General features: G+C 50.0%; 78 protein-coding genes. 33 read left to right on the top strand and 45 right to left on the bottom strand.

Annotated elements, in window-relative coordinates:
- The 4 genes from ftsY to rpoH form a co-directional block, all read left to right on the top strand.
- Positions 1-1,017 (top strand): signal recognition particle-docking protein FtsY (gene ftsY, locus K0504_RS14720; RefSeq protein WP_220104910.1); only part of this gene is annotated, 1,017 nt, incomplete at its 5' end.
- Positions 1,014-1,694, top strand: coding sequence for a cell division ATP-binding protein FtsE (ftsE, locus tag K0504_RS14715; RefSeq protein ID WP_220104909.1), 681 nt, complete (start codon positions 1,014-1,016; stop codon positions 1,692-1,694). The genes ftsY and ftsE, both read left to right, overlap by 4 nt.
- Entirely contained in the window at positions 1,691-2,674 is a 984-nt protein-coding gene (gene ftsX / locus K0504_RS14710) for a permease-like cell division protein FtsX (RefSeq protein ID WP_220104908.1), read from the top strand. The genes ftsE and ftsX overlap by 4 nt, the downstream gene beginning before the upstream one ends.
- 167 nt (positions 2,675-2,841) lie before the next feature.
- The gene (rpoH, locus tag K0504_RS14705; RefSeq protein ID WP_220104907.1) at positions 2,842-3,699 is read left to right on the top strand and encodes an RNA polymerase sigma factor RpoH; all 858 of its coding nucleotides are present in this window, start codon (positions 2,842-2,844) and stop codon (positions 3,697-3,699) included.
- A gap of 58 nt (positions 3,700-3,757) precedes the next feature.
- Here rpoH and K0504_RS14700 read toward each other — a convergent pair whose 3' ends face one another.
- Positions 3,758-4,165 (bottom strand): acetyl-CoA sensor PanZ family protein, encoded by a 408-nt coding sequence (locus K0504_RS14700; RefSeq protein WP_220104906.1) that lies wholly within the window; start codon positions 4,163-4,165, stop codon positions 3,758-3,760.
- 20 nt (positions 4,166-4,185) lie between these two features.
- Here K0504_RS14700 and K0504_RS14695 point away from each other — a divergent pair, with 20 nt between their 5' ends.
- Both K0504_RS14695 and K0504_RS14690 read left to right on the top strand, forming a co-directional pair.
- Entirely contained in the window at positions 4,186-4,470 is a 285-nt protein-coding gene (locus K0504_RS14695) for a YkgJ family cysteine cluster protein (protein ID WP_220104905.1), read from the top strand.
- A gap of 85 nt (positions 4,471-4,555) precedes the next feature.
- Positions 4,556-4,939, top strand: a complete 384-nt coding sequence (locus K0504_RS14690; protein WP_220104904.1) for a hypothetical protein — start codon at positions 4,556-4,558, stop codon at positions 4,937-4,939.
- 46 nt (positions 4,940-4,985) lie between these two features.
- Here the strand turns inward: K0504_RS14690 and K0504_RS14685 are convergent, their stop codons facing one another.
- The 3 genes from K0504_RS14685 to gpmM all read right to left on the bottom strand — a co-directional run bounded on the left by K0504_RS14685 (position 4,986) and on the right by gpmM (position 8,005).
- Positions 4,986-5,132: a hypothetical protein gene (locus K0504_RS14685; RefSeq protein ID WP_220104903.1), complete on the bottom strand. Its 147-nt coding sequence runs from the start codon at positions 5,130-5,132 to the stop codon at positions 4,986-4,988.
- Positions 5,133-5,314: 182 nt separating this feature from the next.
- Positions 5,315-6,445, bottom strand: a complete 1,131-nt coding sequence (locus tag K0504_RS14680) for a murein hydrolase activator EnvC family protein (RefSeq protein ID WP_220104902.1) — start codon at positions 6,443-6,445, stop codon at positions 5,315-5,317.
- Between the two features lie 12 nt (positions 6,446-6,457).
- On the bottom strand, positions 6,458-8,005 hold the full coding sequence (gene gpmM / locus K0504_RS14675; protein ID WP_220104901.1) for a 2,3-bisphosphoglycerate-independent phosphoglycerate mutase: 1,548 nt from the start codon (positions 8,003-8,005) through the stop codon (positions 6,458-6,460).
- Between the two features lie 243 nt (positions 8,006-8,248).
- Here gpmM and K0504_RS14670 point away from each other — a divergent pair, with 243 nt between their 5' ends.
- From K0504_RS14670 to gpsA, 3 genes are read left to right on the top strand one after another with little or no spacing between them, the layout of a single operon-like run.
- Positions 8,249-8,677 carry a rhodanese-like domain-containing protein gene (locus K0504_RS14670; RefSeq protein WP_220104900.1) on the top strand — a complete coding sequence of 143 codons (429 nt, stop codon included), beginning with the start codon at positions 8,249-8,251 and terminating at the stop codon, positions 8,675-8,677.
- A gap of 56 nt (positions 8,678-8,733) precedes the next feature.
- The gene (secB, locus tag K0504_RS14665) at positions 8,734-9,237 is read left to right on the top strand and encodes a protein-export chaperone SecB (protein WP_220104899.1); all 504 of its coding nucleotides are present in this window, start codon (positions 8,734-8,736) and stop codon (positions 9,235-9,237) included.
- Positions 9,238-9,240: 3 nt separating this feature from the next.
- Positions 9,241-10,254: an NAD(P)H-dependent glycerol-3-phosphate dehydrogenase gene (gene gpsA, locus K0504_RS14660; RefSeq protein ID WP_220104898.1), complete on the top strand. Its 1,014-nt coding sequence runs from the start codon at positions 9,241-9,243 to the stop codon at positions 10,252-10,254.
- A 12-nt stretch (positions 10,255-10,266) separates the two neighbouring features.
- Here gpsA and K0504_RS18610 read toward each other — a convergent pair whose 3' ends face one another.
- From K0504_RS18610 to K0504_RS14640, 4 genes are all read right to left on the bottom strand, one after another.
- A complete protein-coding gene (locus tag K0504_RS18610; RefSeq protein ID WP_220104897.1) occupies positions 10,267-13,461 on the bottom strand; it encodes a diguanylate cyclase in 3,195 nt (1,064 codons plus the stop codon).
- 137 nt (positions 13,462-13,598) lie between these two features.
- On the bottom strand, positions 13,599-14,066 hold the full coding sequence (locus tag K0504_RS14650; RefSeq protein ID WP_220104896.1) for a tRNA (cytidine(34)-2'-O)-methyltransferase: 468 nt from the start codon (positions 14,064-14,066) through the stop codon (positions 13,599-13,601).
- Positions 14,067-14,157: 91 nt separating this feature from the next.
- Positions 14,158-15,516, bottom strand: a complete 1,359-nt coding sequence (locus tag K0504_RS14645) for an ATP-binding protein (RefSeq protein ID WP_220104895.1) — start codon at positions 15,514-15,516, stop codon at positions 14,158-14,160.
- Positions 15,516-16,208, bottom strand: a complete 693-nt coding sequence (locus K0504_RS14640; RefSeq protein WP_220104894.1) for a response regulator — start codon at positions 16,206-16,208, stop codon at positions 15,516-15,518. The genes K0504_RS14645 and K0504_RS14640 overlap by 1 nt, the downstream gene beginning before the upstream one ends.
- A 196-nt stretch (positions 16,209-16,404) precedes the next feature.
- Between K0504_RS14640 and K0504_RS14635 the strand changes: the two genes are divergently transcribed.
- The 5 genes from K0504_RS14635 to K0504_RS14615 all read left to right on the top strand — a co-directional run bounded on the left by K0504_RS14635 (position 16,405) and on the right by K0504_RS14615 (position 20,257).
- A complete protein-coding gene (locus tag K0504_RS14635) occupies positions 16,405-16,848 on the top strand; it encodes a Spy/CpxP family protein refolding chaperone (RefSeq protein ID WP_220104893.1) in 444 nt (147 codons plus the stop codon).
- 66 nt (positions 16,849-16,914) lie between these two features.
- Complete coding sequence (locus K0504_RS14630; protein ID WP_220104892.1) at positions 16,915-17,844, top strand: cation diffusion facilitator family transporter; 930 nt, start codon at positions 16,915-16,917, stop codon at positions 17,842-17,844.
- A 147-nt stretch (positions 17,845-17,991) separates the two neighbouring features.
- The gene (gene luxS, locus K0504_RS14625; protein WP_220104891.1) at positions 17,992-18,501 is read left to right on the top strand and encodes an S-ribosylhomocysteine lyase; all 510 of its coding nucleotides are present in this window, start codon (positions 17,992-17,994) and stop codon (positions 18,499-18,501) included.
- Positions 18,502-18,779: 278 nt separating this feature from the next.
- Positions 18,780-19,277 carry a hypothetical protein gene (locus tag K0504_RS14620; protein WP_220104890.1) on the top strand — a complete coding sequence of 166 codons (498 nt, stop codon included), beginning with the start codon at positions 18,780-18,782 and terminating at the stop codon, positions 19,275-19,277.
- Positions 19,274-20,257: an alpha/beta fold hydrolase gene (locus tag K0504_RS14615; protein WP_220104889.1), complete on the top strand. Its 984-nt coding sequence runs from the start codon at positions 19,274-19,276 to the stop codon at positions 20,255-20,257. The genes K0504_RS14620 and K0504_RS14615 overlap by 4 nt, the downstream gene beginning before the upstream one ends.
- Here the strand turns inward: K0504_RS14615 and K0504_RS14610 are convergent.
- The 8 genes from K0504_RS14610 to K0504_RS14575 all read right to left on the bottom strand — a co-directional run bounded on the left by K0504_RS14610 (position 20,254) and on the right by K0504_RS14575 (position 30,481).
- Positions 20,254-21,093 carry an alpha/beta fold hydrolase gene (locus tag K0504_RS14610; RefSeq protein ID WP_220104888.1) on the bottom strand — a complete coding sequence of 280 codons (840 nt, stop codon included), beginning with the start codon at positions 21,091-21,093 and terminating at the stop codon, positions 20,254-20,256. The two genes, K0504_RS14615 and K0504_RS14610, sit on opposite strands and share 4 nt — an antisense overlap.
- Before the next feature lie 140 nt (positions 21,094-21,233).
- Positions 21,234-21,488, bottom strand: coding sequence for a hypothetical protein (locus K0504_RS14605; RefSeq protein ID WP_220104887.1), 255 nt, complete (start codon positions 21,486-21,488; stop codon positions 21,234-21,236).
- 71 nt (positions 21,489-21,559) lie between these two features.
- On the bottom strand, positions 21,560-23,245 hold the full coding sequence (locus K0504_RS14600) for a dipeptidyl-peptidase 3 family protein (protein WP_220104886.1): 1,686 nt from the start codon (positions 23,243-23,245) through the stop codon (positions 21,560-21,562).
- 178 nt (positions 23,246-23,423) lie between these two features.
- Positions 23,424-24,824 (bottom strand): sensor histidine kinase, encoded by a 1,401-nt coding sequence (locus K0504_RS14595; RefSeq protein WP_220104885.1) that lies wholly within the window; start codon positions 24,822-24,824, stop codon positions 23,424-23,426.
- A gap of 162 nt (positions 24,825-24,986) precedes the next feature.
- Positions 24,987-26,180 carry an enoyl-ACP reductase FabV gene (gene fabV / locus K0504_RS14590; RefSeq protein WP_220104884.1) on the bottom strand — a complete coding sequence of 398 codons (1,194 nt, stop codon included), beginning with the start codon at positions 26,178-26,180 and terminating at the stop codon, positions 24,987-24,989.
- Positions 26,181-26,298: 118 nt separating this feature from the next.
- Positions 26,299-27,468 carry a multidrug effflux MFS transporter gene (locus K0504_RS14585; RefSeq protein ID WP_225918165.1) on the bottom strand — a complete coding sequence of 390 codons (1,170 nt, stop codon included), beginning with the start codon at positions 27,466-27,468 and terminating at the stop codon, positions 26,299-26,301.
- Positions 27,469-27,674: 206 nt separating this feature from the next.
- Positions 27,675-29,651, bottom strand: a complete 1,977-nt coding sequence (locus K0504_RS14580) for a methyl-accepting chemotaxis protein (RefSeq protein WP_220104882.1) — start codon at positions 29,649-29,651, stop codon at positions 27,675-27,677.
- A 110-nt stretch (positions 29,652-29,761) separates the two neighbouring features.
- Complete coding sequence (locus K0504_RS14575; RefSeq protein WP_404823015.1) at positions 29,762-30,481, bottom strand: class I SAM-dependent methyltransferase; 720 nt, start codon at positions 30,479-30,481, stop codon at positions 29,762-29,764.
- A gap of 250 nt (positions 30,482-30,731) precedes the next feature.
- Here K0504_RS14575 and K0504_RS14570 point away from each other — a divergent pair, with 250 nt between their 5' ends.
- The gene (locus K0504_RS14570; RefSeq protein WP_220104881.1) at positions 30,732-34,196 is read left to right on the top strand and encodes an ATP-binding protein; all 3,465 of its coding nucleotides are present in this window, start codon (positions 30,732-30,734) and stop codon (positions 34,194-34,196) included.
- 23 nt (positions 34,197-34,219) lie between these two features.
- Here the strand turns inward: K0504_RS14570 and prlC are convergent, their stop codons facing one another.
- On the bottom strand, positions 34,220-36,250 hold the full coding sequence (prlC, locus tag K0504_RS14565; RefSeq protein ID WP_220104880.1) for an oligopeptidase A: 2,031 nt from the start codon (positions 36,248-36,250) through the stop codon (positions 34,220-34,222).
- A gap of 160 nt (positions 36,251-36,410) precedes the next feature.
- Here prlC and gorA point away from each other — a divergent pair, with 160 nt between their 5' ends.
- Positions 36,411-37,760: a glutathione-disulfide reductase gene (gene gorA, locus K0504_RS14560; RefSeq protein WP_220104879.1), complete on the top strand. Its 1,350-nt coding sequence runs from the start codon at positions 36,411-36,413 to the stop codon at positions 37,758-37,760.
- An 80-nt stretch (positions 37,761-37,840) separates the two neighbouring features.
- Here the strand turns inward: gorA and K0504_RS14555 are convergent, their stop codons facing one another.
- The 3 genes from K0504_RS14555 to K0504_RS14545 all read right to left on the bottom strand — a co-directional run bounded on the left by K0504_RS14555 (position 37,841) and on the right by K0504_RS14545 (position 41,741).
- Positions 37,841-39,271 (bottom strand): GGDEF domain-containing protein, encoded by a 1,431-nt coding sequence (locus tag K0504_RS14555; RefSeq protein WP_220104878.1) that lies wholly within the window; start codon positions 39,269-39,271, stop codon positions 37,841-37,843.
- A 141-nt stretch (positions 39,272-39,412) separates the two neighbouring features.
- A complete protein-coding gene (locus K0504_RS14550; RefSeq protein ID WP_220104877.1) occupies positions 39,413-40,768 on the bottom strand; it encodes an OprD family outer membrane porin in 1,356 nt (451 codons plus the stop codon).
- Positions 40,769-40,811: 43 nt separating this feature from the next.
- Positions 40,812-41,741 carry a transporter substrate-binding domain-containing protein gene (locus tag K0504_RS14545; RefSeq protein WP_220104876.1) on the bottom strand — a complete coding sequence of 310 codons (930 nt, stop codon included), beginning with the start codon at positions 41,739-41,741 and terminating at the stop codon, positions 40,812-40,814.
- A 217-nt stretch (positions 41,742-41,958) separates the two neighbouring features.
- Here K0504_RS14545 and K0504_RS14540 point away from each other — a divergent pair, with 217 nt between their 5' ends.
- Together K0504_RS14540 and K0504_RS14535 are read left to right on the top strand one after the other, a co-directional pair.
- Complete coding sequence (locus K0504_RS14540) at positions 41,959-46,710, top strand: response regulator (protein ID WP_220104875.1); 4,752 nt, start codon at positions 41,959-41,961, stop codon at positions 46,708-46,710.
- Positions 46,711-46,779: 69 nt separating this feature from the next.
- Positions 46,780-47,136, top strand: a complete 357-nt coding sequence (locus K0504_RS14535; protein WP_220104874.1) for a putative quinol monooxygenase — start codon at positions 46,780-46,782, stop codon at positions 47,134-47,136.
- A gap of 1 nt (position 47,137) precedes the next feature.
- On the opposite strand, the gene K0504_RS14530 is transcribed toward K0504_RS14535, so the two are convergent.
- Positions 47,138-48,046, bottom strand: a complete 909-nt coding sequence (locus tag K0504_RS14530) for a hypothetical protein (protein ID WP_220104873.1) — start codon at positions 48,044-48,046, stop codon at positions 47,138-47,140.
- 88 nt (positions 48,047-48,134) lie between these two features.
- On the opposite strand from K0504_RS14530, the gene K0504_RS14525 reads away from it, so the two are divergent.
- On the top strand, positions 48,135-48,329 hold the full coding sequence (locus K0504_RS14525) for a DUF4250 domain-containing protein (protein WP_191146427.1): 195 nt from the start codon (positions 48,135-48,137) through the stop codon (positions 48,327-48,329).
- Here the strand turns inward: K0504_RS14525 and K0504_RS14520 are convergent.
- Positions 48,326-49,111: a potassium channel family protein gene (locus K0504_RS14520; RefSeq protein WP_220104872.1), complete on the bottom strand. Its 786-nt coding sequence runs from the start codon at positions 49,109-49,111 to the stop codon at positions 48,326-48,328. The genes K0504_RS14525 and K0504_RS14520 overlap by 4 nt on opposite strands.
- A gap of 134 nt (positions 49,112-49,245) precedes the next feature.
- On the opposite strand from K0504_RS14520, the gene K0504_RS14515 reads away from it, so the two are divergent.
- Positions 49,246-49,422 carry a hypothetical protein gene (locus tag K0504_RS14515; RefSeq protein ID WP_220104871.1) on the top strand — a complete coding sequence of 59 codons (177 nt, stop codon included), beginning with the start codon at positions 49,246-49,248 and terminating at the stop codon, positions 49,420-49,422.
- 71 nt (positions 49,423-49,493) lie between these two features.
- Positions 49,494-50,024: a peptide-methionine (S)-S-oxide reductase MsrA gene (msrA, locus tag K0504_RS14510; RefSeq protein ID WP_220104870.1), complete on the top strand. Its 531-nt coding sequence runs from the start codon at positions 49,494-49,496 to the stop codon at positions 50,022-50,024.
- Positions 50,025-50,107: 83 nt separating this feature from the next.
- Here msrA and K0504_RS14505 read toward each other — a convergent pair whose 3' ends face one another.
- Entirely contained in the window at positions 50,108-50,587 is a 480-nt protein-coding gene (locus K0504_RS14505) for a glutathione peroxidase (protein WP_220104869.1), read from the bottom strand.
- Between the two features lie 331 nt (positions 50,588-50,918).
- Between K0504_RS14505 and K0504_RS14500 the strand changes: the two genes are divergently transcribed.
- Positions 50,919-51,539 (top strand): LysE family translocator, encoded by a 621-nt coding sequence (locus tag K0504_RS14500; protein WP_220104868.1) that lies wholly within the window; start codon positions 50,919-50,921, stop codon positions 51,537-51,539.
- Here the strand turns inward: K0504_RS14500 and K0504_RS14495 are convergent.
- The 7 genes from K0504_RS14495 to thiC form a co-directional block, all read right to left on the bottom strand.
- Positions 51,536-52,285 carry a HesA/MoeB/ThiF family protein gene (locus K0504_RS14495; protein ID WP_220104867.1) on the bottom strand — a complete coding sequence of 250 codons (750 nt, stop codon included), beginning with the start codon at positions 52,283-52,285 and terminating at the stop codon, positions 51,536-51,538. The two genes, K0504_RS14500 and K0504_RS14495, sit on opposite strands and share 4 nt — an antisense overlap.
- Positions 52,286-52,322: 37 nt before the next feature.
- A complete protein-coding gene (locus K0504_RS14490; protein WP_220104866.1) occupies positions 52,323-52,610 on the bottom strand; it encodes a hypothetical protein in 288 nt (95 codons plus the stop codon).
- A 57-nt stretch (positions 52,611-52,667) separates the two neighbouring features.
- Entirely contained in the window at positions 52,668-53,849 is a 1,182-nt protein-coding gene (gene thiH / locus K0504_RS14485) for a 2-iminoacetate synthase ThiH (protein ID WP_318837986.1), read from the bottom strand.
- Between the two features lies 1 nt (position 53,850).
- Positions 53,851-54,633 (bottom strand): thiazole synthase, encoded by a 783-nt coding sequence (locus K0504_RS14480; protein ID WP_220104865.1) that lies wholly within the window; start codon positions 54,631-54,633, stop codon positions 53,851-53,853.
- Positions 54,634-54,699: 66 nt separating this feature from the next.
- Entirely contained in the window at positions 54,700-54,900 is a 201-nt protein-coding gene (gene thiS, locus K0504_RS14475) for a sulfur carrier protein ThiS (RefSeq protein WP_220104864.1), read from the bottom strand.
- Positions 54,901-54,935: 35 nt separating this feature from the next.
- On the bottom strand, positions 54,936-56,543 hold the full coding sequence (gene thiE, locus K0504_RS14470) for a thiamine phosphate synthase (protein WP_220104863.1): 1,608 nt from the start codon (positions 56,541-56,543) through the stop codon (positions 54,936-54,938).
- A 175-nt stretch (positions 56,544-56,718) separates the two neighbouring features.
- Positions 56,719-58,671, bottom strand: coding sequence for a phosphomethylpyrimidine synthase ThiC (gene thiC / locus K0504_RS14465; RefSeq protein ID WP_404823014.1), 1,953 nt, complete (start codon positions 58,669-58,671; stop codon positions 56,719-56,721).
- 486 nt (positions 58,672-59,157) lie between these two features.
- Here thiC and K0504_RS14460 point away from each other — a divergent pair, with 486 nt between their 5' ends.
- Positions 59,158-60,603 carry a DNA-3-methyladenine glycosylase 2 family protein gene (locus tag K0504_RS14460; RefSeq protein ID WP_220104861.1) on the top strand — a complete coding sequence of 482 codons (1,446 nt, stop codon included), beginning with the start codon at positions 59,158-59,160 and terminating at the stop codon, positions 60,601-60,603.
- On the top strand, positions 60,600-61,094 hold the full coding sequence (locus K0504_RS14455) for a methylated-DNA--[protein]-cysteine S-methyltransferase (RefSeq protein ID WP_318837985.1): 495 nt from the start codon (positions 60,600-60,602) through the stop codon (positions 61,092-61,094). Before K0504_RS14460 ends, K0504_RS14455 begins: the two co-directional genes overlap by 4 nt.
- 3 nt (positions 61,095-61,097) lie before the next feature.
- On the opposite strand, the gene K0504_RS14450 is transcribed toward K0504_RS14455, so the two are convergent.
- Entirely contained in the window at positions 61,098-61,685 is a 588-nt protein-coding gene (locus tag K0504_RS14450; RefSeq protein WP_220104860.1) for a DUF4202 domain-containing protein, read from the bottom strand.
- 234 nt (positions 61,686-61,919) lie between these two features.
- On the opposite strand from K0504_RS14450, the gene K0504_RS14445 reads away from it, so the two are divergent.
- On the top strand, positions 61,920-63,356 hold the full coding sequence (locus tag K0504_RS14445) for an SLC13 family permease (RefSeq protein WP_220104859.1): 1,437 nt from the start codon (positions 61,920-61,922) through the stop codon (positions 63,354-63,356).
- A 93-nt stretch (positions 63,357-63,449) separates the two neighbouring features.
- Positions 63,450-63,926 (top strand): chorismate--pyruvate lyase family protein, encoded by a 477-nt coding sequence (locus K0504_RS14440; protein ID WP_220104858.1) that lies wholly within the window; start codon positions 63,450-63,452, stop codon positions 63,924-63,926.
- 93 nt (positions 63,927-64,019) lie between these two features.
- Here K0504_RS14440 and K0504_RS14435 read toward each other — a convergent pair whose 3' ends face one another.
- From K0504_RS14435 to K0504_RS14425, 3 genes are all read right to left on the bottom strand, one after another.
- The gene (locus K0504_RS14435; RefSeq protein WP_220104857.1) at positions 64,020-65,774 is read right to left on the bottom strand and encodes an alkaline phosphatase D family protein; all 1,755 of its coding nucleotides are present in this window, start codon (positions 65,772-65,774) and stop codon (positions 64,020-64,022) included.
- 121 nt (positions 65,775-65,895) lie between these two features.
- On the bottom strand, positions 65,896-66,090 hold the full coding sequence (locus tag K0504_RS14430; RefSeq protein ID WP_220104856.1) for a (2Fe-2S)-binding protein: 195 nt from the start codon (positions 66,088-66,090) through the stop codon (positions 65,896-65,898).
- Between the two features lie 89 nt (positions 66,091-66,179).
- Positions 66,180-66,623, bottom strand: a complete 444-nt coding sequence (locus K0504_RS14425; RefSeq protein WP_220104855.1) for a GNAT family N-acetyltransferase — start codon at positions 66,621-66,623, stop codon at positions 66,180-66,182.
- Positions 66,624-66,844: 221 nt separating this feature from the next.
- Here K0504_RS14425 and putP point away from each other — a divergent pair, with 221 nt between their 5' ends.
- Positions 66,845-68,326: a sodium/proline symporter PutP gene (putP, locus tag K0504_RS14420; protein ID WP_220104854.1), complete on the top strand. Its 1,482-nt coding sequence runs from the start codon at positions 66,845-66,847 to the stop codon at positions 68,324-68,326.
- Positions 68,327-68,414: 88 nt separating this feature from the next.
- Entirely contained in the window at positions 68,415-69,134 is a 720-nt protein-coding gene (locus K0504_RS14415) for a sulfite exporter TauE/SafE family protein (protein WP_225918159.1), read from the top strand.
- Here the strand turns inward: K0504_RS14415 and K0504_RS14410 are convergent.
- The 6 genes from K0504_RS14410 to K0504_RS14385 are packed head-to-tail and all read right to left on the bottom strand — an operon-like array spanning position 69,066 to position 76,181.
- Entirely contained in the window at positions 69,066-70,523 is a 1,458-nt protein-coding gene (locus tag K0504_RS14410; RefSeq protein WP_220104853.1) for an AMP-binding protein, read from the bottom strand. The genes K0504_RS14415 and K0504_RS14410 overlap by 69 nt on opposite strands.
- The gene (menC, locus tag K0504_RS14405; protein WP_220104852.1) at positions 70,516-71,517 is read right to left on the bottom strand and encodes an o-succinylbenzoate synthase; all 1,002 of its coding nucleotides are present in this window, start codon (positions 71,515-71,517) and stop codon (positions 70,516-70,518) included. The genes K0504_RS14410 and menC overlap by 8 nt, the downstream gene beginning before the upstream one ends.
- The gene (menB, locus tag K0504_RS14400; protein ID WP_220104851.1) at positions 71,471-72,322 is read right to left on the bottom strand and encodes a 1,4-dihydroxy-2-naphthoyl-CoA synthase; all 852 of its coding nucleotides are present in this window, start codon (positions 72,320-72,322) and stop codon (positions 71,471-71,473) included. Before menB ends, menC begins: the two co-directional genes overlap by 47 nt.
- On the bottom strand, positions 72,315-73,172 hold the full coding sequence (locus K0504_RS14395) for an alpha/beta fold hydrolase (protein ID WP_220104850.1): 858 nt from the start codon (positions 73,170-73,172) through the stop codon (positions 72,315-72,317). The genes menB and K0504_RS14395 overlap by 8 nt, the downstream gene beginning before the upstream one ends.
- On the bottom strand, positions 73,150-74,832 hold the full coding sequence (menD, locus tag K0504_RS14390) for a 2-succinyl-5-enolpyruvyl-6-hydroxy-3-cyclohexene-1-carboxylic-acid synthase (protein ID WP_220104849.1): 1,683 nt from the start codon (positions 74,830-74,832) through the stop codon (positions 73,150-73,152). The genes K0504_RS14395 and menD overlap by 23 nt, the downstream gene beginning before the upstream one ends.
- Positions 74,829-76,181, bottom strand: coding sequence for an isochorismate synthase (locus K0504_RS14385; protein ID WP_220104848.1), 1,353 nt, complete (start codon positions 76,179-76,181; stop codon positions 74,829-74,831). The genes menD and K0504_RS14385 overlap by 4 nt, the downstream gene beginning before the upstream one ends.
- A 127-nt stretch (positions 76,182-76,308) precedes the next feature.
- On the opposite strand from K0504_RS14385, the gene K0504_RS14380 reads away from it, so the two are divergent.
- The 5 genes from K0504_RS14380 to K0504_RS14360 all read left to right on the top strand — a co-directional run bounded on the left by K0504_RS14380 (position 76,309) and on the right by K0504_RS14360 (position 83,661).
- Entirely contained in the window at positions 76,309-77,064 is a 756-nt protein-coding gene (locus tag K0504_RS14380; protein ID WP_220104847.1) for a hypothetical protein, read from the top strand.
- Between the two features lie 83 nt (positions 77,065-77,147).
- Positions 77,148-77,867: a translesion DNA synthesis-associated protein ImuA gene (gene imuA, locus K0504_RS14375; protein ID WP_220104846.1), complete on the top strand. Its 720-nt coding sequence runs from the start codon at positions 77,148-77,150 to the stop codon at positions 77,865-77,867.
- A gap of 15 nt (positions 77,868-77,882) precedes the next feature.
- Complete coding sequence (locus K0504_RS14370; protein ID WP_220104845.1) at positions 77,883-79,304, top strand: Y-family DNA polymerase; 1,422 nt, start codon at positions 77,883-77,885, stop codon at positions 79,302-79,304.
- Positions 79,305-79,309: 5 nt separating this feature from the next.
- Positions 79,310-82,396, top strand: a complete 3,087-nt coding sequence (locus K0504_RS14365) for an error-prone DNA polymerase (protein ID WP_220104844.1) — start codon at positions 79,310-79,312, stop codon at positions 82,394-82,396.
- Positions 82,397-82,500: 104 nt separating this feature from the next.
- On the top strand, positions 82,501-83,661 hold the full coding sequence (locus K0504_RS14360; protein ID WP_220104843.1) for a DUF3179 domain-containing (seleno)protein: 1,161 nt from the start codon (positions 82,501-82,503) through the stop codon (positions 83,659-83,661).
- Between the two features lie 50 nt (positions 83,662-83,711).
- Here K0504_RS14360 and K0504_RS14355 read toward each other — a convergent pair whose 3' ends face one another.
- The 5 genes from K0504_RS14355 to K0504_RS14335 all read right to left on the bottom strand — a co-directional run bounded on the left by K0504_RS14355 (position 83,712) and on the right by K0504_RS14335 (position 94,879).
- The gene (locus K0504_RS14355; protein WP_220104842.1) at positions 83,712-84,617 is read right to left on the bottom strand and encodes a LysR family transcriptional regulator; all 906 of its coding nucleotides are present in this window, start codon (positions 84,615-84,617) and stop codon (positions 83,712-83,714) included.
- A gap of 69 nt (positions 84,618-84,686) precedes the next feature.
- Complete coding sequence (cowN, locus tag K0504_RS14350) at positions 84,687-84,977, bottom strand: N(2)-fixation sustaining protein CowN (RefSeq protein ID WP_220104841.1); 291 nt, start codon at positions 84,975-84,977, stop codon at positions 84,687-84,689.
- A 322-nt stretch (positions 84,978-85,299) separates the two neighbouring features.
- On the bottom strand, positions 85,300-88,860 hold the full coding sequence (locus K0504_RS18605; protein ID WP_220104840.1) for a S8 family serine peptidase: 3,561 nt from the start codon (positions 88,858-88,860) through the stop codon (positions 85,300-85,302).
- Positions 88,861-88,916: 56 nt separating this feature from the next.
- Positions 88,917-92,657 carry a S8 family serine peptidase gene (locus K0504_RS14340; protein ID WP_220104839.1) on the bottom strand — a complete coding sequence of 1,247 codons (3,741 nt, stop codon included), beginning with the start codon at positions 92,655-92,657 and terminating at the stop codon, positions 88,917-88,919.
- A gap of 191 nt (positions 92,658-92,848) precedes the next feature.
- A complete protein-coding gene (locus K0504_RS14335; protein ID WP_220104838.1) occupies positions 92,849-94,879 on the bottom strand; it encodes a hypothetical protein in 2,031 nt (676 codons plus the stop codon).
- Between the last annotated feature and the right edge of the window lie 541 nt (positions 94,880-95,420).

Genomic DNA, 95,420 nt, shown 5'->3' with positions numbered 1-95,420 from the left:
GAGCCAGAGCCAGAGCCAGAGCCAGAGCCAGAGCCAGAGCCAGAGCCAGAGCCAGAGCCAGAGCCAGAGCCAGAGCCTACAAATCTTGGTTTTTTCGCACGCCTAACGCAAGGCCTCCGTAAAACAAAATCCAATATTGGCAGCGGTTTTTTCAGCCTGTTTGCAGGCAAAAAGATTGATGACGATCTTTACGAAGAGCTCGAAACACAATTGCTCATGGCGGATGTCGGGATAGACACCACCACTAAAATTATTGATCACCTGACGCAACAAGCGAATCGCAAGCAACTCACTGATGGTGAGGCCTTGTATCAAGTGCTCAAAGATCAAATGGCGGAATTGTTGGCTCCGGTTGAACAACCACTTATCACCGATGCGAACGGCCCTTATGTGTTACTTATGGTTGGCGTCAACGGCGTTGGTAAAACAACCACCATCGGCAAGTTAGCCAAGCAACTGCAATCTCAAGGCAAGAGTGTCATGCTGGCTGCAGGTGATACCTTCCGCGCCGCTGCAGTAGAGCAGCTGCAAGTTTGGGGCGAACGTAACGGTGTACCTGTTGTTGCTCAGCATACTGGTGCTGACAGCGCCTCTGTTATTTACGATGCGCTCGAGTCGGCCAAAGCTCGTAACATCGACGTGTTGATTGCCGATACCGCCGGCCGCTTGCAAAATAAATCGCACTTGATGGAAGAGTTGAAAAAGATTGTTCGGGTGCTGCAAAAATTAGATGCCGATACGCCGCATGAAGTCATGCTAACGCTCGATGCAGGTACCGGTCAAAATGCTTTGTCGCAAGCTCAATTGTTTAAAGATGCCATTGGCCTCACGGGTATCACTTTGAGCAAATTAGATGGCACAGCCAAAGGCGGTGTGATCTTCGCCATTGCCGACAAGTTCAATATTCCGATACGCTACATCGGCGTAGGAGAAGGCATTGATGATTTGCGACCATTTAACGCACGTGAATTTGTTGATGCACTATTTAGTCAGGACGATAAAGAAACCACCGAATGATACGCTTTGATAACGTTGATAAGGTCTACGGCTCCGGCCATCACGCGCTCAAGAATGTCAGCTTTCACCTGAAAAAGGGCGAAATGGCATTCCTGACCGGCCATTCTGGCGCGGGTAAAAGCACCTTATTAAAACTCATTGCGCTGTTAGAACGTCCAACCAACGGCAATGTGTTTATCAACGGTCATAGCTTAAATACGGTAACACGCCGCCATATTCCTTATGTGCGCCGCGATATTGGCATTATCTTTCAAGATCATCGGCTACTCACCGACCGCCCTGTATTCGACAATGTCGCGCTACCCATGGTCATTGAAGGTTATTCTCACCAAGAAATTCGACGACGCGTGGCGGCGGCACTCGATAAAGTTGGCCTGCTCGACAAAGCTCGTTTATTGCCAAGCATGCTATCTGGCGGCGAACAACAGCGGGTTGGCATTGCCCGCGCAGTCGTTAATAAGCCACCAATTATTCTTGCCGATGAGCCCACTGGTAATTTAGATCCAGCCTTATCAATGGAAATTCTTCGCTTATTCGAAGAGTTTAACCGCGTTGATGTGGCGGTACTCATCGCCACCCATGATTTAGGTCTCATCGCTCGCATGCGCTACCGCACCCTGACGCTGCGTGAAGGGCAAATGTTCAATGACGGCTTAGCGGCGGAGCCTTCGTTATGAGCTTACTATTTGAACGCCGAGGGCAAGGCGCCTCTGATCGCAAGCTTTCAATCGTTCAACGCCTTGTCAGTTGGTGGATTAGTCACGCTAGGCAAGCCACTGCCAGCTTAGGTGATTTGTGGCGCACTCCCGGCCCATCGCTCATGACGATGTTGGTCTTGGGCTTTAGTTTGTCGCTACCCGCAGCATTCTACTTGGTCAGTAAAAACGGCGCGCAAGTTGCCGATAAATGGAGCAGCCCTGCTCAGATTTCAGTATTCCTTAAAAAGTCCGTTGCGCTGGAACAAGTCGAGCAGCTAGTTGCCGACCTACAAACTTGGCAACAAATTCAGCAAGTCGACTGGTACAGCAAAGATGACGCGCTGATTGAATTTAAAGAGACGTCCGGCTTTGGTAACGCACTCAATTACCTCGACGATAACCCGCTTCCAGATGTATTGGTGATTGAGCCGACGGCGGCTCACCAAACCACATCGGCAGCCAAGTTGTTGGTTGAAGCCTTAGAAGAGTTAGCACCGGTCAGCTTAGTCAAATTAGATATCCAGTGGCTTGAGCGTCTGCATGCCATTGTTGCCGTAGTGGAAGATACCTTTATCGCACTGGCAACCTTGCTGTGCTTGTCGGTTATTTTGGTGGTGGGAAACACGATCCGGCTGTCAATCCTGAGCCGAAAGACTGAAATTGAAGTCATGAAACTCGTCGGTGCCACGGATCAATTTATTCAGCGGCCATTCCTCTATGCGGGCATCTGGTATGGCGTGTTTGGCGCTTTTTTGTCATGGATTGTTACAACTATCTTGCTGTGGTGGATTGAAAGCGCACTGAACCATTTAACCCGTTTGTATGACTACCCGATTAGCTTACAAGGGCTACTTCCTAGCGAAAGCTTGTTCATGGTCATTATCGCGTCAGGCATGGGTTTGCTGGGCTCTTGGCTGTCCGTACGGCAACATATTCGCGCCATTGAACCAACCTCATAAATCCAATCAAATGATGTGCTGTCAGCTTCAGGCAACACGCCCCCTAAAGCGCCAACGGAACCTTGCGTTGCAATTCAGGTCTGAGTTCGGTATAGATCGCTTTTAGCACTCGCTACGTTTGAGTGCTAAAGTTACACGTAATTCGATTTGACGAGGTCAATCAGCAAATGAGCATTTCTCCTTCAATGGCACTGACTGTTCCCCAAGGTGGCTTGGATGGCTATATCCAAACCGTCAACAGCATGCCTATGCTCACCGCCGAGGAAGAGCGGGAATTAGCCAAAGAATTGCAAGAAACCGGCTCTCTGGAAGCCGCACGTGGCTTGGTGATGTCTCACCTACGTTTTGTTGTTCACGTTGCCCGTGGTTATTCTGGTTATGGTTTACCACAAGCGGACCTAGTGCAAGAAGGCACGGTCGGCTTGATGAAAGCGGTGAAGCGTTTTGACCCTACGGTTGGCGTTCGCCTAGTGAGCTTTGCTGTTCACTGGATTAAAGCGGAAATTCACGAATACGTATTGCGCAACTGGCGCATCGTAAAAGTTGCGACCACCAAAGCGCAACGCAAACTGTTCTTCAACCTGCGTAAGAACAAAAAGCGTTTGGGCTGGTTTAGCCAAGACGAAATTACGACCGTAGCCGATGCACTAGGCGTTAGCACTAAAGACGTCATGGAAATGGAGTCTCGGATGAGCTCTCACGACCAGTCTTTTGATTTGGCAAACGACGACGATGATAGCAGCACCGGCTCATTTGCTCCGGTGATGTATCTGGAAGATAAGTCATCAGATGTTGCCAGCCAGGTTGAAACCAGCAATTGGCAACAACATGCATACGGCTCGCTAACAGAAGCATTGCAGTCACTTGATGAGCGTAGCCAAGATATTGTTCGCTCTCGCTGGCTTGATGAAGAGAATAAAATCACGCTGCAAGAGTTGGCCAATAAGTATGGCGTATCAGCAGAGCGCGTTCGACAGCTTGAAAAGAACGCGATGAAAAAACTCAAAGCAGCAATGGCAGCTTAACGCTGTTGCAATGAACAAAAGGCGCCGATTGGCGCCTTTTTTGTTGCTTGCCGAACAATTAACTGGACGGTCGCTGCCAGCAACCATCTTCCAGCTCAGCAAAACCTAGCGCGGTAAGAAAGCCAAAACGCTGTAACTGTGGCGGCTCACCGGCTCGTGCTCGAACCACCAGCGTTTGTTCATACTGCGCTTCGGCCTGCTCCAGCAAATAACGACCAACACCTCGGCGGCGCGTTGCTTCACGCACCACAAGCCACTCCACAGTAACGACATCAGCCATCGACAACACCAGTAAGCCAATGTATTTGTCGTTAAAGCGCGCCAACCAACACTGTCGACTTTCATCGTCAATCAATTGCTGTAACCAGGCTTCAACCTCTTGCACCGCATCGGGCAATGGCAGTTTTGTTAGGTCTTGGCATAATTCAGGGGTAATCTGTTGCAATGGCAACACAGTTAAACGCATAGCAGTTCTCTAAATCAGTTATGACATCAAATTCAGATCAATCGATCACATGCCGCGCCGGTTGTGGCGCTTGTTGTATTGTACCTTCGATTAGCTCACCGATCCCAGGCATGCCTGATGGGAAGCCAGCAGGACAGCGTTGTATTCAACTCGATGAACACAATCGTTGCAAGGTTTTTGGCTTAGCGAGCAGGCCACAAGTATGCCTCGATTTTAACGCACGAGCTGACACCTGCGGTACCAGCAATTCATTCGCTTTTGACCACCTCATCGCCCTAGAGCAAGCAACAGCGCCATCGAATTGAGAAACTGCGCATTGTATGAGCAGGGTTCGATTGTTAACATGGCTTTAGAAACGTCACCAATAATATACCAGCGGACGGAATTTAAATGGCTCATACCCTCTGGCGAAAGGTCGTCAAACTTGCAGCAAAAGACTTTGCCTGCTTTTTGATGGCAACAGACGACAAACAACGCACGCTCACCTTAGAAGCCATGCTTGGCTGCCGTAACCCAGAAGAAGAACCTGTCGATCGGGTTTACTTTGGTTGGCATGCCGTCTATTCGATGCCTGAAGATGAATTACAGCAAGTTGAACTGTTCACCGGTAGCTGCCATCGGCTCGGGCAGTGGAACAGTAACGATTTAACGGCAGAGGAAGTGACCGTTATTGCCGAGCACATGAGTGAATTGTTGACCGATTGGCAACAAAAACTAGATCAACTGGATATCCCTTGTGCTTTTGAGCAAATTGCACCAGCAGCCAACCAGTAAGATGAACGCACAACCATAAAAAAACGCCGCATTTAGCGGCGTTTTTTTATGTCAGCTTAACGCTTTCTTCCGGAACTTCTGGTTTTCCGGATGGGCTTCCCTGATCTAAAGCCGCAATCATACTGAGCATGTCGCCTAACGTCGACGTTGACGATAATGGTTGCTCATCAGTAATCTCGCGCGATTCAATCATGGCGTTCCTCAAATTTTGGTGGCAAATGCATGGACTTGAGCCATCAGCGCCTCAAGGGGTGTGAATTAACTCACATTTGCGAATAAATTACCAGACTAAAAATATGGGAAAGCAGACTCATGAACTTGACTTTGACAGAAATCAAAAGCTGAAAGGTTAATTATTAATCATACTGAAGCGCTTTATTTACACCACTTTGCGGGGTTCACCGGCCGACCTTCGTGGCGCATTTCAAAGTACAAACCAGCGCTGGTTTGACCACCACTTTGCCCGACCAAGGCAATGGTATCGCCAAGCCGAACCTCATCACCAGCTTGCACCAGCAACGTTTGAGCATGGCCATAAAGACTCATATAGCCCTTGCCATGATCGAGGATCATCACCAGTCCCATCCCTTTCACCCAGTCGGCAAAGAGCACCTTGCCATTAGCAACTGCCCGTACATCATCACCGGAGCTGCCATCAATGAGCACGCCTTTCCAGCGTATAGAGCCCTGCCGACGCGTATTAAACTTGTGCTTCAAGCGGCCTTTTGCCGGCCACTTCAGAGAGCCTTTCGTTAGCCCTTTAAGTTGCACTAGACTGCGCTTTTGAGCTGTTTCATCGAGTAGCCGTTTTAGCTCTTGTTCACTGGATTGCAGTTGTGCAATACGCTCTTGTTCAGAGGTAATCTTTCGATTAAGCGAACGAATGGCTTGTTGCTGACGTTGTTCCTGAGTTTTTAGTAATTGCTGCTCTGCTGATTGGCGGCCCAGCAATTCTTCGAGTTGGCGCCGTTTCACCAGCAAATCTTGGTCAACTTGCTCGAGCTGTAGCTGTGTTTGTTGGATGGCTTGTAGTGCCTCAACGCGGGCGCGATTGAGGTATTCAAAGTAAACCAGTGTCCGTTCAATACTGGCGGGCTCTTGCTGGTTCAGTAACATGGTCAGGTAGTCATTCTGGCCCGCCAAAAAGTGGCTTTCTAATTGGGCTGCTAATACCTGTTGCTGTTGTTGATGCACCGCTTGCAGTCGCTGTTGGCGCTGGCGCAAGGTTTGTTGCTGCTGTTTGTTGCCAGCAATGCCTTGGCGGGTTTGGTGTAATTCTTTGGCTTGGGCCGCTACATCAAGCTCAACCGCGCGCAATTCGGCTTGCGCTCGTTTCTGGGCTTGTTGTTGTTGGGTCAAACTCGATTGGCGCCGTTCTAGCTCTTGCTGAACTTCTTGTAAACGGCCGTCTTGGGGTCGCTCAGGGGCAGCTAAACAGCTACCGATAAAGCACAAAAGCAGGCCAGCAACAATGCTGGCCTTGCGAGAGGCGTAAAATGAAAGCAAAGATGCTAACACTTACTTAAGTTTTACAAGCGCCTTGCCGGTCATCTCAGCAGGAACTTCCATTCCAATCAACGTCAGCATGGTGGGCGCCAAGTCGCTGAGTTTGCCGTTGTCGACAATCTCACCTTCACGGCCGAAGTAGATCAATGGCACAGGCTCACTGGTGTGAGCGGTATGGGCTTGACCTGTTGACTCATCACGCATTTTCTCTGCATTACCGTGATCTGCCGTGATCAGACATTCGCCGCCGACTTCGTCCAATGCATCAACAACGCGACCAATACAGTGATCAACTGACTCACATGCTTTAACCGCCGCATCAAAGTTGCCGGTATGGCCAACCATGTCACCGTTCGGGTAGTTACAGATGATCACGTCGTATTTGTTGCTCTTAATGGCTTCAACAAATTGATCGGTCAAATCTTCAGAGCTCATTTCCGGCTGCAAGTCATAAGTGGCGACTTTCGGCGACGGAATCAAAATACGGTCTTCACCTTCAAACGGCTCTTCTTTACCGCCGTTGAAGAAGAACGTCACGTGCGCATATTTCTCGGTTTCAGAAATGCGTAACTGTGTGCGATTGTTGTCTGCCAACCATTGACCCAACACGTTGTTGAGCTTTTCTGGTGGGTAAGCAACTGTGGCTTTAATGTCAGCGGCATATTCTGTCAGCATCACGAAATCGGACAACGCTGGAACTTTAGCGCGCTCAAAACCGTCAAATGGCTGATCAACAAATGCACGGGTAATTTCACGGGCGCGGTCAGCACGGAAATTCATGAACACAAGCGCGTCACCGTCATTAATCGCCGCTTCTGGTTGGCCATCTGCGCGGATCACGCTTGGCGCAACAAACTCATCGTTCTCATCACGACCATAAGCAGCTTGCAAACCTTCAACAGCGGTTGCATAGGCAGCATGTTCAGTTTTTGCTTCGGTCAACAACTCGTAGCAAGACTGCACACGGTCCCAGCGCTTATCACGGTCCATGGCGAAGTAACGGCCACACAATGAGGCAATTCGGCCAACGCCTAATTCTTCAAACTTGGCGGTGAAGCGTGCCAGTGTTGCTTCCGCACTGCGCGGTGGCGTATCGCGGCCATCCAAGAAAGCGTGCAGATAAACTTCTTTAGCGCCACGCTCGGCAGCCAATTCAATCATTGCCAACACGTGGTCTTCGTGACTGTGGACGCCGCCTGGCGACATTAAGCCCATCAGATGCACGGCTTTGCCAGCTGCAATTGCTTTATCAACGGCACCAACAAGCGCTTCATTTTCAAAGAAAGTGCGCTCTTCAATGGCTTTCGCGATGCGAGTTAGTTCTTGGTAAACCACACGGCCAGAGCCAATATTGATGTGGCCGACTTCTGAGTTACCCATTTGGCCATCTGGCAAACCAACATCAAGACCAGAACCAGAAATCAAACCGCTGGCATAATGCTCGGCAAGTTTGTCCAAGTTTGGCGTGTTGGCGTGGTTAATGGCGTTACTGGTGTCATCTTCGCGGTAACCCCAACCATCTAAGATGATTAGAGCTAGCGTTTTCTTTTGATCACTCATGCTAGCGTTTCTCTCGTACCTTCAATTAAGTAAAATTTCGGCCACATGTTTCGGTGGCAAACACATGGCGAGGAATTCTGCACTCTTTTGTAGGCGGTTATTATGACACAAATCAGCTCGAGGCAACGAGTTGTTAAATGTCAGCCGCCAAAGTTCAACAGTCGCACTGAATCTATGTATAATCCGGAAGCTATTTTAATTGGCCTATTACAATGTACCGCCAAATCGTAAAGAGAGATCAAGATGGACCAATATATTGAATTCGTATCAGCCAATCCTTTGTTAAGTGGCGCCTGGGTGGTGCTGGCCGGTATGTTGATTTACAGCTTTATTGGCGCACGTATGCGCGGTTTTAAATTGGTTTCTCCACACGAGCTCACCATGCTAGTCAACCGCGATGATGCCACTGTGGTTGATATACGCGCAGCAGACACCTTTCGTAAGGGCCATATTACCGGCGCAAAGAACATTGCTGCGTCCAAGATCACAGAAAGCAATAGCTCAGAGCTTGAAAAGCTGGCAGGCAAACCCATTATAGTTGTATGCGAAGCGGGTATGACCGCAAATAAAGCCTGTGCAACGCTAAAGCAGCTGGGTATGGAAAACGTATATAGCTTGCGCGGCGGCATGAACGAGTGGCGTCAGGCAAATCTTCCTGTCACCGGCAAGTAACGTATTAATGATTGACTCGTTAGTTTCTCGCTAACGACAGATAAAGGTAAAAGACCATGGCAGAAGAAGTAAAAACAAACGGTAGCGCAGCACCTGAAGGTACTCAATTCGCAATTCAACGTTTGTATATCAAAGATATTTCGTTTGAATCACCAAACAGCCCAGACATCTTCCAAAAAGAGTGGAAGCCAGAAGTAAAACTGGATCTGGATACTAAGAGCCGCAAGCTAACTGACGAATCATACGAAGTTGTCCTGTCGTTGACCGTTACCACAAGTGTTGGCGACGACGTTGCGTTCTTGTGTGAAGTACAACAAGCCGGGATCTTCGGTATTGGTGAAGTAAACGAAGCGCAAATGGCACACATGCTCGGCTCTTACTGCCCGAACATTTTGTTCCCTTACGCTCGCGAAGCGGTAACTAGCATGGTAACGCGCGGTACATTCCCGCAGTTAAACTTAGCGCCGGTTAACTTCGATGCATTGTTCGCTTCATACGTGCAAAAGCGTCAGCAAGAAGCGCAAGCTGCGGCCGCAGAAGCTAGCCAAGGCGACGCTTAATCTATGACAACGCCGGCCATTACTGTTTTAGGAGCGGGCTCTTACGGCACCGCTTTAGCGCTTCTAATTGCCCGTAATGGGCATCAAACCCTGCTTTGGGGTCATGAAGCCGACCACGTCGAACGTATTCAAATCGACCGTGAAAACAAAGAGTTTTTGCCCGGCGTGCCATTTCCCGACACGCTTACGGTCACCAATGATATTGCCGCGGCAGCAGCTGCCAGCAACACCATTTTGGTTGTTGTACCGAGCTTTGCATTTGCCGAAGTGTTGCAGCGCATAAAACCACACTTACAAGCCAACGCACGTGTAGCTTGGGCCACCAAAGGCCTCGAAGCAGACACCGGCCGCTTATTAGGCGATGTCGCCAAAGAGCAGCTCGGCGATCAAGTTCCTTTGGCAGTCGTATCCGGTCCAACCTTTGCGATGGAAATCGCTAAAGGCCTGCCCACGGCAATTGCGGTTGCCGGCGAAGATGACCAACTCGACACCGATCTTGCCAACCTGATGCATTGCCCTAAACGTTTTCGCGTTTATCGCAACAATGATTTCATTGGCTTGCAACTCGGCGGGGCGGTCAAGAACGTGATTGCTATTGGTGCCGGATTAGCCGACGGCATGGGGTTTGGCGCCAATGCCCGCACGGCATTAATCACCCGCGGTTTAGCTGAACTCACGCGCTTAGGTGTTGCCTTAGGTGGCCAACCAGAGACGTTTATGGGCATGTCTGGTTTGGGTGATTTAGTGCTGACCTGCACTGATAACCAATCGCGCAATCGACGCTTTGGCTTAGCGCTAGGTGCGGGTAAAACGGTACAAGAAGCTGCCGAAGGTATCGGCCAGGTGGTTGAAGGCTATCGTAATACCAATGAAGTCTACCGCTTGTCACAACGGCTCGATATCGAAATGCCGATTGTCGATCAGGTGTATCAGGTATTGTATGAAGGTAAGTCTGCACAAGCCGCAGCAATGGATTTACTCGCGCGCGAACAGACCTCTGAAGTCACCAAAGACTAATGAACTCATTGTTTAGGCTGGATTTCGATAACGAATAACCCGGCCTTTACCATTCTCTTTTGCTTGATATAACGCCTTGTCAGCCTCCGTCAACATTCCTGCCGCATCCGGTGTTTGTTTGAGGTAATCCGTTTCCGTCACACCCACAGAACAACTCAGCCAACGCTCTTGCGGGATCGCCACTGCACGCTTTAGTTTATTACTCAACTGCTCGGTAAAACCACGTTTGCTGCTGAGTGCCTGTAGAATACGGTCGCCCACATGATGTGCCTGATCAGCGCCAGTTTCCGGCATAAACACAATGAACTCATCACCGCCCCAGCGAGCTGCCACATCCACATCGCGTAACTGCTCTAACAGCAAATCAGCAAACCATTGTAACAACAAGTCACCGGCATCATGGCCAAATGTGTCGTTATAATACTTAAAGTTGTCGAGATCTAAGAAAGCAAGCGACATGTGGCCAACCTGCCCAGAATAACGTCGTACGCGGCTAATTTCATCCTGGATAGTCGTTTGCAACGACTGACGATTGGCTAACCCGGTCAATGTGTCTATGGAGCTTAATTCAATCAGTTTGTTACGCTGCCGGATAGCCACTAACTGACTAGCCAGCTGATTACCAATTAACGACAACACTTCGCGATCATGTTTGCTCGGCGAATAAGGCTGATCAATATTGACCAACACCAATTGGCAGCAGCGCAAATTGCCATCGCGAAGCGGCAACACACAAACAGAGCTTAACCGCTTGCTACCACCACTGAACAACCAGCTACGGTTGAGCAGCAGCTGTTCATTACGGTAATCACGAACATCTTCAGCCAGTTCGTCGACCGGAAAATTATTGACCTGACCATCCACATGCACCGCCATGACATCAGCCGTGTCGGTTTGACAGTCAATGACCATCGCGATTTGGAAGTCATAATGACCACACAGTAAACGAACTGTCTCCTTGGCCACTTTGGCTTCATTATTTGCTTCAGAGCCAATGGCTTGCAACGCGCTAATCAAACGCACTTCGCGCATTCGCTTCCACAATTGGTTCAAACGCGCTTCCTGCTGCGCCAATACAAACAGGTGCTCTAGCTCCATACTCGGCAACGGCAAGCTGACCAGAATCGGCTCGTTACCGTGCAGCCATTGACGGCAGGCTTGCCAGCCAGCAGAAGCAACCGCACGACAGCGTTCGGCGCCGGCTAGCAACTGTTCGGCATGTTCGTTTTGCTGCTGAACTTTTGCACAGCGCAACTGTACTTCCAGCCAAAGCAAATCAAACTGATTACGGAGTCTCGCACTGGTTTTTAGACGCTGGCTGATCCGCTCAATTTCATCGCTAAACTGTTGCTCTGGCGCCTGTTGGCACTGCAGTAACATCGTCAACATCGGGCGTAAAATGAGTGCCGACTGCGACAATGGAATCGATAATCGTTTGCTACGCTCAAGGCATTGTTGGGCACGCAAAAATTCGCCGCCGAATGCCAACACAACACCCTGCATCAAGTGCACATCGTGTAAATTACGAAAGGCAAAGTAGCTGGAATGCTGACTTACCATCAAGCGCCGCAGCTTTTCTAATACCGTGGCGCTATGACGATAGTGTCGCACCACTAAATAAAGCCACGCTAAGTTATATAACGTTGCGATGGTTTCGCCGACGTCATTGGCCTTAATGACTTGCTTCAAGGCACCATTAAAGTAGTCATACGCTTCTAGAAATTGTTCTTGTTGGCAGTAAAAATAACCAAAACCGTTGCGAACTCGCGCAATTTCCACAGGATCTTGCAATCGACTCCGTAGTTTTTCGCTGATTGCAAAGCAACGCTTCGCCTGATGGTTCAGTTGCATTGATTCCAGCACGACGGCACGCGAATGATAAGCGGCGGCCAAGCCTGCTTGTTGGTCGGCTTGGCGCGCCAACTTAATGGCTTCTTTGGCGGCTTCTAGTGCCCGTTGTTCGGTTAACTGAGGAATGTGTTCAAGCTGACCATATACGCTGCGATAGGCATAGATCAGCGCATTATCCATATTCAGTTGTTGCAGAAGTTGGAGCATTTCGGCAAAACGCTCAACACCAAAGCCAGCATTGGCGCGATCGCATGCAACAAAATAATTAAATAAGCAGCAAGCGCGTTCTTTTTCATCGGCAAGCCCGAGTGCGTAGTTCACCGCTTGGCGACCACAACTGAGTGCCTGTGTTAAATCGGATTTGTAAATGTAAGCCCAGCAAAGGTGGCGATAAGCCCGTGCCATCGCGCGCCGATCCGTGCCAAGTTGAGCCTGCTCTAGAATGCTGTCAAGCGCATCAAACGCTTCATCTAGCTCACCTAAATAGAGTAAGCAGTGGCCTTTAAACGCCTGTAAATGCAAACGTGAACTGGTGTCATGGCTCAAGCCTTTAACCACAAAACCACGCTCAGCTTGCTCGCTCGCATAATTGGCTTCGGGTAAGCACATCAACGCCAAAAGCGCTTCGCAATCTCGCAACACGGCGCGTGGATCTTTGGCCATGATGTATGGGCTTTCTGGCCATTGTTGCGATAACGCCAAGGGCTCATCTGCGGGCAAACGCAGCACGCCCTGCTCTCGCTCTAGCCAGTCAAGAAACCCTTGCCACGCATCCTGAATCCGTTCGTCTGAATGAATAAACTCGGTGTCCAGCCCTGCCACGACCATGATATTCGCGGATTGATCAGCCAATGTCTGCAGCACTTTTAAAGCCGAAGGGCCGGCAAATTCAAGGTTGCTTGCCAATAAACAAAGAGGCTGCTGGACCGCAAGCCAGTTCAGCATATCGACCATTAATTTGACTGCGAAATTGCGCTCGTAGACTAATTCACCGGGCAGCGGAAGCTCCACTCGACTGAGCGGTTTGTTTGCAAAATAGTGCAGTAAAATTGTGCGGTATTGGCTGCGCACGCCAATCCCATCAAGTAACTGTTCAGCAGGAAGTTGACGTTGTTTGAGGATTTGGCTGATGAGTGGCAACAATGGACTAAAGGGCTGACAGGTATCTCGCTCCTGCATTTGCCAGCGAAAGGCCACCACGCCTTCGGTAGCAATCCACAGGTCGATCATCCGACACACTTGCTCACTATCACGGCCGGCAGCAAAGATTAACCCCGTTCGGCCCTGCATGGTTTGCTGCCAGCATTGCTGAAGCCGCTTTTGCGTCGGCGTGCCAGCGACTGGAGGGATATTCACCTGAAGTTCCATAACAGATTGATAGCTCAAGCCCTTTTCGAATTATCCAGCCATTATGCGGCGATTATTTGAACGAGTAAATCGCCACCAAGATGTTCGCTCGTGCGGTGTTCGATTCTGTGAGCTGATCAGCGGCATTAACCGCTACAGCCAGCAAAATCTAACTGGCGCCATGCCTCGTAGCTGACAATTGCAACGGCATTCGACAAGTTCAAACTGCGTGCATCTGCCATCATAGGGATTCGGATTCGATGTTCAGGCGCAAATGCGTTGCGCACATCATCGGGCAAACCGCTTGTTTCTGAGCCAAAAAGTAATACATCACCCGCCTGATACGTTGGCTTGGTATGTGGCCGACTGCCTTTGGTGGTCAATGCGAAAATACGCCGCCCCGCCATAGCTTGTTGAAACGAAGAATAATCGGGGTAGCGAGAAACCCGCGCTAAATCATGATAATCAAGCCCCGCTCGGCGTAGCTTTTTTTCTTCCAAATCGAAGCCAAACGGTTCAATCAGATGAAGCTGAGCACCGCAATTCGCCGCCAGCCTGATGATGTTGCCGGTATTTGGCGCAATTTGCGGCTCGTATAGAGCAATATGAAACATAATGATTGGGTGATTAGCGAAAATATCCCGCTATTGTACGCGGTCCGAAGTGCTGAAACTACTGCAAAACTTCAAGCGAAAGCGCACACGATTATGCGCTCTCATCCACCAATGGCATGGTAATGACAATTCGTAAACCGCCCGAATCAGCCAGACTGGCAGCCACTTGACCACCATGGAATTTTACAGCTTGAGCAACAATGGCTAAGCCTAAACCTGCGCCGCCGCGACTCCGATCCCGAGCAAATTCAGGGCGATAGAAGGGCTCAAATAGCTTGTCTAATTCTTGCTCTGGAACGCCACAACCATCATCTTCAAGCACTAACTCTAATTGACCGTCGGATTCGTCAATCGAAACCAGAATAACCGCGTCGGCATACCGGCTGGCATTGTCTAACACATTGCTAATGGCTCGCTTGAACAAATCTTCATTGCCAGACACCAAAATATTGTCTGAGGCAAGTTGATTGTTCAGCTGAAGTTGTAGCTCTGGGTGGCTAAATCGAAGGTTGTCAAAGCACTGATTCAAAATACTAATAATCGCCACAGGCTGCCGATCATGCTGCGGCATGAGCTGCATCCGCGACAAGCTTAGCAATTGCTCAATCATTTCATTGAGCACTTCAGCTTCATGACGGATGCGAGCACTTTCTTCTGATTCACCGGCTCGCTTTTCAGCTAGCGTATTGGCCAAACTCAACCGAGTTAATGGTGAACGTAATTCGTGGGAGACGTCGCTTAGCAAGCGTTTATGGGCATCCAACGCGGAATCAATGGTGTGGCCCATGCTGCTAACCGTGCGCCCTAAGGAGCCAATTTCATCTTTACGCAGCAAGACTTGCTGCGGCACAGCTGCGGCAAATTCTCCGCCAGCAATTTGCTTAGCGGTGCGCCGTAAACTCACTAGCGGTTTAACAATTTGGCGTGCCACCAAATACGCTAACCCGCCCAACAGCAAGGCAACGCACACTAACAATAACGGCGATTGGCGCACCATATGACGCAACCATGCGCCACGCCCTATTTTCTCCGACAAACCAATGAACGCGGTGAGCTGATAATTACCGGAATCTATGGCTAATGGCCCAAGCATCCAACGATGATCGACAAAATCAATGATGGGCTCTTCCAAATCAAGCATGGTCATGATGCGTTCGGCCACTTCTGGCGGTACTCGGTCACTGGTAAAACGGTGAAGGTTGTTATCGTACAACCAGAGCAAACTACCATCGGGCAGCAGGCGGCCGTGTTTCAGCCAGCGTTTACGCTTTTTATCAGACCGCTCCAACATGCGTTCAATACGCTCAACCTGGTCGGCACTATATTTGGTGAGATTGGCATCCAATGCCTGAGGGCCGGCTGGTAAAACTTTGGGCCACGCTAACATCAAGCCTGCAACGGCTAGTAATGCCACCCACAACCAAATAAAAATACGGATCGATAATGACATCAGGCGCTCCGCGTCACTTCTGCAGACCAGCAATAACCTCGCCCGCGCATTGTTTTAATGGGCACTTCAGGCAGGTAGTCCGCAAGCTTTTTACGAACATGACTGACATGCATGTCAACGCTGCGATCAAACGGCATCAACCGACGCCCAAGGGCATGCTGACTCAATGTTTCTTTATCAACCGGCTGGCCCGGTGATTCCATCAAGCAAGCAAGCATCGCCAGCTCTGCACTAGTCAGGCTCAGCATTTCGCCCTGCCACTGCACCTCTTGCTTGCCAATATGCACACTCAACCCGAGTGATTGCAGCAACTCACCCATGTCTTGCGCAGGTTGATAGCGGCGCAACACCGCCTTCATACGGGCCACCAGCTCGGCTTCAGTAAAGGGTTTTGGTAGGTAATCGTCTGCACCATGCTCAAGGCCCAACACCCGATCAGCTGGCTCGCCGCGCGCGGTCAGCATAATGACAGGTATCGACGAATGTTGACGAAGCTGCTTTAACAACTCAAAGCCATTGAGTTTCGGCAGCATGACATCGAGTAGCACCAGTTCATGTTGGCCGGTTTTAGCCAGCGCCAAGCCTGCCGCACCATCATGAACGGCATCTAGCTCATAGCCTTCATATTGAAGCAGCTCTTTTAGCAAACTCGCTAAATCAATATCGTCATCAATTAACAGAATCCGACTCATGGCACCCTCTCTTAGTATCTGACAGCAAGATTACGTTCGACCGCTTAGCAAGACTAGCGTTACTATCTAATTTTACGAATCTTTACGTTGTCTTGACGTTGCTTTGCATTGCAGCCACTAACCTTATCAACATCGAATTTCCCCAACGAACTTCGAACCAAACCAACAGCAAGAACAAAAATCGAGGAACAACATCATGAACATGAAGCCAATCCTAATTGCCCTGTGTTGCACCATTGGACTCGCTAGTGCCGGTGCCATGGCGAAATGTAACGGCCCGAAAATGGGTAAGATTCTAAAGCAACTGGATTTGACCAGCGAGCAGCAAACGCAAATCCAAACTATTCGCCAAACGCAAAAATCTGAAGGCGAAGCGCAGCGTGAAGCCATGGCAAGTGTCCGCGATAGCAACCGTGCGAGTATGAAAGCGTTGATGGAAAACCCAACGTTCGATGAAACTGAAGCACTACGCTTGATCGAAGAGAAAGCGACTCACAAGCAAACACGTGCCCTCGCTAGAATGCAGGCTCACCACGCAATAATGCAGGTACTAACAGTCGAACAGCGTGAGCAATTCCTCACCTTGATGGAAGAGCAACGCGAAAAACAACAAAAGCGCAAGAACAAGAAATCCTCTTAATTCATTGAGCACCGTGGTAATTTCAGGCAGCATGTCCCCCACGAACAGCATGCTGCCTGAATTATCATGTCATCAGATTTTCAAGCCAACAACCATTCTAGTCATCACCTAACGTCCTATGCCAAATGGGTTCGTTTAGCGAGTACTGCGGCCATTACAGTTGCCGTCCTTCTGGTGATCATCAAAGCCGCATGCTGGTTATACACTGGCTCCGCAGCTCTTTTAGCCTCGCTACTCGACTCAGTCATTGATGCACTAGCATCTGCGATTAACTTCTTCGCATTGCGCTGGGCAACAAAGCCACCAGATGCCAAGCACCGATTTGGTCATGGCAAGGCGGAGGCGATTGCAGCGCTAGTTCAAAGTGGATTTATTTGCGGCTCGGCGTTGTTGTTAGCCATGCACGGCATTGATCGGATGATTAATCCAACAATTGTTACCAATTTGCCGGTTGGTATGGCCGCGATGGGCATTGCGATGGTGATGACCATCGCCTTAGTCGCCTTTCAGACCTTGGTGATTAGCAAAACCGATAGCACCGCCATTCGCGCCGATCGACTTCATTATCAGTCCGACATATTGATGAACTTAGCCATTTTGGCATCGCTAGCTTTAACTTGGTACGGTTGGCAAGCCGCAGATGCATGGTTTGCGTTAGCTATTGCCTGCTACATGATGTTCAGTGTTGTGGCTATTGCCCGACATGCTTTTTCGCACCTCATGGACTCAGAATTATCCGCTGATGAACGGCAGAAAATCATCGACACCATCAACAGTAAATCAACGGTTCGAGGGTTCCACGATCTCCGCACCCGTCAATCAGCCGGTACTCGATTTGTGCAAATGCATATTGAACTCGATGGTCATTTGCCCCTGACAGAAGCCCATGCGATTTGCCATCAGTTAGAGCTCGATATTGAAGCCTTGTTTGATCATGCCGATGTGATTATTCATCAGGATGTTGCGCAGCCAACACCCTCCACCCAACCCAACTAGCATCTGTTCAACCAAAAGCGGTTCATCAATATCAGGTTGAACTTGTTGCCGCGGCGCTGCGTTAAATTATCAAGCCATCCACCATCTTTGGCCGGTTTGGTATAAACTGGCAAACACGTTTTTTTCATTCATTCGAGAGTAGTGACTATGCCTTTGCTCGATAGCTTTACCGTTGATCACACCAAAATGTCTGCGCCTGCGGTGCGGGTAGCTAAAACCATGCAAACGCCAAAACAAGACACCATCACGGTATTTGATTTGCGCTTTTGCGTGCCCAATGCCGACATATTGTCTGAGCGCGGCATCCATACCTTGGAGCATTTATTTGCGGGCTTCATGCGCGATCACCTAAACGCCGACGATGTCGAAATCATCGATATTTCACCGATGGGCTGTCGCACCGGTTTCTACATGAGCTTAATTGGTTCGCCATCTGAGCAGCGGGTTGCCGATGCATGGTTAGCCGCAATGGAAGATGTGCTCAACGTTGCCAACCAAAATGATATTCCTGAACTAAACGAATATCAGTGCGGTACGTATGACATGCACTCGTTAACAGAAGCGCAGGATATTGCCCGAGCCATTAAAGACCAAGGCATCAACATCAATAGCAATGAAGAGTTAGCTCTGCCTCAATCATTGCTGTCACAGCTCTAAGTTCACAGCTGTATCAAACCGCAACAAATAAGCCTCGTTGTGCACCAATTCAGCGAGGCTTGTTCGTCAATAAAGCCCCTTCGATGGCGTTCAACTGCTTTCTGATCAGAAACAATTCGAAGTTCATCACCCCGTCTCTTTACATCCAACCTCAGCTTGGCGAATATAACGGCTGGATTTTGATAGACGGATCTGCACGTTCGGTACGCGAGCCTTTGGCCGCGAAATAGATACCAGCGACGCACAGTGCCAACTCCCACTAATGGTCACCCAGTCCTATGATGTATTTGATTGTGATTTTAGTTGCCAGCATTCTGGTAAACATACTTCTTTTTGTTGAGCGCCTGTCGCTTCTCAAAGCGCTTGCCAAAAGCGATAAACTGCTACGTTCTGCCAATCAGCAATTACAGCTGACCAAGCAAACCTTGACCCACACCTGCCGCCAGTTACAAGAGCAGCTATTACGCCAACTCAATGACAAACAAGGCGCAGTGCAGCAGCGGGTTGGTCAAGTTTTAGAGCATTTGATTGAGCGGCTGCCAGCAATTATTCAAACCCAAGCGCAAACCGGCCATAACTACGTGCAAGTGTTACAAACACTGCCTGCTGAAGAAGGCTGTAGCGTTGAAGAGCTGACCGAGTATTTCAAAGAGAAAAATCGAGCTTGGGCGCGGCTGTGGCAAATGCGTGATCCAAACGCTTTGATGAAGCTACTCAACGCGATGATGAATCAGCGGACCGAATCGAAAGCATCAGAGGCGCCACCCGCCTCGTGAGTAAACTTCCGCAACTCGCCGAAACCGATAGCCTCCGCCAGCTAAAAATTACGGATTTCTGTCAACGCCACGAGCAACAACACGTCATGACAGGCACTCGCGGCCGGCGTTTGCACTACTGCTTTTATCCGCAACCCAAGCAACCGTTATTGGTCATTGCGCCAGGTCGGGCAGAAGCGGCCTTTAAATATCGCGAACTTGCGATGGATTGCTTTAACCAAGGCTATCAAGTCTCAGTCATCGATCACCGCGGGCAAGGTTTATCACAACGGTTCTTTCCCGAGCGTCATCTTGGCCACATGGATTCATTTGACCATGCCGCCCAAGATTTATTGCAACTGACTCGGCGCTGTAATTTTGATGATCAGCCTTGTTATCTGATTGCTCATTCAATGGGCGCCAGCATTGCGTTACGAGCCATGCAGCTCGCGCCTAACCAGTTTCACCGCGCAGCGCTGAGCGCTCCAATGCTTGGCTTACCATTGCCCTACCCTGCAGTCTTTCTGAAACCTTACTTGGCTGTTCGCAGCGCCATAGAAGCTCGGCGCTGGCGCAAACAAAAGCAGTGTCCGGATTATATTTCTAGCTCTCGCCGTGACTATCACGATAGCGGATTTGAGCAAAATCCACTGACATCCAGCACGGTGCGTTACCACGAATTCAGAGCCATGTATCAACAGCAACCGGAGCTACAGTTAGGCGGCCCAACCGCAGGTTGGTTGTATCAGGCGATGCGTCTAATTGAATCGATTCAGCACAACACAGACAAGCTGGTTACTCCCATGTTGTTCGCCCTTGCCGAAGACGAACGTGTGGTCGCGCCTGCTGGCCAGCAAAAATTAAGGCGTAACTTGTTACAAAAGCCGGTCGAAAGCTATTGGCTCAACCTTCCCAAAGCGCGCCACGAGCCCTTATTGGAAGTCGACAGCATTCGCACGCCACTGTTGCAGCAAATCTTTACCTTCTTCAAACGAGCTTAGGCGCTTGCCGCGGTCACCAGTTGGCTTAATACCGGCCTCAAATAATCGGCCAGTCGATGCGGCTCCGTTAGCGGAAGCAAGTGCTCACTCCCACTAAATTCAACAAACTGATGTTGAGGCTTTAAACGCTGCCAACGTTGCCATTGCGGCAGCGCCAACGTGTTGGAATGCTGCGCTCGAATAGCAATGGTTGGTGTTTCGAGCTGACGTAAATCAGGCCAAACATTGGGCAAAGAGCCATAGATTGCAGCTTCCCACGATTTGCCAAAACGTAGCTGAAGTTCGCTATCCACTTCCTCAAATCCATGCTCGATATAGGTCTGCAATCCCTCGTCAGATAAATTCCGAAAAGCCGACGCCCGGCGATGAAATTTAAATGCCGAGTGCGCATCGGCAAAACGTTCAGGCCGGCCAAGGGTTTTCTTGATCATTGGAATCGTGCGTTTGAAGCGCCACGGCAACCAGCGTAGAAAGTGGGATTTGTAGGCTGGAAAGAACACCGGATCGACCAAAATTAATTGCCGAAACAGATCGGGTCGGCGGCGGGCCGCCATTAATCCTAAAACGGCTCCCAGCGAATGCCCCAGCAAAATAACCGGCGGCAACTGCTGCTGCTCAATCTGCTGTATTAGATCGGTCGCTAGCTGCTGCCAATTAAACGGCTGCATGAGCTGTTGATTGCGCCACAAGGGCCGATGCTCTGCGAGCCATAGTTGTAGCTGATTGAGGCTCGTTAATTCGTCTAGCAAGGCACGGTAGACCAGCGGCGGAAAGCCATTCGCCGGCGACAAGACTAACGGGATGCCATGGGGAGAATGTTGAATGAGTGGGGTCATGAACAGCTCACTAGAGTTACCTAGCCAACAACATAGTTGTTCGTGCTGTTCGATGCAATTGGGAGAGCAGGCGGGCAATAAGCCCGAGCATAGAAATCGCTAGGCCCATGATGACACAGCGCATCGCGAAACCTGGGAGCTTAGCGAATCTGCAAGTCTGGATCGCTTTGAATCAAGCCGTGATGATCAACAGTGAGTAATTGATGACCATGTTCCAAGATGGCAAGTGGCGCTATTTCAGCGTCGCGAACAAACAGCAAGCTTGCACCCATATTCAATAAATCACTAACCCGATCGAGCTGAAATTGATGCAGCTTTTGCGAGTGTTGTTCCGGTAAAGCCGAATTTTTGCGGCGCTCACTAAGAGCAAAGCCTGATCGGCGACCAAATACCATGTTTCCTCTCCGGGATTTGCTTGATTCTTTCAATTTAAAGCGGCCGCCAATTTATTGGCGACCGTCAATTTCTAATTTAGCGCAAGGCTATCCTTGCCTTGTTGAAAGACAATGTCAACCGGAATGTTTGCGGCTGCTAGTTTATCGAGATCTGCCGCCAACTCTGGGCCAATAGCACCCGCTTGGGCAACCCAATCTGCCACGCCAGCATAGTCTCCATCACCTTGGAAGCGGAGGATTTTCTCAGATAATTTATCCATCGCCAGCTCAAACTGATCGTAGTTAACCTGATACAAACCCTCTTCGGTTTTGCTAAATGCATCCTGCGCTGCAAAATAGTTAAAACGCAGCATATTCGCGACACCGTGAGCACTAGAAGCGCCAAAGCGAACAGAGCGGAAAATGCCCGCCATGAAGGTGGTGTAATAGTCATGCAATTTGCCTTCGGTGATCTCGCCCTTTTCGTACAATTTGCGAACCATATACAGGCCAAGCATGTCGGCTTTGCCTTCTTCCAATGCCGATGCATGTTCTTTTAAGGCTTGACGCACTGTGCTTGTTCCATCAAGGGTGTTCTTAATGCCTAAGCCATGAGCCACTTCATGAAACATGGTATTGGAAAAGAACGCATTGAAGGTAATGTGTTGGCGCTGCTCTGGCACAATGAGCTGATCAGCAATAGGCACTAAAATTTGGTCAAACTTAGCACGCATGGCATTTTTAAGTTGCAACCGACGCGAGCCTTGCGCAAGCTGTACCCGCTCATCATTGGGTAAGTTAATGGCGATGGTTTTGCTACCCGCATTGCTATGACCAGCGTAATACACCACATCATACGCATTAAGCTCTGCATCGGAGCCCGGCTTTTCGGCCTTATATTCGGCTGGCACCGGTAGCTCTTGTTGCAGCCAAGGTAAGAACGCAGCGTATTTGCTTAACCGCTCACTCCACGCCAAATCTTTAATAAGAACGTAAGCTTCAAACGCTGTGCGATAGCCAAAGAGCTGATCTTCATAGTTTTCGATTGGGCCAATCACCACGTCAATGGCGTTGTTTTTCATGGCCATCCAAGCCACATCCGACTTGAAATAATCATTACTCAAAAAAGCATCCGCACGCAGCTGAAGGTAATCCGCAAACTCATCATCGTCGGCCAACGCCGCAGCTTGGCGTAACAATGCGGCTGCTTTGGTCAGTTCGCTAGCGTATTTGTCGGCATAACTCACCAGCTCAAGCTCACCAGCGTCATTGCGCTCAACCACACTGTAAAGGCCGTCTTTACCGTCAGCGCCAAATTGTTCAAATTCAGCTTTGGTCATGTCAGCTGGGTAGAAGGCGGCACCTAACGGTTTTTCGGCATAGCCTGCAATAAAGGGCTTGTCGCCGTCGAGTCGATCCCAAGGGCCGTAGTTGATATCTGCAAAGGCTTTCAGCGCAGGATCGGCAATTTGAGTCAACAAAGCATCTTTAGAAGCACCAAAAGCTTGCTGCCAAAAAAGGTCATCCATGATTTCAGAGGCTTCTATCAATAACCCAATCATTTGCTTTTGATTGTTACTGAGGCCGCTAAGATCAGCCGTTAATTCAACCGGGGTATAAATATTAAAACGGTTGCTATCAAACCCTTCGACAAGCGTTAAGGGCGCCTTTTCAGTCGTTGGTTGTACGGATTTTTGGGGCGCGGTTTCACTGGTTTGCGGTTGACAAGCCATCAGGCTCGCAGCAGCCAGTGCCACGCTTATTAGAGTAAGTTTCATGGTTGTTCCAAGTCGGTAGTTTGCTGTTGTAATCGTTATTGTTATGAATACACAGGCGAGTGTAATCGCACCCTTGCTACGATTCCAAATTCAGATCAACAAAAGCTAGATCTGACAGCAAATCAATCGATGGAATATCGGCCGATACAATTTTGCAAAATGAACGCTAACAATGAGCCTAACGAGGAATGGAAATTTGGAAACGCACACCGACGGGAGAATCAACCAGTTGGATGGTGCCGTGGAATACGTTGTAGATGATATTGCGTACCAAGTTTAACCCAAGCCCCATTTTTCCTTTTGCCTTATCAGGGGAATAGAACGGGTCAAACACACGCGCTTTATCGATATCCGCAATGCCCTTGCCGTCGTCGTGATAGGTGATATGAAGGTGCGAATCTGTCTCAGAAACACCAATCGAGATGTGACCCTCAGCGGAGTTATCAAAACCATGCACCAGTGAGTTCTCCACCAATGCCGTGAGCATTTGCCAGAATGCATATTTCGATTGGCAGCATACCGACGGGCTGACCTCAATGGCGAAGTTGGCAAAGCCGGCCGATTCGCGGTATTGCGTTTGCAGTTCTTTCAGTAACCGCGCCACATTAAAACGGTGCTTCGAATGGTAATTGCTGGAGGAATCGATGCGTTTGAACAGACGAATTAATTCTGAGCTTTTGGCGATGTTGGTTTCTGTCAGCTCGGCTTTCTGCTCCAGTTCATGTAGCAAGCGTGAAGCCTCCGACTGGGTCATTGTTTTTTGTTCGATGCCCTGCTGTAACTGCTGAATATCTTGATGGCTACATGAAATGGCCGTGAGCGCCACACCAAGTGGCGTGTTGAGTTCGTGCGCAACGCCAGTCAACAAGGTAGTAATGGTGGCCTGCTTCTCCGTTTCTAGGCGCGATAATTCATTTTGTTGTTGTTTGGTGATCAGGGCCGACAGTTCTTGGTTCACTGTTTTGAGCTCTTCGGTACGGGCATCTACGGTTTGGCTGAGCTGGCGGTTGGCTTCTAACAATTGTTCGCGATTGGCCCAGTTTTCAAACACCACCGCAGCCAAATTCGCCGATGTTTCGATAAACTGTAGATCATCCTCAGTCGGCGTTTGCGGATGATCATAATAAATAGCGAAGGTGCCGAATACTCGGCCTTGCGCGCCAACAATCGGCTCCGACCAACATGCCTGCAAGCCAGCACTAAGGGCTAACTGTTTGTATTGCGACCAGTACGGATGGGTATTTATGTCTTCTACAATGACCCGTTTTTTTGAAAACGCGGCTGTCCCGCAAGAGCCAACCCCCATGCCAATATGGACCCCATCGAGCGCATCGCAATAGAATTGCGGCAGTGACACTGACGCTATCGGGTGTAACGTGCCTTGCTGTTGATTTAACGACAGCACCGAGGTTTTCATGGCCGGATTGAACTGCTCGGATTTAGCACACAAGGTATTAAGAATGACTTCAACCGCCTCGCCCTGCGCTGCCGATCTGAGTACGGCAGCACGGCCAGCTTCCAGTTGGCTGAGGCGCTGCCAGTAGGCTGCATCACGTTCATTCGAGCGCAGTTCACCCATACATTCTCCCGTCTATGCCATTGCTTTACGCACCGCAACGTATCGTTCATACGTAAATTTCAGCATAGTGGACGTGTCCAAATATGCGCATATTGCGGTACAACAAAAACAAAAAAGCGAGCCGAAGCTCGCTTTTTAAAAGTTTGACAACTCGCCTGCGGTTTATTCGCCAGCTAGCTTCAGCTCAACCAAAGGGCTCACATCGGCTTCGTAATCTACGTTGTCGAAGTTAAAGCCAAACAGCTTCAGGAAGTCTGACTTATAACCAGCATAATCCGTCAGTTCAAAAATATTGTCCGTTTCAACTTGCGGCCATAAATCGGTAACCGCTTGCTGTACAGAATCGTCCAACTCTTTGCCATCAACCCGAATACGATTAACTTCATCATGGATTTCTTGACCGATGTATAGTTGATCGAACAAGCCACTGATTTGCTCAATGCATCCTTCGTGAGTGCCCTGCTCTTTCATCACTTTGTACAGCAATGAAATATACAATGGCATGATTGGAATAGCTGATGATGCTTGAGTAACCAAGGCTTTCAGCACTGCAACATTGGCTTTGATGTTTTGGCCTGCATACTGACTATTCATTTCGCTCGCAGCGCGATCCAAATCTTCTTTGGCACGACCAATGGTGGCATGACCATAAATCGGCCAAGTCAGCTCCTTACCAATGTAGCTATAAGCCACGGTACGGGCGTTGTCGGCCAACACCCCAGCTTCGGCCATCATGTCGATCCAGCGTTGCCAATCTTCGCCACCCATGACTTTCACGGTATCGGCAATTTCTTGCTCGTTGGCAGGTTCAACCGACACTTCGTGGATCACTTCTTTACTCGTATCCAGCGTGCGTGCTGTGTAGCCTTCGCCAATTGGTTTCAATACCGATGTGAAGGTTTCACCCGTTTCTGGATCGGTTCGGCGTGGTGATGCCAGTGAATAAACCACCATATCAACCTGACCTAAGTCTTGCTTAATCAGATCGATGGTTTGTTGTTTAATGGCGTCAGAGAACGCATCGCCATTGATGCTTTTAGCATAAATGCCAGCTTCATCGGCCGCAGCATGGAACGCCGCCGTGTTGTACCAACCTGCCGATGCACATTTCTTTTCTGTCGGTGGTTTTTCAAAAAACACGCCAATGGTTTTTGCTTCTGCGCCACCAAAGGATGCGGTAATACGCGATGCCAAGCCGTAGCCGGTCGACCCACCGATCACCAAAACTCGCTTCGGGCCATCGGTAATAGCTGGCTGCTGACGGGTATACTCAATTTGTTGTTTAACGTTTTCTGCACAACCTGTTGGGTGTGCGTTAATGCAGATAAAACCACGTACGCGGGGTTTAATGATCATAGCGGTGTTGTCCTCGTTGCACCGAATTTCGGGGCTCATTTTGAGCGCATATTATCCATGTCTCAAGTGTTCGACAAACTCGACCACTTAAACGTTCAACAATTACCCCTTAAAAAACCTAACTTGTTGTTGCTTCAGTTGATTGTCGGCAAGCTAATCCAATTAGGGTAAAAGCTAGTGTAGCTGTGGTTGCCATCATCGCCACCATGGGCAACGGGCCATGCTCATTACCAAGCGTGACTAAGCCGCTGCCAAGCGCTCCCATTCCAAACTGACTTGCGCCCAGAAGTGCCGAAGCCGTTCCGGCATTGGTGCGGAACAGTTCCATCACTTGCTGCGTTGCGTTAGGAAAAACAAAGCTATTCACACCAATCGCAACGGCCATTAAAGGCACTAAAGTGGTTAATTGTCCGTAGCCCGATGCCATGAGCGCAACGGCAGCTAATAGCGCGCAAAGTTGAAAACCCTGCGCTCGACGCAAAATATAGCGGGCTCTATTTCGCCCCGCCATTCGGCCATTCAGTACCGCCCCAACTGCCATTACCGCCACATTGGCGGCAAATAAAACGCCGTATATTTCGGGGCTGACGCCAAAGTGATCCATGTATAGGTAAGGTGAGCCGGCAATGAACGCAAACATGGTGGTTGAGTGAAATGCCATGCCAGAGAACCACAGCCAACCGCGCCGATCCGATAACACTGTGTGGTAGCGACGTGCCAGTGCCGACAGCTTAATGCCTCCGCTACCAGGGGCTAGATCGCGTAGCGATACCCAGCACCAACTCCACGCCACTAAGCCATAAGCGCCAAGCACCCAATAAATCGAATGCCAGTCAGCAAGGAGGAGTAAACCGCTGCCGATACTTGGTGCCAATAGCGGCGCGATGAGCATCACCGTTAAAATAGTGGAGCGCACTTTAATGGCCGCGGGCCCCTCAAACTTGTCGGTAATAATGGCATTGATCACCACGGATCCTGCAGCGCCGCCCAGCGCCTGAATCACCCGCCACACCAAAAATGAATCAACCGTTGTGGCCATGGCCGCGCCAAAGCTGGCAACCACAAATAATGCTAATCCACCCAAAATAACCGGCCGGCGTCCCAGCGCATCTGACAGCGGCCCGTGAATCAATTGACCCATAGCAAAGCCAATCAGAAAGGTTGTTAATGAGCGTTGCACCGCTGCTAATGGGGTATTAAAGTCCGCTGCAATGGTTGGCATAGCAGGAAGGTACATATCGATGGCTAGCGGCGTCATTGCCACTACCATGGCTAAAAGGGCAATCATGCCAGCCAATTCACTCACCTTTCGAGTTGATAAAAATGAAGCACTTCGGCATGTCGCGACCAAAGGCAGCCATGACATCGCCCAGCTAAAGACGAAAAAGCGCCATTGCAGGCGCGAGGACAATTCGCTTCGGTTAGATCAGCACCCAATTGGCCATCATCTTCACGCCGAAGCAAGTTGCAGTATAGCGGGGGAATGCATCAGCCTTAAGCGACTTTCGCCGATTGCCCACGAGAATCGTTGTTCGCTGCTGTATCAACCAGTGTACGGGTGATGTGACCGGCTTGGGTGCGCACATCCGTTTGAATTTCGACAGCCAAGCCACGCGCGCCTTCGACGTGTTGCTGAACGCTGTCCATCGCGTGGTTAAAGTGACCCACTTGCTGCTCTTGCTGCTGTACAAAACTATTAGCTTTTTGCGCCACATCAACAGCTTGCTGCGATTTCTCGCGAACGCTCTCGGAGGTTTCTAGCAATTGCTGAGCAATGTGTTTCTGATGACCGGAGGCCGTCTGCACATCGCTAATGCTACCCTCTAGGCTGTCTGAGGCTTGTGTTAGCGTGTCAAGAATCTGAGTAATTTCCCCCAGCGATTGTTGTGTTTTCATCGCCAGCCCACGCACTTCATCCGCCACCACCGCAAAGCCGCGACCATGCTCACCGGCGCGCGCAGACTCAATGGCGGCATTGAGTGCCAGCAAATTCGTTTGATCTGCAATGGTTCGAATCACATCGAGAATGGCATTCACATCGCCAACCGATGCGGTCAGGTTACGTAACGATGCCAACCCTTCATGAGCAGCCAAAGCAGTTTGCTCGCTGGCGGCAATAACCTGCGCAACACCACTTTGGCTGTTGGTCATGGCCTGTTCGGTTTCACGGGCATTCGACTCGACTTCACCGGAAATTCGGCTCAGTTCGGTGGTAATGTCAGCTAGCGCGGAGGTGACTGCGCGAGATCCAAGTAACTGTTGCTCGGCATCGCTGTTGGAACGACAAATATCATTTACTTGGCCGCTAATGGTTTCAAGTGCATTAGAGACGACTTGCAGCTGATCTTGGCGGCGTTTCATAGCCATCATTTCCTGCTCAATGAGCTGGTTAAAATATGACGCAATTTCGCCCATTTCAGATCGTTTATTGCGAATATCAATGGTGTGCAGCTCGTTGCTTTCAAGTAACTGACGAAACCCAGCTCGTAACTGGCGCAATGGTTTGAGGACATAGAGAAATTGCAGCACATAATTGCTGATGGCAATAAATAGCAGTACCGCCACTAGACCGCCGAGCACTAATTTTAAGCGCTGCAACATGGCTTCGCGTTCGGCGGCTACCATGGCTTCGCCGTTGGCGATTTTATCGCTGAAGTTTTGCATGTCCTGTTCAAGGGCTTGCAAGCTATTTACTCGCTCATCCGCAAGTTGCTGGGTGCGCTGCAATTCGCTGGGGTAACGGCGGATCAAACTGGTTAACTCGGCAATCGCCATCGCGCCCAGCTCCTCGGTTTCTTCCTCGTCATCACCAAGCGAAAATTCATCAACTTCAACCTCGGCATAAATACCCAATAACGGGAGCTCGTTGAGCTGACGACTAAGTGTCGCCAGTTTGTTCACTAGCGTATTGATGTGATCGCGCGTTTGACTGGGGTTGACGAATAGATCTTGGCGGGCCTCACTTAATTCGTGTAGCAAGCTAGACAAGTCTATCCCGATGCTAGTGAAACGGCGTGCCGTTTGCGGATCATTGCCGGCACCATCGGCTGCATAGCGAATCAATGACTTGCTACTCGCGAGCATTTCGCGTTCGGCATTTTTCAGCAGCGCCATCGGGTCACCACTGAGTTTGCCAATAGCGCGGTAATCGGTTTGGGTTTTACTAAGCAGTAGGTTGACTTGCTGCTGCACCGGCGCAGCAATTTGCGGTGGTAGCGGCGCAAGTTGCTCAGCCAAACCGTTTAGTCGTTGCTCAACTTCCACCAGCAACACCGCGTCACCTTTGAGCAAGTAATTTTGCAACGCAGCAATAATGTCTAGGGTGGCCGTGTGCTTAATGTCTTCGTATTGCGAGCGCTGCTCGCTAGACGTATTTAATTGGCCTTGCGCCCAATACAACATCCCAATAAACGCCAAACTTACCGATAACAGGGTAATTGCTGAGAAACGGGAATAATGGGAAACGCGCATATTTTTGCCAGCAGAAAATTGAATATCGGCTGGCAAAGTAGCCAAGAAATGTGACGGTTTTATGAAATATGCTGTGGCAAGAAACGAGGACCTTGATGTTTATCAAGCTATTAGCTAGCGCTCATGTAAACATCAAAGCGGTTTTTCTTAGTCACTATCTGGTGGTGTGGTTTTTCCCCGGCAAGGAATTCCGCGTAGTCCGGCCGTTTCACAACCACACGTTTGTTGGCGCGTTGGCGTGCCACTGCCAATAGCGACTCAGCGTCGAGGTCTGCGCCGACCAGTTGCTGAAACACCCGCATTTCCTTTTTGATGGCCGCTGATTTTTGCCGGTGCGGGTACATGGGATCGAGGTACACCACATCATGACGTGGTAGCTCGGCAATCATTAACTCCGACTCACCATGATGGCAACTCACACGTTGTTGAACCCAGTCACCAATATCAACATTCAGGCACGCGCGCTGATAACCATCGTACAGTAATGCTGCTACCGCAGGATGCCGTTCAACCAATGATACTTGGCAGCCCAAACTTGCTAACACCATGGCGTCGCGGCCAAGCCCTGCGGTTGCATCCAACACGCTCGGGGTTTGGCCTTGTTTCATTCCAACGGCTTTGGCAATCGCCTGCCCACGGCCACCACCAAAGTTACGCCGATGAGCCACCGAACCTGCGGCCCAATCGACAGTCACGCCGCCAAGTTTGGGTTGCTGCCGATCGCGCAACGTTAAACCTTGAACCGTCATCACAAGCTGCAGATCGCTACTGGAACCACCTCCAAACGGGAGGGCAAACTGTTTTGCTAGCGCCTTGGCGCTGGCAACCAATTCAACACTTTCTGCGATAATATGGATCAAGGCTTATTCCTGCCAAAATAGTGGCTATCGAGTACTGGCCGCTTATGTTACTTGGATTTTCAAATCAACCAAAGCTGAACTGAATGCAAAGGATTGATAACTGGCCCATTCGCTTTCCGCCAACAAATTGATAATGTAGCACTGCTTATTCAATCACCAATGGATGGTGCCACCTTTGTTCGCTCTGTTTTCCTCGCCCAAAATTGCTCGGCATATGCCCTTGCTCACAGCAGTAGGCCTCGGCTTGCTTGGCGCGGTCAGCAACCTATTCACCATCCAGATGTTTGCCAATACCAGCTTAGTGATGGGCGGCTTCTTCTGTATGCTCGCAGCGATCTTAATGCGGCCCCAGTATGCGCTATTGGTTGCGCTGCTATCATGCGTTGGCTTATGGATTAACTGGCAACATGCCTGGGGCTTTTTGTGGTTCCCACTGGAAGTGTTGTTTGTCAGTCAAATGATACGCCAGCGGATTCACGCTCTGGTGGCCGACATCCTGTACTGGATCCTCATTGGTATCCCTCTTTTGTATCTGGTGCTGATCAGTGTTGAAGATATGTCACCACCAATGCTGGCAACCATCTTGGTTAAACAAGCACTGAATGGCTATTTATACACGTTACTGGCCGGCTTTGTTGCGATGCTGCCATGGTGCCGCAGGCACCTAGCAGAAACGCCTCTGGCGTTGCCACCGCTGAAGGTTTACCTAACCCAAGCATTTGGCATGCTTACCACCGTTTGTTTGCTGGCATACGGTTTAATGAGTGAACGCCTCTACACCAAAGACGTTGAACAATCATTACGCCAAGATTTAGCCAATTACTCACAGCAATTGAGTAACTACGCGACTCAAAATCGTGCGCGGGAAGTCGAACAACTCGATATTCTGGTGGCCTTATGGCGAACCCATTTAGGTGCTGGTCAACTGCCTTCTCAAGCACAGTTGGATGCGATGTTTGCTTCCGCCCCTCAATACCTAGGCATTCTATTAACCGATGCTGAAGGCAACTTGATTCGCCATAGTTCGCAAGCCAGTTTGGGCAGTCGACTACTATCGCCAGCAACGCCATTGCAGGTTAATCGCGACGAATTGGCACAAGCCAAAGCCACACATCAAACGGTGATCTCTTATCCTTATTTGGCTCTGGATTTTGCCCATCAACCCGCGCTGACCGCCACTCGCGCAATATATGCCGACGACAACTTCACCATTAGCGGATATGTGCAGGCCATTGTTCCGTTAGCACCACATCAGAAGAATTTAGAGGCGATCGTGGGGGACAGTGCGTTCAGCTATATCATTAGCTACGCCGAACACCCCATCGTACTGAGTGGTCAAACACTCAATTTACCGATGAACCAACCGTTTGCGTTGGCCAAGCAATCATTATCGTCGTTACCCTTACCCGTTCCCGCTATCCGCCTGAAGCTGGGGCATCGCGATGCGGATTACTTTTATAACGCACAAATGCTAGATACCGACGTTACCGTCATCGTCGTTACGTCTGCCGATGCGGTACTGACCCAGTTGCAGCAGCATTACCTAAAATGGGTTTTGTTTATTATCGTGGCCTCATTTGCCTCGGTGTTCCTGGGCAAAGTGTTGGCTAGCTTGTTTACCAAACCGCTCGACTCGCTGGTTCATTTTGCTGGCAAGGGCAACTTTCCAATTCCACACAATCAATCCAGTCGGATTAATTTCCACTATCGCGAACAGCACCAATTGTTTTCTAGCATGGTGCGTAAAGCCAAAGTCTTGGCGACTTATCACAACTCGCTTGAACAGCAGGTAAGCGCTCGAACTCAGGAATTACAAAGCTTAAATGATCGACTCAGCCGCGTGCTGCAAGCGTCATCCGATGGCATTCTTGAAATTAACAGCAGAGGCTGTATCAACTTCGCCAATGAAGCTGTTGCCGAATGGCTCGATCAATCGCCTATCGACTTGGTCGGCATCCCCATTGATGGTTTATTACTGCCGGTCAGTGGCTCCATGACGATTGAGCAGTGTGTGCATGAAGCCCGCTTTACTCGAACCATGGCCGAAGGCGAAGGTCAGTTACGGCTTCAAGACGAGCTATTGGAATTAGAATTCAATGCGGCGCCAACCGCCATGGAAGATGGCAGTATTGGTGCCGTTGTGATGCTTCGAAACGCCACTAGCCGGAAAGAAATTCAGCGCAATGTGGAACAAGCCCGACGGAGCGCAGAGTTAGCCGCGCAAGCCAAATCAGATTTTGTCGCTAACGTCAGTCACGAGATCCGCACGCCACTGAATGCCATTGCTGGGTTGGTTCAATTATTTGGCAATAAGAATCTATCGCCAGAGCAGAAAATGTACCTTAAACGCATGGCCCACGGTGCTGATTTACTACAAGCCATCGTCAACGACATTCTCGATTTCTCCAAAATCGAAGCCGGCCATTTAGAGCTCAGTGAACAAGCATTCGATATTGAAGCGCTGCTCGATAATTTACGCTTGCTGATGCTACCGAAAGCTGAAGAAAAGGAACTTCAGCTCAATGTTGAATTAGCCACCGACGTGCCTATTGGCCTGATGGGCGATTCACTCCGGCTCAGTCAGGTGTTGATGAACTTAGTATCCAACGCCATCAAATTTACGAAAGGTGGTCACGTCACCGTGACGGTCACGCAGCTTCCAGACGGTGATAGCGATAAGGCTAATCTACGATTGGCTGTCACTGACAGCGGCATTGGTATTGCCCATGACAAGCTCGCGGGCTTGTTCAAACCTTTTACGCAAGCAGACAATGCCACCACACGCCAATACGGCGGCACAGGACTTGGCTTAGCGATTTGCCAGCGTCTTGTTAGCCTAATGGGCGGTAAGCTGCAGGTGAGCAGCATTCCCGATCGCGGCAGTAAGTTCTGGTTCGATATTCAGCTGCCGGTGGCCGCTGCAACCGACAAACTGCTGCAAACCCCGGCGGCAACCACCGAGCCTGCAAACCTAACCTTCAATGGCCAACAAATACTGGTCGTGGAAGATAATTCGGTCAACCTGCAAATTACCCAATTGATGTTGTCGCGCATTGGCCTAAAAACACAAGGCGCAGCATCGGCCGACGAGGCTTTGGAAAGGTTAGCGTCGCAACCGTTTGACTTGGTATTGATGGATTTGCAAATGCCGGACATCGACGGCATTGAGGCCACTAAACTGATCCGGCAGCGGCCTGAACTCCGTAACTTGCCAATCATTGCTCTGACTGCTCACGTGTCAATGGAAGATAGGAATCGCTGCTTAGCCGCGGGCATGCAAGATCATATGGGTAAGCCGGTGATCATGACAGAGTTAGTGCGTGTACTCAGTCGTCATTTGAGTTATCAGGTTGATAGTGAGCACTTCAAGTCTCCAGCAACCGAGCTATTAACCGAAGTCGCTGATTGCCAGTACTTGCAGCAGCAATTTTATGAGCGCTACAACAAGCTCGATGTTCACATTCGAACCTTACTGGAAATTGAAGCTTGGCAGGATTCGCGCGAATTGCTCAACGCTGCTCGTAAGGCCGCGAGCGATATCAAGCAACCCGAGTTACTCACAACGCTCGACAGCTTAATCGATGCCATTGGCCAACAAACGTTAAGCACAGAGGCAATTGATCAACTCGGGGTGCAATTATCGCTTCTGAAACGACAGCTGCTGACCGAAGCCAGCAGCAGCTAAACAAGGGATTTAAACGTTGCAGATCAGCCCGTGATACCGCTATGACGCAACAGTGGCTGAATGTCGGGTTCGCGGCCTCGGAATGCTTTAAACAATTCCATTGGTGGTTTTGATCCGCCCTGCTCCAAAATCGCAGTTAAGAAAGCCTGACCGGTCTCTCGGTTGAAAATGCCATCTTGCTCGAACTTATCGAATGCATCGGCCGATAACACTTCAGCCCACTTATAGCTGTAGTAACCCGCCGCGTAACCACCAGCAAAGATATGGCCGAAGGTATTCTGAAAACGATTGAATTCAGGCGGCTGAATAACTGCAACGCGTTCGCGTACAGAAGCCAACACCTCAGCGACATCTCCTGCCGATAAATGCAATTCGAAGTCAAACAGAGAAAACTCGAGCTGACGCATCATGCCCAGTGCCGATTGAAAATTACGACCATCAATTAGTCGTTGCAATAGATCTGCCGGCAACGGCTCGCCACTTTCGTAGTGACCGGAAATGAAATTCAAGGCTTCCGGCTGCCAACACCAGTTTTCCAAAAACTGACTCGGTAACTCAACGGCATCCCATGCCACCCCGTTAATGCCTGACACACTCGCCACATCAACTTGGGTCAGCATGTGATGAATGCCGTGGCCAAATTCATGGAACAAAGTCACAACTTCATCGTGCGTAAATAGGGCCGGTTTGTCACCAATTGGCTTGTTGAAATTGCACGTTAAATAAGCCACCGGCAACTGCAAACCATCATCGCGCTGGCGGCGTACCCGGCATTCATCCATCCAGGCGCCGCCTCGTTTATTTTCGCGGGCATACAAATCTAGATAGAAACTGCCGCGGAGCACATCATCGGCGTCGTAAATATGGAAGAAGCGCACGTCATCATGGTATTTATCAACATCTTGTTGCTCTTCTACACGCATGCCAAACAAGCGATTGACGACTTCAAATAAGCCATTGACCACGCGATGCTCGGGGAAGTAAGGCCGCAAAATCTCATCACTGATGGCGAATTTGGCTTGCTTCAACTTTTCAGCGTAATAAGTCAGATCCCAGACATTGAGCTCGTTCACGCCATGGGTTTGATTGGCATACTCGGTCAATTCAGCAATTTCTTGCTTGCCTTGCGCCATGGAGCGCTGCGCCAAATCATTAAGGAATTTGAGCACCTGATCAGGCGTCTCCGCCATTTTGGTACTTAAAGACAGCTCCGCATAGCTATCAAAACCTAGTAATTGCGCGAGCTCTGCGCGCAGCGCGACCAGCTCTTTCATCAATCCGGCATTGTCCCACTCACCAGCATTTGGACCTTGATCGGACGCGCGGGTGCAAAAAGCGGTATAGACTTCGCGGCGCAATTCAGCATCGTCGGCATAGGTCATCACAGCGATGTAGCTTGGGAATTCCAACGTCAGCAAATAGCCTTCGAGTTCTTTACTCGCGGCAGCCTGCTGCGCTGCATCAATTGCTGATTGCGGTAAGCCAGCTAACGCCGAGACATCGGTAATGTGCTTCTGCCACGCGTTTGTCGCATCCAATAAGTTGTTGCTGAATTGCGAGGACAAATCGGCCATGCGCGCTTTAATTTCACCGTAGCGCTGCTGTTTGTCAGCCGACAAATCAATGCCCGACAAGCGAAAATCGCGCAAGCTGTTATCTATGGTTTGGCGTTGGGCTTGGGTCAGTGTGCTGTATTCTGGCCCTTCGGCAAATGCTTGGTAGGCTTTGAATAAGCCTTGGTGCTGGCCAACAAAAGTGCTGTAGGCCGACAATGCGGGCAAACAGGCATCATGGGCTTCGCGCCATTCCGATGTATTCAGCACACTATTCAAGTGGCTCACTGGCGACCACAATTTACTAAGCCTGTCATCCGCTTCTTCTAGCGGCGCAACTAACGCCTGCCAGCTGGTTAAATCGGGCTGTGCCAACACCTGCTCAATGACCGACTTACAGTGATCAATCGCCGACTCAACAGCGGGTTGGATGTGCGCTGCTTTAATGGCAGAGAATGGCGGCAGCTCGGCTTGTTCTAATAAGGGATTGGCTTGATTCATCGATACTCTCGTTGATTCGGTGACATTCATTCGGTGGCGGCAAGAGTTGCAACGCGCTATAACCTTGATATGGAGACAGCACATTGCCAATTCAATAGCTCTTTTATCGTAACGGGGCATCTGGCACACTGCTGTGCATTGATTAGAACGAGATACCCTGATGAAAACATACGATTATATCTGTATTGGCGCTGGCTCCGGCGGCATTGCGTCAGCTAACCGAGCGGCTATGCATGGCCAAAAAGTTGCGCTTATCGAAGCACAACACGTGGGTGGCACCTGTGTAAACGTAGGTTGCGTGCCGAAAAAAGCGATGTGGTTTGGTGCTCAAGTTGCCGACGCCATTCATAAATACGCAGCCGACTATGGGTTTGATGTCAGCCTCAACAAATTTGACTGGCAAACCATGATCAAAAGCCGCGACGCTTATATTAAGCGCATTCACGGCTCTTACGATCGGGTATTAGGCAACAACGGCATTGATGTCATTAACGGCTTTGGTAAGTTTGTTGATGCCAACACGGTGGAAGTGAACGGCGAACTGTACACCGCGCCACACATTCTTATTGCCACCGGCGGTCGACCAACCATTCCCAACGTTCCGGGTGCGGAGCACGGTATCGACTCAAACGGCTTCTTTGCGCTGCAAGAGCAACCTAAACGCGTTTGCGTGGTTGGTGCGGGTTACATTGCCGTTGAACTCGCAGGAGTGATGCACTCGCTCGGCTCGGTCACGCACTTAGCCGTTCGTAAACATGCGCCGTTGCGGAACTTCGACCCAATGTTGAGCGAAACATTAGTAGAACTGATGGCGGAAGATGGTCCAACGCTGCACACTCACAGCATCCCTAAATCGGTTGAAAAACATGATGATGGCAGCCTTACCATTGAGTTTGAAAATGGCGAAGGCATTACCGTTGATTGCTTGATTTGGGCGATTGGCCGCGAACCTGCAACCGACACTATCGGTTTAGATAAAGTTGGCGTTGAAACTGACGCGCGCGGCTATATCAAAGTCGATGAGCATCACCAAACCAGCGCGTCTGGCATTTATGCCGTTGGCGACAATATCGGTTATGTTGAGCTCACGCCTGTAGCGGTGAAAGCTGGTCGAATCTTGTCAGAGCGCCTGTTCAACGGCCAAGATCAGCTTGTCATGGACTACAGCTTGATCCCGACCGTGGTCTTCAGTCACCCCACCATTGGTACCATGGGAATGACCGAGCCCGAAGCCATCGCCGAATATGGCGAGGAACAAGTGAAAGTCTATAACTCTAGTTTTGGCGCTATGTACACGGCCGTTACCAGCCACCGCCAAATCACTCGCATGAAACTCATATGTGCCGGTGAAAACGAAAAAGTCGTGGGCTTGCACGGTATTGGACTGGGCATGGATGAGATTTTACAAGGCTTTGGCGTAGCCATAAAAATGGGCGCTACCAAAGCAGACTTTGATGCCTGTGTGGCCATTCACCCAACGTCAGCCGAGGAATTCGTGACGTTACGCTAGCCCCAAAATAGCGACCAAACAAAAGGCCAAGCACTGCTTGGCCTTTTTTATGATCATCGCGAATAGATTAAGGCTTAACGCTAACTTTCATTTGCGGTAACTGGCTTTGGCGCCACAATGACACGGTCTCGACCTTGTTGTTTAGCGCGATACAGGGCTTGGTCGGCACGATTGAGAATTTGTTCTAGGGTTTCGCCAGACTCAGCCATGGCGACACCAGCGCTTGCCGTCACGTTCACCGAGCCGGTTTCAAATTGGGCTTTCTCGTTACCAATAAGCTGGCGGATCCGCTCAGCGCAAACTCGCGCCGCTTCATCGTCACTTTCAGGCAAAATCACCACGAATTCTTCCCCGCCCCAGCGACCAGCAATCGCTTCTGAGCGTAACCCTCGTAACATGCAACGAGCCACCAGCTTAATCACCACATCACCGCAAGCATGACCGTGGGTGTCGTTAACATTTTTGAAGTGATCAATATCCAGTATCAACACGGCTAATGGCCGCTTGTACCGATAAGCCCGCTCTAATTCGATGTTCGCCACTGCGGTGAAGCCCCTGCGATTTAGCAGATGGGTTAATGGATCGGAGTCTGCGCGTTGCCGCAATCGCACTTGTTCATGGAGCATTTGTGGGATCAACCGAAGCATATAGACCGAAATGGCCAGCAACGGCATAAATATCTCGATGGAATCACTGACCGAATTGCCCAATGACGAGTGCTCCATGATCGCCAATAGGCTCACTAGAACAGCGCCAGCAATTGCCGTCTGAAGCTCGGAATAACGGATTGAAATCACCATCACACCGGCGACGATGATTAATCCAGCCATCATGTGCCAAATATCGTTGTCTGAGGAGTTTCCGGCAAAAAATAATCCGGCAACGACTAGTTGAACAACCACCAGAAACAACAAATAACTTGGTATGTTGTTGGGCTCTGAACAACGCGATAAAACTAACTTTCGCGGCCAACCTAGCTGTTTTTCCAAATTGAAATGCGCAAAGGACAGGCAAAACATGCCCGACAAACTGACAATACCGGCAAACGATGCCATCGCCAGCATGGGCGGCGTGAGGCCGGTGTATTCAATGTTCACGCCTTCGAGTACGCGCCAAACACCAAACACCGAATACGCCATTAAGAAAGATGCTATCAACGCCGCAATCATGGCCGGAACAACTTGAATGTAAGCTTTATTCGACGGTAAAGACCGAAAAAAACGGTGAAACACCATGGTCACCACCCCAACGATGGCCACCAATAAAAAAGTGCTGGTGATCGTGACATCTGCCGGGCTTTGCGAAGTAATTTCAAACACCGGCCCATAGTCGATCTGTTTCCAGAAAAAATTACTCAGACCCGCAGCGACAAAACTCAGCAACACACCGCGCCAGCCAAAGTAAATACAGATGGCAAACAAATAACCTGCCTCGGCACTCCAGATCACCCGCTCAAGCGAGTGAAGAGACAGCAAAGCAAGCCCGTCAATGGGAATCCACAGCAAGATCATCAAGCTTATAATCGTGTATTTCTTTAACACTAGTCGATTCTCACTATGGGTAAGACCTGCCGACATTCACGGCTTTTAGCAACATTTTAATAACTCCATGTTAACGCCTAGTTGGCAGTGGAACAATGATTCCAACCAGTTCTAAGTAAAGGGGATTGTCATGGTTAGCTTGACGTCGCGTTCTGACGTAAACATATTGGCATAATAAAAGCTTCCCAAGTGATCTTGATGATTCCTATAGTGCGTGTAATGAAGTTTCATCGACAAGCCGTGCAACATGCCGTGGCGCACGCTGTAGGCAAGATCGAGGTTCCAAGCGCTTTCTTCTCCGGTGCTAGCAGCATGGTCTTGCTGCTGTTCAACCCAGCGCGTTGCTCCCCAACCATAGGCAGTAGATGCGCCGAGCTGCCACAGGCCTGATTGCTGCGGGAGTTCATACCAAACACCGGCAAACACAGCGGTTTCTCCGTCATTATTCCAGTCCGAGCGACTATCCCACCAAAATTCATTAGAGCCCTGTGAATTCGCATAGCCGCGTGTCATACGCGGTAAATACGTTCCTAACCCTTCAGCTTTGTTGTTCATCAATTCGGCGCGAAACGTCCAGCGGTTAACGTTCAACAACGCCCTAATTCCCTGTTGCCACGCCATTCCCTGGTACAAATCAAAGCCCGTGTCATTATCAGAGTCGGTACCATAAAACAGGTAGCTCAAGCTCAAGCCATCTTCAACGGGCAGTTGCCAAGACCACTTGAAATGGTAAGCCTGCAGATAATCCTTGGCTCGACCATAACCAAATTGCAATTGATAAGAAGCGGCCTCCGGTTGATAGCGCACCGCCACGCCATGAATAAAGTCAATCCGGTTATCGCCAGCGGCAGGTGTTTCATCCCACGCATTGCGTTTGGAAAAATGCTGCGTTTGCTTATACCAAGGCGCCTTGTACTGATCGGCCCAAGCATAAGTAACTGCCCAGTCCTGCGGGGTATATTTAATCTGGACGCCACGATAACTGCCCGGCTGAAAGGACCAGTTCACACCAAAAATGCCGGGCACATTCATGGGCGCAATACCCGCTTTCAAGCGCACATGATGAGCGGCCGAACGTAATTTTAAGACTGCGCGGGAGATACTTGCGCCGTTCTCAGCCGAGTGGGTATTTTCGCGTGACCACTTGTTACCCGCGAACGCAAATTCGTTTTCAATATTGCGCGGCAAATCATCATCAGAAGTAACGTCTGCGGCGGCAAAGGCGCTGAAATTAAACCCTACATAATCATGCAACCAGCCTGACTTGAAGTTCATTACCAATTGCGATGTACCGTGATTAAGATCATCGTGATAATCATTGCTCGCACCGGTTTCATCTTTGCGTTCGCGAAAGCGCTGCATATGCGCCAGTTGAAAAGCAAACGAGTGCTTATCTGCAATTTGTTGCCAAAAATCATCTTCCAACGCACTCGACGGGCGGCTGTCTGCCCGCGCCAAATTGGTCACCAAAAGCAATGCTAAAACGATCCCCCGAACCAACATCTGTTAGCTACCGGATCCGCTCTTTAACCGGTAACTCGAGCCAAAGCTCTTTGCGATACAACGGCGTGGATTTAGGTAAATCATGGTTAGGCACTTCAAACACGGTGGTCTGCTGCCAACGCTCCAGCGGAAACGCCACGCGGGTCACTTGATGCTGTTCCATCAATTGACGAATCGTGCCTTTCGCAATGCCCCGCTCCAACCCCAACTGTAGTCGCGCTGCCAGCTCATAGTTTTGATGGCTAGAGAAGAAATAAAATGGCACCACGTAATGCAGCAGAATGTCATCGAAGGCAACCACAGGGCGGTCGGGGTGTGCAGCATTGTGAGCAGTTAACTCACCATAGCCTTCGGTAATCGCCCGCGGGAAATAATCGCACTGGCCATCCAGTAACAATTCAAATAGCGTGGCAAATTCATCGGCCCGAACCACCCGATACCCTTCTTGCTCAAGAATATCGGCATCAGGCCAAAAGGACCCTTGGCAAGCGCGTAACTGCTTCAGCTCCTCTGGCGATTCGATATTGGCAAATTTATCTTGGTCTTCCGGTTTGATCAGCATCATGCGATAACCCAGCAAGCCCATCAAAAGGGGCACGCGGGCGGCTCGGAATTGAATTTCGCGCTGGTGGGTTGGCGCTGATGCCACTACATCAAGAATGTCGCCCACATCCATCAAATGTAAGATCAGCCCTTGGTTCAACGAAATGGGCATGAACTCAATTTTGGCGGGGCCAAATTCGGGCTCTGTTTCTGCTAGCGCGATTCGCAACAACTCCACTAAATAACTATGCGATGCATCGGCCTCAGATTGCTTCGGCGTCATCCGCACTATGGTCATTTGTTCGGGCTCTTCTGTTGCAAATCCGGGCATTGATAACAGCGGTTGTATCGTTAGAAACACCGCAAAAATCTGCACCAATCGCTTGCTTAACATCGTTGTTCACCTTTCATGAGATTTAAACCCAACAAGTTCGGTAACTTGATGCTCTCACTATTATTTTTATCGCTGTACGGGTTTCAAGTGTAGCAAAGGTGGAAAAATTACCAGCATCGCCATAACAAGCTAAAAGTTTGATATGGCGCAGAAGAAAAACTGGCGAATATGAGGGATGAACTATTCTTAACTCGTTGAATTTAACGCGAGAATGACTATGGCTTTGCAGCATCACTGTCGCTGGGCACAGCAAGTATTCCTACTTTTAAGCTTGTGCTGGGGCATGATCGGAGGAGCAACGGCAAATGACAGCCAGCCGCTACCTGAAGATCTGCGCGAATGGGCCAGTCGTCATGCCGCAATTCACTACAGTCCATCATTAAGTCTCCGCCCAGATGATTTTATTAACGAACAAGGTTCGCATTCTGGCTATGCCAGCGATTTGTACAAAGCATTAAACGAAGTGCTGCCAGTTCGCTTTGTCCCCTTACCGCCGAAGAGCTGGGATCGACAAATCGCCACGTTAAAAAGTGGCGAACAAGATGTGCTAGCAGTTTGTGCCAGAACATCAGCACGAGAGAGTCATTTCGCTTTTACTCAACCGGTAATGCATCAAATACCCGGCTTTATTGTCAATACCAAAGCCGCCTATCTTGCCGACATCGATAACTGGTCTAAAGCTCATGTGATTGGCGCTATACAAGACACGGCGCTGAGACGTTACCTGAACCATTTTGATTTTGATGCGAAGCTCATTACCACAGCGGATTATGAACAAGGGATTATTCAAGTCGCCAACGGTGATTTGGACGTATTTCTCACCTACCAATCCAGCGCCAACTACTGGGCTAAATCAGGCCAACTGACTACCGTGAAATTTGTGCCTTTTCCTGATACGCCTCCCGAGCCCAATAACATGTGTGTTCGGAAAGACTATCCAGAGCTGGCTCGATTAATCGATTGGGGCATGGCGAAAATTGGCGAAGCTCGCATGGATGAGTTGCGAGGCAATTGGTATTCCGAAGATTTAGATGTGGCCGATTCGGTATTCGAAGAAGATGATCAAGATGCGATGTCAGGCGAACGTCGAACTCAAAATCGCGTTTGGGTGCTGTCCATGTTCGGTGTCATTGGCCTTGTTATTGCCGCAATGGTGCTGCAGCTTTACCGAACCAATCAGATGAGTAGCTTCTTTGGTCAAGCGAAGTATCGACGTACGTTCGGCGTTGTCATCTTACTGATCTGTCTCGCGTTTGCCGCATCAATTGCGTTAGCGCTGCATAATTTACGGCAAAGTGCTTACGAAACTTATCAAGAACAAATGGACATTGCTCAGGACGGTGCCGAAACCATTCTGATTGAGTGGATGAACGAAAAGCAGGTTAACCTCAACCTACTGTTAAATGCTGATTTCTCCATCTACGCACAAATTCTCAATCAGCTAGCAACCGTTGGCGATACCCAAAGCGGCCAAGTTAACAGTCGTCGATTTTTACTTGATTCGCCGGTATTAAAGAAAGTCCGCCAGCATGTATCTGGCCGCTTTACCATGACCTCGACCACCGGATTTTTTGTCATTGGGCCAGACAACATTAACGTGGCGTCGATGCGCGATAGCAACATTGGCGATCGCAACCTGTTAGTGACGCAAGCACCGCAACTTTTGGCGCGAGCTTGGCGTGGTGAAACAGTATTAGTACCGCCGGTTCGTTCCGATGTGTTCTTCTCCGAACACCTTGAGGGCAAGCAACTGCCGCCCACCATGTTTATTCTCAGCCCCGTGCCCGATGCGACGGGCAAGGTCATTGCTGTATTTGCGCTACGTATCGATCCTGGGCGTGGTTTTTCCAAAGCATTCGGTTCGTCCGACATTGGCTCTACCGGCGAAGTCTATGCTGTTAATCAACAAGGCTGGATGCTAACTCGCAGTCGGTTTGAAGCTGCGATGTTAGAGCGCGGCGAACTTAGCGGAAGCTCAACCTCCATTCTGTCAGTCCAAGTCGCTCCCGATCTGACGAAACAAATATTAGGAGGCGACAGTAAAAAGGGCCGGTTCGACAAAAATATCCATGAATACCTCGATTATCGCGGTGAAAAAGTTCTCGGCTCTTGGCGTTGGCTGCCGCAATTCGGGTTTGGCGTGGTGGCAGAAATCGACTTAGAGGAAGTGCTTTACGATTTCGAAGGTGTACGAGAGTTGCTGTTATTTACCCTCTTCATCACCTTAACGACCATCGTGTCCATTACTGTCTTTACCTTAGTTGTAGGGCGCCACGCTCATGAAGTTTCAACGCGTTCGCGTGCTGAGTTAGAAGACTTGGTGAATGAACGGACACAAGAGCTGAACGCCAAACAGGAGCGATTAAAGCAGTCCGAAAAAGATACCCAGCTTATTCTTCATAGCGCGCCAACGGCCATGTTTACCCAAAACAACCAAGGCGAAATTCAACAAGCCAACCAAGCGGCTTGTGGCCTGATCGGCATGTCTGAAGAGAAGCTCAAAACCAGACAGTTCATTGATTTCTTTATCGCCGAGCAACAGTCGCTGGTTCGTTCAGCCATCGACAATTACCTGCTAGCCCCCAAACCACAAGACTTATTGCGCGACGAAGAGCTGCAAATTCAGCTGCTACACGGTGAGCGCGTGTATGTTGAAGCGTCACTCACGCCGATTCAGCTATCCAATGAGTTACTCACCATCATTTCCGTTCGTGATGTGTCAGCCGACTATCAAGCCTCACAAGCGTTGCGCGATGCTAATCAAGCCAAATCCGACTTTTTGGCCAACATGAGTCATGAAATTCGCACGCCAATGAATGCCATCATCGGCATGTCGAGCCTCGCCCTGCAAACCGAACTCAGTAGCAGAGCCCATAACTACATCACCAAAGCTCACAATGCCGCCGAATCACTCCTCGGGATCATCAATGACATCCTCGACTTTTCAAAAATAGAGGCGGGCAAATTAGAGATCGAAGCCATCGATTTCAGGCTCGATGATTCCATGGAAAGCTTAGCCAACGTACTAACCTTTAAAGTGGAAGAGAAGCAACTTGAGCTGTTGTTTGATATCGCGGCGGATGTACCCAAACACTTACTCGGCGACCCCTTGCGTTTGCACCAAATTTTACTGAACTTAGGCTCTAACGCCGTCAAATTTACCGATCATGGTGAAGTGGTTGTTGGCGTAAAAGTTGTCGAGCGACTGCCATCCAAAGTGAAGCTGGAGTTTGCGGTAAAAGATACCGGCATTGGAATGACACCAGAGCAGCAAGCGCGTCTCTTTCAGTCGTTCTCGCAAGCAGACACATCAACCACTCGCAAATATGGTGGCACCGGTCTAGGCCTAACCATCAGCAAGAGTTTGGTCGAGCTGATGGGCGGCGAGATTTGGCTACATAGCATTGCCGGTCATGGTAGTAATTTTGTCTTCACCGGCTGGTTTGGTATTAGCGAGCAAACCGCCGAGTTAGATGAACTGGAAAAACTCAACTTAGACGGCCTGCGCGTGCTGTTGGTTGATGACAACCTATCCGCCCTTGAAGTGTTGTCGAACATCATGATGTCGATGGGCTGCGATGTCACCAAAGTATCCTCTGGGCCACAAGCCATCGCGCTCATCGAAGAGGATCAACGAACCTTTGATTTGGCGCTGATTGACTGGAAGATGCCAGGGTTAGACGGCATCGAAACCTGTATCCGCTTGAAAGAGGCCGCAGACAACAAGCTTCGCGGCTTTATTATGGTGTCAGCCAGTGCCAAAGATGCCGATAAAGAAAAAGCGCGCGACCGAGGCATCGATCAGTTCCTCCGCAAACCACTCACATCATCGTCAGTGTTTGATGCCATGATAACCATCATGGGGCGCGAGTACAAAGTCACTCAGCGCGCAGCATTGAGGCAGGAAGAAAATGCAGCTAGCCAAGGCAAATTAACCGGCGCGCATGTATTACTGGTAGAAGATAACGAGCTTAATCAGGAGCTTGCTATCGACTTATTAAAAAGTGCGCAGATCCAAGTTGAGCTGGCCGAAAATGGCGAAATTGCCGTCGATAAAGTGCGCAAAATGCAGTTTGATGGCGTTTTGATGGACATTCAGATGCCGGTCATGGATGGCTACACTGCCACGGCAAAAATTCGTGAATTCAACAAAGACATCGCCATTATCGCAATGACCGCCAATGCGATGTCGGGCGACCGCGAAAAAGTAATTACCGCGGGCATGAACGACTACATATCCAAACCAATTAAAGTCAGCGATATGTTTACCACCATGTCCAAATGGATTACGCCAAGTAACGTCATTCCCCCAGAGACCAGCGACACCTCTTCGGAGAGCCTCTCTGAGTTATCCGCTGCGCCAACTGATGAGCTCAAATTTGTTCATATTGATACCAAGTTAGGGCTCAAAACTTGTAACGGCAACGACAAGCTATATCAAAAATTGTTACGGCGTTTCGTTGAAGGGCAAAGTGATTTCTACCCGCGCTTTAACGATGCATGGGCCGAACTCGCATGGTCAGATGCAACGCGCATTGCCCATACGCTTAAAGGCAATGCCGGCAATATCGGCGCGATAGAATTACAAGCTTTTGCAGACAACCTTGAACTCAGTACCGCAAAACAAGCAGAAACCGAAACAATCCAAACTCAGCTTGAGTTAACGCAACAAGCGTTAGAACAGGTACTTCACGAGATCCGCGGCGTCTTTAGTCATGGTGAAACAGCCGTTCCTCAAGCCCAAGCATCAACTCAAGTCATTCAGCAACAAATCGACCAGTTAGCGGATTTGATTGAAGATTTTGATGTTGATGCGCAAGATATTGTGGCTCAATGGGCCGAGCAGGCATTTCCTACCGAAATTCAGGGTAAGATCAACCTGCTGGCGCAGCATTTAGATAAGTATGACTTCGATACGGCGAAAGACACCCTAGAAGAGCTACGTTTGCTGTTGCCGTTGAACGAATAACCGGCGCTCGCAAGAGCGCTCGCACCATAATCTAAATCCGGCGAACCGCCGGATTGTTGTGAGAACACCATGTCTTCAAAAGTATATTGCCTGGCTCAATTTCGAGCCAAACCGGGTCAGCAAGATGCCCTATTTCGTGTCCTTCAAGCACTTGAACCCGACACGCTGCGGGAAGATGGCTGCGTTCAATACACAGTCACTCGCATGGTCGAAAGTGAGTTTGCTGGCGGCACGAGTGATTATCCGATTGTGTTTAACGAGATTTGGGCCAATCACGACGTGTTTGCGGCGCATTGCCAGCGCTCGGCCATTCAGCAGTTTTTTGAACAGCAATGCTTAGCCGAAGATGGTTTAGCAGAGGCTTGGAATGTGACGGTTTATAGTGATGAGCCGAACAACTTTGACGCCCCTAAACTAGGCGGCTGATTTAGTTAGCTTGCTGAAACAACGGGTCGAGCCGAAGTGCCGAGGTCATGTCCCGTTGTTTACTGCCATCCACACCCATTAACCACAGCGCGTTGTCGATCCACTTTAATCGGCTGGCATCAAAACGGCTGCTGCGCGCGTCTGCCGCCATAAAGATATAACTCGGCTGATGTGAATGGGGCTCAACAAATGGAATCGCAATCACTTCCTTTACCGCAGGCGGCAACGGCGTTAATTGCAGTACCGGCTCAAACGCCAACGCCACACGCAACTGCAAACACAGCTTAATGGCGGGGTCGCCATGCCAAATTCGAAATACCGCGCCTTGCTCTTGTGACGGTGGTTGCACCACATAACCGAGCCCCAATAACTGGCTCTCTAAGTCACGTTCATAAAGCTGGGTTGATTTGGCAAGAATCGCCCGTTGTAGCCGGTTAAGTTGCTCAACTTGCTGTTGAATTTGTGCCAATCGCTGCTGACAGGCAAAGCCCGTTTGAATGAGCTGAGGGCCGGATTCCGGCAACACCGCCAGCTGACTTAACCAACGTTGATGATCAAGCTCGGGAGAATCTTGATGTTGCTGGTCGAGCGGATGCACACCGCCGCCAATCGCATCACGCAAGCGCTGATCCCAGCGTTGGCTGCGATCGCTATCCAACCAACTCGTTTCCAACGAAAACGCCTGCTCCATCATCCGCGCTACTTTGTCGCCAATACGCTTTGTTGGTGACTCAGAAATATAGGCAGACGCGTAACTATGACTTTGCTGTAGGTAACGCGCAAAACGAGCAACTTCGCCCTGACAACGTTCAAACAAAATGTAGCGAGCGTTGCGGTAACGGTAGGTGGCAATTTGTCGTTTATTGGCTTTGGTGTTGAGCATGGCTGATTCAGACTTAACCTTGATCACAAGACTCCAGATCCCTCTGGTTGTTTTTTATGCAATTGATGCAACTGATGACTAGCCTTAAAAAGAACCTTACTAAGAGGAGTCGGTTATGGACTTGTCAAATTACAACGCTATGGATCCTAGCATGTTGCTTGGCATCATTAATATGAAGCTACGTCACGAATGTTCAAGTGTTGATGATTTAGCTGATTGCTATGACATAGACGCTGGTGGCTTGCAGCAACGACTATCAATGATTGGCTATCATTACGACGCCATTCATAACCAATTTACCGCCGTCTAATCCCGTTGCTTGGTCAATTCAGAGAGTTGCTGACGCACCTCTTTTAGATCCGCACGCAATGATTTTACTTCGGCATGCGTATCAAGCACCGCTTGCCGAAGATCATCTTCTTCCTCATCCCGCCCCAAGAATTGCTGCGCAAAATAACCCGATAACAAACCATAATTACCCACACCAATGACAATAAGGACGCTTGCCGCCAGTCGCCCTCCTTCGGTAATGGGATAAAAGTCACCATAACCAACAGTCGACACGGTGACTAACGCCCACCAAATTGCTTCATCTGGTTCAGTAATCGGGGCGTTTGCAAGGCCCGTTTCGAGGTAAAACACAACAAACGAACCGACAAAAATAACCAGTAGCTCCAGCAACAGCAAACCTGCCACTGTATTACTTAGGCGCGACACAAAGCTAAATTCAAACTTACCTTTGGACAGGTAAAGCACTCGAATCACGCGATAAACCTGTACCACGCGCAACAGCCGCAACGACTCATTAAATGGAATGGCCGCCACTAAATCAAACCAATGGGATTTGGCGTACTCCCATTTGTGTTCAGCGCGCCAAAAGCCCGTCCAGAACGCCAGAAAGAAGACCCCGCAGACAATCAAATCAAAGCTTCTCAACAATCGATAGAGGCCCGGATCCATGTCTTTAATCAGTAACAACAACGCCAATACCACCGACACGATGGATAACAACATCATCATCAGCTCATAGAGCGTGGTGATGCGAAGCGAATCTCGGTGATGTGGGGTTATATTTTCGACTTGGTTATTCAATTTGAGCCTCCGTTGCTGCGAACTCGCTCCGATTTTGCCAACAACTTAAAATTGACGAGAGGTCTGTTGACCTGATAGTTTCGATTCGATCAACTCGCCACCAAACAGCATCTCAACGGATTGAGGCCATCGCCATGACAGTGAATGAACTAGTCAGTCTAAGTAAGAATTTAAACCAATTATGCGCACAAGCGGAAGATATTGTGAATGCTGTGGCACAAGATGATCCTAGTAGAGAACGCCTTCTTGATCACTTGCGCAAACTTCAGCGTGTCACCCTTGAGTTGAGCGACTTTCAAGCAACCCGCTAAAACCCGCTGCGAATTACCCCAAAATTCCATTACACTTGAGCCCATTGTTTTTTAAAGAATAAGGCTCGATTATGCAAACGGCTACTTTTGCGGGCGGTTGCTTCTGGTGTGTTGAAGCAGTGTTTAAGCGCCTTCGCGGTGTTCATGGTATTGCCTCAGGCTATGCTGGCGGCACCACTCAAAACCCTACCTACGAACAAGTCTGCAGCGGCCAAACAGGTCATGCCGAAGTGATTCAAATTGAGTTTGACGAAAGCCAGATTGGCTTTGAAGATTTGCTGAACGTTTTCTTCACCAGCCATGATCCCACGACTCTCAATCGTCAAGGCGAAGACGTAGGCACTCAGTATCGTTCAGCTGTGTTCTATCACAGTGAGCAGCAACAACAACAAGCCGAAGCTTATATTTCCCAGCATAGTGCTGACTTCGATGCCCCAATCGTTACCGAAGTCACCGAAATAAATAACTACTATGCGGCCGAAAACTATCACCAAGACTATTTTGCACGTAATCCGCAACAAGTTTATTGCAACGCGGTGATCCCACCGAAACTGGCTAAACTGCGCAAGCGTTGGCTGCCCCTGCTGAAAGCAGACGACTAAGCGTCTGCCGCCGCATACTAAGCTGCGCTTCAGGCAAACAAGCAAGTAAGCGCGGCTTGGTTCGTTCAACCATTTTCAACCGATTACAGCAAAGCCTCGATCTCGGGCACGAGTTCTTCGGGCTTGGTCGTTGGTGCGTACCGCTGCATGACGTTGCCATTGCGATCAACCAAGAACTTGGTGAAGTTCCATTTTACTGCTTTGCTTCCCAGCAAGCCGCGCTTCGCATCGGTCAAAAATTGGTATAAGGGATGGGCTCCCGCGCCATTGACTTCAATTTTTTGAAATAGTGGAAAGCTGATATTGAAATTTAGATCGCAAAACTGACGTATCTCAGCGTCATCGCCAGCCTCTTGTTTACCAAACTGATTACAAGGAAATGCTAACACCTTAAATCCTTGTGCTTCGTAAGTCTCATAGAGCGCCTGAAGCCCTTGATACTGAGGCGTGAAACCACAAGCTGAAGCCGTGTTAACGATCAACAGAACTTGGCCTTTGTATTGGCCCATGGAGATGGTATCGCCTTTGTTGCTAATCGCCTCAATGGCGTAAAAATCCGTCATATTACCCTCTAATATTCATTCCTAAGCAGATCACTGTCGTTACGCAAGCCACTGTAAAAAGATCGCATTGCTCGCCCACAAACTGCCCCATTTATTGTTAAGGCATCTCAGCGCATTACACTCTGCTGCACGATTCATTATTGGATACGTTTGCGGAAGAGCTTTAGAAATTGGCTTAAAGCAGCGCAGCCTCGATTAACCAAGCATAGAGCAACGTCTACGAAGGCGACGGCAACAAGCTTGAGAATGCGAGCAAGGCAACATCAATCGCACCTTCCCTCGCTGAAGTGGTAAGCTGCGCGGGTCGTTTAAGTTACCAGCATTGTTAAACATGGATACCGCAGCACTCGCCTTATTTATTCCAACCTTTTTCTTTGTCTCGATTACCCCAGGCATGTGTATGACGCTGGCGCTGACGTTAGGCATGACCATTGGCGTCAAGCGCACCGGCTGGATGATGATTGGCGAGCTGATGGGCGTTGCCCTCGTCTCTACCAGTGCCGTGGTTGGGGTTGCAGCTGTCGTGCTGAAATACCCACAAGCTTTCATTGTGATGAAAACCTGTGGCGCACTCTATCTTGCTTGGGTTGGTGTTCAAATGTGGCGATCACGCGGCAAACTCGCTATTCCAGAGCAATTAGATGTACCGCCTCAAATCAGCCGAAAAAGTTTGCTCAGCCAAGGTTTCCTCACCGCCGTAGCCAATCCGAAAGGTTGGGCATTTGACATTGCATTGCTACCGCCATTCGTCAACGAGTCGCAACCGCTAGCACCACAATTGCTGGTGTTAGTTAGCCTCATTTTAGTGTTTGAATTGGTCTGTATGCTGCTCTACGCCAGTGGCGGCAAAACTCTGCGCCATTTGTTATTGCGCCCGACCAATGTCCGTCTGATGAACCGTATTGCAGGCTCGCTGATGATAGGGGTTGGAGTTTGGCTATTTGCGGGCTAACCCTGTGAGCACACCGCGCAGCTGCTCGATGGGGTTATCGCAAACTGTTGCCACTGGCTGTGCAAGCCATCAAATAATTCCAGCTTTGCAGTCGTCACCGGCAAACCAACAATGAGTTTGATGGCCGCAAGCGCTTGCATGCTGGCAATAACGCCCAGCACAGGGCCAAGCACGCCTGAATTGGCACAGTTCAGCTGCGGCTCTTGGCCCGTTTGAGGGTATAAACAGGCATAACAGGGCGACTCAGTCTGACGAAAATCAAATACGGCGAGCTGACCTTCAAGGCGAATGGCTGCGCCCGACACCAGCGGTATTTGGGCCGAATGGCACGCCGCATTAATGGCATGGCGAGCGGCAAAATTGTCGGTGCAATCGAGCACCAGATCCACATCACCAACTAGTTCATCGGCATTGCTGGAGTTGATTTGAGCTTCATGCAACACCAGTTCAAGGTCGTCATTTAGCGCCGTCAGTTGGCGCTCGGCGGCGTCAACTTTGGCCTCGCTAACATCGCTGAGCCGATACAGAATTTGTCGTTGTAAGTTACTCAGCTCGACCGTGTCGTGATCGACCAAATGCAATTCGCCCACCCCTGCAGCTGCCAGATATAACGCCGCCGGACTTCCCAAGCCCCCCAACCCAACAATCAACACTTTGGCATTGCTGAGCTTTAACTGACCCGCTTCTCCTACTTGCTCAAGCAATAGATGACGACTGTATCTGAGAGTTTGGCGATCTGTGAGCATTGTTGGCCTTAATGGTTCATGGTCGAGTGTTGGAGCGTTAAAAATCCGCCATGCTACGGAACAGCGCCCGTTTGCACGATGTACAAAAATGCACAAGCCGCCGCCCTTTAGCACTTTGCAATGGCCGATAAGCAATATCGCCAGAGCCGCAATGATGGCAAGCAACACCGCTAGCATCCAGCACACTGCCTTCGTGCTTGGCCATGTACTCTTGCTGAGTTGGCAACCGTTGCCAGTCGTCAGCGAGGGTTTGATTGGCGCTAAAAGCCTGGGCCAACGCATCGGTCGTTTCTTGTAGTAGCCTTTTTAGTCGTTCCTTAAACATGTATCGATTCCTTTCGATTTAAGGGATAAACCAGCTCATCAGTTTGTTACTTATGTTCTAAACGGTTTGCCGGCCATAGGCTGACTGCCAGTCGGTCCATACTGGCTGATAACCACGTTGACGAATAGCCGAGGCAACCTGTTGAGGGCTGCGTTCGTCACTAATGGAAAACTGCTCAAGTGCAGGCTCAGCATTGGCGTAACCACCAGGTTGAGTTTGAGAATACGCGCTCATGGTAGTGATGCCAAGCGGCAACACTTGATCACGAAAAGCGGCCGATTCGCGAGTCGACAACGACAATTCCAACTCCGGGTTAAACAGCCGATAAGCGCATATAAGCTGCACCAGTTGTTTATCGGTCATCACTGACTTGGGCTCTAGCCCACCAGCGCAAGGACGAAGCCGAGGAAACGAAATGGAGAACCGGCTCTGCCAGTAACGCTTTTGCAAAAAATTAAGATGCGACGCCACCATAAAACAATCAGTACGCCAATCATCTAAACCGATCAATGCGCCTATACCGATCTTGTTCATACCCGCTGCACCAAGTCGCTCTGGCGTTGCCAAACGCCAGTCAAAATCACTTTTTTTGCCTTTTAGGTGATGCTCAGCATAAGTGCGGCGCGAATAGGTTTCCTGATAAACCAGCACGGCATCAACGCCCAGCGTTTTGAGTTCAGCATAATCTTCAGTGGCCAGCGGCTGTACTTCCATCGATAAATGCGAAAAGTGTGGCCGAATTCGTGGGATCGCTTGCCGAAAGTAGTCCATTCCAACTTTACGTTCCGATTCGCCCGTCACCAGCAGAAGATGGTCAAACCCCAATTGTTTAATAGCCGCAACTTCCGAATCAAGCTCGCTCATGTCGAGAGTTTTGCGGCGAATGGCGTTGTGCATGGAAAAGCCGCAATAGGTACAAATGTTGGAGCACAAATTCGATAGGTACAAGGGCACATACAGCTGAATGGTTTTGCCAAAACGTTGTTGGGTTAATGCTAGCGAGCGCTGTGCCATCGCTTCTAGGTAGCTTTCGCCCGCAGGCGAAATCAATGCCATAAAATCAGCCAACGACAAGCGTTGCTGAGCATCTGAGCGCGCTAATGCGCGATGCACATCGGCCGCAGTTTTACTGCCAATCGTTAACCGAATGTCATCCCAGTTGTATTGGTTGAGCACCTGCGCAAAAGATGTTGGTTGCGGCTGTGCATGATTCAATGTTGCCGACGATTGAAACACCACTTTAAGATTCCACCGTCATGGGCTGATCGAGAAATGCAGTCAACGGGCTCGAAGCAACAGCGGTCTGGTTGATGCCTCCTAATCCGGCTTCATAGGCTAGTCGGCCTGCAGCAACCGCTTGTTTAAACGCTTGTGCCATGTTGACCGGGTCGGGCGACACGGCAATAGCAGTATTCACAAGCACAGCATCAGCGCCCAACTCCATTGCCTCAGCAGCATGAGACGGAGCCCCAATGCCCGCATCCACAATGACAGGGACATTCGCCTGTTCAATGATAATTTCCAGAAAATCGCGCGTTTTAAGCCCTTTATTGGATCCAATTGGCGCACCAAGTGGCATCACTGCTTGGCATCCGACCTGCTCCAAGCGTTTACACAACACCGGATCAGCATGAATATAAGGCAATACCACAAAGCCCTCATTGACTAGGATTTGTGCCGCCTTAAGCGTTTCAATGGGATCGGGCAGCAAATACTTCGGGTCAGGGTGAATTTCCAGTTTTACCCAGTGAGTACCCAGCGCTTCGCGCGCTAACCGAGCCGCAAATACCGCTTCATCAGCCGTGCCTGCCCCCGACGTGTTTGGTAGCAAATGCACACCTGCTTGAATGAGTGGGCTTAAAATGTCGTCATCGGCGCGATTCAAGTCCACGCGCTTCATCGCCATGGTGACTAACTGAGTGCCGCTGGCGATAATCGCATCTGTCATCAATTGTGGATCGGCAAATTTACCGGTACCGCTGAATAAGCGGCTCTCAAAGGTTTTATCTGCAATGTTGAACATGGAAAATAACCGCCTTGTTGTGATCTAATTGCTTGTTCATGGGTTATTCGGGCAACGCTACTGCCGCTATCCGCCGGCAATAGCGCGGAACAAAGCAACCTTGTCTTGGTCTGTTAATCGATAATCACGCCAGTCATGCTGCGGGACGATATTCTGGTTCACGGCTACCGCAACTCCATTCAAATCCTGCTCGAGCATTTCAAGTAACTGGCTGAGCGTCGCCCGAGTGGCGAGCTCGATAGCTTCATCATTCACTAAAATTTTCATTCGATGCTGTCGTGAACCTCTTTGTTTATGCTTGCTCAGGCAATATTATCGTCACCGACGCCAACCAAATTTAACCAGTCTTGGCTGGCTTGTTCTGGGTCCGCCGCTTGGGTCATTGCACGCACTACGGCGATACTGCCAATTTCAGTTCGCATCACCTGCTCAGCGCGTTCTAAATCGATACCTCCAATGGCTACAGAGGAAATTCTAAGATCGCTAGAAGCCAATAAACACGCTTGTTGTGCTAGCTTTTGCAGCCCTTGAGGTGTGGACGGCATATCTTTGGTTGTGGTGGCAAAAATATGGCCAAGCGCCAAATAGCTGGGTTTAAGTTGAACTGCTCGCAACATTTCAAAGTACCCATGCGTCGACAAGCCAAGCCTAATGCCTGATCTGGCTATTTTTTCGACATCTGCATCGGTGACATCTTCCTGCCCTAAATGCACGCCATAGGCACCATGCTTGATGGCCAGTTGCCAGTAGTCATTAATGAACACGCGCGCCTGATATTGTTTACCCAAAGCAACCGCTTGCTTCACCAAGGGTTCAGCTTGCGCATCCGACAAGCCTTTAGCCCGCAACTGAATCGTTTTTACGCCAAATGCCAACAGTCGCTGTAACCACTCAATCGTCGGTACAACCGGATATAGCCCTAATCGATTGGGGCACGGCTGGCATTCAGTGTGCTCAGTATCAAACTCGGCTAATTCGTTAGCGGTTTTCGGAAAGTCCTGCCAATGTTTTGGCCAACCTAAATGCAACACAGGCCCCGGCCCTTTGCCTTGGCCAATGGCAGCTTTTAATCCTTGCTGCACATAAGCATGAGCAAGCGCAAAGGCGTCTTCCAAGGCGTAGCCTTGCGCTAGCGCACTGGCGAGCGAGGCAGCAAAACTGCAGCCCGTACCATGACCGTGATGAGTGTTTAACTGAGGGCTCAGGCAAAGGCGCCAATGGTCGCCATTGGTCCAAGCATCGAGCACGTGATCGTCGGTGACAGGTACATCCATCAGCAACCCAGTATGACCGCCTTTGAACAGCACCGTCTTAACGCCGTGTTGCCGCAACACGGCGAATGCTCGGTCTAAATCAGCGCTCGATAACAACGCGATTCCGGTCATTGCCAGCACTTCATTGGCATTAGGAGTAAGGATGTCGACATGACGCAGCAAGTCATTTTTAACTGCATCCAAAATGGGCTCTGCAGTTAACGTATCACCCGAGCTAGCAATAGCCACCGGATCATAAATCACTAGCGGCTGCGGTAATCCAGCAGGCCAATTAGCCAACTGCTCCGCCAGCCATTCGACTTGTGCTGGGTTTGCCAACAATGAGATTTTGATGACCGCCGGCGGCATGTCAGCCAACAATTGCAGCCATTGTTGCTCGAGTAAGTCCAACGGCATGGCCAGTAGATCCGACACGGACTCAGAATTTTGCGCCGTAACGGTAGTGATTAGGGTACACGCCTGCGCCGCCGTTCGGTGCCCCAACGCATCGTCATCGCGTAGGCCATTGATGGCTTGAATATCGGCTTGAATGCCCGCCCCACCGCTACTATCTGAGCCGCCAATAGCCCACACAATGGGCTTATTGGGCGTCAGTACTTGGTACGGTTGGATCACTGTGTGTGGAAGCCAGCTCATATTGTTCTCATTTTGTTTTTATGTATTCACGCTTGGTCCAACGCTGGACCGATGCAGCGACCGGTTTGGTCTGGTTATCACTTCAGGTTAAAGGGAAACGTAACAACTTTACTCAATAATTAGTGACACACCACTCATCCCAACTTGTCGAAGGATGAGCGGCGTCCGCAGACAGCTAGCTTTCCGTTTCTGCTTCTGAGTGCTCCAATGAATAGAGTTTGCCGCCGGTTTCATTAAATGCTTCGGCCATGTGCTTCATGCCTGCCTCAGCTATTTCCGGGTTGCCATCCATATCCACCAGTTTCACTGCAATTGCCTCTTGTTTCGCTGCAAATTCTCGCACTTCTTGCGTGATCTTCATTGAACAAAACTTAGGCCCGCACATGGAGCAAAAGTGCGCTACCTTGCCTGACTGCTGTGGAATGGTTTCATCGTGATAGGAGCGCGCGCGCCCAGGGTCGAGCGACAAGTTGAACTGATCTTCCCAGCGGAATTCAAAGCGTGCTTTCGACAAAGCATTATCACGCACTTGCGCTCCCGGATGGCCTTTCGCTAAGTCCGCCGCATGAGCAGCAATCTTGTAGGTAATCAAACCTTCTTTCACATCGTCTTTGTTAGGCAACCCCAAGTGCTCTTTGGGCGTTACGTAACAGAGCATGGCGCAGCCATACCAGCCAATTTGTGCAGCCCCAATGCCTGAAGTGAAGTGATCATAGCCAGGCGCAATGTCGGTGGTTAACGGGCCAAGTGTATAAAACGGTGCTTCATGGCAAGCTTCCAACTGCTTGTCCATGTTCTCTTTGATAAGTTGCATGGGCACATGGCCAGGGCCCTCGATAATGACCTGCACATCGTATTCCCACGCAATTTTGGTTAACTCACCCAGGGTGTAAAGCTCGCTCAGTTGCGCTTCATCATTGGCATCTTGAACCGACCCCGGTCGCAAACCATCCCCTAAGCTCAGCGACACATCGTACTGCGCACAAATTTCACAGATCTCGCGGAAGTTGGTGTAGAGAAAGCTCTCGGTATGGTGCGACAAACACCACTTCGCCATAATCGAGCCACCGCGCGACACAATGCCGGTCAAACGTTTAGCAGTCATTGGCGCATAGGCCAGTAATACACCGGCATGAATGGTGAAGTAATCCACCCCTTGTTCACATTGCTCAATCAGCGTATCGCAGAAAATTTCCCAGTTCAGGTTTTCCGCCACGCCATTTACTTTTTCCAATGCTTGATAGATGGGCACAGTGCCAATTGGCACCGGCGAATTGCGCACAATCCACTCGCGCGTTTCGTGAATATAGCGGCCTGTCGATAGATCCATGACGGTATCGGCGCCCCAACGGGTTGACCACACCAACTTCTCAACTTCCTCTTCAATCGACGAGGTTACCGCCGAGTTACCAATATTTGCGTTTACTTTGACCAGAAAATTACGGCCAATAATCATTGGCTCAGATTCAGGGTGATTGATGTTGGCAGGAATAATGGCGCGTCCGCGGGCGACTTCTGAACGAACGAATTCGGCGGTAATTTCTTGTTGGAGGTTGGCGCCAAACGATTCGCCAGCGTGCTGAATCTTGTCATTGTGTTGCGCCCGCGCCATGTTCTCGCGAATAGCAATGTATTCCATTTCAGGCGTAATAATGCCCTGCCGCGCATAATGCATTTGCGTTACACACCTGCCGGCTTTGGCCACTCGCGGTTTGGGCAAATGTTCGAAACGAATATGGTCGAGGCCGTCATCCGCTAGGCGCTGCTGCGCATACTGTGACGTGACGGAATCGAGCGGCTCACTGTCGCTACGTTCTGCAATCCATTGGGCGCGCAACTTGGGAAGCCCTTTGCGCACATCAATCTCAGCAGCCGGATCAGCATAGCTCCCCGATGTGTCATACACCCGCACTGGCGCATTGTCTTCAAATTGCGGATCATCTTCGCTGCCACCAACCAAGGTTGGGTTCAAGCTAATCTCGCGCATGGCCACATTCACGCCGGGCAGCTCACCGGCAACATAAACACGCGTTGAATTCGGATACGGTTGGGCGGTTAAGTTATCTAAGAAGTCTTGCGCTTGCTGACGCTGTTCGCGACGAGTAGGGGTCGACATGAAGCTCTCCAGTTCATTCTCGTTAGGCTTATCATCAAATTTGTTAAAGCCAGACGGAGTTAAACGAGACGGAGAACCTGATAGCGCCTTGCCATGCTAGGCAAGAGAGAATGCATAAGGGGATGTCGCTTGCATACGAGTGAGGGTAAAAAGATCACGCGCATTCGGGCGATTCCGGCCTTGTTTCCTCCGCAGGTGTTAGCCTGATCAGGTTCTCGGATTCCGCTTGCTGGATTCAACGAATTAAATCATCAGCATTGCGATCTCAGCCTCGGTCCTGAATCAATCAGGCGCAGGGCACTCCGACAAAGCGGAGCCACTATACACCTGAATAAAAATTTAATTCAAGCGAATAACAACCGGCTTGTTGCCAATTTCTTGCCCGCACACGCAATGCTCATCGCATCATTCAGTTCCGAAAATGGCTAGTTTCAACTAGCCGTTGGGTTAATCTAGGCCAAGCAACGAGCACTTCCGTATTCCCAGCAGGCAACAAGTATGGCAACCGAGACAACAAAACAGTCACTCGTTAATACGTTAACTGACGAGCAATGCCGACAAGCGCGGCTAGCTCGTGACGCGCGCTTTGATGGTCGTTTTTTTGTGGCGGTGAAAACCACTGGCATTTTTTGCCGCCCCATTTGCCCTGCCTCGCCGCCGCTTGAGGAAAACGTGAGCTACTTTGCTCATGCTGCTACCGCTTTGCATCAGGGCTTTCGGCCTTGCTTGCGCTGCCGGCCAGATTCAGCGCCACAGTCTTATGCGTGGCGCGGCGTTGAAACCACGGTGCAGCGAGCCATTGCTCTTATCAACCAAGGCGCCTTACAGCATCAAACCTTGGCCAAGCTGAGTGAGCGGTTGGGCGTTTCCGATCGCCATTTGCGCCAGTTGTTCCAGCGCTTTATTGGCATATCGCCCAAACAGTTTGAAGCCAGTAGACGTTTACTACTCGCCAAACAATTACTGCATCAATCCCACTTACCGATTACCCAAATCGCGCTGGCTAGCGGTTTCAATAGTGTGCGCCGGTTTAACGATGCATTTACCAGCACCTTGCAACTACAACCACGCCAGATCCGGCGGCGACAAGAGGTGCCGTCAACCGTGCCAACCGTCACCTTGCAGCTGGCCTATCGGCCACCATTTAATTGGGCGCAAATGTTGGCTTTTTTGCGTGCCCGCGCCATTGATGGATTAGAGCAAGTTGGTGACCATAGTTATGCGCGAACCATTGAGCTCAATGGTCAAAAAACACGATTTGACGTGCGCCACCATGAGTCCGCCAACGCGCTTCAGCTAAGCGTTCAACTCAATGATTTATCAGCGCTCCCGCTACTGATTGCCAAGATCAGGCGGTTATTCGATTTAGATGCCGATAGTCATGTGATTGATGGGCATCTAAAACAAGCGGGGCTCACCCATGGTTTTGTTTCTGGCATTCGCTTACCCGGCATATGGAGTGTGTTTGAGGCTGGTGTACGCGCTATTTTAGGCCAGCAAGTTTCGGTAAAAGCTGCTCGAAATTTAGTGCAGCAAGTCGTGCAAGAACTGGGGGAACGACTGCCACAGCAACAAACCGACACACCGGACGCTAATCCCCCGACCAAGCTATTCCCAACCCCGCAGGCAGTAGCTGAATCCGATTTGATGTTTTTGAAAATGCCCAATAGCCGCAGGCAAAGCCTGCTTAACCTGGCTAGTTACTGCCGCCAGCATGGTGACAGCCAGCCCGACGATTGGCTTGCACTCAAAGGAATCGGTCCTTGGACAGTGGACTACGTGAAGCTTCGCGGCTTATCGAACCCCAACATATTTTTAAAATCAGACCTTGGCGTTAAAAATGCACTAAAAGCGAGTGGTTTATCGCTTGAAGCAGCAGAGGTAAGTCCGTGGGGCAGTTATGCGACGTTTCAGCTTTGGAATCAGCTAGGGAGCCAACCGTGAGTAGCTTGATCTACCATCAATTTGCGACGCCATTAGGCGAGATGATCGCGATTTCAGATACCGCGCTAGTTGACTGTCCGTTGATTCGTTTAGCATTCAGCGACTCATTCCAAACAGACTCCGCTCTGCCCATTGGACAAGCTCATCACCCAAGCCTACTCAAGGTCGAGCAGCAAATCAGCGAGTACTTTACGGGCAAGCGAACAAGCTTCGAGCTGCCGTTGGCTCCCGCAGGAACGAGCTTTCAACAAGCGGCTTGGCGAGCTTTACAAACGATTCCTTGGGGCCAAACCCGCAACTATTCAGAGCAAGCGGTCAGCATTGGCAAGCCTAAGGCGGTAAGAGCTGTTGGTGCCGCCAATGGCCGCAACCCAATTGCGATTGTGATTCCCTGCCATCGCGTAATTGGTAGCAATGGCGAGTTAACGGGATATGCAGGAGGAATTACAAGAAAGGAATGGTTGCTGGCACATGAGCTGCACCAGCAATAAAAATTACCCTAAGGCTTTTGCGATCAACCCTTGTACCGCTGACGGGTAACTTTGTTCCAGTGCATAAGCATGGCCAGCGTCAGACATTTTTCGCCAAGTCTTTTGCAGAATATCAATGACCTTCTCTTCCGTATGCTGAGCGGCAAAGGCTTCGGCATAATGGGCCAAAAAGACGAGGCAAATCACGTCTTCTAATTGCTGGCACTCAGGATCGGCCTTGAGTCGTTCTTTGCGCAGTAAGGCGCCTACTCGCTCAATAACCTGTTGGTCATAGCCGAGCGAAGCGAGGATTTCGCCAGTCCATTCGGCATGTTTTTTACCGAGCGTTTGACGCCAATCGTAATAGCCTTTTTTACCCGTTGGGTAATCAGAGCGAGGAATCGCCCAGCGCTTGATGTGCTGAGCACGTGCAGCAATTTGCACGACCTCTGGCGCTTGCGGCGCAAAGCGTTCCAGCATACTGCTCATGCGAGTGCCGTAAAGCAGTGCAGCAGGTAGCTCGATATCTTCCAGCAGCTCCATGTTTGGATCGGCTTTGTTGATCGCATCAATGGCGTCAAAAACTTGGTTGATGAGTTGTGGCTGTTCCATAGGGCACGCCTTCTAGTGACAGGCTTTCCATCTAGCTGATTTGATGGTCATTGTGGGGCAGATTGAACAGAACTTCAACGCGGGCCAGTTGTGGATATGATTGGAATACCGAACAGAAGCTTGCGCCGCATCAAAAATTCGTGCAACTGGCTGTTTTGCAACCAGCCCTCGGTCCCCGTAAAAAGACACCTCGACTAAGCTAGGTGCAGGGTTGAACATCGAAGAGGAGCACTCATGGCTAATAGTGCGAGTCGTCAATGGGGGCTTTGGCTTGGTTTAGCCTGCCTGCTCATCACCATCCTGACCCCACCGCCTCATGCAGAATTATCGGCACCGGCTTGGATGACCGCAGGTTTAGCCATCATGATGGCAATCTGGTGGGTCACGGAAACTGTGCCCGTGGCCGTTACCGCGTTAACCCCGCTGATTGTTGCGCCTCTGCTTAGTATTTTACCGATGAAGCAAGTCTCCTCGCTTTACACGCACCCGTTGATCTTCTTGTTTTTAGGTGGCTTTTTGCTGTCATTGGCAATGGAACGTTCTAATCTGCACCGCCGTATAGCCCTCGCCACCATGACCTTGGTTGGCTCCAATCCTCGCTTACAGGTTGGCGGCCTGATGTTGGTCACCGCGTTTCTAAGCATGTGGATGTCCAATACTGCCACCGCCGTGATGATGCTGCCCATTGCGTTGTCGGTCATCGAATTGCTGAAAGTGGATCACGATGTATCAGATTTATCACCAGCATTGCTGCTCGGGATCGCCTACAGCGCCAGTATTGGCGGCGTAGCGACCCTGATTGGTACGCCACCGAACGCGTTACTCGCGGCTTACCTTAGCGATACCTACCACATTGAAATCGGCTTCGGTCAATGGATGCTGTTTGCCCTCCCCATGTGCTGTGTGCTGCTGGTCGCCGCGTGGTATTGGTTAACCCGCAGTGGCTTGGAGGGCGCCGGCTCAGATCAAACCCATGAGTTATTCCAGCAGCAGCTTAAGCAGCTGGGTCGTTTGCATCGCCATGAAAAACGCGTGCTCATTATATTTGTGGCAGCCGCAGCGGGCTGGATTTTGCGCGTGCCACTAGCGAAGCTCACCGGCTTGCCCTTGTCCGATACCACAATCGCGATGCTAGCCGCGACGTTGTTGTTCATCATTCCGAGTGGTAAACAAAATGCTGACGGCAATGCTGAGCGCCTACTTGATTGGCCAGCCACACAGAAACTGCCGTGGGGCGTGCTGCTTTTGTTTGGCGGCGGCCTAGCTCTGGCTGGCATGATCAAAGTCAGTGGGTTAGCACAGTTTATTGGCAACTCCATAGGCCAAGCGGGCACAGGTCAGCTGTGGGTGTTAATCCTTACCGTCACCGCTGCCATTGTGTTTTTAACGGAAGTGACCAGCAATACCGCAACAACGGCAGGTTTTTTACCGTTGCTCGGGCCCGTTGCTGTCTCGCTAGGTTTTGCGCCGGAGAGCATTGTGATCCCGGCTGCGCTGGCTGCCAGCTGCGCCTTTATGATGCCGGTTGCGACACCGCCCAACGCCATTGTGTTTGCCTCTGGCGAGCTCAAGATCAAACAAATGGCCCGTAAAGGTTTTGTGCTCAATTTAGTAGCCACGGCACTCATTACCTGTGCCGCCGTATGGCTGCTACCTCTGGTATTTGGTTAACGTGGGGGCAAGGCCCTAGCCCCCATCTGCAAATTGAAAGGCGTGCCTACGGTTGTTACACTGATTAGCCTGTTTCCAAGGGGTTGATTTATCTTGACTCACGACGCCCAACTTCCCGCTTTATTGAAAGTTTTGATCAGCACTGACGGCACCGTTTCCACCATGTTAGAAGCTTGGTTTGCTGAAGCCATTATCGCCAAGGTTGATCAAACTACCGCGCCCGTATCCAATCACGACTTACTCATGCTTGACGCCGCCCCCGGCGATGAAGTGATTTGCCGCAGCACCCAAATTGTGGGGAAGTCGAGTGATACCACTTATTTACGCGCCACAGCCGTCATTCTCAGTGAGCGTGTGCCGATGCAAACCATTGAATGCATTGAGCGCCACGAAGCTGGCATCGGCAAAGCGTTACGCCAAGCACGCAGCGAAACTTTGCGTGAAGTGCTGGACTGGGGCATAGATGAAGCGCAGCAAGAAGTTTGGCGCTGCTACCGTATCGTCATGGCTGGCCGCCCAGCCATGCTGATCACCGAGCGGTTTCCGATTAAAACCTACCAAGACGCCTAACTCAGCAACCTGCTCGTATTACCCCAGCGTACAATAGGAGCGGCTAAGCGCCATCTAACATTTCGCCGCTCCACCATCATCTTCAACAACCAGTTAGCCGAGCGTTGCAGTTCCAGCAGTAGCACTCATGCTCGCCGCTCGCTCAGCAACTACCTGGTAATCGGTCGACTTGACTGAATTCACAAATGTCCACTCAGCTGATGCTCCCGATTCGGTAAAGGTCGCGACCATGTAGCCGCGCTGGTTAATGTTGCAATATTTTAAGCCATCCACCAGCTGAACGAGCCCTGCTTCGGTTGCCGGCGCAGCGTCATCCGCAATGTTTAAGTATTCTTCCATACCCGGCGAAGACACCGAAGTAGTGGCAAATTCAACACCAGCAACATTGCCCGATGCATCGGTCAGTTGATTGGCCCACGCATTGTGCGTGTCGCCAGACAGCACCACTAAATTAGCTTGGTTTGCCATCGCGGTGCCCAGTACAACTTCGCGTTCATAGGCATAGCCATCCCACGCATCTAGGTTGTATGGAATCGAAGGTAGTTGCAGTAGCGCCTGCACGTCAGCGGTAAGTCGGTCAGCATTGGCCGACAAGTAAGCCAACTCGTCAGCGGTTAATGTCGGATCACCTGCCGCTGCGCGCTGAGCAAGGACGGCTAAGGCGCCAAGTTCGGCATACTGTTCAATACTGAGTTGCTGCGTTGCTATAGCTGCAGGCAGCAGCATACGCCCCATCAGCACTTGCTGGCCGAGTACTTGCCATTGCGCAGTTGAAGTTGTCAATTGACCCTGCAACCAACTTAGCTGCGTTGCACCTAACAGCGTTCGATTACTGTCAGACACTGCCGCGGTAAAACCGTCTGCATCAATGGCACCCGTGGCCGAGTCGATGTAATCGGCATAATCTAACTGCTGATCACGGCCAACAACCCGAGTGTCGAGCATGTGTAGCACCACCAGCTCGCCATAGTCGAAAGTGCGATAAATATTTTCATCAAACGCCATGTTGCCAACGGGGCGAATCGGCAACCATTCAAAAAAGGCTTGAAGCGCCGCTAATTTGCGCTCATCAAAGTCGCCTTCGGTGTTATCATGATTCTCAGCGCCATCGCGCCATATATCGTTGGCAATCTCATGGTCATCCCACACCACAATGAAGGGGTGAGCCGCATGAGCAGCCTGACAATTGGTATCGGTACGGTATTGTGCGTAGCGCTGACGATAGTCGCTTAATTGGTATAACTCAGTAGTGGGCTGCACGACCCTATCCATCGCTTCAGCATAGTCGGATGCATAGCCATCAGCGCCATATTCATAGATGTAGTCGCCAAGGTGTATGACGGCATCCAAGTCATTTCTGGTGGCAATCTCGCCATACACATGGAAATATCCTGCAGGGAAATTCGAACAGCTCACAGTGGCAAAGCGCACTTGTTCTACAACCCCAACGGGTAGCGTTTTGGTTTGCCCTACGGGGGAATACAGGCCACGCACTTTGAAGCGGTAGTAGTAAGTGGTGCCAGCAGATAAGCCGGCGGCATCAACTTTGACCGTGTAGTCGCGCTCGACGGTTGTGGTGGTCGAGCCGTCAATCACGATCTGGTTGAAGGCGTCATCTTCTGCCACCTGCCAGCTCACCACTACATCGCCGTCTTTTTCCGGCGTCACTCGGGTCCAAAGAATAACGGCATTGGCTGCCGGATCGCCACTAGCGACACCGTGATTGAAAGCGCCACGAATGCCATCGTTATCACTGCCACAGCCAGAAAGCCCAACAGAAAGTACAGCGCTGCCCGCTCCGATCGCCGACATCACGAGAAACTCGCGGCGAGTCCATGCTTTTTTCATGATTATGTCCCGAAAATGGTAAGAAAAGATTAAATTCGGGCAGTAAGTTGACAGGTTTTTATGACAAGGGTTTGTCGAACTGGTGAACCTTTGATAACAGGCAGCAATGCCTGCGCAAAGGTTATGCGGCGTCGTAGAAAGGCGTGTCAGTTTTTGCTAGTTCTTCACGAACAATGGACGCGGTCAACATGGCGCAGCTGCCACATTGGGTTGATGCTTTTAAGGTACGCTTAATATCACTCATGCTGGTGGCGCCATTGGCAACCGCCCCGCGAATGTCTTTGTCGGTAATACCGTGACAGATGCAAACGAACATGAAAGATCCATAACCTTAATTGAGATGCGTTAAGATTAATGCAAATACGAATGATTATCAAGAATATTAGTTTGAAGAGATTCAGCAACTTATGGCAACGCTAAAAACATTTTTTGGTGTTGCCCCACATCGGCAATATGAAATGGCGCACCAATCGCCTGATATCCGGCAGCTTGATAGAATTGCACCACATGACTTCTGGCGTTACACCAGATCAGATCGGCATCGACTTCAACCATTGCCGCCACACATGCTTGCAGCAAATCGCGGCCAATACCTTTGCCACGCCACTCCGGCTGTGTTGCCATCCCCCGCAATTGATAAGCGAGCTGATCGATTTGCTCAACCATTGGCGTTTTCATTAGGCTAACAACACCAACGACCTCATTGGCCGCACATGCGCCTATGTGAATGGTGGTTGGCTCATCATCACCGTCGAAAATAGCGCTTTCCAGTGGTCGGCCTGGGCGCAATACCGGCATTCGAACCGGCAACGTTTCAGCCGCACTTAGGGCGCGAATGGTTACATCCATAGAACTCGAAAAAGTTTCGTTTAACGTCTGAGCTTTATGGATATAAGAGCATTGCTACAGGCGCCAATTGTTTTATCTTTTGTTGTGATACTTAACCCGTTTAAACCAGCAACTTGATAACAAGATCACGCCAAGTCAAACACTTGCTCGGCAAAACGAGACGAATTCACGGCCGATTTGGCGTAGTCTGTTACCACTGTTACCGATTCATGAGACCCCACATGCCCACCGCTGATTTTTCTGTTCTTGCTACTTTCGCCTTGTACTTGGTCATGATGCTGGCCATCGGGGTGTGGGCTTACCGCAAAACACAGGGCGTGTCGGATTACTTTCTCGGCGGCCGCTCGCTGGGCCCCGTGCCCGCGGCGTTAAGTGCCGGTGCTTCGGATATGAGTGGCTGGCTGTTGTTGGGTTTACCGGGCTATGCCTACTTGGCAGGTTTTGAGGCCATTTGGCTGGCGGTTGGCTTAATGCTTGGTTTTTGGCTCAATTGGCGATTAATGGCCACACGGCTGCGCCGCTACACCATTCGCTGTCAGGATGCACTCACCGTTCCTGAGTATCTATCTCGCCGATTTGCCGATCAGAGCGGTATTTTACAAATGATTGCCGCACTGGTCATTCTGGTGTTCTTTTTGTTTTACACCGGCTCAGGCTTAGTGGCAGGCGGCAAACTATTCGCGAGCGTGTTTGACATGAACTATCACGTTGCGGTGGTTGTGGGTGCTATTTGCGTGGTGTCTTATACCTTGTTTGGCGGCTTTCTGGCCGTCACTTGGACAGACGTGGTGCAAGGTCTATTGATGATGCTGGCATTATTATTTGTGCCCGTTGCCATCTTACTCCAGCTCGACGGCGGCCTCTTTACCGAACTGGCGGATATTAACCCGCAATTGCTCAACGCGATGACCGATTCCGAAGGATTCCCGCTCACCACTATCTCCATTATATCGCTGCTAGCATGGGGGCTGGGTTACTTTGGTCAACCTCATATTCTGGCTCGTTTTGCCGCGACCCAAAGTGATCAAACCATTATCACCGCGCGCAAGATTTCCGTCAGCTGGAATTTCTTATGTCAGATTGGTGCGCTGTTGGTGGGTTTATGTGGTTTGGTGTATTTGTCTCAACATCAATTACCCGCGTTAAGTGATGCTGAAACTGTCTTCATTGAAATGGTCAATGTACTGTTCCATCCGTGGTTGGCAGGCATTTTACTGGCTGCGATTTTGGCGGCGGTCATGAGCACCGCGGACTCCCAACTATTAGTGTCTTCATCGGCCTTTACGGAAGATTTGTATCGCCGCTGGCTGCGCCCAAGTGCCACACAAACTGAATTAGTATGGACCGGTCGCCTTACGGTTGTGGTGGTGTGCTTGATTGCCACTGCGCTGGCCTGGAACCCCGACACCTCGGTGCTGGACTTAGTTGCCTATGCTTGGGCAGGCTTCGGCGCAGCCTTTGGCCCCGTGTTGTTACTGTCGCTGTTTTGGCGTCGCATGACGCGCGCAGGTGCTCTTGCTGGCATGCTCACTGGCGGCATCACTGTGGTGGTTTGGCGTCAATTAAGTGGTGGCGTGTTTGAACTGTATGAAATGGTGCCGGGCGTGCTGTTAGCTGTCGTGGCTATCGTCATTGGCTCTCTGCTCTCACAACACCCGGTTCAATCAGTCTTAGATGACTTTGATGCTGTTAATGGCAAATAGCTAACGACGGTTATTGTCGCCGCAATCTAATCTGACCCAACGGAAAATTCAGGTAAACTACGCCTGTATTTACTGTTGGAACAAGCTGTTGGATTACTCCATTGCCCTCGCCTTCGTGATGATTGCCATTGGCGCATTCATACAATCAGCCATTGGTTTTGGTTTAGCCATTGCTGCCGCGCCATTGTTGTATTTTCTTGATCCGGCGTACGTCCCCGCGCCCATCACTTTTGTTGGTTTGCTACTGTCGCTTGTCAACGCGGCGCACTATCGTCAAAACCTCAACCTAAAGCCTCTAGCGGCAGCCATTGTTGGACGCATTCCCGGTAGTTTAGCCGGCGGCGCATTGTTACTTTGGATTGATGCGCGCGAATTAGCGCTGGTGATTGGCACTTCCGTGTTACTGGCGGTGTTAATTAGCCTGTTGCCATTTCGCCTCGCACCAACCCGCAACCGAATGGCTGTGGCGGGGTTCTTTTCTGGGCTATTTGGCACCAGCTCAGGCATCGGTGGGCCACCTATGGCTCTGCTGTTACAGCATCAAGCAGCAAACGCCATTCGCGCTAATTTGGCCGCATTTTTTGTGGTGAGCGCCAGCATCTCACTGTTGGTACAAGCTGGCTCTGGTTACATTCAGCCAAATCATCTTGTACTCACGTTACCCTTATTACCCGCCTGCTTAGTTGGTTACTGGCTTGCCAAACGTTATGCCAAAAACCTCCGCCAAGATCACATGCGGCTATTCTCGCTCGCTTTGTGCTCCATTACTGGCGTTGTGGCAATTGCTCAGTATTTTACCGGCGGCTAGCGCCGCTAACTGCTGACGATTGGGTTTGACAGAGTCTTGCTCCGGAGGCCAGTCGAGCCAATGGATGGGCCACATAAATTTCGGTAATTGGCTCGCTAACCATGCTTGCAGCTCGGTCAGGTTCGGCATACGTTGATGCCACCGAACAAATGCGACAGGCCGCTTACCAAATTCACGATCATCGGCTGCCACCACCAACACCTGCTCAATATCGGTGTGTTGGCGCAGTACCTGCTCGACCATTTCCGGCTGAATATTCTCACCACCGGAAATGAATTGATTGTCCGCACGGCCGCGAATGATGAGCTTACCAGCGCTCAATTCCGCAACATCGCCAGTTGCAAACCAGCCTTGCGAATCGATAAGCGGCGTTAACCCGTTGGCTGCAAGATAACCGCAGGCTAACTGGGCGCCACGCAATTGAATTTGCCCCTGCGAATCAACGCGCAAGCAATCCAGTCCCGTCACATCAATGTGGGCCTTGGTGGTCACGGCAGACAATGCAATGGCCGCTCCCGACTCAGTCATGCCATAACCCAAGTAAAGCTTAAAACCCCGTTCTGACGCCTGCTGAATTGATGCATCAGAGACAGGTCCGCCGCCCAACATAATATGGCGTAGCGTAAGGTTATCGGCATGAAATTTTGGCGTTTCGAGCAGTCGTTGTAGCTGCGTTGCCACCAGCGAACAGTGCGTAATAGGTGCCTGCTGTAGTTGTTGTAATAAATCGGTCAACGCGCCAGTAGCTGGCGGCAGTGCGATGACAGCACCAGCTCGCAAACAGCGTATCAGCAGGCTATAACCGGCGGCATGAAATAGAGGTAACGAAGCCAGCCAACAGCTATTGGCCGACAATTGTAAGATCGGGTTGCAGTAATCGGCGGCTGCCCAATGCTGCTGGAGCTGATGTAAAACGGCTTTCGGCTGGCCACTGCTACCGGATGTAAATAGCACGCTGGCGTGGAGAGTTAAGTCTGCCTCTATGGCTTGAGGCGCTGCGAATGACTCGTCATTGTTGCGTCGTCTCTTGCCATCGAAAAGGTCAATCTCAATCAGATCGGCTAACGCGGGGAGCGACTCATCAAACGCATCACTCGGCCAACAATAATCTGCACAGGCCTGATTCGCCATGGTGGTTCTCGCGGCCTGAGGCCAGCGATAACTGATAGGAACAAAGGTCCAACCGGCAGCTAAACAGGCGCCAGCCAACAGCACCAAGAAAAAAGCGTCATCATGGCAAACGGCTAGCCGGCCAGTGCTGCTTTGTGCCTTCAAGCGCGCTGCGATTTGCCACGTTGAGTGACACCACTGACGCCCACTGACGTTCTGAGTACCACGGTAAATCGCGGGGTTCTCATTGGGTTGAATCAAACCCACCTTGTTAGTCATTGGCACAGTCTCTAGCCGACCAAACACATTCCAGCTGATCGATGGTCAAGCATGGCAGTGACGTATAGGGCAGACGTGGCGTTAGCAAATCGCAAGATAGTCGATTAATGGTATCCAGCCCCGGCGCCACATCTGGCGCAAACTGTGCGGCCAACCGAGTCAAGTAATCATAGCCAATGTTGCTCTCAAAGCTGCCGCTGATCACCACGCTAAGCTGGTGCTGGCGAGCGAACTCAGTCAAAACCTGCAGTCGCGACACGGCGCCCATTAGCATGGGTTTGCACACCAAAGCCGTTAATCCAGCAAAGAACGTCGGCTGATAGATCGAAGACTGTAACGTTTCATCCAACGCGACCGGCACACCCAGCGCCGCCAGAGCCTGTGTTTCTGCGAGCGTTTGGCATGGCTCTTCAATGAACTCAATGCGAGCTAAATCCACGGCAGCGGCAAATCGCTGGGCATCTTGTAAATGCCATTGCTGATTGCAATCCAGGCGCCATCGCGTATTAGGATATTGCTTCGATAAGTCGTTAAATCGCTGGATATCATCATCAACGTTACGGCTTCCTACTTTTAATTTAGCCATTGCCGGCAACGCCGCAGGCTGTTCGGAAGTGGTGATGAGTTTAGCTGAGGCAGGCAAGTTAACCGCGCAAGGCAGTGGCTGCGTTGCCATGTCAAAAGCAAATTGCAGGCTGGCGGGCAATTGAGCAAAACTGCGCTCACCAGTAAGCCATTGGGCTAATGCTTGTTCGGTGTCTACCAGAGATTCTTCACTAAACCCGGGCAGTGGCGAAGCCTCACCCCAGCGGCTCTGCGTATGATCGTTATGATGCGAGCGAAACTGCAATAGCAGCCCGTGACGACTTGATAACTCGCCATGGGCCAGCTGCAGCGGCGCGGTTAGTGTCAGTTGGAAGCGATAGACAGCAACCAGCGCATGCTGATTATGGGTTGCGTGGGAATTTGTCGAAATCAGGCGCACGTTTTTCATTAAAGGCGTTGCGGCCTTCCTGCCCTTCTTCGGTCATATAAAACATCATGGTGGCGTTACCGGCAAGCTCTTGTAAACCAGCCTGACCATCACAGTCGGCATTCAAGGCCGCTTTCAGACAGCGCAGCGCCATGGGTGAGTTTTGTAGCATTTCGCGGCACCAACGGACCGATTCGCGCTCCAGCTCGGCAAGCGGCACCACGGTATTGACCAAGCCCATATCCAAGGCTTGCGCCGCATCATATTGACGACACAAGAACCAAATCTCGCGGGCTTTTTTCTGACCAACGATACGTGCCATGTAACTGGCACCCCAGCCACCATCGAACGAGCCGACTTTCGGCCCTGTCTGGCCAAAGCGTGCATTGTCCGCCGCTATGGTTAAGTCACACATCATGTGGAGCACGTGACCTCCACCAATGGCGTAACCGGCAACAGCCGCAACCACGGGTTTTGGACAGGTACGGATCTGCCGTTGAAAATCGAGCACGTTGAGGTGATGGGTGCCTTCTTCATCTTTATAACCACCATAATCACCGCGAACTTTCTGATCACCACCGGAGCAAAATGCGAGATCACCAGCCCCGGTCAGAATAATCACACCAACATCACTGTCATACCGAGCATCAGCAAGCGCATCAATCATCTCTTTGACGGTTTGTGGTCGAAATGCATTGCGTACTTGTGGTCGGTTAATGGTGATTTTAGCGATGCCCTCAGCCTTGTGATAAAGAATATCGTCATACTGTTTGCTGCTAACTGCTTGCCAGTCGATTGCGGCATAGAGGGTTTGTTCGTCAAGCATGGGTAGATCCTTGTAATGAAACTGTTTGTAACCACAGCGAAAAGCAATGCAGCCATTGCTCTGGCTGGTGAGCATGGACGTTGTGCCCTGCTCTTTGTATCAAGAAAGTACTGAGCGTCGGATTCTGCCGCTTCAGTGTGGTAGCCAGTTTGGCATACTTTTTATCGTTGGCACCAACCAGATAGTGAATTGGGTATTCAGCAGCGTTGAACAACCGTCGGTAATTCGGCTGCTTGGCCAATGAAAACTGCGCTTGCGCCTGCGCCGTGCGCCAAGGTGTTAATGTCCGTAGCCGGCAATTTACTTGGTCGACTTGTTGGCGTGAACTCAAATCAGTAAACACTGGCAGCTGATACCACCGCGTTAATGCAACGCGCGCTGATTGCCGCAACCACTCGCCCTGCCAACGCTGTTGCCATTGACTTCGGCGCAGCCGAGCCTGCCAACTACCAAGCCCTGGGTGACAAGATTCTAATAATAAGCCGCATAAGCCCTTTGGCTTTCGCGCTGCGTAAGCAAGCGCTAAGCGGCCGCCCAGCGAATACCCCACCAGCGCGTGCTTGCCAATACCAAGTTGCTGCAGCCCACGGGCTAACAACTGCGGCCAATGATGGAAGCTATTTTGCCCAGCGCGCATTCGGCTGCTACGGCCATGATTCGGCAAATCGACCAGTGCAAAACTATGGTGATTTAAGTAGGGCTGGATCAGCTCAAGCCAGTCATCGCATGACCCTAAGAAACCATGCAGCATAACGATGACCGGTCGTTCGGGCGTAACCGGTAAACCGTGTAATCCTATATGTAACTGGTCATCTAGACCGGCAGCATTAATGAGCACTTGCTGCGGCATTTTGAATGGTTTGTTTGAGCTGTTCAGCCGCTTGGCCGGGCTTAGTGATGAGCTCAATCAAACAAGGTTTGTTGGCCTTTGCCCCGAGCTGGTAGCACTGATGAAATTCACTCATGGTGGTGGGTTGGTGATAATCCAAATGAAATTGCGCGGCCGCCTGCTCAAACTGATAGCCATGGCGTAGGCGATAGTAATCATCCAACGTTGCTTGGTCGGGCACCGGTAGCAAATCAAAAATGTTGCCGCCGTCATTGTTAAGCACAATCACCACCAGCGGACCTGCGAACTGCCCGAGTAATGCCAGCGAATTGAGATCATGGAGCAAACTTAAGTCGCCCAGCACCAAGGTCACCGGCACGTTCGGCTTTGCTTTCGCTAGCCCAACCGCGGTGGCCAACAAGCCATCAATGCCGCTGGCGCCTCTGTTGGTCATCACGGGCTGATGACCACTGAAGCGTTGCTCAAATAAGCGAATGGGCAAGCTGTTCCCCAACATCAAACAGCTTTGCTCTGGCAAACTTCGTTGCAACTGGCTAGCAAGGTTTAATTCGGTTAACGCGTCCTGATTGTCTAACCAACACTGTTGGCTAGCTCGGTTCAACGACGGACTCACATCCACCGCGAGCGGATGCAGCGGCGGATTGGTCAAGGTTGCGTCATTCACAGCGCAATTAATTCGGTGCATGATCAGCAGACCCGCATCGAACGGGCCAGGATGCGCGCTGATCTGCAGCGTATGCTGCCATTCGTGTGACATCAGCCAATTGCTTAATGTTTTTGAAGTTAGGCGACCACCAAGCAGAACAAACTGACGCGCCTGCAGCAATGCTGACGGCTTCTGGGTCAATGTAATCTCAGGGTGATTAATGACATTAGGCCGACCGCGCAAACCACTTTGCACATCAGCCAATAACGGCCAGCCAAGCTGACGCTGCAAGTCCAGCGCTGCGGCTTGCTCTTGTTTGTTTAATGCGCCCGCGATCAGCACGCCCGGCAAAGCAGGCAATTCGAATGATGTCGGCGCTGTCGGCGCTTGCCAGAACGCAGCCGATTGACTTAGCCAATCGGTCAACACCGCTAAGTCAGCACTAAAGTCTTGTTGCGATTCATCAGGGTACAGCGGCTCTCGATACGGGCAATTAATGTGGACGGGCCCTTGATGCACAGCCGCGCAAGTTTTACCGAACTGGCGCAGCAGTTTGTCCAGCGGCAGTTTGCTGTTGGGTGCCGATAAATTTAGCCTCGCCACCACAAAATGGCTAAAGATCCCTTCTTGCTCAATGGCCTGATTTGCACCGCAATCAATCAACTCTGGCGGTCTGTCAGCGGTTAATAACAGCAGTGGTTGCTGCGTTTGATACGCCTCGACGATAGCCGGATACAAGTTCGCTACCGCACTACCAGAAGTCACAATAACCGCGACCGGCGTGTCACTTCCTTTGGCCAATCCGAGTGCCATAAACCCTAAGCCGCGCTCATCAAAATGAGTATGGCATTGCAATTTAGGGTGATTAACGGCTGCTAGTGTTAATGGCGTGCTCCGAGAGCCGGGCGCCAAGCAAACGTGCTCAACACCTTGACGGGTCAACTCTTCAATGAGCAGGCAGGCCCACAGTTCATTACGATGACTGAAATGGGTGGGGAAAATTTGATCAGTCACGACTGCACTGCACTCATAGCGCTTTTTAGCTTACTGTTCAGCTCATGCCATTCCGTTCTCGGATCGGAGCCTGCCACAATGCCAGCACCAGTAAAGAGTCGAAGTTGCTGGCCATCTTGCTCCATACTTCGAATAGTAACGCAGAACTCGCTTCTATCTTCACCTATCATGCCAAAAACACCCGCATACCAACTGCGTGCCACATTTTCATGTTGGGCAAGATAGTGAAGCGCAGATTGACGCGGTAGCCCACCAACAGCAGCGGTGGGATGTAAGGCGTTCAATAGCTCCAGCTCGGTGACTTGTGGATTCAGGCGAGCACTAATGATCCGGCACAGATGACTAACCTGAGCCAGCGGCACTAAGTGCGGTTCCGGCTCAATATCAATTTGTTGTGATAAACCTGCCAGTTGCAGCTCAATATCATCAGCAACCAATTGGTTCTCATAGATATTTTTACGGTCATTGAGTAGTTGGCCAGCCAGAATGTGGTCGTGTTGCTGGTTTTGCCCGCGCGCACAAGTTCCTGCCAGTGCTTCGGTATACAGCTGGTACTTTTTGCGTAGGAACAAACGCTCTGGCGAGCAGCCAAAAAAGGCCTTATCTGCCGCCACTTGCATGCCAAACTGATAACAACCGTGTTGTTGTGCTTGCCAGCTATCCAGCAGCCCCCAAGGGTTTGCCAGTTGCGCAACTTGTAGTGTTGTTTCGCGGCATAAGACGACTTTTGATGTACGTTGTTGCTGTGCAGGTGAAGTGAGCTGCAGCACACGTTGCTGCCAATGATCATAATTTGGTGAGTGTTGCTGCTGATCAATGGTGAGTTGTTGCGGCGGTATAGGTTGTGCTGCTTTCAGTTGCAGAAGTGCTTTGCGGGCTTGCACTAATTGCTGCTGGTAGCGCGACGGCTGCAGTAACAAATTGAAAATTAACCAGCTTTTTTCATCATCTCGACGGTATTCCCACTGTGCTAAATGGAGCCGGTTGCCACCAAGTTCACTCACATGTGCATCGTCGGGCTGAAAACCGTGACCGCCATAATAGCGCCACTCGGCTGCCACCTCGCCCACATACAAACGCGGCCATTGCGCGCGTTTCGCTTCGGTCTGATCCAGCCACCACTGATCGATACTGCCAACAGCGGAAGCTTCTAGGTTGCCATCGCGCGAGCTCCAATACATCTTCGGAAAGTTTGTTTGGGCTTGCAGCCACGCCAATGCAGGCATGGTTGCCACCGGCACACTCAGTTGCACGAGGCTATCGCGAGTCGGGCAGGTCAGCTGGTCGAGCTGCGCCTGCAACTGCTCGATAACGGGATCTGCCGGACAATCAAACGCAACCGTTAACACTAATGTTGATCTCTACTGGTAAAGTGGCACAAATCATATCATCGGATTTTTTTTACAGGATGATCTAACGCATACCGATTTTTGTTGTCTTAGGTTACTAACTCTATGACAAATAACGGTAGTCGTCATGCCCCGCGGATGGATTCGCTTCACTGGTCTCATCATTTTTTCTTTGTTTGCCCACGCAATTTTGATCTGGGCACTACAGCGCGCGGCAGTGTTAACACCTAGTACACCTAAGTTAGAAAAGAAGCCCATTCAAGCTCGCTTGATTGTCATGAAGCAGCCGCCAGCGCCGCAACCACCGCTTGAAAACGAGCCAGCGCTTGCGCAAAAACCAGAGCCAGAACCAATCGAACAAGCCGAGCCTGAAGCTCCAGAGCCACCGATTGATGAGGCTGTCGCTACAGAACAACCCGAACAAGCCAACGAAACGACTCTTCCGGAGTTGTCACCACAAACGCAGCAGCGCATGAATGAGCTGTTGCAAACCAAGCCCAACATCAGCAGCTCGACGCCAACAAAGCGCTCTGGTTTACGCCGTTTTATTCCCGACTCACTCAGCACCGCATCACTGCCAGAGCACTTACAAAATAAACCACCGGTTGAACGGCGTGATACCCATGAGTTCAATAAACCCGAAGGTACAATCACTTACCCAAAAAGCTCGGACATTGCGGAAGAATACAGATTGGCTGATGGCTCAACCTTAATGCGGATGAAATCAGGCAGGTGCGTACTAGTCCAAGATCAGCAACAACTCGATCCTCAACTCAACGGTAAAGTGTGGCTTTCCTATGGTGGTGCGGGCTGCAAGCAAGATGATGAAAGCCTTGCGTGGAAAGCCTTTAAACAACGTATTGCCAAACACGCTCAGCGTTAACCAGATCAAATTTGCGACCTTAACGAATCGATGTATACTGTATGTATATACAGTTATTTTTTGTTTGAGATCGGGAGTCTGATGTGAGCCTACAATCCTTACTGAATACTGGCCGGTTATGGCGAGGTGCAAATCAACGAACCGATGGCCAACACACCTTAAGTTCAGGCATTCAGGCACTAGATCAGTTGTTGTTAGGTGGCTGGCCCAAGGCTCAAGTCAGTGAATTGCTCTACTCGGGGCAAGGTATTGGAGAGCTAAGATTACTATTGCCGAGCTTGGCAGCGCTGTCTCAGCAAAGCCACACAGCATGGATTAACCCACCTTTCGTGCCTTATCCACCAGCCTTGCAAGATGCCGGCTTAGCGCTAAAGCACCAGCTGGTTGTCAGCCCAGCAGATCACAAGCAGGCACTATGGGCCACCGAACAAACCCTCAAAAGTGGTAGTTGCATGGCGGTTATTGCATGGCTTGAGCAACAGCAAGAAGTGGCTTCTCGTGACATTCGCAGGCTTCAGTTGGCTGCCGAGCAAGGTCAAAGCCAGTTATGGTTGATGCGTCCAGAGCAAGTGGCGCAACAATCATCGCCATCAGCATGTCGGCTCGTGTTAACCGCTATATCCAGCCATTCGATTCACGTCCATTGTTTGAAGCGGCGTGGTAGCTGGGCGCCACCACCCATATCAATCTCGCTCCCCGATGTCAGCCGCAGTGAACAAGCGCATTGGTTCCGCGCCACCGAACAGCAATGCTCAGGGCAATTAATTCAAGGGCCTTGGCAGCAGCGCCAGTCTGCTCATTAGCGGTGTACCAAGATCATGTCACCCACTACGCCCCCAGTCTGGCTGTACTTGCACTTTCCTCACTTACAGGCCGATCAACTCTCTCAGCAAGATGACAACGCCGCGGTTGCCGTACTCGATCAGCACAAGCGAGTCATTCAAGTGTGTCAGCAAGCCGAGGCACAAGGCATTCAACCCGGCATGCCTTTCACCACCGCGCTACAGCTATACCCAGAGTTACAACTACAAGTGCAAAAGCCACAATACCAACAACAGCTACTAATCCAGTTAGCAGAAACCTGTTATCAGTATTGTGCTCAAATTGCCCTCGCCTTTGAGCAAGGCTTACTCGTGGAAGTTGCCAGCATGTGGCGCTTATTTACCGGCCGAGCATCGCATTGGCAGCTACTTGAACAATCCCTACTGGAACAAAAAATACGCTTTCATGCCGCTGCCGGCCATACACCAGTTGCCGCTTACACACTGGCTCAAGCCGGTATCGCAATGCCGTTAGCTGCAACGGCTGAGCTACAACAACAGCTGTTGCAGCTGCCTGTTGCCGCTTTACCGCTGACATTGCGCCAACAACAAAAGCTCACCGATGTTGGGATTAAACAGCTTGGCCAAATGTTGGCCATCCCCATGGCCGATTGGAAGTGCCGATTTAACGGTGAGATTGCGCTTTGGTTAGCACAATTAACGGGCGATCAGCCACTGGCTTATCAATGGTTTGAACCGCCGGCATGCTTTACTCGACACTGGCATTGCCTACATGAAATTCAGCACACCAACGGTTTGCTGTTTCCTCTCCAGCGGATCTTGGGCGAACTCAGTCAGTACCTCAGGCAGCGTCAGCTCGCCACTGTGAGTGTCGAGCTAGCACTTGAGCATCGGGAGCACCCAACAACCCAAGTCACATTGCGATTAGCACAGCCAGAGCATTTGGCCGGCGAGTTCATCCAATTAGCACGCTTACGATTGCAGAGCTTGGTATTACCTGAGCCTGTCATGGTCATGATCGTGAAAGCCGCCGAACTCGTCCCTCAGCAGCAACTACCAACCGATTTGTTTGCCAACACCAACAGCCAAGCACTTAATGCGGGGCAGCTAATCAGCCGGCTGCAAAGTCGTTTAGGTCAAGCGCAGGTATTGCAACTGGCGGCCTGCCCCGACCCAAGGCCTGAGAATGCTTATCGGCTATCAGCCGAGTCTGCGCCAGAGCCAACTGCCGCTAGAGCCGACCATGGTGCTCGCCCTTGTTGGCTATTACCTCAGCCCAAGCCATTACCAGCTGCGCCCTGGGAATTAAAAACGGCACCGGAGCGAATTGTGACCGGCTGGTGGGACAACCAGCCCATCCAACGCGATTACTTTGTGGCAGAAGATCAGCAAGGCCAACAATGCTGGGTGTACCGCACGCCAAAAAATGAGTGGTTTATTCATGGCTGGTTCGGATAGCCAACATGAACCCACCATATGCAGAGTTATTCTGCCAATCCAACTTTAGCTTTCTACAGGCAGCCTCTCATCCAGAGGAGTTAGTCGAGCGGGCATTTGAGTTAGGTTACCAAGCGTTAGCCATTACCGATGAATGCTCATTAGCGGGCGTGGTACGCGCCCATGTTGCCGCCAAAGCCGTTGGCCTGCCGCTGATTGTGGGGACTTATGTACGACTGAGCGAAGGCGATCAACTTGTGCTGTGGGCGCAACACTTACAGGCCTATGGCGAGATCAGCCAACTCATCACTCGCGGTCGAATGCGCAGCGCAAAGGGCAGTTATCAGCTCCATCGAGACGATGTAACTAGCATTATTCAACAAGCTTTTATTGGCTGGATAGCACCTGCGGATACCGAGCAATGGTCGTCGTCACTGGATTGGTTAAGTCGTTATCGACAAGACAATATCTGGCTCATCGCCAATCGCACCCTAAATGGTGAAGATAAAACCCGTTATCAAAACCTGTGTGATTTTGCCGAACAGCAGCCGTGGCCTGTGGTGGCATGTGGCGCCGTATTAATGCATGTGCCAGAGCGGCAACCACTACTCGATACATTAACGAGCATTCGCCTGAACCAGCCAGTTGATCAAGTTTTAGCGCAAGCCAGTAGTAACACCGAGCGCCACCTACGCCCTCAATCTAGCCTACAACGTTTATTTTTACGCCAGCACCTAAGCCATGCCAGTGAGCTCGCGGTTCGTTGTCAATTCAGTCTTGATGAGCTGAAATATCAATATCCAGCCGAACTGGTGCCGGCAGGCCACACGCCAATGAGTTACCTCCGCCAGCTTGTTGAACAGGGTCAGCAATGGCGCTTTCCTGACGGGGTGCCTTTGGCGATTCAAGCCATTATTGCGAAAGAGCTTGCGCTCATCGATACGCTGCAATACGCCCACTTTTTTCTCACCATTGAAGACATTGTTCGGTTTGCCAAAAATCAGCGCATTCTTTATCAAGGCCGCGGATCGGCTGCAAATTCGGTGGTGTGTTATTGCCTTGGTATTACCGAAGTCGATCCCCGCAAAATTCAGGTGCTATTCGAGCGATTTATCTCCAAAGAACGAGGCGAGCCGCCAGATATTGATGTCGACTTCGAGCACGAACGCCGCGAAGAAGTCATTCAGTACATTTATCAGAAATATGGCCGAGAGCGGGCCGCTCTTGCAGCCACAGTCATCAGTTACCGCTTTAAAAGCGCCGTTCGCGATGTGGGTAAAGCGCTGGGCTTTGTTGATAACCAGCTGGATCAGTTTTTAGCCCATGTTGACCGGCGCGATAAGCAGCAAGACTGGCACCAACAACTGACGTGGCTAGGCCCTAGCGATCACCCGCAAGTCCGTCATTTTAGTGACCTGGTGGAACAAATTATTGGGTTCCCCCGTCACTTATCACAGCACGTGGGTGGGTTTGTCATTTCATCCGGGCCTCTCCACTCTTTAGTACCAACGGAAAATGCCGCCATGGCAGCACGAACGGTGATCCAGTGGGACAAAGATGACTTGGAGGCGTTAGGACTACTGAAAGTGGATGTGTTGGCGCTGGGGATGCTAACGGCAATCCGTCGCTGTTTCGACTTGGTGGCCAAAGCCGGCGGGCCTTCATTAGACATGGGGCAAGTGCAGTGGGAGCAGCCCGAGGTTTACGACATGCTGTGCCAAGCCGATAGCATTGGCGTTTTTCAAATTGAATCGCGCGCCCAAACCAATATGTTGCCCCGCTTAAGGCCCCGCTGTTATTACGATTTGGTGGTACAAATTGCCATTGTTCGGCCCGGCCCAATTCAAGGTGACATGGTTCACCCTTACTTGCGGCGACGTCATGGCAAAGAACCGATTAGCTACCCCAATGAGGCCGTCAAGGCCGTGCTTGAGCGCACCATGGGAGTGCCAATTTTCCAAGAGCAGGTCATTAAACTTGCCATGGTTGCTGCCAGCTTTAGCGCAGGTGAAGCCGATCAATTGCGGCGAGCCATGGCAAGTTGGAAGCGCAACGGCAAGCTCGCTCAATTCGAGCACAAGCTACGTTCTGGCATGGCAAAGAATGGCTATTCCAGCAGTTTTGCTGATCGTATTTTTAAACAGATTTTAGGCTTTGGTGAATATGGTTTTCCTGAGTCTCATTCCGCTAGTTTTGCGTTGCTAGCCTATGTTTCTGCTTGGCTTAAATACCACCACCCTGCCGCCTTTTGCTGTGCTTTATTAAACAGCCAGCCGATGGGGTTTTACTCGCCGTCACAGCTTATTCAAGACGTTCAACGCCACCATGTGACCGTGTTACCGGTGGACATCAATCGTAGTGACTGGCACCACAAATTAGTAAGCACCTCTCAAAGAAAACTGGCGATTCAACTAGGGATGAGATTGATTAAAGGGTTTTCCGCAGCTACAGCAGCTCGGCTTTGCCAACACCGGCCAGCTGCCGGTTACGACTGTGCCGCGGCATTACAGCGGCTGGGCATTAACCGACATGAGCTGCAAGCGCTCGCCGCATCCGGAGCGCTCAATCAAATTGCAGGGAATCGTTATCAAGCCCACTGGCAATTATCTGAAGCAACAGATAACAGCCCCCTATTCAACCAAATCGAGCAACGCATCAAAGAGCCGGCACCCGCGGCTTATTTAGCTGAGCCATCAGCCATTGATAACCTACTGCAAGACTACCAACACTTGGGGCTAAGCCTGACCAGCCACCCTATGCAACTGCTGCGCGAACGGGGCGAGTTTGGCAACGTCGTCAATGCGGTGCAGCTGGCAACTTATCGACATGGCGAAATGGCTCGAGTTGCTGGCGTTGTCGTTGGGCGGCAACGGCCAGGAACTGCCAGTGGCGTTACCTTTGTTACCCTCGAAGATGAAACCGGCAATATCAATGTCGTGGTTTGGCGCGATACCGCGCGCGCACAACGACAGCCATTCTTACAGGCCAAGATATTAGAAGTACATGGTATCGTGGAGCGCGACGAGGCGGTGATCCACCTCATTGCCGGCAGGCTTATTGATCAAACCCACCGCCTGCAAGCGCTCGCTGCTCATTCTAGAGATTTTCACTAACCAAGAAATATCATTTTCGTTATATCTGAAAGTACACGCAGCCACTTTCTCATAACTCTTGCGTTGTTATCATGTTGCCAACATCAATTCTTGGGAGTAGCAACATGAGTAACACAAGTAAAAAACCTTTGGTGTGGTTTAGCTTGGTAGCTGCAGTTACAGCTACTTTTTCAATATTTTGTGCCGTCTTAATGACCGAGCCGGGACAGAGCTTGAACCTGCCGCGCGAATGGATCGTCACATATTATCAATATCGTTGGTGGTTCATTGGCTTGAACATCGGGCTCATGGGGTATCTGTGGTACCTGCATAGCAAATATCAAATTTGGAACAAATTAAAGATGGGGCTTGCAACCGGCGGCGTTGCAACCACCATTATCGCAGCTAACTTCATGCTTGCAGCATTCTTCCCTTCACTGCAGCACAATGCTGAATATGTCAGCATCGCCGAAGCAAATGACATTCTACAAGATGAAGATATTGTCTATGCAGTAGAAATTAACGGTGATGTGCGCGCTTTTCCACGCAAGCACCTCGAGATCCCACATATAGCTGGCGACAACATTGGCGGTAAAGACGTCGCCATCACGTTTTGTGCCTTGAGTAATTTGCCAGTGGTTATTGAACAAGACATTGGCCACGGCGAATCAGATTTGGGCATTTTGATTCAAACCAACAATAACTTGGTGATGGTCGACCGCAGTAGCGGTGATTTAATTCAGCAAATGACCATGGAGTCCGAGTTTACCGACACCAACATCGTAAAACATGCCAATACCATGATGAGCTGGCACGACTTTAAGAACGTTTACCCCGAAGGGCGTGTGTTCCTCTACGCCTTTGAGCGCAACATGGATAAATTTTTGACGAAAGTATTTGAAGGACCGATGGCAAAACAGTTCAGCTCAGATCACGGCGCTATCTTCCCCACATTAGATATGGCCGATACGCGCGTAGAACATAAAGAGCAAGTTTGGGGCTACACGTCGAACAACAATCAGTTAGCGTTTACTCAACGGTTTGCACAGGCGAACCCTATTTATAAGTTCGAAGTGGATGGTCGCAACATGGTCATGGTTTACGACCAGCAGAGCGATATTCTCAATGTGTTCGACACCGTAAAAAATGGCCAACAGATCGAGTTTGAGGAGATCGATGTATTTGGTAACACCGACCAAGGACGCTTAACCCAAGTACCGATGCACAACGGCGTATTTTGGATGGTCTGGGCGCACTGGTTCCCAAACACTGAGGTCATGAGCTAGTTATTAACGCACGTCCAAGTAATTGGACTTGGCCCCGCAAGGGGCCTTTTTTATGCGCTAAAAACACCTTCGACTAACTGAGCCAGCCAATTAAATTTCGCAGTGCGATATTTATTATTATGGAATGCCAACGCTATTGGCATTTCAACGGTGTGCCCCTCATGGCTTAATTCCAAAAACCGATAATCGTCCGGCAATTTTCCACAAAAGCTGGATTTGGGTGCAATGCACAAGCCATCGGAGTCGCTGACGTATTGAAGTATTGTCGCAAGCTGTTGGCTACGGAATTTAGGCTGCAACACAAACGATTTGCCCAGCAATTTTTGAATCAGCATTTGCTGCTCATTGAACTCAGGCAAAATTAACCCGGCCACCGGGTAATTAGCTAAATCCATTGGCTCAAAAAACTTAGACTCAAGCGGATGGTCTTTACGGCACAAAGCGCCAACATTGGTGGTACTCACCACTTGTTGTCGAATCTCTTTCGATAAATCGAGCGGATAAAAACTAATCGCAGCATCTAAGATTTGCCGCTGCAATTGCATTTGTGTTGATGGCGTGTAGTTGTGAAGCTCAAGCTCAACGTTTGGCGCTTGAGCCATAATCGCTTGGCAAACTAAGTAGCCATGGCTTTCTGATAAGTAGCTATTCATCGCCAAGCGAAACTTACCGGTAAGTTTTTCTGGCTCGAATTGCTTCCCTTGCAAGCTTGCCTGTAGCGCTTCCATGATCTCTGGTAGTTGCTCGGCTAACTCGACACCACGATCGGTTAACGCGAGTCCCCGAGCCTGTCGAATAAACAGCGGATCATCGAAGCAAGCACGAATTCTTGCTAATGAACGGCTCACGGCAGGCTGGCTTACGCCTAAACGATCTGCAGCCTTGCGAGTGTTCTTTTCCTGCAACAATACCAATAACGTTCTTAAGAGGTTTAAATCAAACTGCGTCCAATCCATGTCATACCTTGGTTTCCTACCAACCCCATGACACCTTATCAGAGTTATAACAAATGAAAAGTTAGTAAATTACAGACACTCTTGTTCGATTTGATAGAGCAGCGCATCCGCCTCTTCGTCACCACACGCTTGGAAGTACTCGAACAGCGGATTGAGTTGATTACCAATAAAATGCAAGTTGTCCCCCCCCATACGTGTTTGCTCTGCACGTTTTTTCTGGAAGTAGTTAACCCACTCATTGCCACCATGCTGATCACTTAAGTGATGCTCTAAGATCGCGACAAGTTTGTCGGCGTTCGCATCACAAGCGATACCAGAAAATGAAATATAACGATCGGTTTGCTGCGACTCCGGCGCCATGACAGTTACCTCATAAGTTAGTTAAATCGGCTTCAAGGGAATCAAAGCAAACCATGAGCCATATCTAACCTACTGATATAAATGCGTTTAACATTTCATTAACGTGTTGTTTTTGTGAGGTTTGTTAGTAAGTTAACAATGTTCCGCGACGCCGTTAGCGCTTTCCATACTCGTCTAAAAGCTGAACAAACACATGACTAGCTAGAAAAGGAGCACTGCTACCATTGTGCAACACGGCACGCAAAAGCCGGTGGTTAGTTAAGATAAGCGCAACAAAAAGAGCTCACTAATGTGAGCTCTTTTAAACATTCGATACTGATGTTTAAGCGATGCTCTTCAGTCTTCTGCGGAAAGCTAAAAGCCCGCCAGCCATCAACAAGCTCAATACCCCAAATGTCCCGCCACCAGAACCTCCAGAGACTGGTGATGGATCAGGTTGGGTCGAAGATTCTTGCTTGGTTACAGTCATGACAAAGCTTTCTGAAGTGGTATTGCTACCATCAGATACTGTCAACTGCACGGTATATTCAGCCGCTTCGGTTAGGGTTGCAGTTAAAATACCATCGCTAATCTCGGCGTTAAGCTCAGACTCCATATCGAACGATAAATCGTCGCCATCTGCATCACTAAACCATTCATTTAAGTCGATTGAGATAGCAAGGCTGTCGCCATCGATATCATAGCCTTGGTCAGCAAACATCTCTGTTTTCATCGGTGCGCTGTTCACGGGCGCCAAACCACGGATGCCAATAACGGTGGTGCCAATATTGGTTTTCAGCGATTCGGTCGTCCCCATCTCTAATAAACCGTAATAGAATTTGCCCGCTTCTAGCTCGATGACTGATTCGTTGTCTGTAAGATAACCGTTAACCGCTAAAGTAACGTCAAATGGCACGCTTTCTTCAGCTACAGTTGGCGCATCAATGTCAAAACTAGCAGTATAGCGATATGGCAAATGGCCAATCCGAATTGTTACTGAGTCAGGCTCAAATTCTGACGAGCCGGCAAAGTTGTGAGCAAAAATCCAATAGTTACCGACAGGTGGTTTATCGAGCTCACAGTACTCCGCTGAATCTTCTCTACCACTGACGCACAGCAATGAGTAATACATTTCAATGCTGTCAGGTTTACCATCATCGTTCTCGTCAATACCAACATACAAGTCCATATCGGGCGCGGTTGAATCTATGATTTCAACAACCAGCTTCTTGGTATAAGGCTCAACGATTATTTGGTGTGAGAAAATCGTCGATTGATATCGTGCTGGGCTATTGCGCTCGCTGTCATTCGAGGCGCCTTGTGCCGTTCCTTCAACAGTAACGGCTTCGAATAAACCGAATCCTCGGGCCTGCAAGTCATTTGAACCGGACGTCACCACATCTTTAATAACAATCGTGTTATCAACATTGTTCAGTGACGCTGATACTGACTCAGCAATTTCGCCGCCACGAAAACCGATGGTTGCTTGGAAGTGAGTATCACTCAAAGCCTCGCTAGCGCTTTCAAAAATCACATAACCATGTACCGACTCATCTTCCAATTCGATATTGGATGACGCACTGAAAGTAATGGTCTGACTCTCGCCGGCTTCTAAGGTGAACTGGCTTGGGGTGGCCGTCAGCTCGAAACCAGGATTTAAATACTCATAATTCGCAGTCCAAGTACCATCCGCAGTAGCAGTCACTGTTCGTTGCCATTCACACGTCCCTAAGCAACTATCGAGCGCAATGGAAGTGGAGTTAAGCGTGGTTGGGTCACCACCAGCATAAGGATCTGCACTAAGGTATTCTTGGTAGGTAATATCCAGAATCAATCCCGCATGAATTGCGTCCTGAATACGAATGCTACCCGCACCTTGGGAAAAGAAGTCGGAACGAACTTTATCACCGGTGCCTTCATCATCGGTATAGGTGAGGCGGTGAGCCGTTCCCATGACCGCCGATTGCACCTGAGCAGGCGTCCAATCAGGGTGAACCGAATGAATCAATGCCAAAGCGCCCGCAACATGCGGACTCGACATGGAGGTCCCACTCATCACAACATACGGAATGTTGCCGCCTTCAGAGTCAAACGGCTTGTCTTCAGCGTCTGCTGCGTAAATATCAACACCAGGGCCTGCAATGTCCGGCGAGAAGATATTTGCATATGGCAGGTTCGGCCCGCGGGAGGTAAATGCCCCAGCTACATCAGCAGCGTCAGGATCACTGGTCAGTGATGATGCCGTAATTGTCACCGAATGGTCGTTGCCCTCTGATAACCAGTCAACAAGGAGTTGGCCGTCTTCAGCGTTGATGTGGATGGCAGGAATGATGTGATTGTCAGCATCTAGCGTCTCTGCGCCACCGTCAACATTCATTAAAATCAGGCCGCCGGCACCCCCTTCTTGAACATTGAGCCCCTTGCGTACACGAGCAATATCGCCTCGCTCACAAACAACAATTTCACCATTGAACGTATTTGCAGCAAACGGACTTAAGCACCCCGCGTCGTCATAATCTGCAGCCAGAACAACCTTGCCGGAATAGCCCGTGGTTGCAGCAACACCTTCAATATCAGCCAGTATCGATTGACCACCTTCGAATGCGGTGAGCATTTTCGGTGTGAAATGACGATCGTGTGTATAAGCTGCCACCGTGGTGATCCACGGCGCATTACCTGGCGCCCCAATGGTTTCTGGATCAGGACCGCTGTTACCAGCAGATGTTGCCACATGAATGCCGGCTTCCCGGGCGTTCAAAAATGCTTCGGCATCGACAGATGACCACGGATCACGTGCCGAACCACCAATGGAGTAGTTCATGACGTTCACGCCATTTTCAATGGCATGCTCGACAGCAAGAGCCGTCAATTCAGGGTAGCAACCATATAAATCACACACCTGATAAGAAACGATATTGGCATGCGGTGCAACACCACTCACCATGTCAAAATTAAACGAACTCGGTGCACCAATGGAACCTTCATCGTCGGTCACATTCATGTAGTAATTGACATCATGCAGAATGTTACCGGCGGCGGTAGAAGCAACGTGAGAGCCGTGGCCTTGAAAGTCGTAACCAACTTTCAGCTTATCATCAATGTCGTCAAACTCAGTTGGATTCACCACTTCAGGGTAGTAATCGATGATGTCAGAATAACTAACGATGCCGATGAGTTTGTCGTTACAGAACTTAGCGTACTCAACACAATCGCCTAAATAAACGCCTTCACCTAAAGGGTTGGTATGGTCGTAGCCATCTGCGCCAACATCTGCAAATGATGGGTGAGCGGCATTAATACCGGTATCAATAATACCAACAATAACGCCCTCGCCTTTGCTTCCAGCAAAGCTCCCTTCACCGCTCCAAACGGCCGGCGCTTGAATAAAGCTTGGCCCATTTGCGGTATGCAAATAGTGCATACCAATTTTCTCAACGTTGCGTACTGAAGCATCACGCATCACAGCTTTTACTTCACTGTCTTCTAGCTCCACTGCCACGGCGTTCAGGACCGTCTGGTAACTATGCTTAACGTTAAGTTTGCGCGATAGTTTCTGGCTTAAGCTGGATAACGCTTGAGCTTGTTGCGCCGCCAAATATCCTTTGTATTGAAGACTTACCGCCGAATGCACGTCAAGCTGTCCAGAGGCCGAACGGTTAGATGGCGCTGCATTCAGTGAGGTTGCGGCTAGGTTGCTAATTCCACCTTTGTAACTCGCAAGAGGTTCATCGTTAAATTGGATAAAGTACAGGTTGTCGCGATTTTTCTTATAAGACGTCTTTAGCTTTTTAAGTTGATCTCCCTGCGCTATAACGTTCCCTGTTTGAACATCATCTGATGCTTGGGCACCCGCAGTAGAGCATGCCAGCAACAGCGCTGGCAGCATTAAATGTTTAATATGCATGTGATTGTTCCTCAATAGATTAGAAGGCTCGAAAGCCCTCTAATCACTGCATTGATTTATCGACAACGGCGCAGGTACAGCAGACCAAGAAGTGGTAGCAGGATAAAGCCCATAGAGCCACCACCTGATCCACTTGAGGCTGATTTAGTCGCAACGATACTCATGGTGTGTTGCGTTTCATGAACGCCATCGGTTGCACTTAGAACAACTTGGTATTCACCCGGCTCTTCAATGGAGCCTACTAACGCTTCTTGCTCTATCGACACTCCGTCTAGCGAGCTGCTCGCAACGGAAATCGTTACCATGTCGCCTTCAGCATCAGAGAACAAGCCAGAGATGTCATAAGAGAATGCATGGCCAACTTTTGGATCGAAGGTGATGTTCATCACCGACAAATTCGCAGCGACACTTTCAGAAACCGTTGGCGCCATGTCGTTAACATTGGCGACGTTAATAATCACAGGCGTTGTCATGCCAACATTGTTTGACAAACGAGAGACGATTCGAAGCGAGATTTGCTCCGCAATCTCATGGTCTAGTGCCGTTGGGTCAATAACATAAAGTTCCTTCGTTTGTTGATTAATTGCAAACGGCGTCCCTTCAACTGTATCAACAATGATCAACTCCATTGATTCCCATTCAGAATCCGGGTAACCAAAGAAACCTTGAGTATCAAGTTCAATCTTACCAACAACAGTGCCAGCCTCGGCATCTTCCTGAACATGCATCACCTGACCAGCACGCACATCGGCAATGATTGAGCCATCCGCATCCAAAAAGCCCGCATAACCAACCTGGGCAAAATTATCATCGGTACTGATCACAAGGAATTTGGGTAAGCTTTCATCGGCAAAACTTTCACTGCCAATTCCAATCGATCCAAGTTGGCTGCGAGCGGCGATAATACGAACTTCTTCACCTGGCTTGGCGGTATAACTAGACATTGGCACAAGATCGGTGAGCTCAGTTTCATCCGCTGGAGCAAAGCCTGCGCGGACAGATTTATCTTGGACAAGTTTGTCGCAAACTTCATTGCCAAACCAGTCAGTTCCGCATGTTTCTTCTTCATTGTAGTAACCACCACGCACAGGGTTGAACTGAGCAATAGGCTCGCCTTTATCGCGAGAAACATCCCGATCAGTCTCTACATGAACACCTAAGTTTTGGTCAAAATCATCAATGCTATCTAACTCATGGTGGTAAATATCTTCTAGACAGAATTGCGAAACAACATGTGACCCATCACCGGTGAACTTGGTTGGTAAGCTCGACTCAGTGTAACGGCCGGCAGGGTCTTCCCAGTTGTATTCTTTGTTGTAGTCAATGAAGAACGTTGCAGGCTGACCCGCTTCGTTTATCGATACGAATAATTGGTTGAAAATTTCATTTTCGTCCCACAGGTAAGAGCCTTCAAAACTCTCATCCCAACCGTAGTTTTCAACCACTGATTGATAGAACAGATCGTAGAAAAAAATTGGCTCTCCAATTTTATCCAGATAACGCGCCATCGTGGTATTCGCAGGTCGAAGTAGTTTTACAGCAAGTGAGAACTTCTTACCCGTAACCGTACAAGCCGGCTCGTCAAAAACGCCGCCACCAATGGTTTGAAGGTAGTGTCCGGTGAAGTTGTCCTGATAGTCTGAAAATGTGCTTTTGTGGATAATGACCGGATACGCTTCAAAAGTGGTTTCAGACTCTGATTCGTTGGTGAACGATGATACATAAGCGCTATAGGTTCCATAACCCCACTCGTCATCTGGGTAGTATGTTTTTGCCCACGCTAAGTGATCATAAACGGTTTCGCCTAAATCTGGGTCCCACCCTTTGTAAATGGGAAACTCCGACGTGAGAGTCGACTTGCTAATTGTGGTCGCAGGCCGAGCTTTTAGCATCCAGCCAACTTTCAAATCAGGGTTAGTTTCTGATGAGAATACCAGGTACCCATTCATTTCTGTTTGCTTGATTAGCTCATCAGTAAAGTCTGAGGTTTGCTTCAACGGCCAAACTGGCAGCTTACTAGCATCAATTTCAGCAGTAATGGTGATTTCAGTTGCGCCACCAGCAGGAATACTCACCGTATTTGGATAGCTGAAGAGCACTGCACTATTTGCACCTCGGTCACTAAAATCGGTGTGGCTAATCGTGTAAGTCTGCGCCGTATCGGATACGTTACGAATAAAGGCTTTTTTCACGACATAGGCCGTATCAGTGACTTCGTGCATACCAAACTGCAAGTAAGGCTGAGAGTTAGCTGAATCCCAGATGAAGACAGGAGATACCGCAGCTGCCTCGACATTCTCAACACCGTGACCTACTGCAATCAGTTCCGCCTCTTCGCCATGGGCACTCTCCAGTAAGCCATTATTGGTCGCTGTATTGGCGAGCATAGCTTTTATTTCAGCAGGGCCCATTTGTGGGTATTTGCCTTTCACAACGGCCGCTGCGGCGGCAACGCGCGCGGCTGCCCAGATGGCGCCATCTTTGTAGCTCATCACTGGCGTATCAGCACTAGTGATCGCCGAAACTGGCTGCTTGTCAGCATAACTAACTACTTCAGGCTTGAGCGCAAGTGAGCCACGTACTGGACCCAGTGGGGCCCATTCAGGCGAGAATGTTGTTTCACCATCACGAACGACCGAACCTACGGTGACAACTGACGTTGGCGCACCTTCAACTGAAAGCCAGTAGCGATGTTTTGCCGATGCCTCACCGTACAAGCCATACTCACCAGCTACACCCGAATGAGTCACAATCGTGGTTCCAAGCGCAGATGCTTTTTCTACGATTAAATCTAAAATCGATGTGCTTGCAGAGCCATCCATGTTGAAAAATGCTGCAGCGCCGGCCGCGTCCATTAACAAGACATCAACATGATCCGAAGTGTCACCATCTTGGTTTGGGTCCAATGCATGCTCAATGGATTGCACAACCGTATCGAGCCTCGGTACAGCTACTACCATTTGCTCTGGATCCCATGATGCAGGCGAAATGTTATACACCTTATAAGCGTAGAGCTGTGCTCCGGGAGCAAGTTGATGAACAAGACTCGCTAACGCTGTACCAGTTCCTGTTGGGTATTCCCAGCCATTGTAGTCGACGTATTCATAGTGCTGATCGATTGGGTTGCCATCGTTGCCGTAATTCTCACCGGCAAAATCCCATCCGCCCGCAACAACATCGGTAGGAAAACCCGAAAATTCAATGGCGCCACTTTCGAGGGCTTCTAAGTAGCTGCCTGGAGGTGGCGGGGTTTCTTCATCGCCGTCGTCGCCGTAGACGCCACTTCCCCCCAAAAACGATGACGTGTAATCAATACCGGTGGACAGAATAGCTACGGTAGCCCCAGCACCTGCAGTTTCATCACCGAGGTATGGAGCCAGAGGCACAACGGCTTCATCTGTTGACTCCGCGCGGATGGCGAATGTTGCTGTCGTATTGGCTGGCGCAACATAGCTGGAGGTCGTTGTCGCAACAATCTGCTTCACGCCAGGCAGCGTTTTGAGCTGCTCCGAGACAGCGTCTGTTGTTTGTACTGTAATGAAATTAGCAACCAGTTTTGCACGGCTGGTTAAGGAAGCTTGCGGATCCATTTGCAAGATAGCTTGAAAAGCTTCATCTTGAGCTTTTTGAACCTGTAGGGTTGATGCCCCTTCCTCAGATTGCAGGTGAATCATGTAGCGCGAACGTTCTTCTGCTACGTTTTGTTTTGGCGAGTGACTGTCGGTCAACACACTTGCAGCAGCGGGTAAGCAAATCGCCCCGAGTGCCATAGCGAGCATGGTTTTTTTAAAGGTCATGATAGCTCCTGAGATTAGTTTTCCTGAGAAGGGCGATTAGTTTTTTTGTCCCTTAGGAATGACCTTTAAATTTTTGTTACAGCAATTCAACAGCGGCTAAATCAAATAAACCTCAAATATTAAAACGTTCTATCTTTTAGTTATCTAATGAACTATTAATCAGTAACTTACAGCTTATATAAGCTGGCACTCTATTCACTAGGTAATGACCTTATATCGGCCTCATTTGCCAATTTTAGAGTGGCAATGAAACTGTTCTCATCACCTCTCGATAAGCCTAAAAACTTTCTGATGCTATTTGCTTCGAACGTCAAAACAGTCCGCGCAGCCCCCTGCTCTAAAGAGACTAACTGATCGTGCTCAGTACCGCGCTTAATGAAGTAAGTGATCCCGTTCTGATGAAAAAAGCCGCCAAAATCGAACTCTGAAAGGTCTGCAGTCTGTAGCGTAAATTCTTGGGTGTTAGTATCAAAAAGCCATAATCCATTACGATTTTCACGCGATACGAGTAGCTTACCGGGACTGGCCTCAACGGCATAGAGTTCACCAGAGGATGTCAAACGCTCAACGAATTGTGTCGCTAGGTTTAATTTGAAAATCCCACGCGCGCCCTGATCAACAGCACTGAAAAACAGGTACTTATCATCATTAGACCAAGTCGGAAAGTCTGCATTTAGATCTAACGTATTGAGCGGCTTAACCGTGCCACTACGCAAATCAATTAAACTTAATTGGTGGTGGCCATCGGCACCGCTCATCAAAACCGCAGCTACTGGCTGAGTATTGGCAACACCGGGTGCGGAAAGAACCTCCACATCACCTGTAAGATCATGGCTCCCTTGCGCATCATTGGTCCAAATACTCCAATTCCGGGATCGGTTGGACAGGAATACTAAGGTTTTGTCGACTGGACTAAAACGCCCATACATATCACGAGAACTAGACGAAACTCTGCGAAGGTGAGCTCCGGTATGTAAGTCAATTTGCGCAATATACTCTTTAGAGATGTGTTCAGTTGCGAGGATCCAATTAGACGTTGGGCGATAGTGAACACTCGAAAATAATCCACGAGAGACATAGGCCGCTAGTTTTTGACCTTGGTAGTTAAACTCAGCTAAAACCTGTTGGCCTTTTTCGTTGTAGTTTACAACTAGCTTAGGCAGTGAAGGATGTACATGAACATCAACAATGCTTGCGTTGTCAGCCAATAGAACTTTTGCCTCACCGTCTTGCCGAACAATCAGTTGGTATGCTGTAGCATTTTGGTTACGACGAATAAACAACAAGCCGAAATCATCTTTTCTCTGACCTGCAAAGTCGACTTCGCCAGCCAAAGGGAAACTCACCTGTTTTTCTGTTTCCGACGCGACATCAAAACGAAAAATAGCAACACGATCCGATAACTGCTTTGAGTAATAAATACCGCGTTCAGACCAAGTTACGACACGGCGAAATGGACTGTAATAACACTTTTGGCTAACAATATGCTCTTTAAGCTCATTGAGGTTATGAATTTTAATGTTGCAGCGCTCTGAACTTACCTGTTCTACATAGGCGATTGCTTTACCACTAGGTGCCCACGCAGGGGAGCCTTCTGTGTGTTCGCCGCGGGATAAGAGCACTAATTTTTTTGTACTTGCCGTTAAGTCTTTATAGTAAATTTGCGCCCTGCCTGGGTTCTTTTGCCACACAAGTGCGAGTTTATTCCCGTCAGGCGATAGGGCAATGTGCTCTTCAACCCCTTCGAAATTTGTAATTGGTGCATCTAGGGGGGTCTCGATTTTGGCTGCCGAAGTACTGGTCGGTACATTAGACACCTGTGCAATGGCCCCAACGAGCAACAAGACAAACGCCACAAAGCCGGCAAAGCGCAATTTTTTTTCTGTTTTACCGGGAGGAGTCGGGATACTGACGTGAGAAGTTAGCCGATAGCCTTTTTTCGGAAGCGTTTCAAATATGTCGTCTTCAATACCCAATGTGCGAAATGCATTTCGAATCACCCAGACAGCATTTGTAAAACCTTTCCTGCCTACACTTTCATTGCCTAACCAAACTTTTTCGATTGCGTCATCTGCGCTAACAATATTGTTTTCTGAAGTAAGAAATAGCACAAACAGATTGGCAACTTTAACGGTAAGCTTAATTTCTTGCTCTTGATATTTTAGTAGAAGTAAATCGGGCTCAAACAAACAAGGCCCAACAATAAAAGCTTTCGATTCCATATGGTTTACGTATTTTTCCAAATATCTAAGAGCAACTTAGAACCAGCTGCTTACATCACTGTCCCAGCAATCATATTGTATACAATTGCGAATTGGCGGGCTGTTAATGTGACTGAGATCACCACAGTAAGTCAACCGTGCGCGCTGTCAAATTACATTAGTTAGCGAACATATTTTTACAGCAAACAGAAGTAGATTTTAGCAAGCGGTGGTGTTGGAATTTAGTTTAAGTTGGATTGAGTCAACGGCGGTGCGACTTGCTTGTGTCTAAATAACTAAAGACCAAGCCTTGCGGATTAGCCTGTTATTCGACGAGTTGCTTGGTGAGTAGCTGGGCGGCGTATTGGTCTTCACTCAACGGAGCTGCCGCTGCATTTCCCCCAAAGCAAAAAAGCCCACTACATCAGTAGCGGGCTTTGACGTACATGGATGTACTAATGTCGATGATATTCATGGATGAATGCCTTTCATCGACCTGACTGATTAGAACATCTTTAGGTGTTTATATACGAAAAAACCCCAGTCCATTTGGACTGGGGCT

Origin of the sequence: Neiella holothuriorum, from assembly GCF_019457915.1 — a bacterium.
GTDB lineage: Bacteria > Pseudomonadota > Gammaproteobacteria > Enterobacterales > Neiellaceae > Neiella > Neiella holothuriorum.
Note: the sequence above shows the minus strand (reverse complement) of the source record. Positions and strands in the feature narration are given on the sequence as shown.

Excerpts from the sequence above, each read along its gene's own strand:
- ftsE (WP_220104909.1), top strand. The coding sequence starts at position 1,014 with ATGATACGCTTTGATAACGTTGATAAGGTCTACGGCTCCGGCCATCAC.
- ftsX (WP_220104908.1), top strand. The coding sequence starts at position 1,691 with ATGAGCTTACTATTTGAACGCCGAGGGCAAGGCGCCTCTGATCGCAAG.
- rpoH (WP_220104907.1), top strand. The coding sequence starts at position 2,842 with ATGAGCATTTCTCCTTCAATGGCACTGACTGTTCCCCAAGGTGGCTTG.
- K0504_RS14700 (WP_220104906.1), bottom strand. The coding sequence starts at position 4,165 with ATGCGTTTAACTGTGTTGCCATTGCAACAGATTACCCCTGAATTATGC.
- K0504_RS14695 (WP_220104905.1), top strand. The coding sequence starts at position 4,186 with ATGACATCAAATTCAGATCAATCGATCACATGCCGCGCCGGTTGTGGC.
- K0504_RS14690 (WP_220104904.1), top strand. The coding sequence starts at position 4,556 with ATGGCTCATACCCTCTGGCGAAAGGTCGTCAAACTTGCAGCAAAAGAC.
- K0504_RS14685 (WP_220104903.1), bottom strand. The coding sequence starts at position 5,132 with ATGATTGAATCGCGCGAGATTACTGATGAGCAACCATTATCGTCAACG.
- gpmM (WP_220104901.1), bottom strand. The coding sequence starts at position 8,005 with ATGAGTGATCAAAAGAAAACGCTAGCTCTAATCATCTTAGATGGTTGG.
- K0504_RS14670 (WP_220104900.1), top strand. The coding sequence starts at position 8,249 with ATGGACCAATATATTGAATTCGTATCAGCCAATCCTTTGTTAAGTGGC.
- secB (WP_220104899.1), top strand. The coding sequence starts at position 8,734 with ATGGCAGAAGAAGTAAAAACAAACGGTAGCGCAGCACCTGAAGGTACT.
- gpsA (WP_220104898.1), top strand. The coding sequence starts at position 9,241 with ATGACAACGCCGGCCATTACTGTTTTAGGAGCGGGCTCTTACGGCACC.
- K0504_RS14650 (WP_220104896.1), bottom strand. The coding sequence starts at position 14,066 with ATGTTTCATATTGCTCTATACGAGCCGCAAATTGCGCCAAATACCGGC.
- K0504_RS14645 (WP_220104895.1), bottom strand. The coding sequence starts at position 15,516 with ATGTCATTATCGATCCGTATTTTTATTTGGTTGTGGGTGGCATTACTA.
- K0504_RS14640 (WP_220104894.1), bottom strand. The coding sequence starts at position 16,208 with ATGAGTCGGATTCTGTTAATTGATGACGATATTGATTTAGCGAGTTTG.
- K0504_RS14635 (WP_220104893.1), top strand. The coding sequence starts at position 16,405 with ATGAACATGAAGCCAATCCTAATTGCCCTGTGTTGCACCATTGGACTC.
- K0504_RS14630 (WP_220104892.1), top strand. The coding sequence starts at position 16,915 with ATGTCATCAGATTTTCAAGCCAACAACCATTCTAGTCATCACCTAACG.
- luxS (WP_220104891.1), top strand. The coding sequence starts at position 17,992 with ATGCCTTTGCTCGATAGCTTTACCGTTGATCACACCAAAATGTCTGCG.
- K0504_RS14620 (WP_220104890.1), top strand. The coding sequence starts at position 18,780 with ATGATGTATTTGATTGTGATTTTAGTTGCCAGCATTCTGGTAAACATA.
- K0504_RS14610 (WP_220104888.1), bottom strand. The coding sequence starts at position 21,093 with ATGACCCCACTCATTCAACATTCTCCCCATGGCATCCCGTTAGTCTTG.
- K0504_RS14605 (WP_220104887.1), bottom strand. The coding sequence starts at position 21,488 with ATGGTATTTGGTCGCCGATCAGGCTTTGCTCTTAGTGAGCGCCGCAAA.
- K0504_RS14600 (WP_220104886.1), bottom strand. The coding sequence starts at position 23,245 with ATGAAACTTACTCTAATAAGCGTGGCACTGGCTGCTGCGAGCCTGATG.
- K0504_RS14595 (WP_220104885.1), bottom strand. The coding sequence starts at position 24,824 with ATGGGTGAACTGCGCTCGAATGAACGTGATGCAGCCTACTGGCAGCGC.
- fabV (WP_220104884.1), bottom strand. The coding sequence starts at position 26,180 with ATGATCATTAAACCCCGCGTACGTGGTTTTATCTGCATTAACGCACAC.
- K0504_RS14585 (WP_225918165.1), bottom strand. The coding sequence starts at position 27,468 with ATGATTGCCCTTTTAGCCATGGTAGTGGCAATGACGCCGCTAGCCATC.
- K0504_RS14580 (WP_220104882.1), bottom strand. The coding sequence starts at position 29,651 with ATGCGCGTTTCCCATTATTCCCGTTTCTCAGCAATTACCCTGTTATCG.
- prlC (WP_220104880.1), bottom strand. The coding sequence starts at position 36,250 with ATGAATCAAGCCAATCCCTTATTAGAACAAGCCGAGCTGCCGCCATTC.
- gorA (WP_220104879.1), top strand. The coding sequence starts at position 36,411 with ATGAAAACATACGATTATATCTGTATTGGCGCTGGCTCCGGCGGCATT.
- K0504_RS14555 (WP_220104878.1), bottom strand. The coding sequence starts at position 39,271 with ATGATCTTGCTGTGGATTCCCATTGACGGGCTTGCTTTGCTGTCTCTT.
- K0504_RS14545 (WP_220104876.1), bottom strand. The coding sequence starts at position 41,741 with ATGTTAAGCAAGCGATTGGTGCAGATTTTTGCGGTGTTTCTAACGATA.
- K0504_RS14540 (WP_220104875.1), top strand. The coding sequence starts at position 41,959 with ATGGCTTTGCAGCATCACTGTCGCTGGGCACAGCAAGTATTCCTACTT.
- K0504_RS14535 (WP_220104874.1), top strand. The coding sequence starts at position 46,780 with ATGTCTTCAAAAGTATATTGCCTGGCTCAATTTCGAGCCAAACCGGGT.
- K0504_RS14525 (WP_191146427.1), top strand. The coding sequence starts at position 48,135 with ATGGACTTGTCAAATTACAACGCTATGGATCCTAGCATGTTGCTTGGC.
- K0504_RS14515 (WP_220104871.1), top strand. The coding sequence starts at position 49,246 with ATGACAGTGAATGAACTAGTCAGTCTAAGTAAGAATTTAAACCAATTA.
- msrA (WP_220104870.1), top strand. The coding sequence starts at position 49,494 with ATGCAAACGGCTACTTTTGCGGGCGGTTGCTTCTGGTGTGTTGAAGCA.
- K0504_RS14505 (WP_220104869.1), bottom strand. The coding sequence starts at position 50,587 with ATGACGGATTTTTACGCCATTGAGGCGATTAGCAACAAAGGCGATACC.
- K0504_RS14500 (WP_220104868.1), top strand. The coding sequence starts at position 50,919 with ATGGATACCGCAGCACTCGCCTTATTTATTCCAACCTTTTTCTTTGTC.
- K0504_RS14495 (WP_220104867.1), bottom strand. The coding sequence starts at position 52,285 with ATGCTCACAGATCGCCAAACTCTCAGATACAGTCGTCATCTATTGCTT.
- K0504_RS14490 (WP_220104866.1), bottom strand. The coding sequence starts at position 52,610 with ATGTTTAAGGAACGACTAAAAAGGCTACTACAAGAAACGACCGATGCG.
- K0504_RS14480 (WP_220104865.1), bottom strand. The coding sequence starts at position 54,633 with ATGTTCAACATTGCAGATAAAACCTTTGAGAGCCGCTTATTCAGCGGT.
- thiS (WP_220104864.1), bottom strand. The coding sequence starts at position 54,900 with ATGAAAATTTTAGTGAATGATGAAGCTATCGAGCTCGCCACTCGGGCG.
- thiE (WP_220104863.1), bottom strand. The coding sequence starts at position 56,543 with ATGAGCTGGCTTCCACACACAGTGATCCAACCGTACCAAGTACTGACG.
- K0504_RS14460 (WP_220104861.1), top strand. The coding sequence starts at position 59,158 with ATGGCAACCGAGACAACAAAACAGTCACTCGTTAATACGTTAACTGAC.
- K0504_RS14450 (WP_220104860.1), bottom strand. The coding sequence starts at position 61,685 with ATGGAACAGCCACAACTCATCAACCAAGTTTTTGACGCCATTGATGCG.
- K0504_RS14445 (WP_220104859.1), top strand. The coding sequence starts at position 61,920 with ATGGCTAATAGTGCGAGTCGTCAATGGGGGCTTTGGCTTGGTTTAGCC.
- K0504_RS14435 (WP_220104857.1), bottom strand. The coding sequence starts at position 65,774 with ATGAAAAAAGCATGGACTCGCCGCGAGTTTCTCGTGATGTCGGCGATC.
- K0504_RS14430 (WP_220104856.1), bottom strand. The coding sequence starts at position 66,090 with ATGTTCGTTTGCATCTGTCACGGTATTACCGACAAAGACATTCGCGGG.
- K0504_RS14425 (WP_220104855.1), bottom strand. The coding sequence starts at position 66,623 with ATGGATGTAACCATTCGCGCCCTAAGTGCGGCTGAAACGTTGCCGGTT.
- putP (WP_220104854.1), top strand. The coding sequence starts at position 66,845 with ATGCCCACCGCTGATTTTTCTGTTCTTGCTACTTTCGCCTTGTACTTG.
- K0504_RS14410 (WP_220104853.1), bottom strand. The coding sequence starts at position 70,523 with ATGACTAACAAGGTGGGTTTGATTCAACCCAATGAGAACCCCGCGATT.
- menC (WP_220104852.1), bottom strand. The coding sequence starts at position 71,517 with ATGAAAAACGTGCGCCTGATTTCGACAAATTCCCACGCAACCCATAAT.
- menB (WP_220104851.1), bottom strand. The coding sequence starts at position 72,322 with ATGCTTGACGAACAAACCCTCTATGCCGCAATCGACTGGCAAGCAGTT.
- K0504_RS14395 (WP_220104850.1), bottom strand. The coding sequence starts at position 73,172 with ATGCCGCAGCAAGTGCTCATTAATGCTGCCGGTCTAGATGACCAGTTA.
- K0504_RS14380 (WP_220104847.1), top strand. The coding sequence starts at position 76,309 with ATGCCCCGCGGATGGATTCGCTTCACTGGTCTCATCATTTTTTCTTTG.
- K0504_RS14370 (WP_220104845.1), top strand. The coding sequence starts at position 77,883 with ATGTCACCCACTACGCCCCCAGTCTGGCTGTACTTGCACTTTCCTCAC.
- K0504_RS14365 (WP_220104844.1), top strand. The coding sequence starts at position 79,310 with ATGAACCCACCATATGCAGAGTTATTCTGCCAATCCAACTTTAGCTTT.
- K0504_RS14360 (WP_220104843.1), top strand. The coding sequence starts at position 82,501 with ATGAGTAACACAAGTAAAAAACCTTTGGTGTGGTTTAGCTTGGTAGCT.
- K0504_RS14355 (WP_220104842.1), bottom strand. The coding sequence starts at position 84,617 with ATGGATTGGACGCAGTTTGATTTAAACCTCTTAAGAACGTTATTGGTA.
- cowN (WP_220104841.1), bottom strand. The coding sequence starts at position 84,977 with ATGGCGCCGGAGTCGCAGCAAACCGATCGTTATATTTCATTTTCTGGT.
- K0504_RS18605 (WP_220104840.1), bottom strand. The coding sequence starts at position 88,860 with ATGCATATTAAACATTTAATGCTGCCAGCGCTGTTGCTGGCATGCTCT.
- K0504_RS14340 (WP_220104839.1), bottom strand. The coding sequence starts at position 92,657 with ATGACCTTTAAAAAAACCATGCTCGCTATGGCACTCGGGGCGATTTGC.
- K0504_RS14335 (WP_220104838.1), bottom strand. The coding sequence starts at position 94,879 with ATGGAATCGAAAGCTTTTATTGTTGGGCCTTGTTTGTTTGAGCCCGAT.